Raw genomic sequence first — 115,343 nt, 5'->3', positions numbered from 1 at the left:
CGGCCTCGCGCTCGACCCCGAGATCATCGTGATGGACGAGCCGACCACCGCGCTCGACGTCGTCATCCAGCGGCAGATCATCGAGAAGATCATGGAGCTGAAGGACCGGCTCGGCTTCTCGGTCGTCTTCATCACCCACGACCTGTCGCTGCTGATCGAACTCTCCGACACGATCGCCGTGATGTACGGCGGCAAGATCGTCGAGACGGCGGCGGCCGACGACTTCTACCGCCGCCCCCAACACCCCTACAGCCGGGGCCTGCTGGCGTCCTTCCCGACCCTCGGCGGCCCCAAGCGGGAGCTGACCGGCATCGTCGGCTCGCCGCCCGACCTGCGCAGGCTGCCCAGCGGCTGCGCCTTCCAGCCGCGCTGCCCGCTCGCCTTCGACGCCTGCGGGAGCCACGTACCGCCGCTCCTGCGGATCACCGGGCCGGACGGCGCCACCTCGCACGCCGCCTGCCTGCTGCACGCGGACGGCGCCCAGAACCAGGACCGACTCGTGACAGGTGAGATGCGATGAGCGGCGACGTGACGAAGAAGAACGCCGGGGCCGCCGCCCGCGACGGCCGCGCCGCGGACGGCGCCCGGCCGGTGCTCGAAGCGGTCAACGTGACCAAGCACTTCCCGGTACGCGGCGGACGCCTGCGCCGCGGCGCGGCCCCGCAGGTCGTGCACGCCGTGGAGAACGTCAGCCTGAGCCTGTACGCGGGCCGGATCACCGCGCTGGTCGGCGAGTCGGGCTCCGGCAAGTCGACGCTGGCCCGGCTGCTCGCCCAGCTCTACCCGGTCACCGGCGGGGAGGTGCGGCTGCACGGCGTCCCCGTGAAGTCGCCGCGCGGCCGGGCCTTTCGCGACCACGTCCGCCAGGTGCAGTTGATCCTCCAGGACCCCTTCGCGTCCTTCAACCCGGTCGCCACCATCGCGGGCACCCTCAAGCGCGCGGTGGCCATCCACCACCCCGGCAAGCGCGGCAAGGAGCAGACCGCCGTCATCGACGACCTGCTCCAGCAGATCAACCTCGTGCCGCCACGGCAGTTCACCGAGAAGTACCCGCACGAACTGTCCGGCGGCCAGCTCCAGCGGCTCTCCATCGCCCGCGCCCTGGCGGCCGACCCCGAGGTGTTCCTCGCCGACGAACCGGTCTCCAGCCTCGACGTCTCCATCCGCCTCGGCATCCTCAACCTGCTGCGCCGCCTCACCGAGGAACGCAACGTCGCGATGCTGTACGTCACCCACGACATCGCCTCCGCGCGGTACTTCGCGGCCGACACCGCCGTGATGTACGCGGGCGAGGTCATCGAGACCGGCCCCTCGGAAGCGGTCACCCAGCAGGCGGCGCACCCGTACACCCAGCTCCTGATCGCCTCCGCGCCCGATCCCTCGCGGGGCGGCGCCGCGCGGGTCAAGGACATCGGGCAGCCGCCCAGCCTCATCTCCCCGCCGGGCGGCTGCCGTTTCCACCCGCGCTGTCCGTACGCGATGGAGCGCTGCGCCACCGACATCCCGCCGTCCTTCGACCTGACCGACGGCCACACCGCCCGCTGCTGGCTGTACGCGGACGACGAGCAGGCGCGCGGGCGGCGCGCCGAGAACGCGGCGGCCGTCACCGCCTCCGCCGCGCGGCCTGCCGGGACCGACCCCTCGGTCACCGACCCCACTGTCGACGAACCCGCTCTCCCCACACCCGATTCCGCTGTCCCCACCTCCGAAGGAGCAGACGCACAGTGACCACAACGCAGTCGTCGATCGCGTCAGGAATGACGAGACGCGGTCTTCTCGCAGGCGCCCTCGCGGGCGCGGGAACCCTTGCCCTGTCGGCCTGTTCGGGAACCGCGGGAGGCTCGGGCTCCGCCAAGGGCACGCTCACCGTGGCGGGCCAGTCCGACAACCTCACCCAGGTCTTCAACCCGTTCCTGGCCAACACCGCGCAGAGCCTCACCTACACCCCGCAGGGCCAGGGCGGCTTCATCTACGAGCCGCTGGTGCAGATCAACACCGTCGACATCGGGCGCGACCTGCCGTGGCTCGCCAAGTCCTGGCGCTGGTCGGACGGCAACAAGACGCTGACGATGGAGCTCCGGACCGGTGTGAAGTGGACGGACGGCACCCCGTTCTCCGCCGACGACGTCGTCTTCACGTACTCGATGCTCAAGCGGTATCCGGGGCTCAACCTGCTGGGCATCGACTTCAGTTCGGTCACCGCGCCCGGTCCGGCGCAGGTCGTCTTCGCCTTCCCCGCGCCCTCCGAGCAGCACTTCACCAACATCGTGTCGGCGCCGATCGTCCCCCAGCACCTGTGGTCGAAAATCAAGGACCCGACGACGTACACCGACAAGAACCCCGTGGGGACAGGGCCGTTCAAGCTGTCGTCGTTCTCCGCGCAGAGCTTCCTGCTGGTGCGCAACGAGGACTACTGGCAGCCGAAGGCGGAGATCAGCTCGCTGCGGTTCGTGGCGTACAAGGACAACGAGAGCATGACCAACGCCCTCGTCCAGGGCCTCGCGGACTGGGGCGGCACGTACATCGCCAATGCCGACAAGACGTATCTCAGCCGGAACAAGCACTACAACTACTGGGCCCCGATCGCCGGAACCGACGGCATCATCCCCAACCTGGAGCGCTGGCCGCTCAGCGACATCGCGGTGCGCAGGGCGATCAGTCTCGGTGTGAACCGCAAGCAGGTCGGCGCGGCCAGCGGCGCGCCGCCCGCGACCAGCGTCACCGGTCTGCCGATGCCCGCCTACGCCTCCTCGATCGCCCCCCGGTACAAGGGAGTCGACTTCGTCCAGGACGTCGACAAGGCGCACAAGACGCTGACCGACGCCGGATACGCCAAGGGCGGCGACGGCTACTACCGCAAGGACGGCAAGCGCGTCGAGTTCTCGATCAGCTTCCCCTCCGCGTACACCGACATCGCCGCGCGCGTGCAGGTGCTGGTCTCGCAGCTCAAGGACATCGGCATCAAGCTCAACGTCGACACGACCACGGTCAACGACATCAACGGGCTCACGTCCAAGGGGAACTTCGACTCCACGATGGGCTACCCGGTCAACTCCGCGCCGCGCGCCTTCTCGTACTACAACGACACGATCAACCCGAATCTGTACTACCCGGTCGGCAAGGCGACGCCGACTTTCCAGAACATCGAGCGGTTCCAGAACGCCGAGGCCGCGACGCTGTTCACCGAGTACCCCAAGGCGACCACGGACGAGCAGCGGCAGCAGATCATCAACAGGATCGAGGAGATCTTCGTCGAGAACCTGCCGTGGATCCCGATGTTCTACTGGGGCAGCTACGGCAACTGGAGCACCGCCAAGGCCACCGGGTTCCCCACACCGCAGAACCCGTACTTCAGCCCGGTGCCCAACCCCGTCGTCGCCCTGCGGCTCAAGCCCGTCTGACCCTCCCCGCCCCCGCCCGGCCCGCCTCCCGCGGCCGGGCGGGGGCCGCCGAGCCACGCCACGACGCACGACCCAAGCCATCTGTGAGGAACGCAATGCCACACCTCTCGACCCCGAGAGCCATGGTCATCGTGAACGGCGACGACATCCACCACGACCTGCTGAGCGCTGCCGAGGTCTTCCAACAGCTCGGCACCGAGGCCGGGTTCGCGACCCGCAAGGCGATGGGCACCAGCCGCTTCGTCGACGCGCGGCCGGAGACCGCCGAGGCGGACGTGTACCTCTTCTACACCGCGGGCGGCCACTTCGCGACCGAGCAGCAGCAGGCGCTGGCCGACGCCGTACGCGCGGGCAAGGGCCTGGTCGGCGTGCACGGCGCCAACATCATGGGCTGGGCGGGCGACGGGCTCGACCCGGCCGACCGGCCGCTGTTCGAACTGCTCGGCAACCGCTACCTCTCGCACGGCCCCGGTCACCACGAGGGCCGCCACACCGTCGAGATCGTCGCGGACCACCCGGTCACACGCGGCCTGTCCGACTTCGAACTCTTCGACGAGTACTACGAGTTCGAGCTGGCCGACGACGACGTGACGGTCCTCGCCTCGCGCCGCCGCGCGGACGGCGAGGTGATCCCGGTGCTCTACGCCCGCGAGGCCGGGGAAGGCCGCGTGGTGTATCTGGCGCTCGGCCACGACATGCGCTCGTGGGGCGAGCCGCCGGTGCGCGCCCTGGTCCGCCAGGCCCTGCTGTGGGCGGCCCGCCGTACGGAGGAGGACGCGTGACCGCCGAGATCGGTGTGATGACGTACACGGTGCTCGATCTGGCCCGCGCCGACCTGGAGGGCACGCTCGCCGAGATCGCCGGGATCGGTTACGCGGGCGTGGAGACCTACGGCCTGGTGGAGCACTTCGGGGCCGCCCGGGTCAGGGACGCCGTCGCGTCCGCCGGGCTCGCGCTGACCAGCGCGCACACCCCGTTCCCCGCCGGTCCTGACGCCGAGGCGCTGCTGGACACCAACCAGGAGCTGGGCGCCGAGGTGCTGGTCTGGAGCATGGAACGCGAGGAGTTCGACTCGCCGGACGCGATCAGGCGCGGTGTGGAGCGGGTGAACGAGGCCGCCGAGCGCGCCGCCGGGCGCGGCATGCGGATCGCGTACCACAACCACTTCGCCGAGTTCTCGCAAGTCTTCGACGGGCGGCAGGCGTACGACCTGCTGCTCGACCTGCTGGACGACCGCGTCCTGGTCGAACTCGACGCCTACTGGGCGCAGATGGGCGGCGCCGACCCGGCCGAGGTGCTGGCCGGGCTCGGCGACCGGGCGCGCTTCGTGCACGTCAAGGACGGCCCCGCCGTCAGCTACGAGGACGACGTGATGGTGCCCATCGGCGAGGGGCGGATCGACTGGGCGCGCACGCTGACCACGCCGTCCGGCCTGCGCTGGCACATCGTCGAGCTGGAGCGGCTGCACATCGACACGTTCGAGGCGCTGCGCCGCTCCTACGACCACCTGGTCGGCCGCGGGCTCTCCCGCGGCGCCTCGCACGTCCCGGCGCCGACCGAGGAGCGGGCATGAGGGTGCTGTTCCTCGGCGGCGCCGGGATGATCGGTTCCGCGGCGGCCCGCGAGGCCGTCGCGCGCGGCGCCGACGTGACGATCGTGACGCGGTCCGCGCCCGTCCGGCCGCCGGCCGAGGGCGTACGGTCGCTGCGCGCGGACGTCCGGGACGCCGCCGCGCTCGCGTCGGCGCTGGGCGGCGAGGAGTTCGACGCCGTCGTCAACTGGGTCGGCTTCACGCCCGACGACGTGCGCGACCACCGGGAGCTGTTCGCCGGCAGGGCCGGGCAGTACGTCTTCATCAGCACCTGCTCGGTCTTCGGCCGCCCGGTGCCGCTGCTGCCGATCACCGAGTCCAGCCCGCGCCGCCAGCCGCACTTCGGCTACGCGCGGGACAAGATCGCCTGTGAGCTGCTGCTGGAGGAGGCGTACCGCGAGGCGGGCTTCCCGCTGACGATCGTGCGGCCCTTCCACACCTACGACCGCACGGTGATCCCGGTGCTCGCGGGCTGGACCGCGATCGAGCGGATGCGGGCGGGCCGGCCGGTCGTCGTGCACGGTGACGGCACCTCGCTGTGGTCCCTGATGCACTCACGGGACTTCGCGCGCGCCTTCGTCCCGCTGCTCGGCAACGGTCAGGCGATCGGCGAGAGCGTCAACGTCGTCAGCGGCGCGATCCTCACCTGGGACCAGATCCATCTCGCGCTGGCCGCCGCGGCCGGGGTGCGGGAGCCGGTGCTGCGGCACCGGTCGAGCGAGTCGATCGCCGAGCTGGTGCCGGGGTGGCGGGACGTGCTGGAGCACGACTTCCGGCACTCGACGCTCTTCGACACCTCCAAGCTGCGGGCGCTGGTCCCCGGTTTCGCGCCGGAGGTCTCCTTCGCGCAGGGCGCGCGTGAGGCGCTCGCGCACTACGACGCCCACCCCGGACTGCGGGTGGTCGACGAGGACCTGGACCGGGCCTTCGACGGCCTGCTGGAGGCGTGATGCGCGCCGCACCGGACAGTGGTACTCCGTGGTCTTTACGTGGCGTACCTTTATAAGACCAATGCAAAACCACTTTGCTATCATGGGGCGAGAATGACGAGGGAAGAGGAACGCGTGATCGGCGTCGGGCTCATCGGTTCCGGATTCATCGGCGACACCTACGCGGACGCTCTCCAGGACGTACGGAACGCGGCGCTCGTCGCCGCCTGTTCGCGCGACCTCGCACGCGCACAGGCGCTGGCCGCCAAGTGGGCGCCGGACGCGACCTGTTACGACGACATGGCGGCGCTGTGCGCGGACCCGGACGTCGACCTCGTCGTGGTCGCCGTGCCCAACGAGGCACACCTGGACGCGGTACGGGCGGTCGCCGCCGCGGGCAAGGGCGTGGTCTGCACCAAGCCGTTGGCCCGCGACGGCGACGAGGCCGCCGAGATCCTGCGGGTGGTCCGCGAGGCCGGGATCTGGCACGGCTACGCCGAGAGTTCGGTCTTCTCGCCGAACATCGCCAAGGCGCACGAGATGGTCGCCGCGGGCGCCATCGGCGACCTGCTGACCCTGCGCGCCCGCGAGGCGCACTCCGGGCCGCACGCCCCGCACTTCTGGGACGCGCGGACCGCGGGCGGCGGCGCCCTGCTCGACATGGGCTGCCACACCGTGGAGTCCGCCCGGCACTTCTTCGGCAAGGACAACCCCGTCATCGAGGTCTTCGCCTGGGGCGCCACCCTCGCCCACGCCGACCGCACCACCGGCGAGGACACCGCCGTCGCGCTGCTGAAATTCGCCGGCGGCCAGCTCGCCACCGTCGAGTCCTCGTGGATCGAGAAGGGCGGCATGCAACTGCGCCACGAACTGGTCGGCAGCGCGGGCCGGTTGGTCACCGACACCTCGGCGACCCCGGTGTGGGGCTTCATCGAGAACCCCGCGGGCTACCTGGTGGAGAAGGCCGACGCCGACACCGGCTGGGTCCACCCGGTGCCCGAGGAGGCCCGTGCCTACGGCTTCAGTCAGGAGATGCGGCACTTCGTGGACCGCTTCGCCCGCGGCGAGACCCCGCTGGAGACCTTCGAGGACGGCCATGTCGTCAACCGCGTCCTCGACGCCTGCTACGCCTCCATGCGCTCGGGCACATGGGAGAAGGTCCAGGTCCCGGCATGAGCACGCAGCACACGGCGCCCCGGGCGCTCACCACGCACTACCCGGAGCCGCTGTGGCTCCAGGCCAAGGCCGCGCTCCAGGAACGGATCGCCGCGGGCGAGGTCGAGCCCGGCTCACGGCTGCCGCCCGAGCGCGAACTGTGCCAGATGCTCGCCATCTCCCGCGTGACCCTGCGCAAGGCGCTCACCGCGCTGGTCGAGGAGGGCGTGCTGCGCCCGGCGCACGGCCGCGGCTGGTACGTCGGCGTGCCCGAGCGCAAGGAGTGGCCCAACACCCTGGAGTCGTTCACCGAGACGGCCCGCCGGATGGGCCTGGTGCCGACCTCGCGGGTGCTCCGCCGCGAACTGGGCACCTCGACCTTCGACGAGGCCGAGGCGTTCCAGATCGCGCCGGGCACCCCGCTCTACCGCGTCGACCGGGTGCGCATGCTCGACGGTGTGCCGATCGCGGTGGACGAGTCCTTCGTCCCCGCCGACATCGCCGTCGGCTTCGACGAGGTCGACTTCACCGACCACTCGCTCTACGACACCATCGCGGGGCTCGGCTTCCAGCTCGACCGGGCCGACACGACGATCGAGGCGCGTCCGGCCGACGACGTACTGGCCGGACACCTCGCCATCGCCGCGGGCACGCCAGTGCTGGAGATGCGGCAGATCGTCCGCGACCGGAGCCAGCGCCCGCTGCTCTCCTCGGCGATCCGGTACGCGGGCGACCGCTACCGGCTGCGGACCTCCTTCGCGCGCGGCAACGCGACATGAGCCGTCACCCGAACGCCGCCGCCACGGCGCGCTCCCGTACGGTTCCGGCCCGCCGCCCGGGGGTCGCGGCAGCCGCCCCGGCCCGCCGCCCGCGCGCCGCCTCCCTCGCCCCGACCCGCCGCCCGGACCCACTCGCAGATGCGGAGACCTCGTGACCCCGACCCCGCCTGAACCGTCCGTCATAGCCGGGGCCGTCCCGGGAGCCCGCGCCGACGCGCTCGCCGGGTCCCCCGCCGGGGCTCTCGCGAGGGCCCTCGCCTCGCCGCGGCCGGTGGAGATCACCGCGACCACCGCGCTGCTGCGGCGCGAAGGGCTCCTCGGCCCCGACACCCATGTCGCGTACCTCGGCCTGGCCGAACAGGACAAGCGCGAACTGCTCGCGGGCGACGTGGCCCCCCGCCGCTTCCGCGTGATGCTCATCGACATGCGCACCGGGGTCTCGTACGACACCGTCGTCTGCCCCGAGCAGGACCGGGTCGTGACCGCCAGGGAACTGGACGTCGCCACCGACGGCCATGTCCCCGTCGTCCTGGCCGAGTTCCCGCTGGTCGAGGAGATCGTGCACCGCGACGAGCGCTGGCTCGCCGCCATGCGCAAGCGCGGCCTGACCGACCTCACGCAGCTCCGGGTCAATCCGCTGTCGGCCGGGGTGCCGGGCGAGGGCGAGACCGGCCGCCGCCTCCAGCGCTGCTTCACCTTCGTGCAGAAGACCCCCGACGACCTCGGGTGGGCGCACCCGGTGGACGGCGTCACCGCGATCGTGGACGTCGTCACCCGCGAAGTCCTCGACGTCCAGGACCACATGGACCTGCCGGTGCCGCGCGAGGACGGCAACTTCCACGACCCCGCGTGGGTCGGGCAGCCGCCGCGCGCGGGACTGAAGCCCATCGAGATCACCCAGCCCGAGGGCCCCAGCTTCACCGTCGACGACGACGGCGTCCTGCACTGGCTCGGCTGGTCCCTCCAGATCGGCTTCGACCAGCGCGAGGGCCTGGTCCTGCACAACGTCGCCATCGAGGACGCGGGCGTGCCGCGCCCCGTGCTCTACCGCGCCTCCATCGCGGAGATGATGGTCCCCTACGGCGACCCGAGCCCGCAGCGCTGGTTCCAGAACTTCTTCGACTGCGGCGAATACCTGCTCGGCGGCTTCGCCAACTCCCTCGAACTGGGCTGCGACTGCGTCGGCGACATCACCTACCTGGACGCCGTGCTCGCCGACAGCGCGGGCGAGGTCCGGGTCGTCCCGCAGGCCATCTGCGTCCACGAGGAGGACACCGGCATCCTCTGGAAGCACTACGACAACTGGACCGGCTCGTCCGACTCACGCCGCAACCGCCGCCTGGTCGTCTCCTTCTTCGTCACCGTCGGCAACTACGACTACGGCTTCTACTGGTACTTCTCGCTCGACGGCGCGATCGAGCTGGAGGTCAAGGCGACCGGTGTCGTCTTCACCTCGGCCTACCAGGGCCCCGGCCACCCCTTCGCCTCGGAACTCGCCCCCGGCCTCGGCGCCCCCTACCACCAGCACCTGTTCAGCGCCCGGCTGGACATGACGGTCGACGGTACGGACAACGCCGTGGACGAGGTCGAGGCCGCCCTCGTCCCGCGCGGACCCGCCAACCCCACCGGCACCGGCTTCACCCAGACCGTCACCCGGCTGCGCACCGAGGCGGGCGCGCAGCGGCTCGCCGACAACACCCGCAACCGCTCCTGGCTGATCACCAACCCCTCGGTGACCAACCGGCTCGGCAACCCGGTCGGCTGGATGCTGCACCCCGAGGGCCTTCCCGTGCTGCTCGCCGACGAGGAGTCGGACATCCACCGGCGGGCCACGTACGCCACCAAGCACCTGTGGGTGACGCCGTACGCGCCGGACGAGAACTATCCGGCGGGCGACCTGGTGAACATGCACACCGGCGGCGCGGGGCTGCCCGCCTGGACCGCCGCCGACCGGGACGTGGACGGCACCGACATCGTGCTGTGGCACACCTTCGGGCTCACCCACTTCCCGCGCCCCGAGGACTGGCCGGTCATGCCGGTCGACTCGGCCGGCTTCGTCCTCAAGCCGTACGGGTTCTTCGGCCGCAATCCCACCCTCGACATCCCGCCGTCGAGCGGCGACCACTGCCACCCGGCCGGAACCCACGGCGCGGGCCACAGCGGCCACGAGGGCCATGCGGGCCATGACGGTCACCGGGGCCACGACGACCGGGACGGCCGGGGCGAAGACCACGACCACAGCCACCACGACCACACCCACCAGCACCAGCAGCAGCACGACGATCACGGAAAGGCCGGAGCATGACGGCAGAGCACCCGCTGGGCATCCAGCTCTACAGCGTGCGTGACGACCTCGGGCCCGACCGGCTCGACGGCACGCTCGCGCGCCTGGCGGCGCTGGGCTTCACACACGCCGAGCCGTACGACATCCTCACCGACCCGGCCGGGCTCGCCGCCGCCCTGCGCGACAGCGGCCTGCACGCGGCCACCGCGCACTCCTCCGTACTGCGCCACGACACCGCCGAAATCGTGGACGCCGCCGTCGAGTCGGGCATCGGCACGGTGATCACCCCGTGGGTCGCCCCCGACAGCGTCGCCGACCGCGCCGGGGTCCAGCGGCTCGCCGACACGCTCAACGCGGCGGCCGAGCAGGCCGCCGCGCGCGGTGTGCGGATCGGCTACCACAACCACGACTTCGAGTTCGCGCAGCGCGTGGACGGCGTCCCCGCCTACGAGGTGCTGGCCGGACTCCTCGACCCGGCCGTCGTCCTGGAACTGGACGTCTACTGGGCCGGGGTCGGCGGCGCCGACGTCTTCGAGCTGCTGCCCCGGCTCGGCGACCGGGTCAGGCTGCTGCACGTCGTACGGGACCGCGAGCCGGGCAACGACCGGCCGGTGCTCGGCGTCGACGCCACCGACCGGATGGCCGAGGTCGTGGCGCTGGCCGCCCCCGTACTCGAACTGCCGGTCGTCGAGGTCGTCGCCCACCACAGCGACGTATGGCCGCTGGTGGAGCGCAACGCCGCCTACTTCCGCGAGCTGGTGACCGCGTGAGCGCGCACGGGACGCCGACCCGCGTCGCGGTGGTCGGCGCGGGCAACATCTCCGACGAGTACCTGCGCTCGCTGACCTCCTACCCCGACCTCGCCGTCACGGCCGTCGCGGACCTCGATCCCGCGCGGGCCAGGGCGCAGGCCGACGCGTACGGCGTCCCGGTGTCCGGCACGACGGCCGAGGTGCTGCGCCGCGACGACGTCGACCTCGTGGTCAACCTGACCGTCCCGGCCGCGCACGACGAGGTCGCGCTCGCCGCGATCGAGGCGGGCAAGCACGTGTGGGGCGAGAAGCCGCTCACGCTGGACCGCGACAGCGCCCGCGCCGTCCTGGACGCCGCGAGCGCCGCCGGGGTCGCGGTGGGCAACGCGCCCGACACGATCCTGGGCCCCGGCATCCAGACCGCCGCGCGGCTGCTCGCGGACGGCGCGGTCGGCCCGGCGCGGACCGTACTGACGCTGATGCAGGGCCCGGGACCCGACGCATGGCACCCCGGGCCGGGGTTCCTCTTCGCCAAGGGCGCGGGACCGCTCTTCGACATCGGCCCCTACTACCTCACCGCGCTCGTCCAACTCCTCGGCCCGGTCGCCTCGGTGACCGCCGCGGGGCACCGGCCGCGCGCGGAGCGCACCGTCGGCTCCGGACCGGACGCGGGCACCCGCTTCCCCGTCGAGGTGGACACGCACCTCAGCGTCCTCACCACCTTCGCGTCCGGGGCGGTCGGCACGTCCGTCTACAGCTTCGACTCGCCGGTACGCCGCCAGTTGTTCGAAGTGACCGGCGCGGACGGGGTGCTGGAGGTCCCGGTCAGCGGATTCGACGGCCCCACACGGCTGTTGACCGACATCACCCCCGAGGCGCCGTGGCGGACCGTCCCCGCGACCGGCGCCCCGGCCGGGCGGGGCGTGGGCGTCCTGGAGATGGCCCGCGCGATCCGGGCGGGCCGACCGCCGCGCGCCGGCGGCGAACTGGCCTACCACGTACTCGACGTCATGCTCGCGATCGAGGAGTCCGCCGACCTCGGCGCGCCCGTACGGATCGACAGCACCGCGCCGCCTGTCCCACCGATCCCGCCGCACTGGGATCCGACCACTCGGACGTCCGAAGGAACGGAGCAGAAATGACCGACGGCTACATCGCCTACTCGGCGGCCCGCGCGACCCAGGCGGAGGCCCTTGCCACGGCGGTCACCCGGCTGACCGGCGCGGTCACGGCGTCGGCGGCGGAGGGCCGGCTGTCGGGGCCGGGACCGGTCTTCGTCGGCATCGGCGCCAGCCTGGCCGCCGCGTGCGCGCCGGTCTGGGCGCTGCGCAGCCGTGGTGTCCACTCCTGGCGGCTCGGCGCGGGCGACCACCCGCTGCCCTTCCCCGCCAGCGCCCACCCGGTGGTCGGCGTCTCGCAGAGCGGACGCAGCGCGGAGACGCTCGCCGTGCTGGACTCCGTCGACCCGGCGCGACGGTTCGCGGTGGTCAACGTCGTGCCGTCGCCGATCGCGGACCTCGCCAGCGGTGTGCTCGACCTCGGCAGCATCCCCGACAGCTACGCGTCCACCATCGGCTACACCGCGACCGTCGCCGCGCTCGGCCTCCTCGCCGACGCCTGGGACGGCGGCCGGATCGACGACGGCTGGGCCCGCCTCGGCGAGGTCTTCGCCCGCACCGAGCGCGTCCTGACACCCCAACTGCGCGCGCTGGCACCGCTGTTCGCGTCCGCGACCTCCGCGGACTTCGTCGGCACCGGGCCCGCGGTCGGCTCGGCGGAGGCGAGCGCCCTGCTCTTCCGCGAGGTCGCCAGGATTCCGTCGACCGGCATGAGCACCCGGCAGTATCTGCACGGCTCGATGGAGTCGGCGGGCGGCGGGGTGCACGTCATCTTCGGCGACACCCGCGAACTGGCCGTCGCCGAGACCCTGGCGTACTCCGGCCACCGGGTCGTCCTCGTCACCAGCGAGCCCGTCCAGGGCGGCCCGCTGCTGCACCCCGTCACCGTGCCGCGCCTCCCGGCCGCGCAGCGTGCGATCATCGAAATCCTGGTCACGCAGATCCTCGTCGAAGCGGTCGCCGAGGTCAGGGGAGTCGAGATCGAGGAATTCGTGTTCCACAACTCCGACATCAAGGTCGCGGCCGAACGGCCCGGCGTATGAAGGTCGTTGTCGGCGCCGACGTGGGCGGCACCAAACTCGCCGTCCGCGTCGCGCCGTTGGCCGACCCGGCGGCGTCGCCGCGCGCCGACCGCACGCTGCCGGCCGACGGCTGGGAGGCGGCGCCGGTCGACACCGCCGCGCGCTGGCTGCTGGAACGGCTGACGGGCGCGGTGCCCGAGGGCGACGAGATCGCCGCCGTCGGGATCGGCGCGCAGGGCTGCGACACCCAGCGGCACTGCGCGCACCTGGCGGCGGCCGTCGAAGCCCTCGGCGTACCCGCCGTCGTCGTCAACGACGCGGCGCTGCTGGTGCCCGCGGCCGGTCTCGACACCGGCATCGGCGTCATCGCGGGCACCGGCTCGATCGGCGTCGGCGCCGACGCCGCGGGCGAGGTGCTCTTCGCGGGCGGCTGGGGCTGGGTGCTGGGCGACGAGGGCGGCGCGCCCGCGATCGTCAGGGACGCCGTCAGATCGGCGCTGGCCGCGTACGACGCCGGGCGGGCCGACGACGGACTGCTCGCGGCGCTGCTGGACCACTTCGGCGACCCGGACCCGCAGACGCTGGCCCGTACCGTCAACGACGAACCCACGCCCGGCAATTGGGGCCCGGCCGCGCCCGCCGTCTTCGGTGCCGCCGACGCGGGCTCCGCGCTCGCCGCCGCGGTGGTCGAGGAGGCGGGCCGGCAGTTGGCGCTGCTGGTGACCCGGCTCGTCGGCCGGGGCGCCGTCGGGGACACGGTGGTGGCCGCGGGCAGCGTCGTCGTGCGCCAGCCGCGGCTCGCGGACGCCTTCCGCGCCCGGCTCGCCGCCGCGCACCCCTCGCTGACCCTGCGCCTGCTGGACGTTCCCCCGGTGGCGGGCGCGGTGGCGCTGGCCAGGGCCCGGCACCGCACGGGCTGACACGGGCCGGGGCGGCGGCGCGCGGGAGGGATACGCGCCGCCGCCCCGGCTCGTGGGCGGTCAGGAGCAGATGAGCTTCGCGTCCGCCCAGTCCGCGTGGTCGCTGTCGTTGCCGTCGCCGCCGTCGTCCACGACGAGCCGCACATTCTGCGCGCCGGTCACGTCGGCCGTGAGCGCCTTGCCGCCCATGGCGTTGGTGACCACGCCGCTGTCGGCGACCGTCGTGCCGTCCGCGACGACCGTGAAGCGGACGGTGCCCTTGCCGTTCTTCTCGTCGTCCACGCCGACCGTCGCCGTCACCGTGGAGCAGACGCCGCCGAGGTAGTAGGCGATGTCGCTCGGCGCGTGCACCCCGAGGCCCTTGGCGTAGACGCTGCCGCCGAGCGTGATCGGACTGCCGTCGTCCGCGCCGGTCTCACCGTTGCTGCGGTCGCGTTCGACCGGCCCCCACCCGTTGCTCGACGTCGTCCATGGCAGGTCGCTGAGGTAGCTGGTCCCCGCGGGCGGCGGCACCTTGACGGCGACGCTGCCGACCAACGGCACCGTGACGGTACGGCCGTTGACCAGATCGCGGTAGCTGACCGTGCCGGTGACCGGATACGCGCCCGGCCGCGCGTCGGCGGGCACGGTGACCGTCCACGGTGTGGTGAGGGTCCTGCCGCCGGGCAGCAGCAGGCTGCCGGTGGCGCCGGTCGCGCGGACCGTCCAGCCGTCGGGGCCGGTCAGCCGCACCTTCACCGTCGCGGCGGGCAGCGAGCCCAGGTCGGTGGCGTACGTGGACACGGTCGCGCTGTGGCCCGGCTCGATGTGGTCGGGTCCGGTGACCCCGGTGTCGAACAGCGGCGGCGCGAGGACCGCGCGGGGATCGGTGCCGACCCGCAGCAGGACGGTGCCGTGCGCGGGCACGGTCGCGGACAGGCCGCCCGCGCTCTGGTAGTCGGTGTGCGCCCACAGGTCGCGCACCGAGTAGTTGCCGCGCTTGGGCAGTCCCGCGGCCCGCGCGGTGGTGGAGATCCGCTGCGCCTGGTCGCCCGAGTTGAACAGGGCCACCGCCCGCTCGCCGCCTGCCAGCTTCTTGCTGAGCACGTACCGGCCGCCGTCGGAGGAGACCACGGTGGCCTGGCTGCCGAGCGGGTCCTGGTCGAGGGCGATGACGTCCTTGTTGCCGAGGATCGACAGGGTCTGCGGGGTCGCCTTGCGCAGGTCGGTGCCGATCAGCAGCGGCGAGTTCATCATCGACCAGAGCGAGAAGTGCGTGCGGTACTCGGTGTCGGTCATGCCGCCGTTGCCGACCTCCAGCATGTCGGGGTCGTTCCAGCGGCCGGGGCCCGCGTACTGCGCCAGCGGCATGTTGTCCTCGGCGATGGACAGCATGCTCGTCCAGTTGTCGCTGATGTCGCCCGTGGTGCGCCACGAGTTGCCGACGTCACCGGCCCACTCCCACGGGTTCTGCACGCCCCACTCGCACAGCGAGTACACGATCGGGCGGCCGGTGGCGGCCAGCGCGTCGCGCATCGCGGTGTACCGCCTGACGTAGTCCTCGCGGGTGCCGTCGCTGGTGTTGTTGCAGTTGTCGTACTTGAGGTAGTCCACACCCCAGTCCGCGAAGGTCCGCGCGTCCGTCGTCTCGTGGCCGAGGCTGCCCGGGTATCCGGCGCAGGTCGCCGTGCCCGCGTCCTCGTAGATGCCGAGCTTGAGTCCCTTGCCGTGCACGTAGTCGGCGGTGCCCTTGATGCCGTCGGGGAACTTCACCGGGTCGGGGACCAGGCGGCCGTCGGCGTCACGGGTGTGCGTCATCCAGCAGTCGTCGATGTTGACGTAGGTGTATCCGGCGCTCTTCAGACCGGAGCTGACCAGGTAGTCGGCGGTCTGCTCGATCAGGGCCTGGCTGACGTCGCAGCCGAAGGCGTTCCAGTCGTTGAAGCCCATCGGGGGCGTACGGGCGAGGCTGTTGTCGAGTGCGGCGGCGGGGGTGGCGGTGACCACCGCACCGGCCGTGACGGCCGCGCCCGCGAGGGCGCCGCCCCACAGGGTGCAGGCGGTGGCGCAGGCGAGCAGCCTGCGGACGAGTCGTGGCATGGAGAATCCTCTGCTCGCGGGGTGGGCGAGGCGGACCGGAGGTCCGCGGATGCGCGCCGTGGGGCTGATCGTGTGCGGATCGCTGGCATTTCGACGCTTTGACTCAACGGAACTGAACAGAGTCGAGCAAATTTCTTCGCGGCGACACGTTAGGAGCCGTGCGGGGCCATGACAAGACTTCGGTCAGATTCATCAGAAGTGTCGACACTCAACGGTGCGGCGGTGCGGATCACTGATCCCTGGACAGGGGGAATCCCCCCTGCTTCAATCGGGTCCCGTGGTCGAGTGTCGACACTTCAGGGGAAACGCGGTGCTCGCTCACCTCGACGAGGAGGGACCCGGGCATCCGCGGGCGCAGCGACACCGGCGACGTACAACTCGCGGACTACTCTTGCGGCTTCTTCGACCTTCATCGCGTCGCGACACACATGAGAGAACGGGAGGCGAGTGGCGTGAGGTCCCTCGACGACGTCAATGACCTGCGGACCTGGCTCGAACTGGCCGGGGAACTCGGTGAGGTCCGCACCCTCTCCGGCGCGCACTGGGACAAGGAGATCGGCGCCGCGTCCGAGGTCAACTACAAACGCCCCTCGCCGCCCGCGCTGCTCTTCGACGACATCGAGGGCTACCGGCCCGGCCAGCGAGTGCTCACCGCCAGCATGGCCAACGCCCGCAGGCTCGGCATGACCCTGCGGCTCGGCACCGACCTGGACGACCGCGGTCTGGTCGAGGCGCTGCGCACCCGCCCCAACGAGTGGGTGGAGAACGCCGGGAAGTACCCCGTCGAGGCCGTCGACCGGGGCCCCGTCACCGAGAACGTGATCACCGCGGCCGACGCCGACCTGCTCGCCTTCCCCGTGCCGAAATGGCACGAGAACGACGGCGGCCGGTACATCGGCACCGGCTGCGCCGTCTTCACCACCGACCCGGCCACCGGCGTCCTCAACGCGGGCGCGTACCGCATGCAGGTGCAGAACGGCGGGCGGGCGGCGAGCATCAACATGGAGGCGGGCAAGCACGGCGCCGCGCACGTCCGCGAGTGGTTCGCCCGCGAGGGCCGGGCGCCGGTCACCGCCTCGCTCGGCCACGACCCGCTGCTGCTGGTCGTCGCGGGCACCGAGGTGCCCACGGGACTGTCGGAACTGGAGTACGCCGGGGCCGTGTTGGGCCGCCCCGTCGAGGTGATCCGCGGCGAGGTCACCGGGCTGCCGATCCCCGCGACCGCCGAAATAGCCGTCGAGGGCTGGCTGTATCCCGAACGCCGGGAGCAGGAAGGGCCGTTCGGCGAGTGGACCGGTTACTACAGCGGCGGCACCGAGGCCGTGCTCACCATGGACGTCGAGCGGATCTACCACCGCCACGACCCGATCCTGCTCGGCGCCCCTCCCGGCAAGCCGCCGCACGACTACTCCTACATGCGCAGCGTGATGAAGTCCGCGATGATCCAGGACGCGCTGGTGCGGTCGGGACTGCCCGGCGTCGAGGGCGTCTGGGCCCACGAGGTCGGCGGCGGACGGCAGTTGCTCGCCGTGTCGATCCACCAGAACTACGCGGGTCACGCCCGGCAGGCGGGCTACCTCACCTCGCAGCTCCCGCAGGCCGCGTACATGAACAAATTCGTGGTCGTCGTGGACGCCGATGTCGACCCGCGCAGCCTCAACGACGTGATGTGGGCGGTCTGCACCCGCACCGACCCCGCCGACGACATCGAGACGATGCGGCAGACGTGGGGGAGCAGGGTCGACCCGCTGCGCGCATCCGGCCTGCCGCCGTTCAACACCCGCGCCGTGATCGACGCCTGCCGCCCCTGGACCCGGCTCAAGGACTTCCCGCGGGTCGCGGAGGCCAGCAGGGAACTGGTCGACCACGTGATACGCCGCTGGCCGGACATCCTGGGCGGTGCCAGGTGACAGCCCGGTCCTGGACAGGATCGCCGACGAGATCGCGGCGGCCGCCGCCCCGAAGCGGTCGCCCTCGACCGGGCCCGCACCGCGGCGGACGCCCCCGGGCGGGGCCGCGCGGTCCAGGAGCGCCCACGACGCGCAGGCCCGCTGATGTCGACCGGCGGGTCAGTCCGGGGAGCCCGTCCACCCCGAGCGCTCCACCGCCGCCAGACCGCGCAGAACGATGGACCGTGTGAGCGCGACGGCCAGTTCCGCCTCGCCGTCGGCGTACGCGCGGACCAGCCTGCGGTGGTCCTCCACCGACGTGTCGAGGCGGCCGGGCAGGGAGAGGCTGAGGTGACGCAGATGCAGGGTCCTGATGCCGACCGAGTCGAGGACGGCGCGCACGGTCTCGTTCCCGGCCAGCCGCGCCTCGGTGTTGCGGAAGTCCACGATCAGCCAGAAGTACCGCTCCAGGTCCCCGGCCGCCGCGGCCTCCTCGAGACGGGCCTGAACGCCGTCGAAGACCTCGATCTCACCGGCCGAGCGGTGGGCGATGATCCGGCGGCTCACCAGCCCGTACAGCTCGGACCGCAGCTCGTAGATCTCCCGGACCTCGGTGAGGCCCAGGCGGCGCACGCGGGGGCGCTTGCGGGCCGCGATCTCGACCAGGCCCTCGCGCTCCAGGGTCAGCAACGCCTCGCGCACCGGGGTCCGGCTGCTGCTGAACTGCCGGGCGAGTTCCACGGAGTTGAGGTCGTCGCCCGGCTTCAGCCGGCCCTCGATGATCGCGCTGCCGACCGAGACCAGGATGCGGGCCGCCACGCTGTCCAGGTCCTCCGACCGGCGCAGCACCCGCAGGATCTCCCGCTCACCGGCCGTCAGCGGCGGTCCGGACGCACGCGGGGCGTCCCGGCCTTCCCCCTTGACCGCCATCGCGTCACCCACCGCCTCTCCGCTCACGGTCGCCCGCCCACGCCCGCGGGTTCTCCCGGCACTTCGCGGGCCCTCCTCGCGACTCATGGAAGGGTCTGTCATGGATCACCACATCACACCACGGGTGGCACGGGGCGTCGGAATCACCGGAGCCGGCGGCACGCCGTACGCCGCGGCCGTCATCCGCGGGCCGCTCGACGCGGGTGAGGCCGTCGACCTCGGGGCCCGCACCCCGGAGGAGACGGCGGTGCCCGTGGCCGCCGGGATCGTCACGTGCCGTTGGGGCGGTACGGGGTTGCCGCTGACCGGGCTGAGCGGCGACATCCACCGCCCCGCGGCCTGAGACCGGCCCCGCGGGCTGAGACCGCCCCCGCGGGCTGAGCCCAGGCCCTCGGGCTGAGACCGGCCCCGGCCCCCGTACCCTCCCGTACCGCCCCCGCCGGCTCGCCGCCGACCCGGTGCGTCAGGCCAGGACCCGCCGGTGCAGCGCCGTCACCGCCTTGCGCGCGGAGGTGAAGGCGCCGTGCTGCCAGGCGTCCATGTAGCTGAGCCAGTCACCGGCGAAGTACACATGCCCGGTCGGCTCGTTGAGCGGCTGGTAGCGGGCGGCGTCCGGTCCGCCGGGCGTGCTGTGCCAGGCGGCCTCCTGGTACGGGAACTGCCGCCAGTGGTGCGAGAAGGACGTGGCCAGCTCCGTACGGTACTTCTCGCCGTAGATCTTCACGCCCGCGGCGACCGCCCGCGCCTCGCGGGCCTTGGGGCTCAGCGCCGCGTAGGAGTCGGCCTTGGAACCGGTGTTGTAGTAGCCGATCAGCAGACCGCGCCTGCCGTGGAAGCCGTAGGACGGGTGCCAGATGTGGGTGACGTCGAGGTCGGTCTCGGTGATCCCGCCGTAGATCCGGTGGTCGGTCTCCCACCAGCGCGAGGCGTACTCCAGGCCGATCTTGCCCGCCGAGGACGGGGTGATGGCCTCAAGTGCCGACTGCACGCCCGCGCCCAGATTGTGCGGCACCTTGGCGAGGATGTTCGGCGGCATGGCGGCGACGCAGAAGTCCGCGTCGACCGTGCGCGTCCTGCCCCCCTGGGTGTACGTGACGGTGACGCCGTGCGCGGTGTCGGTGACCTTCGTGACCGCGCAACCCGTCCGCACCCTGCGCGTGCCGACCGCGGCGGCCAGCGCGTGGGGTATCCGGTCCATGCCGCCGACCGGCTGGAACATCAGCATCGCCTGGTCGAACTCGAACTCGAAGGCGAAGTAGCGGCCGACGCCGGTCGCGAAGATCTCGGAGGCGGTCGGCACGTCGCCCGCCACCACGCCCGGTGTGCCCGCGGCGCCCGGCCAGGCCGAGTAGCCGCGCCGCGAACCGCCGCTGTAGTCGAGGGTGTTGCCGAGCGCGCCGTAGTCCTTGAGGAATTCGACCAGCTTCTCCTGGTCGGCGGCGGTCAGGTCCTTGTCCAGCGCGCCCTGGTCGGTGGCCTTGGCCAGCAACTCGCTGACGTAGCCCAGCACGTCGGCCTTGGCGCTGCGGTAACGCATGGGCTCGGTCATTCCGGCCGACTCGTTGTAGAGGTAGGTGTCGGCGTTGACGTTGGTGAACACCTCGATGGGCACGCCGAGTTCACGGCAGTAGTCGAGGGTGATCATCCACTGGGCGATCCGCGCGGGACCGGCGTTCATGTACTGGCCGTCGGAGAAGCGGGCGGTCTGCCGGTTGCCGTACAGGTCGGTGGTGGTGTCGCCGCCGCGTACGGTGAAGTTGCGGCCGCCGGGCCGGTCGCGGGCCTCCAGGACCGTACAGTCGTAGCCCGCCTTGCCCAGTTCGTAGGCGGTCGTCAGTCCGGCGATGCCGCCGCCGAGCACGACGACCTTGGCGGCGGCGCGGCCGGTGAGGTGGAAGTCGCCCGGCCGCGGCGCGCGGTACGGCGCCCCGCGCGTGGCCGCCTCCGCGCTGGGCGCCAGACCCAGCGCACCCATCGTGGCCAGCATCGCTCCCGCGCCGCCGGTGGCCCCGACGGCGCGCAGGAAGTCACGGCGATTGAACGGTGTCATCTGTCATGTCCCCTTTCGCTCATGGCGCGGGAACTCTCGCAGCGGCGTGTTACACCACGTCAGTTGACTTGTGTCACAGAGGTAATGCACTCCTCGTCGGGCCACAGATTCGGACAGGTCGTGCCCGGCCGAAGCCAAAGAAAGCAACAAATATTGACGGGGTCGAACAGGGGGCGTACTTTCCGAGCCGGTCGACCCCGCGTGTTCTTCACGTCCCTCCCGCACCCGTCACGTCCCCCAGGCGTTCGATCCGGGCCCCCACGCCCGGCTCGGGCCGCCCGTCCCCGCAGGCACCGCTCGTCTCCGCTCCACCCCCCACCCCAAGGAGCACCGCATGCGCAAAAGGAGATACACCGCCCGCTGGAAAGCCCTGCTGACCTCGGTCGTGGCCACCCTCGGCCTGGTCTTCAGCGCCTTCATCAGCCTGCCGGGCACCGCGCAGGCCGCCGGTTCGCTGCCCTGTGACCTCTACGGCGCGGCGGGCACCCCCTGCGTCGCCGCGCACAGCACCACCCGCGCCCTGTTCTCCGCGTACAACGGCCCGCTGTACCAGGTCACGCGCGCCTCGGACGGCGGCAGGGCCGACATCGGGCTGCTGGCCACGGGCGGTTACGCCAACGCCGAGCAGCAGGACATCTTCTGTGCCAACACCACCTGCCGCATCTCCAAGGTCTACGACCAGACCTCGCGCCACAACGACCTGCTGCCGGGCCCCGCGGGCACGGCAGGCGGCGTGGACCGAGGGGCGGACGCGAGCGAGATCGCGGTGCGCGCGGGCGGCCACAAGGTGTACGGCATCTGGATCTCGCCGGGCGTCGGCTACCGCTACACCGGCGCGGCGTCCGGCGTCCCCGTCAACGGCCAGCCCGAGGGCGTCTACATGGTCGCCAGCGGCACCCACGTCGGCTCCGACTGCTGCTTCGACTACGGCAACGCCGAGAGCACGCCGTCCGACACCGGCAACGGCCACATGGACGCCGTGAGCATCGCCACCACCTGCTACTTCGCGCCGTGCAACGGCTCGGGCCCCTGGGTCGAGGCCGACATGGAGAACGGCATGTTCCAGGGCGACAACGGCTCCAACACGGCCAACGCGGGCAACAAGAGCGCCTACGTCACGGCGGTGCTGAAGAACAACGGGCAGACGACGTACGCCATCAAGGGCGGCGACTCCCAATCGGGGGGCCTGTCGACCTGGTGGAACGGGTCGCTGCCGACACGGGGCGGCTACAAACCGATGCACCAGGAAGGCGGCATCATCCTGGGCACCGGCGGTGACAACAGCAACCGCAACATGGGCACCTTCTTCGAGGGCGTGATGGTCGCCGGTTATCCGACCGACGCCGCCGAGAACGCCGTCCAGGCGAACATCGTCTCCGTCGGCTACTCGGGCCAGACCAATGTGCCCAACGGCCCGCAGGGCACGATCACCGGCCCCGGCGGCAAGTGCGTGGACGTCGCCGCCGACGACACCGGGGTCAACGGCGCGGCCGTCCAGCTCTGGGACTGCCAGACGTACGCCGAGGACCAGCACTGGACGCACAACGCCGACAACTCGCTGAGCACGATCGGCCGTTGCCTGGACATCAACGGCAACGGCACGGCGAACAACACGCAGGTCGAGCTGTGGGACTGCAACGGCGTCGGCGGCCAGAAGTGGATCCAGCGCTCCGACGGCTCGCTGTTCAACCCGCAGTCGGGCCGCTGCCTCGACACGCCGAGCGGCGCCACCGGGAACGGCACCCGGCTCCAGATCTACGACTGCAACGGCAGCGCGGCGCAGAAATTCGCCGTCAAGGGCGGCGCCCCGGTGCCCGCGCCCGCCGGGAAGTGCGTGGACGTCGCCGCCGACGACACGGGCGTCAACGGCACCGCCGTGCAGCTCTGGGACTGCCAGTCCTGGGCCGCCGACCAGCACTGGTACCACAACGCCAACGGCTCGCTGAGCACGATCGGCCGTTGCCTGGACATCAACGGCAACGGCACGGCGAACAACACACAGGTCGAGCTGTGGGACTGCAACGGCGTCGGCGGCCAGGTCTGGCAGCAGCAGGCCGACGGCTCGCTGCTCAACCCGCAGTCGGGCCGCTGCCTCGACGACCCCAACAGCGCAGGCGCCAACGGCACCCGGCTCCAGATCTACGACTGCAACGGCAGCGCCGCGCAGAAGTTCACCCTCAACTGACAGAGCGCGCAACGCACGTGTGACCGAGGTGGCGCGGGCCCGGTGCCCGCGCCACCTCCGTCGCGCTCACGTCCGGGCCGACGCGTCCGCCGCTCCGCGGACGGGGAGCGTACGGCCCAGCCGGGCGAGCGGGGACAGGGAGATCACCAGCGGCGAGAGCAGCATGCCCGCCGCCGCCACCAGGAAGCCGGTGCGCAGACCGCACTGCGCCGCGAGGAGACCGCCGAGCAGCGAGCCGAGCGGGGCCGTCCCCATGCCGACGAAGCCGATCGTCGCCGCCGCGCGGCCCTGCATCTCGTCCGGAGTGACGGTCTGCCGCACCGCCATCAGCGTCACACTGACCAGCTGACCGCACGCGCCGAACGTCAGGTTGACCGCCACGAGCGCCGGAACGGTCAGCGCGCCGCCGCCGTGCAGCGCGGGTACGCCGATCATCACGCTGTCGCCGAGCACGGCCGCGCACGCGAGCACCGGGCCGTGGCCGAACCGGCCCGGCAGCCGGGCCGCCAGCAGCGAACCCACCAGCGCGCCGGGCCCCGTCGCCGCGAGCACCAGCCCGACGACAGCGCCCGACAGGCCCAACTCCCTGGGCAGGAACAGCAGATAGACGGTCATCGTCGCCGCGAAGGCGCACTGGAAGGCGGCGGAGGCGAGGCACACCGCCCGCAACGACGGTTCACCGACGACGAATCCGACCCCCTCGCGAATCCGCCGCCGGACAGCGGGCGTACGTCCCGAGCGCCGAGGCACCGCCTCGCCGCGCCGAATCCGCCGGATCGACACGAACGACAGCGCGAAGAACAGCGCGCTGGACGCGAGCGCGACCGGCGCCGACAGCAGCGACACCAGCACACCGCCGAGCGCCGGGCCGCCGATCTGCGCCGCCGACCTGCTGCCTTCGAGCGCGCTGTTGGCGCTGACCAGTTGGTCGCGGTCCAACAGCCGTACGACAGACGCCTGATACGCCACGTCGAAGAAGACCGACAGCGCCCCGACGCCGAACGCGGCCACCAGCAGCACCGGCAGACCGAGCCCGCCGAGCAGGCACGCCACGGCCACCGCCCCCAGCGCCAGCGCCCGCCCGCAGTCCGCCGCCACCATGACCGTACGGGTCCGCCATCCGTCCACCCACGCCCCGACGAACAGCGACAGCAGCGGTATCGGCGCCTGCCCCACCGCCCGCAGCACCCCGACCTCACCGCCGTCGGCGCCCAGCAGCAGCACCGCGATCAGCGGCAGGACCACCGCGCTCCCGTGCTCCCCGAGCTGCGAGACCGTCTGCCCCACCCACAACCGGCGGAAATCCCGGTCCCGCCACAGCCCCGGCGGTCCCGGCGGCCCCTGCGACCCGGGCGTCTCCGGAGCCGCGGGCGGCTCGGCGGCCTTCGCGGGAACGCCTCCGTCGTCAGCGCGCGCCGGAACGGCCGACCACCCCTTCGTCTCCTCGGAACCGCTCAGTCAAGGGCCCCGGGGACCCTAGCCCCCGGGCGGCGAAGGGCGCACCCGAATTGTTCGCGGGGCCGGCCGGACCCGGCGTACCGGCAGGTCGGGGCGCGTCGCGGCGGTCCGACCCGCCCTGTGACGCCCAGGTGAATTCCCGGCCATGAGAGATCCGCCTGGGGTATTATATCCACTCATGTGGGATTTGCGGCATTTATTATGCGCTAGAGTCTTGACCAGCGCTTTACATATGTCGCAGAGGTGAGCCGAGGAGGATACGTCATGGAACGGGATGTCCTCGTCGTAGGCGCATCCGCGACCATGTCGGAAGTCCTCCCCACGGCATCGCCGTATTTTCCCCGGGTCGCGCGTGTCGAGAACGCGCCTCGGGACGCCGTACCTGATACGGACCCCCTTTCCGCGCCTTACTGCTGACAGCGTCCGGCTCCCACGCCGGGCGCTGTGGCAGGAGCGCTGCGGCACGCCACCGCATAACGCGCGTCGTCACCCGGCACAGAACTCTGCCGGGTGACGCGCATGCTGGCGTCCGCGACCGGCACTCACGCACCCGCGTCCCGATGGAGCACGTTCATGGAACCAACCGCCCGCGCCCGAAAGACCCCGCTGCCGGGAGTCGGGGCCCGCTATGACATGACGACCGAGTCCGGCCGCCACCTGTCGGTGGTCGTGCACCAGGACGGCAGGCGGTTCCTGGCGTTCCATGACCCCGAGGACGACGACGCCTGCAAGGACGCGACCGCGCTCGCGCCCCACGAGGCGACCGCGCTGGCCGACCTGCTGACCCCCGACCCCGTCGGCCACCTGCAACAACACCTTGAGATCGACCTGGTCACCGAACACATCACCGTGAGCAAACGCTCGCCGTACGCGGGCCGCACGCTCGGCGACACGCAGGTACGCACCCGTACCGGCGCCTCGATCGTCGCCGTGCTCCGCCGCACCTCCGCCGTGCCCTCGCCCACCCCCGACTTCCGCTTCGCCGTCGGCGACACCCTCGTGGTCGTCGGCACCCGCGAAGGCGTCGGCGCCGTCGCCGAACTGATCACAGGAGGATAGAAACCTGTGCACAACACGACCGACATGCTCATCGAACTCGGAGCGATCATCCTCGCCCTGGGCATCCTCGGCCGCCTCGCGGGACGCGTCGGCTTCTCGCCGATCCCGCTCTACCTGCTCGCGGGACTCGCCTTCGGCAAAGGCGGACTGATCCCGCTCCAGGCCAGCGAGGAATTCGTCGCGACCGGCGCCGAGATCGGTGTCGTATTGCTGCTTCTCCTCCTGGGTCTGGAATACAGCGCCTCGGAACTCGTCACCAACCTCAAGACCCAATATCCGTCCGGCGCGGTCGACTTCGTCCTCAACGCATTGCCGGGCGCCGCCGCCGCGATCCTCCTCGGCTGGGGTCCGGTCGCCGCCGTCGCGCTCGCGGGCGTGACCTGGATCTCCTCCTCGGGTGTGATCGCCAAGGTCCTCGGCGACCTCGGCCGCCTCGGCAACCGCGAGACCCCGCTCATCCTCGGCGTCCTCGTCCTCGAAGACCTCTCGATGGCGGTCTATCTGCCGATTCTCAGCGCCCTGCTGGCGGGCGTGAGTCTCGCGGGCGGCACCCTCACACTGCTGATCTCGCTCGGTACGGTCGGGATCGTTCTGTACGTGGCGCTGCGCCACGGGCGGCTGATCAGCCGCGCCGTCTCCTCCGACAATCCCGAGATGCTGCTGCTGGTCGTGCTCGGCCTGACCCTGCTGGTGGCCGGTGTCGCCCAGCAACTCCAGGTCTCCGCCGCCGTCGGCGCGTTCCTGGTCGGCATCGCGCTCTCCGGTGAGGTCGCCGAAGGCGCCCGCAATCTCCTGACCCCGCTGCGGGACCTGTTCGCGGCGGTCTTCTTCGTCTTCTTCGGCCTGAGCACCATCCCCGCCGACATCCCGCCGGTCCTGGTCCCCGCGCTGATCCTGGCCGTCGTCACGACCCTCACCAAGGTCGCCACCGGCTGGTACGCGGCGCGCAGGGCCGGAATCCGGCCCGCCGGACGGTGGCGGGCGGGCGGCACGCTGGTCGCGCGCGGCGAGTTCTCCATCGTCATCGCGGGACTCGCGGTCGGTGTCGAGCCCCGGATCGGGCCGCTGGCCACCGCGTATGTGCTGATCCTGGTCGTCCTCGGCCCGCTCACCGCCCGCTGGACCGAGCCCATCGCCCGCCAACTCACCGAGGCCATCCGCCGCCCGGAACCCGCGCCCGCCGCTCCCGCGGTCGAGTTGGTCAAGGCGGTGGAGCCGGTCGAGTCGGGGGAGCCGGTGGAGATCGACGTGGACGCGGATGCCGATCCGGCGCCCAGCCGTACGTGACCTCCGCGCGGCAGGGGGCCGGGGCGTGGCCTGTCAGGCCCCCAGCCCGCGGACGTCACGCGAGGGGGCGGAGCGGCGGTCGAGCTGACTGACCATCACCCGCACCACCGTGACGACATCGGGATCGTCCACCAGATAGACCTGCCGTCGGCCCTCGCGCCGTGAGTGCACGAGCCCGGCGAGCTTGAGCTTGGCCAGGTGCTGGCTGACCGCGGGCAGGGTCGCGCCGACCCGCTCGGCCAGCCCCGTGACGTCGCAGTCGCCCTCGGACAGGATCCAGACGATCTGGAGTCGCATGGTCGACGCCAGCAAGCCGAAGGAAGCGGCGGCGTTCTGGAACAACTCCGGGCTGGGGTCGCCGAACTCCGCGGCAGACCTCGTCACGTGAACCTCCCTGACCGCAGCGGCTTTTCCGAGCACCAGAGTACGCATGCGGCGCCCGCGGTCCGCGCCGCTGGCATGATACTCTCAGTCAGTTGCGTAATTATGCAATCATGCAACTGGGAAGATTATCCTGATGCGTACGCGCGGGCAGACAAGGTGACGTGCCGCGCGTCGACACACGCCGGGGCGGGGATGATGGACAGCGGCAAGCGGCCGGACGACATCTACCGGGCTGACTTCGCCCAGGTTCTCGATCAGGCGCTGCGCGGCGAGCGCGTCCGGCTCGCGCTCCGCGCCCTGCCGGGCGCGCCCAACACCGAGCAGTTGCGGACGGCCGCCCTGGCCGACGCCGACGCCATCGGTGCCACCGCGGCGCCCGAGTACGAGCGGTACACCGGCCTGCGCGCGCACTCCCGCGGCCGGGTCCGCCCGGTCGTGCGCGCGGTCGGCGGCCCCGGCGTCCTCGCCACCCTGGCCGTCCTGGTCCCGATGCTGAGCGGTATCGCGGCGGCGATCTTCCTGGTGCTGGGGTACGGGATCAGGGCCGTCGCGAGCGGCGCGGGAATCAGCGCCCCGCTGATCGACATCGGCTTCCTGTGCGCGGCGGTCTTCGGCGTCAGCCTGCTGATCGGTCTGGCCGGACTGGCGCTGACCGCCCGGCGCGACGGCGCGGTCACGCGCGAGAGCCGGGACGTGGCCGAGGCCCACGAGGCATGGCGGCAGGCGCTGCTGGTGCGGGGCGTACTGCCGTATCTGCTCGACCGGTTGGCGCGCGAGGCGGGGGCCGCCGCTCCCCGCGCGGTCGGCCCGCCGCCGGTCGGCGTCGACCTGGTACGCCAACGGCCGCGCCTGGGCTACAGCAGCCCGGGCTTCAGCTCGGGCGACGGCGTGAGTCTGGTGCGACAGCGGCCCCGGCTCGGCTACAGCAGCCCCGGCTTCAGCAGTCCGAACGACAGCGAGCGGTGACAACGGCCTGACCCGCCAAGGCGCCCGGTCCCGGCGCCCGTCCTACGTGGCCTCGGTGTCGTACGCGACGGGCTGGTACGCGACCGGCTCGGACCCGTCGGCCGCCCGCGCGGCGACCGGCGCGGCGGACGGCTTCGTGAGGTCCACGCCGTCGCTGAGCGTCCGCGCCGCCTCGCGCAACTCCTCGGCCTCGCCGTCCAGTCGCAGGCTCTCGCGGATCTCGCGCAGGCCGAGCGCGTCGTCGTCGCCGAGCAGATTCTTGGCGATGAACGTCCGCGGGTTCAGGTCCTCGAATTCGAAGTCCTTGAACTCCGGGCCGAGTTCGCGCCGCACCTCCTCCTTGGCGTCGTCGGCGAAGGAGCGCACCGCGCGGATGAGGTCTCTCGCCCGCGTGATCATGTCGGGCAGTTTGTCGCCGAAGACCAGCGTGGCCAGGACGAGCAGCGTCAGCAGCTTGAGCGGGCCGATGTCGAAGATCACCTTCGGTCACCTCCGAGAAGGGTGCGCGCACGGGCGGGGACGGTCCGGACGGGGCCCGTGCGGGCATTGCGCCTCGGTACCGCTACTCTCATAATTGCGCAATGTAGCAACTGTTGGGGTCCGGGCGGCACATCGCCGTCCGGCAACGGCGGACCGACGCATGTGGAAGCGGAGACGTTGATGCTCAGAAACGGACTGGAGCCCTGGCACCTGCTGGTGGTGGCGCTCGTGGTCATCGTGCTGTTCGGCTCCAAGCGGCTGCCGGACTCCGCGCGGGCGCTGGGCAAGTCGCTCCGCATCCTCAAGAGCGAGACCAAGGCGTTGAAGGACGACCCCGGTCCCGGCACGGCGACGGCCGGGACGAGCGCGGACCCCGCGGTCCGTACGGTCAAGTCCGCGCCCGGCGAGACCGTCGGCGCGCGCCCTGTGCGCGAACCCGAACGCGCGCCGCGGGACTGACTGACCTCCCTCCCGCGGCGCGCCGCGGGCCCGCGTGATCCGGGGCGCGGGCCCGTACGGCATCAGGGGCTGGCGTGGTCCCAGCCGTAGCGCAGTGGCTGACCGTGCTTGAGGCGGTAGACGTACAGCGCCTCGACGCGCAGCCCCCGCCCGTCGCCGTCGGCCTCGTCCTCCGCCTGGCATCCGGATGTGACTTGGAGCACGCGGGGCGGGCCTGTCACCCGTACCCGCATGCCGTCCGCCGGGCCTCCGTCGAGATGCGCCCACTCCCAGGCCACAGGTGTCCTTCCGGTTCGTCGTAGCGTTTCTGGCATAGCAGACACTTTAAAGGTTGCGTAAACCAGGAACTGTGTCCGGTGGGGAAGCCGGCCGCGGGTGCGACGCTCACGGATACCCCACAGAGCCATGATTTACCCTTGCCGCGTTGCGCAACCATGAAGCCTTGGGTGAAGCGCCGCTTCACCCGCCGAATCCGGCCGCACCACCCCACGGGGGCCGCCCGGGAGAGGGAGCACGGGAGATGACCGAGCCCTGGAGCGGCCGGGCCGCGGCGCGGGCGGCCGCTCGCGCCGAGAGCGGGCGGTCCCGGCCGTCGGGCCGCGGGGGCAGGCGCGCCAGGCAGGCCGGCCGGGGCCGGCGGTTCCTGAAGATCGGCGGCATATCCCTGGCCGTGCTCCTGCTGGTCACCGCGGGCGGGGGCTACTGGCTCTACCAGCACCTCAACGGCAACATCACCAGCGTGTCCCTGACCGACGGCGCGGGCAAGGACAGCGCGGGCCAGGAGAAGGCCGACGCCTTCGGGCGCACGCCGATCAACATCCTGGTGATGGGCAGCGACGGCCGGACCACCGAGGCCGACTGCAAACTGGGCGGCGGCTGCGCCAAGACCGGCGTCCAGACCGGGGGCAACGCCGATGTCGAGATGGTCGTGCACATCTCCGCCGACCGCTCCAACGCCACCGTGATGAGCATCCCGCGCGACACCCTCACCGACGTGCCCGCCTGCGAGAATCCCAAGACCGGCGCGTCCACCCCCGGCTACCACGGCATGATCAACAGCGCCTTGACGTACGGCCAGGCGTGCCAGGTGGCCACCGTCCACAAGTTGACCGGAATTCCGATCGACCACTTCATCCAGGTCGACTTCTCCGGCGTCGTCAGCATGTCCGACGCCGTGGGCGGGGTGTCGGTCTGTGTGGACGCCGACGTGTACGACACCTACTCGCATCTGAAGCTCTCCCGGGGCACCCACACCCTCAAGGGCGTCGGGGCGCTGGAATTCCTCCGCTCGCGGCACGGCTTCGGCGACGGCAGCGACCTCGGCCGTACGTACGCGCAGCACATCTACCTCAGCTCGCTGATCCGCAAGTTCAAGAGCGCGGGCACCCTCACCAACCCGGCGGCCGTCTACAAGCTCGCCAACGCGGCGACCAAGGCGCTGACCGTCGACACCGGCCTCGGCAGCATCAGCAAGCTGGTCGGCCTGGCCTCCGACCTCGACAAGGTCCCGTCCAAGCGGATCACCTTCACCACCATGCAGACCGGGCCCGACCCGACCGACCCCAACCGGGTGGTGGTCGGACCCGGCGCGAAGACGCTGTTCGCCACCATCGCCAACGACCAGTCGCTGACCACCGCCTCGGGCGGCACGTCCGCCGCGGCCTCGGCGACCGCGTCGGCGAGCCCGACCGCGACGTCCGTCCCCGCCTCGGCGATCACCGTACGGGTGCGCAACGGCACCGGCATCGGGGGCCGCGCGTCCGAGATCGTCGACACCCTGACCGGCAAGGGCTTCAACCCGGCCACCGCGGGCGGCAACGCCCCGGCGCCCGCCGCCACCACGACCCTGACCTACGGCCCCGGCCAGCGGTCCGAGGCGGGGACCGTCGCCCGTGCGCTCGGCATCGCGACGTCCCACCTCAAGGAGGGCGCCGTCGCCGGGCTCACCCTCGTGATCGGGGCGGACTGGCCGAGCGGCACCACCTTCCCCGGCGGCAAGTCCTCCGCGCCGCCCGCCGACACCAAGGTGGCGCTGGGCAACTCCCACGCCCAGACCGCCGACGACTCCGACACCTGCGCCAAGGTCAGCCGCTACCGGACCGTCCAGATCAACCGGGTCCCGATGACGCCGACCCAGGCGTACGCCGCCGCCCGTTCCAAGCCCGACTCGGACGACTGACCCGCGCACACACCCGTAACGCTTAAGCTGTTACGCAACCGTGGAACTGTCGTGGCGCGCACGCCGTTGACCTGGCAGACGCGCGCGGACGACGACATACCGGCGATCGACAACCGACTACCGACAACCCCCAAGCAACCGGAGGTAATTTCGTGGGCGTGACTCTGTCCAAGGGCGGCAATGTCTCTTTGAGCAAGGAAGCTCCCGGACTCACCGCGGTCACCGTCGGCCTGGGGTGGGACGTACGGACCACCACGGGCGCGGACTACGACCTGGACGCGTCCGCGCTGCTGTGCGACGTGGGCGGGAAGGTCCTCAGCGACCAGCACTTCGTGTTCTTCAATAACCTCGGCAGCCCTGACGGCTCCGTGGTGCACAGCGGCGACAATCTGACCGGTGGCGGCGACGGCGACGACGAGCAGATCAAGGTCAGCCTCGCCACCGTGCCCCCGCAGGTCGACAAGGTCGTCTTCCCTGTGTCGATCTACGACGCCGAGAAGCGCGGCCAGAGCTTCGGCCAGGTGCGCAACGCGTTCATCCGGATCGTGAACCAGGCCGACGGGCGGGAGCTGGCCAGGTACGACCTGACCGAGGACGCCTCCACCGAGACGGCTATGGTCTTCGGAGAGCTGTACCGCAACGGCGCGGAGTGGAAGTTCCGCGCCATCGGCCAGGGGTACGCCTCGGGCCTGGCGGGCATCGCCACCGACTTCGGCGTCAACATCTGACGTGGGTGCCGGCGTCACCACCTCTGACGCCGGCCGCCGCGTCGGCCGCTGACGTCCTCGGCCGGGCCGGGGCCGCCCGCATTCCCTTCGGGCGGCCCCGGCCCGGACTCCGCACGCCGTCGCCCGCTTCACCCACCCTCCCCTCGAACTCTCCCCGGAGCACCCCGCCGTGTCCTGGTTCACCGCCGCTGTCCTGGGCCTTGTGCAGGGTCTGACCGAATTCCTGCCGGTGTCGTCGAGCGCGCACATACGCGTGGTCTCCGTCCTCGCCGGATGGGACGACCCCGGAGCGGCCTTCACCGCGGTCACCCAACTGGGCACGGAGACCGCCGTGCTGATCTACTTCCGGCGCGACATCGCCACCATCGTCAAGGCGTGGACCGCGTCGCTGTTCCACCCCGAGCGCCGCAAGGACCACGACGCGCGGATGGGCTGGTTCGTGATCGTCGGTACGGTCCCGATCGCCGTCCTGGGCGCGGCATTCCAGCACACCATCGAGAACGGCCTGCGCGACCTGCGGATCACCGGCACCGTCCTGATCCTGTTCGGACTCGTCCTGGCGGTCGCCGACCGCACCCGCGCCGTGCGCCGCCCCAAGCCGATCACCGAGCTGACCTTCCGGCACTCCCTCTGGTACGGCCTGGCGCAGTCGCTCGCCCTGATCCCCGGCGTCTCCCGCTCCGGCGGCACCATCAGCGCCGGACTGTTCCTCGGCTACAGCCGCGAGGCCGCCGCGCGCTACTCGTTCCTGCTGGCCATCCCCGCCGTGCTGGCCTCCGGCGGCCTGGAGCTGTTCAAGCTCGGCAGCGGCCCGGCGCCCGCCTGGGGCCCGACGATGCTGGCGACGGTCATCGCCTTCGCGGTCGGCTACGCGGCCATCGCCTGGTTCCTGAAGTACATCTCCCACCGCAGCTTCACGCCGTTCGTGATCTACCGGGTGCTGCTCGGCGTGGTCATCATCGCGCTGGTGGCGACGGGCGCGGTCGCGGCGGGCGCGGGCGCCACCTCCGGCTAGAGCGCGCACCGGGCCAGGACCGGGTCAGGGCTGGGTCAGGACCGGGCCAGGGCCGCGTCATGGCAGGGCCAGGACCGGTTCAGGGCCGGGGCCGCCGTCCGGAATGTGGTCCGACGTGACCGGAGCGTGGTCCGCGCTCTAGCCTGGCCGGTGCGACAGGTTCGCGTCCGTCAGCCAGGCGGTCGCGTCGTAAGAGGGAACCCGGTGCGAATCCGGGACTGCCCCGCAGCGGTGAGTGGGAACGACCGCCGTCATACGCACTGGGTCCGACGTACCGGACCTGGGAAGCGACGGTCAGTAGGTGTCCGCCTCAGGCGGACGTGCCCGCGAGTCCGAAGACCTGCCCGTCGCCCGTACGCGACCGTTCGCGTACGGATATCCCGGTGACCTCGTGGGCGGGTCGGCGTGCATATCGGACGGACCGGTGCCATTGCGGGGCACTGTGGGTCCGTCGGGTCCGTCACCTCCCTTTCGCGCTCGCGTCCCGTCGCCGGGAGGCCAGGAGTCATCTCGCGAAGGAGATTTCCGTGACAGCGAAGTCCGCAGCCGCGGCAGCACGGGCCACCGTGTACGGCTACCCCCGCCAGGGTGAGAACCGTGAACTGAAGAAGGCCGTCGAGGGCTACTGGAAGGGCCGCGTCACCGCCGACGCCCTCCGGCAGACCGCGGCGGACCTCCGCCGCTCGAACTGGCGGAAGCTGGCCGAGGCGGGCGTCCACGAGGTGCCGACCGGCGACTTCTCGTACTACGACCACATGCTGGACACCAGTGTCATGGTCGGCGCCGTCCCCCCGAGGCACCGGTCGGCCGTCACCGCGGACGCGCTCGACGGCTACTTCGCGATGGCCCGCGGCACGCAGGAGGTGGCGCCGCTGGAGATGACCAAGTGGTTCGACACGAACTACCACTACCTGGTCCCCGAACTGGGCCCCGACACCGTCTTCACCGCCGACTCCGCCAAGCAGGTCGCCGAGTTCAAGGAAGCCGCCGCGCTCGGCCACACCGCCCGGCCCGTCCTGGTCGGCCCGGTCACGTATCTGCTGCTCGCCAAGCCCGCCCCCGGCGTCGCCGCCGACTTCGAGCCGCTGACGCTGCTCGACCGGCTGCTGCCCGTCTACGCCGAAGTCCTCGCCGACCTGCGCGCCGCGGGCGCCACCTGGGCGCAGCTCGACGAGCCCGCGCTCGTCCAGGACCGCTCCCCGGCCGAACTGAACGCCGTCGCCCGCGCCTACCGCGACCTCGGCGGCCTCACCGACCGGCCGAAACTGCTGGTCGCCTCGTACTTCGACCGGCTCGGCGAGGCGCTGCCCGTCCTGGCGAAGGCCCCGGTCGAGGGCCTGGCGCTGGACTTCACCGACGCCGCCGCCGCGAATCTGGACGGCCTCGCCGCCGTCGGCGGACTGCCGGGCAAGCGGCTCGTCGCGGGCGTCGTCAACGGCCGCAACATCTGGATCAACGACTACGAGAAGTCGCTGGCCACCCTCGCCACCCTCCTCGGCTTCGCCGACCGCGTCGACGTGGCCGCGTCCTGCTCGCTGCTGCACGTCCCGCTCGACACCGCGCCCGAACGCGACATCGACCCCCGGATTCTGGGCTGGCTCGCCTTCGCCGCGCAGAAGACCACCGAGATCGTGACGCTCGCCAAGGGCCTGGCCGAGGGCACCGACACCATCGCCGCCGAGATCGCCGCCAACCGCGCCGCCCTGGCCTCCCGCGCCGCCTCCCCGATCACCCGCGACCCGGCCGTACGCGCCAGGAGCGCGGCCGTCACCGACGCCGACGGGCGCCGCTCCCAGCCGTACACCGAGCGCGCCGCCGCCCAGCGCGCCCGGCTCGGCCTGCCGCTGCTGCCGACCACCACCATCGGCTCGTTCCCGCAGACCGCCGACCTGCGCGCCGCCCGCGCCGACCTGCGGGCCGGCCGGATCGACACCGCGGGGTACGAGGAGCGGATCAGGGCCGAGATCGGCGAGGTCGTCTCCTTCCAGGAGAAGACCGGCCTCGACGTGCTCGTGCACGGCGAACCCGAACGCAACGACATGGTGCAGTACTTCGCCGAGCAGCTCACCGGCTACCTCGCCACCCGGCACGGCTGGGTGCAGTCCTACGGCACCCGGTACGTGCGCCCGCCGGTCCTGGCCGGGGACATCTCCCGGCCGGAGCCGATGACGGTGCGCTGGACGACGTACGCCCAGTCGCTCACCGACCGCCCGGTCAAGGGCATGCTCACCGGTCCCGTCACCATGCTGGCCTGGTCCTTCGTCCGCGACGACCAGCCGCTCGGCGACACCGCGCGGCAGGTCGCGCTCGCCCTGCGCGACGAGGTCACCGACCTCGAGGCCGCGGGCACCTGCGTGATCCAGGTCGACGAGCCCGCGCTGCGCGAGACCCTGCCGCTGCGCGCCGCCGACCGGCCCGCGTACCTGGACTGGGCCACCGAGGCGTTCCGGCTCACCACCGGCGCCGTCGCTCCCGGCACCCAGATCCACACCCACATGTGCTACGCCGAGTTCGGCGACATCGTCCAGGCCATCGACGACCTCGACGCCGACGTCATCAGCCTGGAGGCCGCCCGCTCCCACATGCAGGTCGCCACCGAACTGGCCGCGCACGGCTACCCGCGCGAGGCGGGACCCGGCGTGTACGACATCCACTCGCCGCGGGTGCCCGACGCGGCGGAGGCGGCCTCGCTGCTGCGCGAGGGCCTGCTCGCCATCCCCGCCGAGCGGCTGTGGGTCAACCCCGACTGCGGCCTGAAGACCCGCGGCTGGCCCGAGACGAAGGCGTCGCTGGAGAATCTGGTGGCGGCGGCCCGTACGGTGCGCGCCGAGCTGTGAGGCTCCGGCCGACGGCCGCGTGACGCGGTCGCGACGGCAGGGAGGGACGCGCGGAGCCTTCGCCGTCTCTCCCGGCCGGGCGCGCCGCCGCCTGTCCCGGCTCGACGCGGTGTGCGTACGGCGCGTGTGGCGTATGCGACGCGTACGGCCCGTATGGCCCCTCCGGCCCGTATGGCGAGACCCTCCCGGCTCCCCGCGCGCACGCCGGGCCTACAGTCATGTGCGGTGGTGGTTCGTCAGCGGGGGGAGTACGGCGATGCGCGGCGCGACATGGGGATGGCGGACCGTCCAGGGCCTGTACATGGCGGTCGTGGCCGTCCTGGCGGTGCTCGGCGCCGTCACCGGGACGAGCCTTCCGTACCTGCTGGCCGTGGCCGTGACCCTGCCCTTCGGGATCGCGGCACTGGTCCTCGTCTACGGCGGCTACGCGCTGCTCAAGGGGGTCGGCGGGCTGTGGGCGTCCACCACGAACGCCGACGGCGACGACGCCGCCTGGCTCAGCGCGGGCAGCGCGACGCTCAACGTCGTCCTCCTGATCGCCGCGGCCCTCGCCAACGTCCTGCTCCTCGAGTACCTGCGCCGCCGGAGCCCGCGCACCGCCCGACGCTGAGGGCGCGGCGCTCGGGCCGGGGGAGCGCGGGCGCCGTCAGGAAGAGGGCGGGGCGCCCCACCAGGACCGGTGGAAGGGGTCGTCCGCGCCGATCGAGCCCCGCGGGACCGGGCGGCCGGTCGCGGCCGACTTGTAGAGGGCGGTGACGAATTCGGTGGTGCGGCGCGCGTCGGCCGCCGTGTGCTCGGGCGGCTCGCCCCGCCGCATCCGCGCGACCAGGTCCGCGAGCTGCGGCGCCTGGTGCGCGGGCACCTCGGCGCCGATGGTGTCCCAGCCGGGCGTGGACGGCGGCCGGTCGGGCGCGGGGGTGAACGTCCAGTGCTCGTTGCCGTACGCGTACAGGTGGCGCAGCTCCGTACTGGCCCGCGCGCAGTCGATCCGCAGATACGACTCCTGGCGCGCCGACACGACGCTGTTCACGATCGACGCCTGCGCGCCGGAGGCGAAGGCGACATGGGCGAGGGACACGTCCTCCGTCTCGATGTCCCGGTCGACCGTCGCGATCCGCGCGCTCACCTCCGCCCAGTCGGGCATCAGCCACAGCATCAGGTCCATGGCGTGGATGCCCTGCGTGACGGTGGCACCGCCCAGTTCGGTGGCGCGCCGACCGCGCCACGGGGCCGCGTAGTAATCCGCGCCCCGGTACCAGGTGGTCTGGCACAGCGCCAGCAGCGGCGGCCCGAGCACACCGTCGCGCAGCAGACCGCGTACGTGCGCGGCGCCCGACCCCGCCCGCCACTGGAAGACCGGCGCGCAGCAGCGGCCCGTCGCGCGCTCCGCGGCCAGAATCCGGTCGTGGTCGGCCAGCGAACCGCACAGCGGCTTCTCGCAGTAGACCCAGGCACCCGCCTCCAGCGCGGCCACCGTCAGATCGGCGTGGGTGAACGACGGGGAGCAGATCACCACCAGGTCGGGCCGTTCGACGGCCAGCAGTTCCAGCGGGTCGTCGTAACCGCGCGCGATGCCGTGCCGCGCCGCGAAATCCGCAGCCCGCGCCGGGTCGGAGTCCGCGACCGCCACCAGGTCGAGCTGCCCGGACAGCGCTCGGATCGCGGGGACATGGGCGTCGTCGGCGATGCTGCCCGCGCCGATCAGCGCCGTACGGTACGGAAGGTCTCCGGCCGGCCGGGTCATACGGTGCCCCCCTGGGCCGTCATGCCGCGCGCGAGCCACCGCGCGGTCACCGCGATCGCCTCGGGCTCGTGCTCGGGGGAGTGGAAACCGTGGCCGGCGCCGGGCAGCGGGCGGAATTCCCAGTGCGGGACCGTCGCCGCGACGTCACGGGCGATGTCGAAGGAGACGCAGTCGTCGCGGTCCCCGTGCAGGACGAGGGCGGGCGGGCCGCCCGCGGTGTAGGCGTCGATCGGCCGGTGGGCGGCCAGCTCCGCGAACAGCGCCCGGCCCAGGGCGAACCGGCCGCCGATCAGCAGCTCCCCGTGCTCGGCGAGGCCCTTCAGCGGACCCGGTCCGAAGTTCGCCAGTCCCCAGGGGAGTTCGGGTTCGAGGAAGGTCCGGCGCAGGTCGAGGACGGGATTCCACAGCACCAGCCGGGCCAGCCGGTCGCCCAGCCAGGGCATCGACAGGCCGGTGGACACGGCGCCGAAGCTCGCCGCCACCACCGCCAGCGGACCGGGCAACTCCCGCTCGGCGTAGGCCGCGACGGCCGCCAGGTCCAGCATCTCCCCGGCGATCGTCACACCTCGCGGAGCGCCGCCGCTCTCCCCGTGCCCGCGGAAGCTGAACCGCAGCGCGGTCAGGCCCTGTTCGGCCAGCCGCTGGGCGAGCCGCACGAACGCCCCGCCCTCGTCCAGATCCGCGGAGATTCCGTGGACCAGGAGCACCGTGCCCTCGGGGCCTGTTCCGGACCTGGTCCCTGGCCTGCTCCCGGCCCCTGTTCCGGCCCCTGTTCCGGACTCTGTACCGGGGGCTCCGGACGCGGGGCGGTGCACGACGGCGTCCAGCTCGACGCCGTCGGATGCGACCACCCGCACCCGTTGTCCGTCCGTCACGGAAACTCCCTGTCTGCTCGATGTGTTGACGTCATCCCCACGGACCGACACGCGACGACGTGCAGCGGCTGGTACCGGCGCGCATCGGCGCGGACGGGCGGCACCCCTCCGGCCGCCCGTCCGCGCACCCGCGCGTCCCTACGGCGTCCAGCGGTACAGCAGCACCTTGTTGAACAGGTCGTCCTCGACCTGGACCAGATAGTCGCCGTTGGACCTGCGGGTCGCGGTGATGCCGTACGGCACGTCGACCCACCCCGTACGTTCCACGCCGCCGACGTTGGCGCCGGGCTGCCAGGTCCCGACCGGGCTGGCGTCGGCGGCCTTCCACACCCAGATCTGCCCGCGCGTCGCGATACCGGAGATGAAGATGTAGTCGCCCGCGAAGGCCAGACTCACCATCGTCACGATCGGGTTGGCGGCGGTGTCCCAGGGCAGCAGCAGCGTCCAGGTCGGGGTGCGGTTGCCGGTGCTCCACTTGTCGTAGCGCACCAGGACCTTGCCGCACTCCTTCCAGTGGGCGTTGTCGAAGACCTGGTCAGGGGTGTAGCCGACCATGTACATCACGTCGGTGGCCACGTCGTAGTGCAGACGGCGGACGACGCTGAACGGCGCGGGCAGCGCGATCGTCTCCCGGCTCGCGTACGTGTAGACCGGGTTGCCCTGCGCGTCGAAGCCCTGCAACGGGTAGCGGCGCAGGTCGCGGTCGCCGCCCTCCCAGATGTCGCCCCGGTCGTCGACGTACCAGACCCAGCAGTTGCCGGGGGAGTTGCTGCCGTCGCCCGGCTGGAAGAACTCCCCGGCCTCGAAGGCGCCGTTGCCGCTCAGGTCGCGCCAGATCCACTGACCCGAGGCGGGCTGGTTCGGCGGCCAGTTGGGGTCGTCGCCCGGATCGGCGCCCGACCAGTGCGCCTTGAAGATCGCCCCCGACGGCTTCGCGATCTCGCCCTGGAAGCGGTAGATGAGCAGGTGACCGCAGTACATGCCCGTCACGTACATGTACATCTGCCCGTTGAGCCGCTTCAGGAAGGGCGAGGTGGCGTGGTGGTGATGGCCGGGCAGGAACAGCCGCGCGTCCTGCGGGTAGTTGACCGAGTCGAGGGTGTAGCCGCGCCAGGTCGCGTCGGTGCCGGGCTGCCGCGCGTAGTTGACGGTGTAGTGATTCTGCTTGGTGTAGACCTCGACGCCGTCGGAGGCCGGGTCGAAGTCGGCGGAGTCCACGAAGGCGCTGCCCTGGAGCTGCCACACCACGGCCCCGGCCGCGGTGAACTTCCGCAGCCAGGTGCCGAATTCGTACATCGCGACATAGACGTTGCCCGCGGCGTCGCCGCCGACGCCGACGATGCCGAAGAACTTGTCCGCGGTGACCCGGCCCGGTGTCCCCGCGCCGATGCCGCCCGCCTGGCCGAGGCTGCGGGCCCGGGTGGGCGTACCGGACAGGCCGGTGTACGTGTGGACTTGGCGCAGCGGGCCGTTGTCGCCGACGAGGAGGTCGCCGTGGACGTCCACGGCGAGCGAGGTGGGCAGCCAGTCGGCGGAGGGGCCGCTGATCGTTCCGGCCAGCGCCGCGCCGGTGTTGGAGAAGTGCAGGATCTGCGCCGGATGCGCGGGGTCGGCGTGCCAGAAGTGGCCGTCGTTGGCGTCGCGCGTGACATTCGCGACCACCCAGATCTCGCCGTTGGCGCCGATCGCCACCGCGCCGGGCTTGTTGACGCTCCAACTGCGCAGCAGCGCACCGCTGGCGGCGTCGAAGACCTTGACGAGGTTGGCCGCCCGGTCGGTGGCGACCACCTGCGTCGCCGAGGCCGCGGCGGCGGCGGGCGAACTGCCCACGGCGTAGGTCAGCGAGGTGGCGGCGCCGTTCAGGCCGAAGCGCGTCAGGCCGTTGCCGACGCTGAGATAGACGTACGAGTCGTTGACCGCCACCGCGTCGCCGTTCGCGCCGTGGCAGTTCCCGATGAGATGGCCGTCCTTGTAGATGCCGGCGTAGTTCCCGCCCTCGTCCCAGAAGCTGACGGTGTAGACGGTGCCGTCCTTGGCGACGGCGATGTTGAAGACGAAGTCCTGCACCCACTCGGTGGCCCCGGAGAAGGTGTTCCCGGTCCAGGAAGTGACCACGTTGGGCAGGGTGTTGGTCGGGATCGCGGTGGCCACCGGGGGCGCGGCGAGCGGTCCTGACGCGCCGGTGGGCGCGGCGGGCGGCGGGGCGGCGGCCCGCGCCGCGGAGGTGACAGCGGCCGGAAGCGCCACGGCGGCTCCGGCGACGATCGCGGCGTTCCTGCCGTAGGCCAGCATCCGCCGGCGGGAGACCGCGCCGGTACCGCGCGGGGTGTGACGGGGTGCGGGGGGATTGTCTGCGGGTTCCTGCTCGCTCATGTTCGGGGTCCTCCGTCGTGGGGCCGACACCTTCGAGCCGGTCTGGCGGTACACGAGTGACCGTTCACTTGACGGGAGGTAAAGCTAGGACTCGCCGCACCCGGCGTCAATGGCGCGTACCTCTTCCGCTCGGCGGCGATCGGTTCTACGATGAGTGACGCGTCATGTGAACGGTCACTGAAGAATCGAGGATGCCCCGTGTCGGACCGGCCGACTCTGCGTACCGTCGCGGCCGAGGCGGGTGTCTCCCACCAGACGGTCTCCCGGGTGATCAACGGCGACCGTACGGTCACCGACGCCGTACGCGACCGGGTGCTGGTCGCCATGCGGACGCTCGACTACCGGCCGAGCGCCGGTGCCCGCGCCCTGGCCAGCGGCCGTACCGAGGTGATCGGCGTCGTCCTGCCGCACAACCCCGGATTCGCCTTCTCCAACGACCACTTGATCCGCCTGGTGCAGGGCGCGGACCAGGAACTGACCTCGCGCGGCTACGGGTTGCTGCTGTCCACCCGCGAGGTGGCCGACGAACCCGCCTCCGCCTACCGCCGGTTCGTCCAGCGCCGCCAGGTCGACGGCCTGCTGGTCGAGGCCGGAACCGGCGGGGAGTCGCTGCCCGCCCTGCGGTCCGCCGGATATCCCACCGTGGTCATCGGCTACACCGCCGAAGACCTCACCTGCGTCCACCCCGACGACGAGGGCGGCGCCTACGCCGTCGCCCAGCACCTGCTGGCCCTCGGCCACCGCCGGATCGGCGTGGTCAACGGCCCCCGGGAGAACCGGCTCGCGATGGCCGCCCGGCTGCGCGGGCTGCACCGCGCCCTGGCCGACGCGCACCGCACTGTCCCCGACGACCTCATGGAGCACGGCGACTTCACCGCCGCTTCCGGCTACGCGGCGGCCGAACGGCTCATGGCCCACCCGGAACCGCCCACCGCGATCTTCGCCTTCAACGACGGCATGGCCCTGGGCGCGCTGCGCTGGCTGCGCGAGCACGGACACGCCCTGCCCGCCGACGTGTCCGTGGCGGGCTTCGACGACACCGAGGCCGCCGACCTCGTCGACCCGACGCTGACCAGCGTCAACCTGCACAGCGTCGACGTGGGTCGGCGCGCCGCACAGATCCTGCTCGACCTGCTGGACGGCCGCCCGCCGGCCCAGCGCGAGACCGTCATGCCCAGCACGCTCAAGGTCCGCGCTTCCACAGCGCCGCCGCGCGCGGCCGGTTGAGCACCCGCCGCCCCGCGCGATCCCGCCCCGCGTCAGCCCCGCTTCGCGCAAGCCCGCCGTACATCATCCCCGCCCCGCGCGGTCCCGCCGCCTGACGCGTCAGCCCCGACTCGTACACCCCTATGGGTACGCCCCAGACCCCCGGAAAGGACCGGTCGCACCGATGGACCACGCCCAGAACCGGAGCGAAAGCCCGGACGCCTGCGCCTACGTCGAGGACGTATCACCCGGCAACGGCCGGCTGCGGCCCCGCGCGTCGTTCGACTCCGACGCACCCGCCCTCGACCTGAACGGCGACTGGAGCTTCCGGCTCGGCGACGGTCTCCACGACGTGACCGTGGGCTTCGAGGCCCCGGAGTTCGACGCCGCCGAGTGGACGACGGTCCCCGTGCCCTCGTCCTGGCAGATGGACGGCGTCCCCGGACCCGGCCGCTTCGGCACACCCGCGTACACCAACGTCACCTTCCCGATCCCCGTCGACCCGCCGCGCGTGCCCGACGAGAACCCGACAGGCGAGTACCGCAGGGAGTTCGACGTCGCGGAGGGCTTCGCCGACGGCGGCACCGCGGTGCTCCGCTTCGAGGGCGTCGACTCCGCCTTCGCGGTCTGGCTCAACGGCCGGCCGCTCGGCGACGGCAAGGGCAGCCGGCTGCCCACCGAATTCGACGTCACCGACACCCTGCGGACCGGCCGCAACGTGCTGGCCGTACGGGTCCACCAGTGGTCGTCCGCCAGCTACTTGGAAGACCAGGACATGTGGTGGCTGTCGGGTGTCTTCCGCCCCGTACGGCTGCTGGTCCGGCCGGGCGGCGGCATCGCCGACTTCTTCGTGCACGCCGACTACGACCACCACTCCGGCACCGGCACCCTGCGGGTCGACGTCGACGGCGCGGGCGACGCGCGCCTGAGCGTCCCCGAACTCGGCATCACCGACGCCGATCCCGCCGGTCCGCACACCGCGCCGGGCGTCACTCCCTGGAGCGACGAACAGCCCCGGCTCTACGCGGGCGAACTCGTCACGGCCACCGAACGCGTCCCGCTGCGTATCGGCTTCCGCCGGGTCGTGGTCGAGGACGGCGTCGTTACCGCCAACGGCAGGCCGCTCGTCTTCCGCGGCGTCAACCGGCACGAATGGGACCCGGTCAGGGGCCGCGCGCTGACCCGCGAGACGATGCTCGCCGACGTGCTGCTGATGAAGCGGCACAACATCAACGCCGTGCGGACCAGCCACTATCCGCCCGCCGCCGCCTTCCTCGACCTCTGCGACGAACACGGCCTGTGGGTGGTCGACGAGTGCGACCTGGAGACCCACGGCTTCTCGGAGAACGGCTGGCGCCGCAACCCCTCAGACGAGCCCGAGTGGCGCCCCGCGCTGCTCGACCGGGCCGAGCGGATGGTCGAGCGCGACAAGAACCACCCCAGCGTCGTGATGTGGTCGCTCGGCAACGAGTCCGGCGTCGGCGCGAATCTCGCGGCCATGGCCGAGTGGATCCGCGACCGCGACCCCGACCGGCTGATCCACTACGAGGGCGACTGGGACGACTGCGCCTACACCGACGTGTACTCGGTGATGTACCCCGACTACGCGTTCGTGGCGGCGGTCGCCGCGCGCCAGGAACCGCTCACCGGCGACCCGGCCAACGACGCCCGCAGGCGCGCGATGCCGTTCCTGCTGTGCGAGTACGCCCACGCGATGGGCAACGGCCCCGGCGGACTGCGCCAGTACCAGGAGCTGTTCGAGAGCAGCCCCCGGCTGGCGGGCGGCTTCGTCTGGGAGTGGATCGACCACGGCGTCGCCCAGCGCGACGAGGAGGGCACGCTCTTCTACGCCTACGGAGGCGACTTCGGCGAGCCCGTCCACGACGGCAACTTCGTCGCCGACGGCCTGGTCTTCCCCGACCGCACCCCCTCTCCCGGACTCCTGGAGTACGCGAAGGTCATCGAGCCGGTCAGGATCACCGCCCGCCGCGACGGCGGCGGAGTCGAGATCCGCAATCTGCACCACACGCGGGACACCGGCTACCTGCGCTGGGTCTGGCTGCTCGAAGTCGACGGCGAGCAGGCGGGGGAGGGCGCGTGGGAGGTTCCGGTGACCGGCCCCGGCGACACCCGCCGCGCGGACTGGCCCGACAGCCTGGCCAAGGCGCTCGCCGCGGCGGGACCGGGGGAGCGCTGGGTGACCCTCAGCGCGCAACTCGGCGCGGACGAGTCGTGGGCCGGAGCCGGGCACACCGTCGCCTGGTCCCAGTTCGCCCCGGACGGCAACGGCGCGACCACGCTGACGGCGGGACCCGCGGGCGCGGCTTCCACCACGACCACGCTGACGGCGGGACCCGCGGGCGCGGCTTCCACCACGACCACGCTGACGGCGGGACCCGCGGGCGCGGCTTCCACCACGACCACCCCTCGGGCGCGCCGCCGCGGAACGATCAGCCTCGGCGCCGGACAGTTCGACGCGGCCGACGGACGGCTGCTCCGCCTCGGTGACCTGGCGCTCGAAGGCCCCCGCGTCGACCTGTGGCGGGCCCCGATCGACAACGACGGCCGGTCGCCGCTCCTGGCCGCCTGGCACCGCAGCGGCCTGCACCGGCTCCGGCACAAGGTGCTGGAGATCTCGGCGGGCGGGGCGAGCCTCACGGTGAGGACCAGGATCGCCCCGGCGGGCCTGGACCTCGCGATGCTGGCGGACTACCACTGGACCACCGGGCCCGGAGACCGGCTCGTGCTCACCGTCGACACCCGGCCCGTCGGCACCTGGGAGGTACCGCTGCCCCGGCTCGGCGTCGCGCTGACCCTCCCGGCGGCGCTCGACCGGCTGAGCTGGTTCGGCCTCGGTCCCGGCGAGTCCTACCGGGACAGCGAGGAGGCCGTCCGCGTCGGGCGGTACGCGACCACGGTCGCCGAGGCGCAGACGCCGTACGTGTACCCGCAGGAGAACGGCAACCGGCGGCATGTGCGCTGGGCCCGCCTCACCGGTCCCGAAGGCGACTCCGCGGGGCCCGGCCTGGAGATCACCGGCAGCCCCTGGTTCGACCTGACCGCGCGGCCCTGGTCGACCGCGGCCCTGGCGGCGGCCAGGCACACCGCCGACCTCAGGCCCGACGGCCGCATCCACCTCAATGTCGACCTCGAACACCACGGCCTCGGCAGCGCCTCCTGCGGACACGCGTTGCAGCCCCGGCACCATCTGGCCGCCGTACCGGGCCGCTTCACGCTCGGGTTCGGTCTGACGGAAGGGGAGGCGGCAGCCGATGGCGTAGGGTGATTTCGGCGACCCCGGCGGCGGTATGATCCGAGCGTGAGACAACGTTGGCCCTCCCCTCGGCGCCGCGTCGCCGAGGGGAGCAGCACGTGAGTACACCGAGCCCGGGCGCGGCCCCGCGGCGGCCGACGATGACCGACGTCGCCCGGGAGGCCGACGTCAGTCTCAAAACGGTCTCGCGTGTGGTCAACGGCGTGTCCACTGTCGATCCGGAGATGGCCGAGCGGGTCAGGGCCGCCGTGGTGCGGCTCGGCTTCCGCCGCAACAACATGGCCAGGGACCTGCGCACGCAGTCCACCTCGGCCACGGTCGGCCTGCTCATCGAGGACCTGGCCAACCCGTTCTACGCGGGCATCGCCGCCGCCGCGGCGCAGTGCGCCCTGGAGAACGACACCCTGCTGATCACCGCCAGTTCCGAGGAGGACGCCGAGCGGGAACGCCGACTGCTGTTGCAGATGTGCGAGCGACGCGTCGACGGGCTGCTGGTCGTACCGGCCGGCAGCACCGCCGACCACGTCTACCTGCGCGCGGAGATCGACATGGGCACCCCCGCGGTGTTCCTCGACCGGCCGCCCACCAACCTGCGCGCGGACACCGTGCTCATCGACAACGCGGCGGGCGCGCGGTCCGCGATCGAGCACCTGACGGCCCGCGGCCACGAGCGGATCGGCGTGGTCTCGGACTGGCTGAGCATCCACCCCATGGTCGAGCGGCTGTCGGCCGCCGAGACCGCGCTGGAGCGGGCCGGGCTGCCGTACCGCCCCGACCTGATCAGATACGGCCTGCACACCGTGCGCGACACCGAGGCCGCCGTCGAGCGGATGCTCACCGGGCCGCAGCCGCCGACCGCGCTGTTCGCGCTGAACAACCGGCTCACGCTCGGCGTGCTCGGCGCGCTGAACCGGCTCGGCGGCGAGGCCGGCGCGGGCGGCGCGGGCAGCGCCGTCGAAGTGGTGGGCTTCGACGACTTCGAGACCGCCGCGCTGATGGCCCACCCGCTGACCGTGGTGTCCTACGACGCCCGCGCCATCGGCCGGATCGGCGCGGAACTGCTCTTCAGGCGGATCGCGGGGGACAAGTCGCGGCCCCAGACGGTGGTCATCCCCACCACCCTGGTCGAGCACGGCGCGGCGCGGCCGGGCGCCGGACGGTGACCGGCGCGGGGGCCCCGCCGAGTCCCGCGCGGGACTGAACCGGGCCGCCGTCGGTCCTGTTCAGGCCCCGCCCCCCCACGCTCACCCCCGCACTCACCCCCGCGAACGTCCCCACTCGCCACGCAACCGGCGCGGTCCCGTACCGCTACCGCGCCGAGACTCATGCCGGTACGGGCCGCCCCGTGCGCCGTTTCCCGGTCGGCGAGGGCGGCGCGCCACTGTGCGCCCAACGGGATGTCCACCCAGTCCAGTTCGCCGGTGCGGTGGTCCACGACGGGACCCTCGCCGACCCCGACCCCGACCCCGGCCCCGACCCCGCCGGGGACGGAGATGTCCGGCGCGTGCGGGTGAACGGCTTGTGACACGGTCGCTCTCCGGATCTCCGCGCGGGATTTCTCTGTCACTCGCGCGAAAACTCTAGGCAACGTTGTCTCAGGTGGCTAGGGTTCAGCACGACCGCCTGCGGAGGGCGGCCGGGTCGGACCTGCTGTCCGGTGCTCCTTCCGGTATGCGTGGTTGATCTGTCGACAGCCGTCAGGACGTAGCTGACCAGGCACGAAGGCGCCGCCTGTCGGTGAGCGCGCACGGCCGGAGCCGTGGCGCGGGCGTCGTGATCCCCTCCAACCCCCTGGGGGACGCCGCTTGTCTCGTCAGGCAACGTTGTCTCAGCTGGTCAGACATGTTTCCCCGACCTCGGAAAGGAGCGGTGATGGCCGACTTCGCCAGTCCGGCGCAGATGTGGGCCGCACGCGACGCCCTGCGTGTGCGGGGCGCTGCGGTCAGCCTGCTGACGGACGGCGCGCGGCTGAGCGTCGAGCCCACGGGCGGTCACGTGGCCGGTGCGGACGGGGGCGCCGGGCGTCCCGCGGACGCCGACGTGCTCGAACTGCGCGCCGACGCGGCCACAACGGCCGTACTGCGGCTGGCCGTTCCGCTCGGCGACGCGGCGGGTTACTGGCATCCGGGGGCGGGCTGGGACCGGCACCTGGTGGCGGACTGGGCCAACCCCTGGCGCACCGTCGGCCTGGTCGACTCCGCGCCGCTGGGCTGCCTGTACGACACGGCGGGCCGCGCGCTGCTGGCCTTCGCGTCCGACCGGATCGCGGCCACCACGCGGGTCAGATTCGGTGTCGGCGAGGAGTCGGCCCGCTTCGGCGTGTGGCTCTCGATGGACCTCGCGGCGGGGGAGACCTGTCGGATTCGCGTCCAGGCCCCGGGCCGCCCGTGGGCCGAGGCCGTACGGGAGGTGACCGGCGGTCTCGCGGACGCCGCGCCGCTGCCCGTACCCGACGCGGCCCGCGCGCCCGCGTACTCGACCTGGTACTCGATGCACCGCGAGCTGACGGCGGCGGGCGTCGAGGCCGAAGCCGTGCTCGCCGCCGAAATGGGCTGCGGGGTGCTGCTGTTGGACGACGGCTGGCAGCTCCACGCGGACGGTCCCGGCTACTCCGGCAGTGGCGCGTGGACCCCGGACCCGGCCAAATTCCCCGACTTCGCCGCGCATGTGAGGACCGTGCAGGGCCTGGACCTGCGGTACGTGGCCTGGATCGCACCCCTGCTGGTCGGCGAACGCACCCCGGCGTACAAGGAGTTGGCGCGGGTCGCGCCGCACGAGGTGACGCGGCTCGGCTGCCGGGTCCTCGACCCGCGCCGCCCGGCCGCCCGGCGCTTCGCCGTCGACTCCTGCGTCGACCTCGTCCGGCGCTACGGCCTGGACGGGCTCAAGATCGACTTCCTGGACTTCGCGATGGCGTACGCGGCGGAGGAGTACGCGGCTGAGGAACTCGCGGGCGGGGACCACGCGGCCGAGGTCCACGCGGTCGAAGTCCACGCGGTCGAAGTTCACAAGGTCGAGGTCCATGGGGCCGACCGGCCGACTGCCGAAGAGAACGCCGCAGATGAGAACGTCAGGACCGGCCGCGATGACGGCACCGGTGCGGGCCGTGGTGCCTCCACAGACGCCGGTACCGGTGTCGCCACCGCCGCCGGACCTGACACCGGCGGAGGCACCGGCACCGGTAAGGACACCTGCCGAGGTGTCACCGCGGAGGCACCCGCCGACCTCGACGTCGCGGACGTCGCCGATGTGGGCCTGGGCATACGGCTGTTGCTCACCGAACTGCGCGAGCGGCTGCACGAACTGCGCGGCGACGAGCTGCTGATCGAGCTGCGACAGCCCTACACCGGCCCCGGCATGCGGCGCTTCGGCAACATGTTCCGGGCGGCCGACTGCCCGGCGGACGCCACCGCGAACCGGGTCCGCACGCTGGACACCGGCGTGCTCGCCGGATCGGCGGCGGTCCACTCGGACATGCTGATGTGGGACCCGGCCGCCCCGGCGGAAGCGGCGTCCCGACAGCTGCACTCCGCGCTGTTCTCGGCACCGCAGATCTCCGTCGCGCTGGCCGGACAGAGCGCGGAGCACCGCGCGATGACCGCCTTCTGGCTCGGCGTCCGGCGGACGTACGCCGATGTCCTCGACCGGGGCGAGATCCGCGCCGGACGTCCCGACCAGCTCCACCAGACGGTGACGGCCGCCCTGGGACGGCGCGCCGTCATCGCCTGCTACGCCGAACACCACGTCGTCCCGCTCCAGTTGGCGGAGTTCACCGAGGTCGCCCTGGTGAACTCCACCGCCGGGCCGCGCGTGGTCCTGGACATCGAGGACCCCGGCGTCGAGCGGCCGGGCGTGGCGGGCGTGGCAGGCATGGCGGGCGTGGCAGGCGGGTCGGGCCTGGACATCGACGCTCCTGGCGTCGCCGGGCCCGGCGTCCGCGTCCGGCTGGACGTCTTCGACGCCTGCGGCAGACCCGCCGCCTCGGGCCCGCGCACGCTCGGCCCCGGACTCACCCCGATCGCCGTCCCGCCCTCCGGCCTGTGCGTCATCCGGCCGGTGGCACCCGAACAATCCCCGCGCTGAACCCTGGAGAGGACCGACCGTGACAGACAGCCACGCCAGATCCGACCGCACCACCCCGGCGACGCCGACCTCGGCGACGGCCACCCCCGCGGAGGTCTCCCGGCGCAAGGTCGTGGGCTACGGAGCGGCCGCCGTCGCGGGCGCCGCCGCCGCGAGCGCCATGGACTGGGGCCTGGCGCCGAGCGCCCGCGCCGCGGCGCCCGAGGGCACGGCGGCAGCCGCCGCGCTGCCCGTGGTCGCCTTCGGATTCTCCGACCCGACCGGCCTCTACCCGGTGACCGGTACGGCGAAGGCCGCCCCCGACCTCCTCGTGGTCTTCAACCCCACGACGGCGCTGAGCGGTTCGGTCACCTGGTCGGTCGCCGCCCGCGCCGGGGCGCCGCTGAACAGCGGCACCACCGCGTTCACCGCCCCGGCCGGTACGCAGACCACCACCACGATCCCGCTGGGCTCGTACGATCCCGACCACTACGCCGTCACGGCCACCGTCACCAACGCCTCCGGTGCCCAACTGCTGTCGCAGACGCTCGGGTTGGGCGTGATCCGGCCGACCGTTGCGGGCCGCAGGCCGAACTCGGCGTTCGGGCTGGGCATCCGCTCGGAGTCGACTCCCGCCATCACCCGGCAGATCGCCCAGCGCATCGGCGTCAAGTGGTGCCGGGGCATCGACGCCGTGCAGCCGGACACCGTCTGCCCGTCCCCCGGCGTCTTCTGGCAGCAGCCGCAGATCGACGCGGCGCGGGCCGAGATCGCCGACTGGCACGCCCACGGCATCGAGGCCCTCGCCGGCATCAACTACAACATGTCGTGGAATGTGCAGCCCGGCCCGGACGGCAAGCCGGTGAAGACCTACCAGAACCGGCCCAAGGACCTGGTCGCGCACGCCGAGATGGTCTACCACTGCATCGCGCCGCTCCAGGACCTGGTCCCCAACTGGGAGGTGTGGAACGAGCCCTGGGTGCACGGCTGGGCGTGGATGACCGGTGACGCCCAGGACTACCGCGACATGTGCAAGCTGATCTGGGACCGGGTGAAGCCCGAGTTCCCCGACGTGAATCTGATCGGCGGCGGCTCGGTCACGTACAACCGCGACATCGTGTACGCGCGGGGCTCCAAGGACACCGGCTACATCGACGGCTCGGTGAACCACGCCTACGGCTACCCCGACGCCACGCAGTACGCGATGACCAAGACGCAGGTCAAGATGGACCGCCTCTGGTCGCGCACCCAGGGCCGCGCCGGGCAGTGGCAGACCGAACTGGGCAACGCCGACGCCAACTTCACCCATCTGCCGGCCGGACAGGCCGGGTACGGCGTGGCCCGCACGGTGGCGCCGACGTACCTGCTGCACATGCTCGCGGGCGCCGAGGAGGACTCGCCGATCCGGATCTTCTGGTTCTCGCTGTCCTACGACAAGACCTACTCCGGCGTCGAGTTCAACATCTACGACATCGCCACGAAGTCCCCCAAGCCCGCCGTCGTCGCCTACGCGACCATGACGAGCCTGCTGGAAGACGCCACGCTGGAAGAGGAGTTGTACCCGAACGCCAAGTCGACGTGGGGCTTTCTGTTCCGCGGCGCCGACGGCAAGGGCCGGGCCGCCGTCTACGCCGACCAGCTCTACGACGGCACGATGGAGGACCAGAGCGCCGGGTACAACGGCACCGTCACCCTCAACGGCGCGCAGGGCGTGCGGGTCTACGACTACCTCGGCCGCCGCCTAGCCGACGGAGCCTCGCCGTCCGTCACGCTCCAGGTCAAGCCGTGGGAAGTCCTGTACTTCGACAGCGATCTGAGTCCTGAGGCGCTGAAGTCGGTGCTGACCACGGGTGCCGCCTTCGACTACGACACCCCGCTGAAGGTCGAGGTCCAGTCCTTCACCAGGCCGCTGGGCGCGAGCAGCACCATCGACGTCCTGGTGGAGAACGTCTCGCCGCAGACGCAGAACGCGAAGGTCGTGATCACCCCGCCGTCCGGCTGGCAGGTGTCGCTGTCGGTCTCGCCGTGGATCAGCCTCAAGCCCGGCCAGACGAAGACGCTGACCTTCCCCGTGACGTCGTTCACGGCCAACTCCGCGAACCAGTACGAGATCGGCTACGACATCACGGTGCCGCGCGGCTCGGCGCAGGTGCACCAGACCGGGACGCGGAAGGTGCAGCTCACGTATCTGCCGTTCCGTCAGATCACCGTCGGCGGAAGCGCCAGCCAGTGGAACGACGTCGTCCCGGTGACGATGACCAGCACCGGCGCGGCCGGTGACACCAAGACGTACAGCCTCCAGGCCGCCTGGGACGACGGCTTCCTGTACTTCAGGGCGCTGATCGAGGACGACGTCCAGCTCTCCAACGTGCCCTTCGCGGCGAACGAGTACCTCTTCCCGTTCAAGGCGGACAGCATCCAGCTCGGCTTCGACGCGGTCGCCCACAAGACCGAGGATCTGCTGGTCGGGGACGCGCACTACGAGAAGTGCCTGCGGTCGCTCTCCCACCTGTACGTCGTCACGCTCGCCACCGGAGGCGTCCCCGAACTGCACCGGCAGCTCGCGCCCGGCACCAACTACCAGACGTACTACCCGACCAACGCGACGCTCCCGACGCCGCTGGGCCCGATGGACGCGAAGGCGGACGGCGGCACCGAGGGCCGGGTGCTGGTGTCGCGGGACGACGTCAACAAGGTGACCAGGTACGAGGTCGCGCTCGCCTGGAGCCAACTCCCCGAGGTGGCCGCCGCGGTGAAGAGCGCGCAGCCCGGCGCCGTCACCCCGATGTCCTTCGCCTTCCAGGTGACGGACGCGGGAACCGGCGGTCACGGCGCCACGTACTGGACGACCGCCGCGGAGCCGCCCACGTCCGGCTGCTACAACTTCGCGCCGTTCTGGGGCACCGGCGCCCAGTTCACCGGCGGTCGCGTGGACACCCGCTGGGGCATCGGCAGTTGACCGTCCCGCGCACCCCTTAACGCCTCTTCGCACAGAACCAGGAGCACCCTCCCGTGACCGACCACGCCGCCGATTCCGCCGGACCCGTCAAGGAGTCCGTGCCCGCAGAGCCGCCGTGGGCGCAGCCGTCCGGCGTCCGTATCACCGGGGTCAGGACGATCCTGACCGCTCCCGCGGGCACCACGCTCGTCGTGGTGCGGGTCGACACCAGCGAGCCCGGCCTGTACGGACTCGGCTGCGCGACCTTCACGCAGCGGGCGAAGGCGGTCGCCACGGCGGTCGACGAGTATCTGGCGCCGCAGCTCATCGGCCGCGATCCTGCGGACATCACGGACATCGCGTCGACCCTGCACGTCAGCGGCTACTGGCGGTCGGGTCCCGTGCTCAACAACGCGCTGTCCGGTGTGGACATGGCCCTGTGGGACATCAAGGGCAAGCAGGCGGGACTTCCGGTGTGGCAGCTCCTCGGCGGGCGCTGCCGCACCGCGGTCCCGGTGTACGCGCACGCCGCGGGACGGGACGCGGCGGAGGTCACCGACGAGGTGCTGGCCCTGATGGCCGAGGGGTACGGGCACGTCCGCTGCCAGGTCGCCGTGCCCGGCGCGGGCACCTACGGGGCGCCGGCCGCCGCGGCCACGGCCGGCGCCGCCAAGGCGCTGACCCCCAACGCCTGGGACCCGGCGGCCTATCGGCGCACGGTGCGCGGCCTCTTCGAGCACCTGCGGGAGCACGCGGGCCCCGAGGTCGAGCTGATCCACGACGTGCACGAGCGGGTGCACCCCACCGACGCCGTACGGATCGCGGCGGACCTGGAACCGTACGACCTGTTCTATCTGGAGGACCCGGTCGCGCCCGAGGACATCGAGTGGCTGCGCGTCCTGCGCGGACGCTCGGTGACCCCGATCGCGATCGGCGAGCTGTTCACCAACCCGGCCGAGTACCGCCCGGTCGTCATGGAGCGGCTGTGCGACTTCATCCGGGTCCACGTGTCGGCGATCGGCGGCATCACCCCGGCGTGGCGGCTCGCCGCCGCCTGCGAGATGTTCGGCGTGCGCACCGCCTGGCACGGTCCCGGCGACGTCTCGCCGGTCGGGCACGCCGCCAACCTCGCCCTCGACCTGGCCGCCCCCAACTTCGGCATCCAGGAACAGCATCTGTTCGGCCCGGCCGCGCGGGAGGTCTTCCCCGGCTGCCCCGAGATCCGCGACGGCCACCTGTGGCCGAGCGACGCGCCCGGTCTCGGCGTCGACCTCGACGAGCGGCTGGCGCTGAAGTACCCGCCCAAGGGCGCGGCGGAGCCCGGCCAGGCGTGGAAGCCGCCGCGGCGGGCCGACGGCGCGCTCCAGCGCCCCTGACGCGCGCCCGCCCGGCACCGACCCCGCACCGCACTCGAAGCGACCCCGAACCGACCCCGAACCGACCCCGCACCGCACTCGAACCGAACTCGAAACGAAGGAGCCCCACCCTCATGCGACCCCGTACCTTCGTCACGCTGCTGGCGGCGACCGCCTGCGTGTCGGCCGCGCTCACCGGCTGCGGCTCCTCCTCGTCCGGCGGCGGCGGCGCCACGACCACCCTGACCGTCGCCGAGTGGACCAACCCGGGCGCGATCGAGTTCACGCAGGACCTCAACGCCAAGTTCGAGAAGGCCCATCCGGGCGTGAAGGTCAAGCTCCAGCAGGCGCCGAACAACAACGGCGCCTGGCAGCAGCTCTGGAACAGCCTGCTCCAGTCCAAGTCCGTTGACGTACTGGCCCTTTCCGCGCCCACCCAGGCGGGCTTCGCGCCCAGCTACACCAGCCTCAAGCCCGCGGGCGCCGCCGCCCTGATCGACGCCGGGCAGATGACCGACCTGTCGGCGCAGCCGTTCATGAAGAACTACGACGCGACGGCCCAGGCCGCCGCGGTCGGGCGCAACGGGAAGGTCTACGGCGTCATGGCCGCGCAGTACGCCGCCGCCGGGTCGATCTGGTACAAGAAGGATCTTCTCGACAAGTACCACATGGGCGTGCCCACCACCTTCCAGGAGTTCCTCGACGACTGCGAGACGCTGAAGAAGGCGGGCAAGACCCCGATCTTCGTGGCCGCGAAGGACAACATGCAGGGCGGGGTGTGGCAGGGCTCGGTGAACCAGACCCTCATGCAGGGCCGCCCGGCCTCGGACTCCGTCAAGGTGTCGAGCGAGCGGGCCGACGCGTTCTGGAAGGGCACGCAGTCCTGGACCGACCAGGTCTACAAGGACGCGGCAGGCCGCTACGAGAAGGTCATGAAGTACATCGAGCCCAACGCGGCCGGTGTCGCCCAGCTCACCGCGCCCGGCGTCTGGGCCGCGAAGTCCGACGACTACCCGTTCCTGCTGGACGGTTCGTGGGACGGCGCGCTCATCCAGAAGGCCAACCCCACGCTCAACCTCGGGTTCTTCACCATGCCCGGCACCGACACCCCGGCGGCCAACCGCCTCATGCTCAAGCCCGACCTGACCTGGATGGTCCCGACGACCGCCAAGCACAAGGACCTGGCCATGGAGTGGCTGACGATGTTCTCCGACCCGGAGAACTACAAGGAGTGGCTGACCAAGACCGGCTCCATCTCCACCCAGCCCGCGCTGAAGAACACCGGACTGCCGTGGATGGACTGGCAGAACGCCCACATGGACGACGCCTTCCAGCAGCTCAGCAACCCGTGGGTGCCCGCGGGCGCGCCCGTGGACGCGGGCGGTCCCGACTTCTCCAAGATGACGCCGATCGGCGGCGACAGCGCCGACACGATCCTCAGCCGCTCGGCGAGCGCGTACCGCAAGTCGGTCGGCAACTGACCACCGCCTCCCAGGCACCATGAGAAAGGAGGCGCGGCGTGGCACGCTGTCCCTTCGGAACCCAACGGACGCGGCGGTTCATTCCCTGGGCCAGCATCGCGATTCCGGGAGCGGGCTGGCTGCTGTTCGGGCTCTACCCGTCCCTGGCCACCATCGGATACTCCTTCACCAGGTACTCCGGGCTCCCGGGCACGCCGCTCAACTTCTGCGGACTGTGCAACTACGACGCGGCGTTCACGTCGCTGTCCACCCAACTGTGGAGCGCCGTACGGGTCACGCTGATCTATGTCATCGGCGTGACCGTGCTCCAGAACGCGATCGGGCTCGGACTGGCCCTGCTGCTCAACCGGCCGGGCCGCTCCCTGACCTTCTACCGCGCGCTGATCTTCATGCCGCAGATCTTCTCCGTCACCGTGGTCGGCGCGGTCTTCTCCCTCATGCTCGACCCGTACTCGGGGCCGGTGGAGAAGGTCGTGCACGGCCTGTTCGGCGTCGACTCCGCCTTCCTCGGGTCGAGTTCACTGGCGCTGTGGCTGGTGATGATGGTGAACGTCTGGATGTTCTCCGGCTACTCGATGCTCATCTACATCGCGGGACTGCGGAACATCCCGCGCTCGGTGTACGAGGCCGCGGCGATGGACGGCGCGGGGCGGTTCCGGGTGTTCCGGCATGTGACGTGGCCGCTACTGGCCCCGGCCACCACCGTGAACGTCTTCCTCACCGCCATGGCCACGCTGGGCGAGTACGCGCTGATCATGGTGCTCACCGCGGGCAACTTCGGCACCAAGACCCTGGGGTTGTACATGTTCCAGTCCGCGTTCGGCAGTGACAGCCAACTCGGCTACGGCTCGATGCTGGCGATGATCCAGTTCGTGCTGACCGTCGCGATCGGCGGCGTCCTGCTGTACGGCCTGCGCAGGCGGGAGGTCTCGCTGTGACGACCGCCCGGGCGGCCGGCGCGTCGCCGTCGTCAGCGCCGAGGACCCCCGCGGCCCCCACCCGGCTCCAGCGGCTGATGTCCGCCAGGACGACCAAGGCGGCGGGGCTGAACCTGCTGTGCTTCGCCATCGCGGCCGGTCTGTTCGCCCTGCCGCTGGTCTACGTCCTGCTCCAGGCGTTCAAGACGTACACCGGATTCCTCCAGAACCCCACCGGGATGCCGCATCCGTGGACCACCGAGAGCTTCTCGGCGGCCTGGAACCAGGGGCACTTCGGACGGCAGATGATCAACAGCCTTGTCTACGCGGTCATCCCCGACGTCGTCACGCTGATCCTCGGCGTCTTCCTGGCCTTCCCCATCTCCCGTGGCTACTTCAAGTACTCCAACGGGCTGTACACCTTCTTCATCTTCTCCGGCTTCCTGCCCGGCGGCCTGATCCCGCTGTTCATCGAGGCCAGGACGCTGGGCCTGTACAACAGCATGGCCGGCTACCTGATCCTGACCAGCCTGTCCGGCGCCGGGTTCTTCTTCTTCGTCGGCTACATCAAGGGCATCCCGCGCGAGATCGACGAGGCGGCGGCGCTCGACGGCTGCGGCTACATCCGGTTCATCTTCACCATCATCATTCCGCAGATGAAACCGGCCCTGGCCACGTTCGCGATCTTCGGCTTCGTGCACGCCTGGAACAACCTGATCCTGCCGCTGGTGATGCTGTCGGACTCCGCGCTGTGGCCGGTCACCCGGGGGCTGTACTCGTTCTTCGGCGAGTACTCGCAGAACTGGCCGCTGATCGCCGCGGGCACCTTCATCGTCGCGGCGCCCATCATGCTGCTGTTCATCCTGCTCCAGCGCTACCTCGTCGAAGGTGTCGCGGGCGGCGCGGCCTTCGGCACGCAGGGTGTCGCGCCCGGCTCGTCGGGCGCCGGGGGCGCCGAAGTGGGAGGGGGATCGTGACGCCCGCCGTCACGCACTGGCCGGCGGACGGCGACGAGGTGAGGTTCGCGCTCAGTGACCCCCTCGTCCACCCCGACTTCGCCTGGCCCCGGACCCTGCTGCACTACCCGGTGCGGTGGGCGGCGCCCTCGATACGCGCCGGGCGACTGCGGCTGCTCGACGCGTCCGGCGCGCCGGTGCCCTTCCAACTCGCCGAGACGACCACGGACTCGGAGGGCGACGACGCGTTCCTGACGTCGGCCACCGTCTGCTTCTTCGCCGACCTCGCGCCCGGCGCCCGCCATGAGTTCACCCTGCGGGCGGACGAGACGCTGCCGCCGGCACGGGGCACGGGGCCGGTCGAGGTCATCGAGGACGGCGACGGCATCGTGGTCGACGGCGGAGCCCTGCGGGTCCGGCTGCCGTCCGCCGGCCGGTTCGCCGCCGGGGCCATACCAGGGCCGGTCCGGCAGCTCGACCGCGGGCACGGCTGGGTCGGCAGGTCCGTACTGCGCTGCGGCGACGGGCGGCTGGACCACCTCGACGTGCAACTGACCGAGGCGGGACCGCTGTTCGCGACCCACGTCCTCACGTACGTCTTCACCGGCGGCGCGCGCTACACCGCCACCGTCCGGGTGCTGCGGGACTGCGACTTCCTCGAACTGTCCGAGGAGATGGTGTCGTTGGACGAAACGGCGACCACCACTACTGCGACGACGACGGCGACGACGGCCATGGCGTGGGAGCTGCACTGGGAGGGCTGCACGCCCACCCACCGGTTCTCCTCCGCCTGGCCGTTCTCGCAGTCCGCCGCCGACCACGCCGACCCCGGTTCGCCCGAGCTGTACCACTGGCTCGGCATCGACGAGCCCGTCGTCGTCGGCGACTGCGGCGAGGACCCGTCCTTCTCCGGGCCGGGCGGCAGGGAGCACCCCGAGACCGACATGGCCTTCACCGTCGGCCCCTACGCCCCGAGCTTCGCGTGGGACATCCGGCCGCACGCCGCCTTCTGGGACGCGGAACAGCGCGACGCCATGGGCGTGTTCGTCCGCGACCACGCCCGGTGGGACGACCGTACGTACTCCTCGTGGGCGTCGGCGGACACCCTCCGCGTCCACTTCCGCCACGACGGCGTCCTGCGCTGGACCTGGCCGCTGCGCACCGGCACCCGCAGCACCGGTATCGCCTTCTACGACCACGAGCGCGACCTGGAGGTGCTGCGCGCGCAGCGGTCGACGGCGTACCAGTCCACGTACGTACGCCATCTCCAGCACTGGCAGGGCACGCTCAGCCTCGACCGGGTCAAGGACTGGACGCTCACCTATACCGGCAAGCGGCCGGAACCGCTGTGCGGGGAAGGGGAGTTCGGCAGCGCGCGGGAATTCGCCGACGCCCTGCTGACCGGCCCCGAGGGACCCCGGCTGATCGCCCACGGGGTCAACGACGTCGCGGGCTACCTCAACATCGGCCAACGCCCGCTCTACGACCGGCTGCTGGACGGCTACGACCGGTTCGCCGGACAGCTCGACGCCGCCGAGCGCGAACGCGTGGACGCCCTGCTCCTGCTGACCGGATACGTCTCGGCGGGCGAGGAGATCGGCCCGCTGCTGCGGATGGCGGGCGGGCACCCCAACTTCATGGCCGACGGCAAGGCGGCGCTGGCCTGCCTGGCCTGGCTCTACCCCGAGCACGAGGCGGCGGGGGAGTGGCTGGACCAGTTCGAGCGGTTCGCCGAGCTGACCGGTGTGTTCCACACCCGCCCGGCGCTGCCCTCCCGCCGCGCACGGCCCGGCCGGTGGACCGAGAGCCTGGCCACGTACGTGTGGGCGTATCTGCGGCCCCTCGGCCAGGGCAACCACCTGGCCCGGGAGGCCGACGGCCGCAACCGGGCCGTCACCCCCGAACTCGCCGCCCTCGGCGACTGGTTGGTCAACGCGCTGACCGCGCCGGTCGACGTCACCGGCACCGGCGAGCTGCGTCGGCTGCACCCCGCGCAGGGAGCGCACGCCTACTGGCCGCGCCGCCCTCCCATCGAGATGCGGCTGCTCGGCGAGACCCTGCACCGCTACCGCCCGCTGGTCGCCGAACACCTGCTGTGGGGCAGCGACCCCGCCGCCCGGCGCCTGGACAGCCCGCACGACGCACCCGACCCCTGGCGCGTCACCGTGCGCACCGAGGGCAACCCTGGCACCAACCCCCGCCTGCGCAGCGCCAAATACACCGGATACGGGATCACCCTGCGCGCCGACGTCGACCGGCCGGGCGAGGTCGCGGTCTTCCTCCAGCAGGTGGACCGCGGCCCCAACTACCGCTGGGGCATCGCCGACGACAACGGGAGCGGCCACCTCTACTACTACGCGGCGGGCGCCTCCTACAGCGGTCACGGTCCCGAGGACGCCGGGGACCGCCGCGTGCCCGACGCGACCTTCGCGACCTCCTGTGCGGTCTGGAAGGACGGCGCCTTCCGCGGTATCGGCTGCCACACCCTCGACCGGCCGATGTACGACCTCGGCGGCGCGCAGTACGCGGAGATCGTCCCCGATCCCGACGGCCCGGTCGGCGACCTGTACCTCGGCCGCAGCGTGCTGCTCGTCGGCACCGACTACCTGGTCACCTACGACTCCTTCGCGCCCAACCAGCGCATGGTGTGGACCTGGTCGGTGCTCACCGAGGCCACCGGGCACGACGCCAACAGCTACCCCCACCTGCCCGAGCGGATGCCGTTCATCCACCTCGTGCGCGGGGTGCGCGAGGACGGCACGGTGGGAGAAGGCGGCGCGGCGGGCCGGGGCGGCGCGGTGCGGGAGGCCGGCGCGCTCGGAGGCGCCTTCGCCACCGACGTCACGCACGGCGTACGCCTCGAAGGCCGCGCCGACGGGGCAAACGGCAACACGCTCGCGGTCGTCAGCCACCGCGACGACCTCGTGGTCGACCCGGCCGCCGACACGCCCTGGGGCGCCAGGATCCGCACCCCGCACAGCCTCGACCTCGTCTTCCGGCACCAGTCCGCGAGGCCCTGCGAACCGGCCGCCGTCGAATTCGCCGAGGACGGGCTGCGGTTCACGGGGACGGCGGGCACGATCCGGCTCTTCGACAGCGGACGCCGCGAACTGACGCTCTTTCACGGCAGCGCCATCGGCACGGCGGACGTCCTGCTGACCACCGAGGACCGCGACCTGGGCATCAGCCTCGGCTACCTCCACCCCACGGAGCTGCGCGGCACGTACGACGCGCAGACGGACACCGGGATCACCCTGCGCCTGCCCGCCGGGCTCGACGCCGCGGCGGACTTCTCCGTGGACGGCGCACCGCTGCGCCCGCTCGGCCGGACGCACGACACCGTGCGGCTGGCGCTCCCACGGGGCCGCCACGCATGGGAGTTGACCGCGCGCCGCCCGGAACCGGCGCCGCCGCGGGTGATCCGTACCGAGACCGTCCCCGGCGGCGCCGTCGTGCACTTCACCGCCGTCGCCGCGGCCGACTCCTACCTGCTCGAACTCAGCACGGACGGCGGTCTGACCTGGGCACCGGCCGTCGCCGCCGCCGACAGCCCCGGACTCCTGAGCGGACTGTCCGACGGCGTGAAGTACCACGTCAGGGTCGCCGCGCGGAACACCGACCGGCAGGGCCCTCCCGGCGCCGACTACCCGGTCTACGCGTCCGGCCGGGTGCCGGAGCCGCCGGACGGCCTGAAGGTCAGACTCAACGACGGCGCGGTGAGCGTCAGTTGGGGCGAGGTGCTGGGCGCAGGACGGTACCGGCTGTACCAGCGGCGCAAGGGCGAGGCCGGCTTCCGCGAGGTCTTCGCGGGCACGGCCTTCGCGTACGTCGACCGCGTGCCCGGTGTCGTACCGGCGACCGGCGATCCGCGCGGGTCGGACGGTGCTCGCGGCGGCGGGAGGCCGGGGCAGGCGCCCGTCCTGGAGTACGCGGTGGCCGCCGAGAACGGAAACGGTACCGGCCCCATGTCGCCCCCCGTCGACACCGACCCCGGCAGTTGGCGGCACTGGAATCCGCCGGTCGACGTCGCCTTCCGCCGCCACCACGCCTACAACCAGCCGCCGTACGCCCCCGCCTGCGCGACCCCGCGGCCCTACGACGAACAGCGCCCGCCCGCCCGACTCCCGCACGATATGGACCCGTTGGAGCGGACATGGTGACGGCGCAGCGCATCCTGATCACCGGGGCCGCGGGCCGCGTCGGCCGGGCGCTGCGCCCGCGCATGGCGCGGCCGGGACGCACGCTCCGGCTCCTGGACATCGCCGAGATCGAGCCGCCGGCGTCGGGCGAGGCCGTGGAGACCGTACGCGCCTCGTTCACCGACCCGGACGCGATCGACGCCGCCTGCCAGGGTGTCGACGCCGTGCTCCACCTCGGGGGACTGGCCGGGGAGGCGCCCTGGGAGCGCATCCGGGAGATCAACATCGACGGCACGCAACGGGTACTGGAGGCCGTGCGCCGCCAGGGCGTGCCGCGGGTGGTGCTCGCCTCCAGCATCCACGCGGCGGGATTCCGTACGCGGGACGACGCCGTACCCGTACGGGAGGAGGGCGCTGCCGCAGGGGCCCCGGCCGCTGAGCGCGCCGATCTGCCCGCGGACATCGCACCGCGCCCCGATACGTTCTACGGCGCGGGGAAGGCCGCGGTGGAGGCGCTCGGCGCGCTCTACCGGAGCCGCTTCGGCATCGACGTCACCTGTCTGCGGATCGGCGCCTTCCGGCCGCGCCCGCTCGCTCCTGAGGACCTGGCCGCCTGGCTGTCGCCGGACGACGCGGCCCGGCTGGTGGAGGCGTGTCTGCGCGCGGAGCCCGCCGGATTCCGGATGCTGTGGGGCATCTCCCGCAACACCCGCCGGTGGTGGTCCCTCGCGGAAGGGGAGGCCATCGGCTACCACCCGCGGGACGACGCCGAGGACCACCTGGCCGCGCTCCTGGAGTGCGGGTCCTTCGGTCCCGCGGACTTCGACCCGGCGGCCGACCGCAACTTCCGCGTCGGCGCCAATTTCTGCACTATGCCGTTGGGCTGACGACAAGGGCCTGCCGTCGGCAGCAAGCTCGGACGGCAACAGTTTTCGGTCATCCGGCCGCGCAGGCGCTCCGGTTGGCGAACACCGTGGGACTGGAGAGGGAACGTATGAGTGAGGAACACGCCGGTCGCGTCGCGCTGGTCACGGGCGGATCGAGCGGTATCGGCCGCGCCGCCGCGGAACTGCTGGCCGCGTCGGGCGCCGCTGTCGCCGTCTGCGGTGTGGACGCCGACGACACGGAGAAGACGGCCGCGGCCATCGCGGAGGCGGGCGGCCGGGCGCTGCCCGTCGTCGCGGACGTCTCGGACCCCGACGCGGTCGCCGCGGCGGTGGCGCGGACCGTGAGCGAGTACGGCGGTCTCGACGTGCTGGTGACCTCCGCGGGCATCCAGCGCTACGGAACGGTCGCCGACACCGACGAGAAGACCTGGGACGAGGTGTTCGCCGTCAACGTCAAGGGAGTGTTCCTGACCGCCCGCGCCGCCCTGCCCCACCTGCGGCGCAGCGCCTCCGGCGGCTCCGTCGTCGTGGTCTCGTCCGTGCAGTCGCGCGCCGCGCAGTCCAACGTGGCCGCCTACGCGGCGGCGAAGGGCGCGCTGAACGCGCTGGTCCGGTCGATGGCCGTGGACGAGGCCCCCTTCGGGGTACGGGTCAACGCGGTCTGCCCCGGCTCCGTCGACACCCCGATGCTGCGCCACTCGGCGGCACGGTTCAGCGACGGCAGCGACGAAGGGGTGCGGCGACTGCTCGGGGAGTGGGGCCGCAGCCACCCGATAGGGCGCATAGCCCAGCCCCGCGAGGTCGCCGAGGTGATCGCCTTCCTGGCCGGCACCCGCGCCGGATTCGTCACCGGCACGGACATCCCGGTCGACGGCGGCGTCCTCGCGGCCCTGGCCGTCACCCTCCCCCAGGACGCCCCGGAGCCCTCCGCGACAGCCTGACCCCACGGCCGGACCGATAACGGCGACGAGGGAGCGGGGGCCCTCGTCGGCACGGCGAAGTCGGTCGCCGTGCGCAGCGACCGGCGCCGGGCGGGCCCGTCGGCGTCCCGGCGGCGCGCGAGCCGTTGCTCTACGGCCTGCGGGCGGGCGGCGGTTGAAGGGCGGGCCAGCGGGTGAGCATCACTTCGCGCATCGCGGGGGCCAGACGGCCGAGAGCCGGCAGGCGGCCCTCTTGGGCGGTCACGCGGCCGACGACGCCGAGCCGGTGGACCAGTCGCTGACGGGCCGTCACCGTGCCCCACTCCCAGTCCTGGTGGGGAATCAGGGCCAGGCGGTCGGTGGTCCCGCGCTCGGCCCGCTGCACCAGCGCGTCACCGCGCAGCAGCCAACCGGCGCAGGCGTCGGTGAGATCACCCGGGACGTCCGAGCCCGTCGCCCGGCGCCAGGCGTCGCGGTACGCGGCCTCCGCCGCTTCCAGCAGCGGGGGAGCGGGGGCGGTGACGCACCAGCAGGTCGGGAAACCGACGCGCAGATAGGCGAGTTCGACGATTCCGTCGCCCAACGCGGCCTGCTCGAAGTCGATGAATCTGACGCCGTCGTCGGTGTGCATGTCGTTGCCGGGGCACGGGTCGCCGTGCAGCAGAGCGCGGCCCCGCGCCCGTGACGTACGGTCCACGAGGTCGTCCAACTCGCCGCGTACGGCGGGCGGTACGGCGACGCCGAGGGCCTGGGCGAGGGCGAGGAAGGAGTCGACGTCCGTGTGCGCCGGGCCCGACCAGGCGGGGAGTACGTCCGAGCCGTCGCTGCCGTCGCTGCCGTCGCTGCCGTCGCCGTCGTCCCCGTCGTCCGCATCGCCGTTGGTCGCCGCGTGGAGCCGGGCCAGTGCTCCGGCGTAGTCGACGATCCACTCCTCGCGCGGCGGCCGGTGCTCCACGTACTCCAGCACCAGCACCCGCTCCCGCGCGTCGGTGCCCAGCAGCGTCGGCACGACCGGCGGATCGACCCGGCCCGCGAGCCGCAGCGCGGCCACCTCGCGGGCGTACCTCTCGTCGGCCTCGGGCGCGTCGACAAGTTGCTTGACCACCACGGGAGTTCCGGCCAGCTCGGCCCGCCACACCCGCGAGCGCGGACTGCTCCCCAGCCGGCGGCCCCGCCGGGGCGTCCCCAACTCGTCCCGCAACTTCTCCCCGAGGGGCAGCCGTGACCGCATGGCGGCATCCTCGCACGGGCGGGGACGACACCCGGAGCGATTTACGGCGCGGCGGCCCCGCCCGGTCCGGGGCGGTCCCCGCCCATGACATTCGTCATGAACAGTCATGACAGACCACACGGCCCGAAGCGCCGACGGGCGGACAGCCTTGAGTCATGGACACAGTCATCGAAACCACCGGCTTGCGGCGGAGCTACAGCGGCTTCGAGGCCGTACGCGGCGTCGACATCAGCGTGGGGCGGGGCGAGCTGTTCGCCCTGCTGGGGACGAACGGCGCGGGCAAGACCTCGACGCTGGAGATCCTGGAGGGGCAGGCGCCCGCCAGCGCGGGAACCGTACGGGTGCTGGACGCCGACCCCTACCGCGAGCGTGCCGCGGTGCGGCCCCGCATCGGAGTGATGCTCCAGGAGGGCGGCTTCCCCACCGAGCTGACCGTCGCGGAGACCGTCGACATGTGGGCGGGCTGCACCAGCGGCGCCCGGCCCGTGGCGGAGGCCCTGGAGCTGACGCGGCTGGAGCAGCGGCGCGGGGTGCGGGTCAAGCAGCTCTCCGGCGGCGAGCGGCGCCGCCTCGACCTCACGCTCGCGCTGCTCGGACGCCCGGAGGTGCTCTTCCTCGACGAGCCCACCACCGGTCTCGACGCCCAGTCCCGGCACGACACCTGGGAGCTGATCGGAGAGCTGAAGCGGCAGGGCACCACGGTGCTGCTCACCACGCACTACCTCGAAGAGGCGGAGCAGTTGGCGGACCGGCTGGCCATCATGCACGCGGGCCGGATCGCCAGTACCGGACGCGTCGCGGACGTGGTCGCCGAGCGGCCCGCGCGGATCACCTTCGAACTGCCCTGGGGCCGCTTCCCCGCCGACCTGCCGCCGCTGCGGTCGATCGGCGTCACCGCACACGAGGTCACCGGGCAGAAGATGCGCCTGGAGACCCGCGACCTCCAGCACACCACCACCGAGCTGCTGTGCTGGGCCCGTGACCAGGGCGTCGAACTGACCAGCCTCGACGTCCGTTCCGCGTCACTGGAAGAGGCGTTCATGCACATCGCCAAAGAGCTCGACCACCGGGACGAGCACCCGGACGAGCATCGTGGCGGCGACCGCACAGAGCAGCGATCCGACCGCCGAGCCGACCACCGGGCCGACGACCGCCAGGAGACGACGCGATGACCTCCGCGACCACGACGACCACCGCGCCCACGGACACCGCGCGCCGGTCCCGTAAGAGCACCGAACGCCTGGCCGCGCTCGGCCGCGCGGAACTGATCCTGCTGGTCCGCAGCAAGGCCGCCCTCATGACGGCCCTCGTCCTGCCCGGTGTCATCGCCGTGTCGATGCGCAGCGCCGTGAAGAGCCTGGACCTGGGCGGCACCGGCCTGTCCGTCGCCACCGTGCTGGTGCCGGGCGCCCTCGGCATGGCGCTGTTCTTCGCGATCTACACCAACATGGTCGGCGTGTACGTCACCCGCCGCGAGGGCCTTGTCCTCAAGCGGCTCCGCTCGGGAGAGGTCCGCGACGCCGAGATCCTGACCGGCGGCGCGCTGCCCGCGGTCCTGATGGCGGTCGTGCAGTCCCTGCTGCTCGGCGTCGGACTCGCCGTCCTGCTCGACATGCCCGCCCCCGAGGCACCTCACCTGCTGGTCCTCGGCCTGCTCCTCGGTATCGTGCTGCTGGTCGTGGGCGCCGCGCTCACCGCCGCCTTCACCCAGACGGCTGAGAGCGCCCAACTGACCTTTCTGCCGTTCATGCTGGTGAGCATGGCCGGTTCCGGGATGTTCCTGCCCCGCGACACCCTGCCGGACACGGTGGCGCGCATCGGCGCGTTCCTGCCGTTCACCCCGGTCATGGACCTGTTGCGCGGCGGCTGGACGGGGAATGTGGACGGGACGGACCAGCTCCGGCTCACTCTCACGGCGCTGGTGTGGATCGGCGTGGCCGTGCTCGGCGTGCGGAAGTGGTTCCGTTGGGAGCCTCGGCACTGAGCGCCGGGCGTCGGCTCTGAGCGCCGAGCCTCGGCGCTGGGCGCCCGCGCGGCCGACGAGAAGGCCGGGCGCGCACGGCGCCGGACACGTAGGACTCGAAGAACTCAAGGGCTCGAAGGACGAAGGGACGAAGGGGCGACGGTGACTGCGGGAACCACAGGGACCACGACGGGACCCACGGGAACGGCCGGGCTGGCGAGCGTGCAGAGCTGGGTGGAGTGGCTCGGCCACCGGCACGGCACGGACCGCTACCGTCGCTACACCCTGAACTCCCTCTCCTGCTTCGCCCTGTTCGAGGCGGGCCTGTGGACGCTGTGGGTCGTCACGAACGACGTGGGCCCGCTCTGGATCGCGGTCGCGGTCCTGGGCGCTGCCCACGTCGTCGTCCAGGCACTGCTCTCCCGCGCCGGGCTCCGCGCCTACATCGGCCTGGCGCCCCGGCCGTACCTGCTGGCCGCCCTCTACACCGCCGTCACGGTCGCCGCCGTCGCGGTCGGCTGCGTGTTGCAGGCGAACGATTGCGTCGAGGGGAAGGACCTCGCGCCGTACGTGCTGTGGCTGATGATGTTCTACGCGGGCCCGCCCATGCTGGCGCTGTCCCTGCGGGCGGGTACGGCCCTGGTCTCGGCCGTCACGCTGGGCTCGCTGGTCGCCGTCTTCGCGACCGGACTGCGCGGGGAGTCGCTGGCGGTGGTCGTCGGCGGGACCCTGTTCCTCGTCCCGTTCATGGCCCTCGCCCTGCGGGCCTCCGGCTGGAGCGTGCTCCTGATCGAGGAGCTGGCCGCGGCCCGCGGGACCCAGGCCCGCCTGGCCGTGGCCGAGGAACGCCTGCGCTTCGGCCGCGACCTGCACGACATCCTCGGACGCAACCTCGCCGTGGTGGCCCTGAAGAGCGAACTGGCATCGAAGCTCGCGGAACGCGGCAGCCCCGAGGCCGTCGACCTGATGTACGAGGTGCAGCGCATCGCGCAGGACAGCCAGCGCGAGATCCGTTCCGTCGTGCGCGGATACCGCACCGCGGACCTGCACACCGAACTCGCGGGGGCCCGCGAGGTCCTGAAGGCCGCCGGTATTCCCTGCCGTATCAGCGACGGTCCCGCCGCCCGCCTCCCGGACGACATCCAGACCGCGCTCGGCTGGGTCATCCGCGAAGCCGTCACCAATGTGCTGCGCCACGCCCAGCACGCCACCCGCTGCGAGGTGTCCCTGCGCGACACCGGCGAGGGCGCTGTCACGCTGGTCGTGGAGAACGACGGCAGCGACCACCGGGGCGGGCGCGGCCACCGCGCGGGGAGCGCGGGAGGCGGCCACGGGCCCGCCACCACGGCGGGCAGCCGCACGGCGGACGCGGCCTCCGCGGACGGGACCACACCCGCCGGAAGCGGTCTCGCCGGACTCGAAGAGCGTCTGACGCAGCTTCAGGGCACACTCACGACCAGCGAACGCTCCGCCGGCGTCTTCCGCCTGACCGTGACCATCCCGTGGGAGGAAACACCATGATCAGGGTCCTGCTCGCCGACGACGAGCACCTCATCCGCGGAGCGCTCGCCTCGCTGCTCGCCCTGGAGGACGACATCCTCGTCGCCGCCGAGGCGGGCTCCGGTGACGAGGCCCTCGCCATGGCACGGGCCCACCGGCCGGACGTCGCCGTCCTCGACCTCCAGATGCCGCGCGGCGACGGAATCAGCGTCGCGGAACACCTGCGCGCCGAACTCCCCGACTGCGCGACGATGATCGTGACCAGCCACGCCGGGGCCGGGGCCCTCAAGCGCGCGCTGAGCGCGGGCGTGCGCGGCTTCGTGCCCAAGACCGTCTCCGCGCAGCAGCTCGCCCGCATCATCCGTACCGTGCACGACGGCGGACGCTACGTCGACCAGGAGCTGGCCGCCGACGCCATCACCGCGGGCGACTCTCCGCTGACGCCCCGCGAGGCGGAACTGCTCGCCATGGCCGAGGAGGGGGCGCCCGTCGCCGACATCGCCGCCCGCGCGATGCTCTCGGTCGGCACCGTACGCAACCACCTGTCGTCCGCCGCCACCAAGGTCGGCGCCGAGAACCGCCATGTCGCGGCGCGCCTCGCCCGCGAGCGCGGCTGGCTGTGACCGCGCAGCGCACCGGAGACCGCGGGCGGGGACCGCAGGAGGTCAGGGACCGGTCACCCGCAGGAGACGAAGGTCACCTCCACGGCCCGCCTCCTGACCTGTGGTCTGTACCGGCGCTCACGGGGAAACCGCCGTGACAGGGACCAAGCCGCGTGACGTGCGGCGGCAGGCCCGACGACGACGAAGTGGTGGCGATCGTGGGCATGGTCCGAAGATTCGACGCCTATCAGCGCGAGCACACCTGGATCGGGCTGCCGCTGGCGGTGGTGTACAAATTCGGCGAGGACCAGGGCGGCTACCTCACGGCGCTGATCGCCTACTACGCCTTCCTGTCGGTCTTCCCCGTGCTGCTGCTCCTGGTGTCGGTGCTCGGCTTCCTGCTGCACAACGACGCGCACTTCCAGAAGCAGGTCGTCGACTCGGCCCTGCACCAGTTCCCGGTGATCGGCGATCAGATCGGCGAGAACATCCGGTCGTTCCACGGCAACACGCTCGCGGTCGTCACCGGTGTGATCGGCGGCCTGTACGGCGCGCTCGGTGTCGCCCAGGCCGCGCAGAACACCCTGCTGAAGATCTGGGCCGTGCCGCGCCACGACCGGCCGAACCCGTTGCGCTCCCGGCTGCGCAGCCTGCTGGTGGTAGGGGTCTTCGGCGTGGGCCTGGCCGCCACCACCGCGCTGACCTCGCTCGCGTCGGACGCCCGCGCGTTCGGCGTCCACCCCGTCGTCCTGCTGCGGATCGCGGCGACCGTACTGTCCACGGCCGTCAACACCGGCCTGCTCCTGTTCGCGTACCGCTACTTCACGGTCGGCACCGTACGGCTGCGCTCCTCGGCGGGTACGGCGCTGGCCGCCGCGCTGGCCTGGCAGTTCGTGCAGTGGGCGGGCACGTACTACGTCCGGCACGAGCTGCGCGGGGCGACCGCCACGTACGGGCTGTTCGGGATCGTCCTCGGCCTGATCACGTGGATCTACCTGGGCGCGCTGATCTTCGTCCTCACCGCGGAGGTGGCGGCGGTGCGGGCCCGGCGGCTCTGGCCGCGCAGCCTGCTCACCCCGTTCACCGACAATGTGGTGCTCAGCCGCGCGGACCGTGAGGTGTACACCTCGTACGCCGCCACGGAGGTCTTCAAGGGCTTCCAGCACGTCGAGGTGAGGTTCGACCCGCCGACCGTGCCCTCGCCCACCGGTACGGCGACGGATACGGCAACCGGTACGCCGCCGCCCGGCGTCGGGCTACCCGCGCAGGACGGTTCGGGGGACGCGAAGGACGTCGTTCCATAGCGGGTGCCTCAACTCCGCCGATCGGGGAAGTCGGCCTGTGTGAAGACGCAAGCAGCAGCATCGACGGGCCGTCACAACGCCAGACGCGCGGCCGACAGCAAGGCGGTCGCCGTCGCGGGCCGCGCGGGGTTCGCGGCCCGAGGGGTGATCTACATCCTGGTGGGCGCACTGGCGGTGCGCATCGCCTTCTCCGACGCCGGAGGCCAACAGGCCGACCGCGGCGGCGCGCTTGCCGAGATCGCGCACAAGCCGTTCGGGGACGTCCTGTTGTGGTTGCTGGGCATAGCCCTGGCCGGAATGGCCCTGTGGCGGCTGTCGGAAGCGGCCTTCGGACAGGCGGGACCCGACGGCGACAAGCCCACCAAGCGCGCGATGGCCGCGGGCCGCTGCGTCTTCTACGCCTTCGTCTCGTACTCCGTGCTCGCCTACGCGGCCGGTGAGAAGAGCAGCGGCAGCGGGTCGACCGACAAGAGGACCGACGACGTGACGGCCAAGGTGCTCGACTGGCCGGGCGGCCAGTGGATCGTCGCCGTCGCCGGTGTCGCCGTCTTCTGCGTCGGTGTGTGGATCGCGGTCCGTGCCCTCATGCGCAAGTTCCACAAGCACCTGAAGATGGGCCAGATGTCGCGGCGCCAGCGCCAAGCCGTGGACTTCCTCGGCATGTTCGGCGGCACCGCGCGAGGCGTGCTGTTCGCCACGGCCGGCGGATTCGCCGTGGCCGCGGCGGTCAAGCACCAGGCGGGCAAGTCCAAGGGCATGGACGACACGCTGCGCTCGTTCGCCGACACGCCGGTCGGCCCGTGGCTGCTGGTGCTCATCGCGGTCGGCCTGATCGCCTTCGGGCTGTTCTCCTGGGCCAACGCGCGGTGGCGCGAGGTCTGAGCGGCGCCGGAAGGCGGACCGCGCGGCTCACAGGTCGCGCGCGCTCACAGCTCGCGGATCTCCTCGGGCGGGCGGCCGACGGCGTCCGCCACCTCGTGCTCGTCGCCGCCCTTGGCGAGGACCGCCGCGCTCTCGGCCTTGAGGTCGATCGCCGCCGCCTGGAGGGCGTCCTCGGCCTCGGCGTAGCGGTGCGCTGCCAGTTCAAGTTTCGCTGTGTCCACAGCGCAAGCATGCCACTACTCACCGCTGTCGCGGCGCACGACCGGGGCAGGTGTCGGCCGGTCCTGCCGTCCGTACATTCGTCCGCACACCCGTACACGAAGAGGAGAAGTCGATGAGCACGCCGATGTGGGTCGTCCTGGGCGCCGTGGTCGTCGTGGCGCTGGTGGCCGCCGTGGTGGCGGCCGGGCGCGTGCGGCGTAGCGGAGAAACCCCCGTACGGCGGTCGGGCGGCGCGTCCGGCGGCGGTGCCGCGCCGCGCAGGGGCGAGGTGTGGTGGGCGGACGTGCCGTACGAGGACACGGCCGGCTCGAAGGACCGTCCCTGCCTGGTCGTCTCGGTGCGCGGCGGGACCGCGCGGGTCGCCAAGATCACCTCTCAGCACCACGAGGAGCTGCCCGGAGTCGTACCGCTTCCCGCGGGCACCGTCGACGACGCCCGGGGCCGGCAGAGCTATCTGGAGACCAACGAGCTGCGGCGCGTGCCCGTCTCGGCCTTCCGGCGCCGCGCGGGCGCCCTCGACCCTCAGGTCATGAAGCGGCTGAATCTGCGGTGACGAGCCGCCCGGCGAGCGGCCGTCGCGGACGCGGGGCCCGTCCGGCGGTCAGCTCAGCCACCAGATGAAGAAGCCTCCCGCGAAAACGAGGAGGCAGATGGTGAGATTGGTGCGCCAATACGTCATGAGCATCGCGACGAATTCGCGAATGGTCGCACTCGGCCAGAAATACGCGGCGGTCGGCGCTCCCACGACATGTCCTCTGACGCCCAGCCGCCGCGCGGTCACCGCGGCGCGCAGGACATGGTAATTGTTCGTGACGACGACACAGCGGTAGTCCGCCTTGTTCCGCTCCATGATGGACTTGCTGAAGCGCAGATTCTCCTCGGTGGTCGTCGACCGGTCCTCGCGTTCGATCAGATCCGCCGGAAAACCCTGCGCCACAAGGTAGTCGGCCATCGCGTGCGACTCCGGCAGCTTCTCGTCCGGGCCCTGTCCGCCGGAGGTGAGCAGCACCGGCCGCCTGCCGCGCGACGAGAGCCTTTGGTGCACCGTACGGGCCCGGTCGAGGCGGCTCGCCAGCAGGGGCGGCACCTTGGTGCCGCCGATGAGCCCCGAGCCGAGAACCACGACGTAGTCGGTCTTGCGGCGGACGGTCAACCATCCGTAGAGCGACCCGTAGACGATGAAACAGAGGAAGAGGAAGACGACATATCCCGCGAGGACGGTGGCCGTTCCCGCGACCACGAGCAGCGCGCGGGTGTGCATCACCACCGCGGTGATCAACAGCGCTATGAGCGCCAGTAGCGCGAACCCGGCCAGCAGGGACAGCAGATTGGCCGGACTTCTGCCCTCTTTCCGCACCATGGCGACGCCGTTGGAAATCAGAAACCACGACATGGCGACCACGCCCACCGCCATGAGCGTCAGCAGCGCCACCCCGAGATCATTGCCCAACGTCGGGTGTTCCCTGCCTATGTCAAACAGCCACGCACCCAGCGCGAAGACGGGTGAAAGCCCGAGCAGAATCGCATTGCTGAACCGACGCCGCTCCCGCAGCACTCCGACACAGAACCCCAGAAAGAACAGCACCGCCGGTACATACGCCCACATGCCCACATGCTAGTGGCCCCCCGTCCCCCCACCCGCCGCCCCACCAGCCCCGGCTCCCCGGCCGGGTCAGGTCAGGCCCGCTTCGATGGCGCGGCGGACGGCGTCGGCGCGGTCGCGGATCGCGGCTTTGGCGAAGAGGTTGTTGATGTGGGTCTTGACGGTGGCCTCGCTGATGAAGAGCTTCTCGGCGATGCCGCGGTTGGGCAGGCCCTGGCCGATCAGCGCGAGCACTTCGCGTTCGCGGGGTGTGAGGTCCTCCGGCAGGGCCTGGCCCACCATCGGGGCCTTGGTCCTGACGGAGGCGAGCAACCGGTTCTGCACCTCGCGGTCGAGCACTGACTGCCCCGCGGCGGCGGCACGGATCGCCCGGATGATGTCCTGGCGCCCCGCGTTCTTCGTCAGATAGCCGCGGGCGCCCGCGCTCAGCGCGCCGAGGATCGAGTCGTCGTCGGCGAAGGTGGTCAGTACGACCACCGCCACGTCCGGGTGCTCCTCGCCGAGCCGCCGGGTCGCCTCGATCCCGTCCATCACCGGCATGCGCAGGTCCATCAGCACCACGTCCACCGGCCCGGCGGCGACAGCCGCCAGCACCTGGCTCCCGTCCGCGGCGGACGCGACGACGTCGATGTCCTCGGACAGCCCGAGCACCGCGGCGAGCGGCTCCCGTACGGCGGCCTGGTCGTCCGCGACGACCACCCTCAGCCGCCGCGGCCTCTCGGTCGGTTCGGTCATACCGGAATCACTGCTTCCACCTTCCAGCCGCCCTGGTCGGGACCGGCCGTGACCGGCCCCGCCGTCACCGTCCCGCCCAGCAGGGCGACGCGTTCGCGCATTCCGATCAGCCCCATGCCGCTGCCGACCACCGCGTTCACCTCGCGCGTGGCGGGGCCGTTGCGCACCGCCAGCGTGATCGACGCGGCGGCGTACGTCAGCTCCACACCGACATCGCCGCCGGGAGCGTGCCGGGCGGCGTTGGTCAGCGACTCCTGGGCGATACGCAGGAGATTCTGGACCACCCGGGCCGGGACCTCACGGGCGGTCCCGGTGACGGTCAGGACATCGCGGTGCCCCGACGACTCCAGCATCGCCGTCAGGCTCTCCAGCAGTGGCAGCGAGTCCTCGCGCAGCGCGTGCACCGTCCACTGCGCTTGTTTGAGGCTCTCCCGCACCAGACCGTGGGCCTTGTCGTTGGCCTCCCTGACCTTCTCCAGGTCCCCGGTGTCGAGCAGCGCGTCGGCCAGTTCCAACTGCATGTTGATCCCGGCCAGCGAGTGCGCCAGCACATCGTGCACGTCCCGGGCGATCCGGCTGCGCTCGGTCAGCGCGGCCGTCCGCGCCTCGGCCCGCGCGGCGCGCTCCGCCGACTCGGCCGCCGCGATCACCGCCTGTACGGCCTGGCGCTGGCTGCGGTTGAGTATGCCCACCAGCACCGGAGTGCCGGTGGCCAGACCGAGCACCCAGGGCAACTCGTCGTGGCCGGGACCGAGACGGAAGTACAGCACCCCGCCGCAGAGCAGACTGCAGATCCCGGCGAGGACGAGAGCAGGTCTGGTCTCCAGCCGGTATCCGATGTGACCGGCGAGGAAGAAGGCGAAGAGATAGCCCGTACCGCTGCGGCTGACACCGATCAGGGCGACCGCCGCGGCGATGCCGACCGTCAGCCACGGGAGCACGAGGCCCTGGGGAATCCTGTCCTCGGGCAGGCGCCGGGCCAGCAGCACCGCCGAGTTGATCACGAGCAGGACGGCGACGACCAGCCCCCGGCCGCTGAAGCCCAGGGGGCGGATCGTCAGGACTCCGGCGACGACGACCCCGAGGGTCATCGCCCACTGCATCCACGGGTCCTGTCCCGGCACCTGCCGCGCCCCCGCCTCCTGGGCCACGGTCTTCCCGGGAGGCGGGGGGCTGTCTGTCGCGGGCACGGGGAGAACATAACGCACGGTCAGGCCCTGCGGCTGAGGACGGGCACGGTGCGCGGCGTCATCTGCATCCGGCTCCGTATGAAGATGGTGGCGAGCCGCGTCACGACTTCGGTGAGCGCCATCAGTACGAACGCCGCGACCCACGCCTGATCGCTGGTGATGTGGTGGGCGACGCTGAATTGGGCGACCTGGTGGGCGCCGCCCGCGTGCTCGGTCCACAACTGGAAGCCCATCCGCGCCCCCATGCCGACGACCCACAAGATCGCCGACACGGCGCCGGCCTTGATCAGGACGTGCTCGCCGACGGTCCGGACGCGGGTGTAGATGCCGCCGGCGACGCCGAGCGCGGCGCCCACGCTCATCAGCACCCCGATGAGCACCAGGTCGTTGCCCGCGGTGGGAATGGTGTCCAGGTACGAGTTCGCGACGAAGGCCACGATGCCCAGCGGGATCAGGAAGGTCTTGAGGTCGAGTCGGCCTTCCCGCAGTTGCCGGAAGACGACGAGGAGAAGAGCGATGTCGGTGATCCACTCGGTCGATGTCATGCCCCCAAGACTGCTGCGACCAGGCACGAAGCACCTGGACCCAGGGGTGGAACCAAGGGTGGAGATGACTCCCCGCCCGGCCCTCCACCCCCACGGGGCCACCGCGCGCCGGACACCGCAGGAGCCCGCGCGCCGGACACCGAAAAGGGCCGCCCGAAGGCGGCCCTGTAAGGAGAGAAAATGTGTCCGAGGGGGGACTTGAACCCCCACGCCCGATAAAGGGCACTAGCACCTCAAGCTAGCGCGTCTGCCATTCCGCCACCCGGACGGGGTGTGTCACCTCGGCCTATGGGCCGTGGCGACGAGGTAAACCATAGCAAAGATCCGGTCACGTCGATCACGGGCGCGGAGCGGGCCGAGGGGGCCGACGAAGGGGCTGTGCGCGGGGCCCGGGGTGAGGGCCCGGAGGGGAGCCTTGGGCGGGGTGGGGGTGTCGGGGGAGGATGGGGGGAGGCATCGGCCGCGGTCGCCCGGGTGGTGGGCGGACGCGGCAGGCAACGAGCGAGGAGACAGCGTGAGCGAGTCGGGGCCGGGCAGGGCGGAGAACGGGACGGTCACGGGCGAGGACGAGGTCGTCGACCTGTGCAGTGAGCTGATCCGGATCGACACCAGCAACTACGGCGACCACTCGGGGCCGGGGGAGCGGGCGGCGGCGGAGTACGTCGCGGAGAAGCTCGCCGAGGTGGGCCTCGAACCGCGGATCTTCGAGTCGCACCAGGGCCGGGCGTCCACGGTGGCGCGGATCGAGGGCGAGGACCGCTCGCGGCCCGCGCTGCTGATCCACGGGCACACCGACGTGGTCCCGGCCAACGCGGACGACTGGACGCACCACCCGTTCTCCGGCGAGATCGCCGACGGCTGCGTGTGGGGCCGGGGCGCGGTCGACATGAAGGACATGGACGCGATGACGCTGGCGGTCGTACGCGACCGGCTGCGCAGCGGGCGCAAGCCGCCGCGCGACATCGTGCTCGCCTTCGTCGCGGACGAGGAGGCGGGCGGTGTGTACGGCGCCCGGCACCTGGTCGACAAGCACCCCGACCTCTTCGAGGGCGTGACGGAGGCGATCGGCGAGGTCGGCGGCTTCTCCTTCACCGTCAACGAGAACCTGCGGCTGTACCTGATCGAGACCGCCCAGAAGGGCATGCACTGGATGCGGCTCACGGTGGACGGCACCGCGGGGCACGGCTCGATGACCAACAACGACAACGCGATCACCGAGCTGTGCGAGGCCGTCGGGCGGCTCGGCAGGCACGAGTTCCCGGTCCGCGTCACCAAGTCCGTCCGCGGCTTCCTCGACGAGCTGTCGGACGCCTTCGGGGTGGAGCTGGACCCGGAGGACATGGAGACGACGCTCGCCAAGCTCGGCGGCGTCGCCAAGATGATCGGCACGACCCTGCGGAACACCGCGGCCCCGACGATGCTCGGCGCGGGCTACAAGGTGAACGTGATCCCCGGCCAGGCCACCGCCCACGTCGACGGCCGCTTCCTGCCGGGCTACGAGGAGGAGTTCCTGGCCGACCTCGACCGGATCCTCGGCCCGCGCGTCAAGCGCGAGTCGGTGCACTCCGACAAGGCGCTGGAGACGGACTTCGACGGCTCTCTGGTGGACGCCATGCAGCTCGCCCTCAAGGCGGAGGACCCGATCGCGCGCGCCGTGCCGTACATGCTCTCCGGCGGCACCGACGCGAAGTCCTTCGACGACCTGGGCATCCGCTGCTTCGGCTTCGCGCCGCTCCAGCTCCCGCCGGAGCTGGACTTCGCCGGGATGTTCCACGGTGTTGACGAGCGGGTGCCGGTGGACGGCCTGCGGTTCGGGGTCCGGGTGCTCGATCGTTTCATCGAGAACTGCTGACGGTTCGGCCGCCCGTACGAGTACGGGCGGCCCGGATCGCTGGGACGAGTGAATGATCCAGTGCTTTCGTAGCTCTATTCCTCCGGCTTCGTTACGACGTGTGTGGTCCGCGGCTGGGACCGCACTTGTCAATCAGGAGGAAGAAAATGATCAAGAAGGTCGTAGCCGCTGCGGCTGTCACCGGCGGTCTCGTGCTCGCGGGTGCGGGCATGGCTGTCGCCGACTCCGGCGCCCAGGGCGCCGCTGTGCAGTCGCCCGGTGTGCTGTCCGGCAACCTGATCCAGATCCCCGTGCACGTGCCGGTGAACCTGTGCGGCAACACGGTCTCCGTGATCGGTCTGCTCAACCCGGCCTTCGGCAACTACTGCGTCAACAAGTAGTCCGAAGGCGTTCGGAACCCCTGTGGTCCGAACCGTCGGAACCGGCCCCGGAAGCGCGTATGCCGCGCTCCGGGGCCGGGCCGTGTCTGCGGCGGACCCCGCGTCCCACCGTCGCGCGTCTCACCATGTGGCCCGCACCTGGCGGATGATCCGGCGGCGCAACCGCACCCTGCGGCTGCCGTCGGGGTAGAGGCGCACCCGGTCCAGTTCCCAGTGCCCGTACTCGGCCTCGTCCGTGAGCAGTCGTGTCGCGTCCTTGCGGGAGACCCCGCGTGCGACGTACATCTCTCTGAATTCGTATTCCGGCATCGCATCTATTGTGCGGGCAACGCCCCGGTGCGGATAGCGTCTGCCTCATGTCTGATGACGTGCAGCCCACCGTTGCCGAGGTCCGAGCCGCTGTCGAGGCGGTCAAGGCCGCGCTGGACCGCCACCTCGAGGCGATCGAGAACCGTACGGGCGAAGACGATCCCGCCGTCTACGCGGCGTTCGAGTCGCTGGCTTCGGCCGCCGAGTCGTATGACGAGTTGCTGTACGACACCTATGACGAGGTGACTCCCTTCGAGGTGCCCGCGGGCGACTCACTGCCGGAGTACACCGGTCCCGAGGACCCGGAGGCCATCAGTGTGCTGATCCGCCGCGACTACACGATCGTTGAGCCCACCCGGCTGTTCGCGCAGGCCAGAAGGGCCGATGACGGCGACGGCGCGGCGGACGCCACGGTGAACGCGGCGGTCGGGGTGATCTTCGGCGAGTACGAGCCGGACGAGATCGCGCAGCGCCACAAGGAGTTCGGCCTGGAGGAGGGCGACTCCACGGTGTGGGTGTCGGCCGTGCCGGAGGCCGCGGAACCGGGGGAGTGGCTGGACGCGCCCTTCGAGCAGGCCGACCCGCAGCTCGTGATCTGCCGCTTCGACGTGAGCGCCGTCTTCGACGACGAGCTGAGCGTGCTCGACCCGGACTGAGCGGGTCGCCCGAGTGCCAGGAGGGGGCGGACAGCGGGCGCTGTCCGCCCCCAGACGCGTCCGGAGCCGGTGGGCGGCGGGACGGGCCCGTACGGGCCCGCCGGGCCGGCGGGCGGCGGTTGAGCCGTACGGAGCCGCCGGGGAGGTGGTGGGCGGCGGTTGAGCCGTACGGAGCCGCCGGGGAGGTGGTGGGCGGCGGTTGAGCCGTACGGGGCCCGCGCCGCCCGTCAGTCGGCGGCCAGCTCCCGCAGCACGGTCACCAGCCGGGTCGTGCGCGGCGCGGCCTGGGGACCGGCCACGGCCTGGGCCAGGCCCTGATCGGCGCCCTGGACGACCGACAGGTGCCGCTCACCGCGCGCGAACGCCGTGTAGACCCAGGACCGGGTGAGCAGCGGCCCCGCGTCGCCCGGTACGACCACCACGACCGCGGGCCAGCGCATCCCGGCCGCCTGGTGCCCGGTGATCGCCCAGGCGTGCCGTACGGTCGTCGCCACGTCCGCGCGCGGCACCAGCACCGGCCCGTCCTCGCACTCCAGCCGCAGTCCGTCCGGCTCCGCGCCGACGACCGTGCCGGGCAGCGTACGGCCGGGGACCGGCACGTGGACGACGCGGTCGCCGGGGTCGAAACCGGCGAAGCGGCCGGGGCCGGGATTCAGCCGTTCTTTGAGCGCCGCGTTGAGCACGCGGGTGCCGACCGCGCCGCCGTGCCCCGGCGTGATCACCTGGGTCCGCTCCGCCGGTACGCCGATGGCGCGCGGTACGGAGTCGGCGACGAGCTGCACCGTACGGTGCACGGCCTCGCGCGGGTCGCGTACGGGGACGACGACGACCTCCTTGTCCGGGGCCTCGACCGGGGCGAGTTCGCCGATGCCGATGAGCGAGACCAGCTCGCCGATCGGGCCGGGGTCCGGGGTGCGGGAGGCGACCCGCGGGCAGGACTTGGCGGCCAGCATGTCGGCGAAGGCCAGACCGGGGCCCGCCGACCACATCGCGTGCTCGTCGCCGCTGAACACCAGCCGGGCGCCGTCCGGCACCGCCTCCACCAGTGAGGCGGCCTCCTCGATGCCCAACTGCTGGGCGTCGAGCACCGCGAGCAGGTCCAGGGCGAGGGCGCCGTCGCCGGACCTGCCGGGGCCCTGCGTACCGGCCAGCAGTGCCTCGACCGTCACGGCCGCGTCCTCGCCGAGGGCCTCGGCCAGCCGCCGCCTGCCGTTCGCCGTGTACGCGGCGGCGTACGCCCGCAGGCCCGCCGCGCGCGCCGCGGCCACCAGGGCGGTCGGCTCCTCGCGGGCCGCCTCGCCGCCGGAGTGCACGACCAGGCCGCTGCCCGCGGCGGCCCTGATCAGCTCCGCCGCCGACTTCGACGGCGCGCCCGCGGCGGCCTTCGCCCAGTCCGTGCCGTGGTCGCCCTCGAAGGAGCGCAGCAGCCGCACACAGCCGTCGGCCAGGCTCTCCTCCGCCAGCGCGTACCGGTCGAGGCCGATCAGCAGCGGTACGTCCGCCGCGCCGTCCTCGCCCTCGTCCTCCTCCTCGCTCGCGGCCTCCGAGGCCGTCGCGGGGTGCGCGGGGTGCTCGGGGAAGACGAGCACTTGGCCGTCGGCCACGGCGGAGGCCACGGCCGCCGCCGGGTCCGGTACGGCGCGGGCCGCCAGCTCCGCCTGTAGCTCTGCCGACCGCAGGGCTGTGTGCCCCTTCTCGGCGGCGCGCTCCAGCAGCCAGCCGACCAGCGCGTTCGCCCGCCGCTCGTCGTCCGGGCGGCACTGCGCGCCGAGCAGCGCGCGGGCGAAGGTGTCCGCCGGTTCCACCCGTACGCCGGGCAGGCCGAGCACCCGCCACGGGTCCTCCCGCAGCGCCTCCCCCGCCCGCTCCCCGAGCGCCCTGACCGCCGCCTCCGCCAACTCCCCTGGCGCGCCGCCCTCTTCCAGCACGGCCTTCGCCGCCGCGACGGCCGCCGGATCAACGGCCGCCTTTCGCAAGCCGCCCTCGCGCACCCGCACCTCGGCCGAAGCCGCCCCGCCGCCGGACGCCGCGCCCCCGCCGGCCCGAGGCCGCGCCTCGACATCGGCCGCCGCGCCCGCCCCGGAGGCCGCCGGAGCCTCGCTGTGGCCCTCGCGCCCGTCCTGAGGGCCATCGGCCCCGGCCGATGCCTGCGGAGCGGTGCCGGGGCCTGTGACTCCGCTCTGGGGCGCGTCGGCCCCGGCGGACGGCCGCGGCCCCGAGGCAGGACCCGTGGCTCCCGACGCGGGTCCGTCCGCCCCGGCGTCCGGGGCCGTAACTCCCGTCTCGGACGCCTCCGTTCCGGCCCCTGACGGCTCCTCGGCGCCGTCCTCGTCCCCGCTCCCGTCCGTCGCCTCCACGGCCGACTGGGCGTCGTCTGTCGCCTCCGCGTCGGCCTCCGGCGCACTGTCCGCGCCGTCCGTCCCCGCCGGGGCACCGGCGCCGACCTCCGCCGCCTCCGCGGCCTGCATGGTGGCGGCCTCCGCCGCCATCGCCTCGCGCCGCTTGCGGCGGGCTTCGGCCGCGTCACCGCGCGGCGCGGGCGCCGCCGGATTGTCGCCGCGCTCGATCGAGCGGACGGCGGCGGCCAGCGCGGCCACGTCGGCGACCGGCTTGGCGGCGGCACGGCTCCCCGGCACCGCGGCGGACGCCGTGCCCGTGGGCCGCTCCTGCGGGGCCGTCCGCGAGCCGCCCCCGGAGGACGGGCCGTCCGCGGCGGCCGGTGGGTTCGCCGGGCCTCCGGCGGGGCCGCTCGGCGGCGGGGTGTCCGTGCGGGGCGGGGGAGTGGGGGACTCGGTCACTGCGGCCTCCGTGGGGTGGTGGACCGGCGGGAGGCTTGCGTGCCGTTCAGAGCGTGCTCCAGTCGTGGTCCGGATAGCGGTGCAGGGGTGCTGACACGTCGTCGAGCGCCAGGCAGATCTCTTCCGGAAGCGTAAGCGCCTCCACTGACAACGAGGCGATGAGCTGCTGCGCGTTGCGCGCGCCGAGGATGGGGGCGGCGACACCGGGCCGGTCGCGTACCCAGGCGAGGGCGACGTGCAGCGGGGAGACCGCCAGGCCGTCGGCCGCTATCGCGAGGGCGTCCACGATGAGCCGGGCGGTCTCGTCGAGGTAGGGGGCGACGAAGGCGGCCATGTCGTCGGAGCCGCCGCGCGACTCGGGCGGCGTGCCGTTGCGGTACTTGCCGGTGAGCACACCGCGGCCGAGCGGCGAGGAGGGCAGCAGGCCGACCCCGAGGTCGATCGCGGCGGGCAGCACCTCGCGCTCCACTCCCCGCTGGAGGAGCGAGTACTCCATCTGCGTACTGGCCAGCGGCGTCCGCCCGGGCGCGGCGAGCTGCCACGCGGCGGCCTTGGCGAGCTGCCAGCCGCAGAAGTTGGAGACGCCGACGTAGCGCGCGCGGCCGGAGCTGACGGCGATGTCCAGCGCCTGGAGCGTCTCCTCCGTGGGCGTACCGGGGTCGAAGGCGTGCACCTGCCAGAGGTCGACGTAGTCCGTGCCCAGCCGCTGCAAGGACGCGTCGAGCGCGGACAGCAGGTGTCCGCGCGAGGCGTCGAACCGCCGGTCGGGGTCCGGCACGCTGCCCGCCTTGGTGGAGATCACCAGATCGGCCCGGGGCACGAGATCCTCGATCAGCCGCCCGAGCAGATACTCGGCGCCGCCGTCGGCGTACACGTCCGCCGTGTCGACCAGGCTGCCCCCGGCGTCCCAGAACGCCTTGAGCTGGTCGGCGGCGTCGCGTTCGCCGGTGTTGCGTCCCCAGGTGAGCGTGCCGAGACCGAGTCGGGACACGCGCAACCCGGTGCGGCCCAGGTGCCTATGCTCCATGGGCGCTGAGATTACTGCCCGCACCGGCCGAATGGGCGGCAGTGACGTACCTGACAGGGCCCCGTGCCGCGGCGGGGCGCTACAGTCCGGAGGTACAACGACGTTACTCGCCAGTATGTCGGCGGACGACGGCGGTGACATGACAGCGAAGACCTGACAGCGACGGACGCGAGAGCGACGACGCGACAGCGACGACACGGCGGCGGAAAGAGGAGCGGTATGCGGCTCGGGATCAACCTCGGCTACTGGGGCGCCGGGATGGACGCGGACAACCTCGCCGTCGCCCAGGAGGCGGACCGGCTCGGCTACGACGTGTGCTGGGCCGCCGAGGCGTACGGATCCGACGGCCCCACCGTGCTCTCCTGGGTCGCCGCGCAGACCGAGCGGATCGACGTCGGCTCGGCGATCTTCCAGATCCCGGCGCGTGCCCCCGCGATGACGGCGATGACCGCCGCGACCCTGGACTCGCTGTCCGGCGGCCGGTTCCGCCTCGGTCTCGGCGTGTCGGGCCCGCAGGTCTCCGAGGGCTGGTACGGCGTCAAGTTCGACAAGCCGCTCTCCCGCACCCGCGAGTACGTGGAGATCGTCCGCAAGGCGATGTCCCGCGAGCGGCTGAGCTACGAGGGCGAGCACTGGACGCTGCCGCTGCCCGGCGGCCCCGGCAAGCCGATCAAGCTCACCGTGCACCCCGAGCGCGAGCACATCCCGCTCTACATCGCCGCGATCGGCCCGAAGAACCTGGAGCAGACCGGCGAGATCGCCGACGGCGCCCTGCTGATCTTCCCGTCCGCCGCGCACCTGGAGGACACCGCGCTGCGGCACATCAGGGCCGGGCGCGAGAAGGCCGGTCTGACGCTGGACGGCTTCGACGTCAGCCCGACCCTGCCGCTCGCCCTCGGCGAGGACGTCCCGGCGCTGGCCGACATCTTCCGCCCGTACACCGCGCTGTACGTCGGCGGCATGGGCAGCCGCAAGCAGAACTTCTACAACCAGCTCGCGCGGCGCATGGGGTACGAGAAGGAGGCCGCCGAGATCCAGGACAAGTACCTGGCGGGCGACAAGAACGGCGCGGGGGCGGCCGTGCCGCAGGACCTCATCGACTCCACCTGCCTGCTCGGCACGGTCGACCGGATCGCGGACCGGCTGCGCGAGTACGCCGACGCCGGGGTCACCACGCTCAACATCACGCCCGCCGGATTCACGCGGGACGAGCGGATCGCGGGCGTACGGGCGGGCGTCGAGGCGCTGGAGCGGGCCGGGCTCGCGGGGGCGTAAGGCGAGGACGTGACGACGGGTCGGCCCGAAGGGGGCCGGCCACGGCCCCGTGCCGATGTCGGTCCGATGGGCCGGTCATGGCCGCGTGCCGCTCGACGCGCGCGGGGCCGTGCGCGGCGCCCGCCTCGACGCGGCCCAGTGCCCGTCCTCATGACGGCCCGGCCCAGCGCCGCGCTCAGCTCGGTACCAGCCGCCCCAACAGCCGCCCGAAGGCGATGAGTCGCGCTATCTGCCCGGCGCCGCCGTCGTCCAGGGACTTGCTGAAACGGAACGCCTCGGGGCGGAATTTGGCGGAGGCGACCGGCAGCGGCGAGTCCGGGTCGGCCTGCACCGCGCTCATCTCGTGCGGCATCGCGGTGGCCAGCACCAGATAGACCCCGCGGTCGATCCGCTGCCCGCCCTCGTCGCGGCCGACCAGGGTGCGCATCCCGACGTGCCCGATCGAGTCCAGCGGCAGCACCTGCACCGACGAGTCCAGTACGGTGCCGCCCGGCGCCTTGTCGTCCGCCAACTCCTCGCTGTGCCACAGGATCAGCCGCCGCCCGTCGCACACCGCGGCCTCCTGCCACACCGAGGTGCCCGCCTCGGTCAGGTCGACCACCCGCTCCAGGGTGAAGCCGCGCACCCGGCGGCGGCCCAGCACACCCTCGATGGCGTCGAGCGCGACGTCCGCGTGCAGGAAATACGCGTCGGCGGCGTCCTCCAGGCGGCCGTACGGAGACCAGTCAGAGCCGGCCGGACCACTCCGGCGCGCGCTCGGACGGCTCCTCGTCGCCTTGCTGAACATCTCCACCTGCTTCGCCATCCCGACTGCTGCCCGAAACCTGAAGGGCCCCCCGACCCCTAGACCTTACCTATGAGGCAAGTCGGCGAGGGCTAGGCCGGGGGCAGTGGATCGCAGGGAATTCAGCGGCCGTGGTGGGGGCTCGGGGGGATCTTCCCCGCCACGGCCGTCACCCAGCACAACGGGTCGGCGGCGGAAGGGTTACGGTGGCGGGCATGCCCACCGTGATCCTTGTCCGGCACGGCCGGTCGACCGCCAACGCCGACGGAGTGCTGGCCGGATGGAGTCCGGGCGTCGCCCTGGACGACACCGGCCGGGCCCAGGCGACCGTGCTCGCCGCCCGACTCGCCGCACTGCCGCTCGCCGCCGTCGTGTGCAGTCCGCTGCAACGCTGTCAGGAGACCGTAGGACCGCTGCTCGACACGCGCCCCGAGCTGCCGCTGCACACCGACGAGCGGGTCGGCGAGTGCCACTACGGCGACTGGACGGGCCGCAAGCTGGCAGAACTGGCGGAGGAGCCGATGTGGGCGACCGTCCAGCGGCACCCGTCGGCGGCCGTCTTCCCCGGTGAGAACGGCGAGTCGCTGCGCGCGATGCAGGCCCGCGCGGTGGACGCCGTACGGGACTGGAACGCCAGGATCGAGGCCGAGCACGGGCCCGACGCGCTGTACCTGGTGTGCTCGCACGGCGACATCATCAAGTCGCTGGCCGCCGACGCGCTCGGCATGCACCTGGACCTCTTCCAGCGGATCAGCACCGACCCCTGCTCGGTGACCGTCATCCGCTACACCCCGTACCGCCCCTTCCTGCTCCGCCTCGGCGACACCGGCGACCTGACCCCGCTGATCCCGCCCCCGCCACGGGACAAGCCGCACGACAAGCCGCAGGACAACGAGGACGACGCGGTCGTCGGAGGCTCCACCGGCGCCCTGTGATCAGCTTCCGCAGTAGGGTGGGGGACCGGCAGTGGAACCAGTGAATGCCACCAGAACGCATCGCGCCAAAGCAGCGATTCAGTCGAGATAACGGAGCGGGACGTGCCCCGTCAGGTCTTCTTCTACGAGCAGCCGGACCGTTTCGTGGCCGGGACAGTCGGCCAGCCGGGTCAGCGGACCTTCTTCCTCCAAGCCACCGCGGCGGGCAGGACCACCAGCGTGGCGCTGGAGAAGACGCAGGTCGCGGCGCTCGCCGAGCGGGTGGACGAGCTGCTGGACGAGGTGGTGCGCAGGTCGGGCGGCAACGCCTCGGTGCCCGCCGTCGCCCCCGCGGAACTGGCCGACTCCGCCCCGCTGGACGCCCCCGTCGAGGAGGAGTTCCGGGTCGGCACCATGGCCCTGGCCTGGGACGGCGCCCACGAGCGGATGGTCATCGAGGCGCAGGCGCTGGTCGAGCTGTCCGGTGAGGACGAGGACGACCTGGAGGCGGCCGAGGAAGAGCTGCTCCAGGACGACGAGAACGGCCCGCCGCTGCTGCGCGTCCTGCTGACCGGCGCCCAGGCCCGCTCCTTCGCCAAGCGCGCGCTCGACGTGGTCTCCGCGGGGCGCCCGCCGTGCCCGCTGTGCAGCCTCCCCCTGGACCCGGAAGGACACGTATGCCCGCGTCAGAACGGGTACCGGAGGTCGGCCTGAGCCCCGGCACCGAGGCCCTCGTCCACGGCGAGCTGACCGTGCGCGGCCAGGTGCGCGACGCCTCCAACGCCGTGCTGTTCTGCGAGACCGAGTACGAGGGCCGCGCGCTCGCCTGCGTGTACAAGCCGGTGGCCGGGGAACGCCCGCTGTGGGACTTCCCCGACGGCACCCTGGCCCAGCGCGAGGTGGCCGCGTACCTGGTCTCCGAGGCGACCGGCTGGGGCCTGGTGCCGCCCACCGTGCTGCGCGACGGACCGTACGGCGAGGGCATGGTCCAGCTCTGGATCGACCCGCCGGACCTGACCGCGGACACGGATACGGATACGGATACGGAAGCCGGCCCCGACGAGGCCCCCGACGCCGCCGCCGACACCAATTCCGACCCCAACTCCGACACCGACCCCGCGCAGCCGGAGCTCTTCGGGCTGACCGAGGACACCGAGCCCGCCCCCGGCTGGAAGCCCGTCGTCGAGGCCCGACTGGAGAACGGCCGCACCGCCCTGCTGGTGCACGCCGACGACATACGCCTGCGCCGCCTGGCCGTGCTGGACGCCGTCATCAACAACGCCGACCGCAAGGGCGGCCACCTGCTCCAGACCGCCGACGGGCGGCTCTACGGCATCGACCACGGAGTGACGTTCCACACCGAGGACAAGCTGCGCACCCTGCTGTGGGGCTGGGCGGGCGAGCCGCTGCCGGACGAGGCCGTGGCCGTACTGCGCAAGCTCCAGGCGGAGCTGGCGGGGGCGCTCGGCGACCGGCTCGCCGAGCTGATCACCCCCGCGGAGACGGCCGCCGTACGGGCCAGGACCGAGCGGCTGCTGCGGTCGGGAGTGCATCCCGAGCCCGGCGGCGAGTGGCCGTCGATCCCCTGGCCGCCGGTCTGAAGCGGGGCGCTCCGGGCCGTCCGGGAGAGCGTTCCGGCAGCGCGCCCGAGCCGCCTCGTCCGGCATTGCCCCAGCTCCGGTTCGTTTGCCAGTCGTCTGCACGGTTAATCTCATGACATGCATGCCTGGCCCGCTTCCGACGTCCCCGCCCTTCCCGGCACTGGACGCGCACTCCGTCTCCACGACACCGCGACCGGTGGGCCGCTGACGATCGATCCGGGCCCGGTGGCCCGGATCTACGTCTGCGGGATCACCCCCTACGACGCCACTCACCTGGGGCACGCGGCCACGTACAACGCGTTCGACCTCGTGCAGCGCGTGTGGCTCGACACGAAGCGCCAGGTGGAGTACGTCCAGAACGTCACGGACATCGACGATCCGCTGCTGGAGCGGGCCAACGCGACCGACGTCGACTGGGTCGAGCTGGCCGAGCGGGAGACCGCGCTGTTCCGCGAGGACATGACCGCGCTGCGGATGCTGCCGCCCGCCCACTACATCGGCGCGGTCGAGGCCATTCCGGGCATCGTCCCGCTGATCGAGCGGCTGCGGGACGCGGGCGCGGCGTACGAACTCGGCGTCGACACGTACTTCTCGATCGCCGCCGACCCCGACTTCGGCAAGGTCTCCGGGCTCGACGCCGCCACGATGCGCGCGCTCTCCGCCGAGCGCGGCGGCGACCCGGACCGGCCGGGCAAGAAGAACCCGCTGGACCCGATGCTGTGGATGGGCGCCCGCGAGGGCGAGCCGAGCTGGGACGGCGGCTCGCTCGGCCCCGGCCGCCCCGGTTGGCACATCGAGTGCGTGGCCATCGCGCTCGACCACCTCGGCATGGGATTCGACGTCCAGGGCGGCGGCTCCGACCTGGCCTTCCCGCACCACGAGATGGGCGCCTCGCACGCCCAGGCGCTCACCGGCGAGTACCCGTACGCGAAGGCGTACGTGCACGCGGGGATGGTCGCGCTGCACGGCGAGAAGATGTCGAAGTCCAAGGGGAATCTGGTCTTCGTCTCCACGCTGCGCCGCGACGGCGTCGACCCGGCGGCGATCCGGCTCGCGCTGCTCGCCCACCACTACCGCGCCGACTGGGAGTGGACCGACGCCGTGCTCGCCGAGGCGGTCGAGCGGCTCGCGCGCTGGCGGGCCGCCGTCTCCCGGCCGGACGGGCCGTCCGCCGACGCGCTGCTCGAAGAGATCCGCGAGGCGCTGGCCGACGACCTCGACGCGCCGCGCGCCCTGGCCGCCGTGGACCGCTGGGCCGCCGCGCAGGAGTCCGAGGGCGGCACCGAGACCGGCGCGCCCGGCCTGGTGTCGCGCACGGTGGACGCGCTGCTCGGAGTCGCGCTGTAGTCCGCACACCCCAACCGACCCACCCGTGACCGCCCTTGGACTCAGCCGGAGTCCGAGGGCGGTTTCCGTTCCGCTTCCGTTCTGGCCATGGTCCCATGCTCGATTTTGCGCTAAACACGCTTCATGCAAACAAGAGTGCGCACTAGAGTGGTGCTGGTCGGTGCAGCCGTGCTCGGTCTGCTCATGGCCTTCACGGGACCCGGCGGCGCGCAGGCCGCCGCACCCACCGCGACCGCCGAGACCTCCGTGGGGGACGTGACCGGCTTCGACCACGCCGGCGCCGTCTACCGGCTGCACGCGGGTCAGGCCCTGGCCCGGGTCAGCTTCGTGTCGGCCGACACCTTCCGCATCGAACTGGCCCCGGACGGCGCCTTCACCGATCCGACCGGCGACGACATCGTCCTGCCGCAGGGCGCGCCGCCCGCCACGCGCTGGAAGGACGCGGGCGACGCCTACGAGTTGAGCACCTCGGCCGTCACGCTGCGGGCCTACAAGGCGCCGCTGCGCTTCGCCCTCTACCGGGCCGACGGCACCCGGGTCTGGTCCGAGACGAAGCCGCTGAGCTGGACCAAGGACAGCACCACCCAGACCCTCGACCGCGGCGCGGCCGAGCAGTTCTACGGCGGCGGCATGCAGAACGGCCGCGGCAACACCTCGCACCGCGGCCAGACCCTCCAGGTCGGCGTGGACGGCAACTGGAACGACGGCGGGCACCCCAACTCCGTGCCGTTCTACCTCTCCACGGCCGGATACGGCGTCTTCCGCAACACCTACGCGCCCAACACCTACAGCTTCGGCGAGCCGGTGACCGCGAGCGCCGAGGAACAGCGCTTCGACGCCTACTACTTCGCGGGCGACGCCAAGCGGGTGATCGGCGACTACACCAAGCTGACCGGCAAGCCCTTCCTGCCCCCGGTCTACGGCCTGGAGCCGGGCGACTCCGACTGCTACCTGCACAACGCCAACCGCGGCGAACGCCACACCCTCGACGCGCTCGACGTGGCCGCCGACTACACCGCCAACGACATGCCCAACGGCTGGATGCTCGTCAACGACGGCTACGGCTGCGGGTACGAGAACCTGCCGGAGACGTCGGCGGGCCTGGCGAAGCAGGACATGGAGCTCGGCCTGTGGACCGAGGACGGCCTGGACAAGCTCGCCGACCAGGTCAAGGCGGGCCAGCGGGTCGCCAAGCTCGACGTCGCCTGGGTCGGCGACGGCTACAAGCACGCGCTGGACGGCTGCAAGGACGCCTACCGGGGCATCGAGGACAACAGCGACGCCCGCGGCTTCACCTGGGCGCCGGAGAGCTGGGCGGGCGCGCAGCGCTGCGGCGTGCAGTGGTCCGGCGACCAGTACGGCACCTGGGACTACATCCGCTGGCAGATCCCGACCTACGCGGGCGCCACGATGTCGGGCCTGGCCTACACCTCGGGCGACATCGACGGCATCTTCGGCGGCAGCGCCGACACGTACACCCGCGACCTGGAGTGGAAGTCCTTCCTGCCCGCCGTCATGACGATGGACGGCTGGGCCGCCAGCGACAAGCAGCCCTACCAGTACGGGGAGCCGTACACCTCGATCAACCGCCAGTACCTCAAGCTCAAGGAGTCGCTGCTGCCGTACATGTACAGCTACGCGGCCGAGGCGAACAGGACCGGTGTCGGCGCGGTGCGCCCGCTGGCGCTGGAGTACCCGGACGACCCGGTGGCGGCGACCGACGCGGCGAAGTACGAGTTCCTGTCCGGGCAGGACTTCCTGGTCGCGCCGGTCTACGAGGACTCCGCGGTGCGCGACGGCATCTACCTGCCCAAGGGCACCTGGACCGACTACTGGACCGGCCGGATCTACCAGGGGCCGACCACGGTCGGCGGCTACAGCGCGCCGCTGGGCACCCTGCCGCTGTTCGTCAAGGCCGGTGCCGCCGTGCCGATGTGGCCCGGCATCAGGTCGTACCGGGACCGTACGGCCGACTCCCCGGTGGCCTGGGACGTCTACCCGCAGGGCACCTCGTCCTTCACCCTCTACGAGGACGACGGCGTGACCCGGCAGAGCCGCGCGGGGAAGTACGCGCGGCAGAAGGTCACGGTCACCGCGCCGAAGTCCGGCGCGGGCGAGGTGACGGTGGACGTCGGCGCGAGCGTCGGCGACTTCCGGGGCAAGCAGACCGCCCGGCCGTACGCGTTCACCCTGCACACCGGTGACGCGCCCGGCGCGGTGCTGCTCGACAGCAAGGTGCTGCCCCGGCTCGGCACCGAGGCCGCCTTCGACAAGGCGACGCAGGGCTGGTGGTACGACCCCGCCGACCGCGGGGGAGTGGTCCGGGTGAAGACCGCGACCCGGTCCACCGCGCAGGCGTTCCGGCTGCGGCTGGCGGGCTCCAGCGCGCTCGGCGGACGCGTGCCGGGCGCGGCCGCGGTGGTCTCCGCGCCCGCGGGCCAGGAGACCGGCGCCGGGGTCGCCTCCGACGTCGCCGTGGACCTGACCGCGGGCAAGCTGCCGGTGGTCGGCGCCAAGGTCTCGCTCCGGGCGCCGGACGGCTGGAAGGTGTCGGCGCCGCAGACCGTGCCCGTGCTGACCGCGGGGAACACCAAGCGGCTGCGCTTCTCGGTGACCCCGCCCGCCGGGGTCACGGCCGGACAGGCCGTGCTCACCGCGCGGGCCGACTACCTGTCGTCGGCGCCCGGCCGGGTCGCCGTCCAGCCGTTCGCGGTCGCGGCGATGCCCGCGCCGCCGACGGCCGACACGTATGCCGGGGATCTGACCTGGCTGACCTCGACCAACGGCTGGGGGCCGCCGGAACGCGACCGCAGCAACGGAGAGTCGGGCGCGGCCGACGGGCACACGCTGACCTTGGACGGGACGACGTACGCCAAGGGCATCGGGGCGCACGCGGCCTCCGACGTCGAGGTGTACCTCGGCGGCCGGTGCTCGGTGTTCACCTCGGACGTGGGCATCGACGACGAGATCGACGGCTACGGCTCGGTGACCTTCTCCGTCGTCGCGGACGGCGTCACGCTGTGGACCTCGCCCGTGCTCACCGGGGCGTCGGCCACCGTGCCGGTGTCGGTACCGGTGACCGGGGCCCGGCACGTCCATCTGAAGATCACCCCGGCGGCGACGTCACTCAGCGGTGACCACGGGGACTGGGCGGGGGCGCGGTTCCACTGCGCGTGACCGGTTGAGGGTGAGGGGGTGCGCGCGGCGCGCACCCCTCACTCCCGTCCGTCGCGCGGTCTACTCCTCGCGGCCGTCCCCGTCGCCGTCCGGGGCGTCCAGGTCGCCTTCCCCGTCCTTGGCGGCCTCGGCCTCGGTCTCCGTGTCGGCGTCGGCTGCGGCCTTGTGGTCGGCCTTGCTGTCGGCCTCGGCTGCGGCGTCCTTGTCGGCGCCGTCGTCCGTATCGGTGTCCGTGCCCGCGCCCGCGCCGCTGTCCGGGTCCAGCCGCGGCGACTGCGCACGGTCCCGGAACTGCGGCACCCCGCCGTCACCCTCGCTCGCGTACTCCCCGGCCTGCGGGTCGCGGCGGCGCAGATAGCGCTCGAACTCCTTGGCGATGGCCTCACCCGACGCCTCGGGCAGCTCCGCGGTGTCCCGCGCCTCCTCCAGCGTCTGGACGTACTCCGCGACCTCGCTGTCCTCGGCCGCGAGCTGGTCCACGCCGACCTGCCAGGCGCGCGCGTCCTCGGGCAGCTCGCCCTGCGGGATGCGCAGGTCGAGCAGGTCCTCGAGGCGGTTGAGCAGCGCCAGGGTGGCCTTGGGGTTGGGCGGCTGCGACACATAGTGCGGCACCGCCGCCCACAGGCTCACCGCGGGGATGCCCGCGTGGGTGCACGCCTCCTGGAGGATGCCGACGATGCCGGTCGGCCCCTCGTAGCGCGACTCCTCCAGATTGAGCGTCGTCGCCAGGTCGGGGTCCGAGGTCACCCCGGTGACCGGGACCGGCCGGGTGTGCGGGGTGTCGCCGAGCAGCGCGCCCAGCACCACGACCATCTCGACGCCCAGCTCGTGGGCGAAGCCCAGGATCTCGTTGCAGAACGAGCGCCAGCGCATGCTGGGCTCGATCCCGCGGACCAGCACCAGGTCGCGGGGCTTGGGCGTCGTGATCCTGACGACCGAGAGCCGGGTCGTGGGCCATACGACCCGCCGTACCCCGGCGTCCATCCAGACCGTGGGGCGGTTCACCTGGAAGTCGTAGTAGTCCTCGGCGTCGAGCGCCGCGAAGACCTCGCCCTTGAACTCCCGGTCCATGTGCCCGACCGCGGTCGAGGCGGCGTCCCCGGCGTCGTTCCAGCCCTCGAACGCGGCCACCATGACCGGGTCGATCAGCTCGGGTACCCCCTCGAGCTCGATCACCCAGCGCCTCCTTCCGACCGGAGGGGAGCGGTGCCGTCCCCGTACCGGCTGCTGTTCCTGCACGTGCGGCACCAGCCTACGGCGTACCGAGGCCGGTGCCGTGGTTCTCGTAGCTGGATGATCCCCAGCGCGGCCCCCGATGAGTCACCGGCAGCGCCACCAGGTGAGACATCCGATCTGTTGCCCACAAAGTTTGGCCCCGCCCCTGGACTTCCGGCCCCGCGCGCCGCTATACATCGGATCATCAAGAAAAGATCCGATGTCTCACGACGGGGGTGTGCATGAGTCCGACCATTACCGAGGTCGACGTGTACGACATCCGCTTTCCGACCTCGGAGCAGCTCGACGGCTCGGACGCCATGAACCCCGACCCCGACTACTCCGCCGCCTACGTCATGCTCCGTACGGACTCGCCCGGCGGCCTGGCGGGCTACGGTCTCTGCTTCACGATCGGGCGCGGCAACGACGTCGTCGCCGCGGCGATCAGGACACTGCGACCCTACGTGGTCGGCCGCTCGGTGGACAGTGTCACGGGTGATCTTGGCGGCTTCTACCGGCTGCTCACCCACGACTCCCAACTGCGCTGGCTCGGCCCGGAGAAGGGCGTGATGCACATGGCCGCCGGGGCGGTGGTCAACGCCGCCTGGGACCTGGCCGCCCGCCGGGCCGGACTGCCGGTCTGGGAACTGCTGGCCGGGATGAGCCCGGAACAGCTCGTGGACATGGTCGACTTCCGCTACCTCAGCGACGCCATGACCCGCGACGAGGCGCTGGAGATCCTCCGCCGCGCCGAGCCGGGCCGCGCCGAGCGCGCCGCGGAACTGCGCCGTCGCGGCTACCCCGCCTACACCACGGAACCCGGCTGGATCGGCTACTCCGACGACAAGTTGACCCGGCTGTCGAAGGAGGCCGTCGCCGCGGGCTTCCAGCAGATCAAGCTCAAGGTCGGCGGCGACCTCGACGACGACCTGCGCCGGATGCGGCTGGCCCGCGACGCGGTCGGCCCCGACATCAGGATCGCCGTCGACGCCAACCAGCGCTGGGACGTCTCCGACGCCGTCGACTGGATGCGGGCGCTGGCGCCCTTCGACCCGTACTGGATCGAGGAGCCGACCAGCCCCGACGACGTCCTCGCGCACGCCGCGATCCGCGCGGGCCAGCCGGTGCCGGTCGCGACCGGCGAACACGTCGCCAACCGCGTGGTGTTCAAGCAGCTCCTCCAGGCCGGCGCGGTGGACTTCGTCCAGATCGACGCGGCCCGCGTCGCCGGGGTCAACGAGAACATCGCGATCCTGCTGCTCGCCGCCAAATTCGGCGTCCCGGTCTGCCCGCACGCCGGCGGCGTGGGCCTGTGCGAACTCGTCCAGCACCTGTCGATGTTCGACTACGTCGCCGTCTCCGGCACCTGGGACAACCGGGTGATCGAGTACGTCCCGCACCTGCACGAACACTTCACCGATCCCGTGGTGATGGACCACGGCCGATACCGCGCCCCTGCCGCGCCCGGCTTCTCCGCCCGTATGGTCCCGGAGTCGCTCGCCGACTACCGCTACCCGGACGGCCCGGTGTGGCAGGCGCGACAGGCCCGACAGGAGCTGACCCGATGAGCACCAGCGCCGATCCGACGCACGCCGCCTCCGCCGCCCAGGACCTCGCGGGCCTCACCGCCCTCGTCACCGGCGGCGCCTCCGGGATCGGCGCCGCCACCGCGGCGCTGCTGACCGCCCGCGGCGCGCGCGTCGCCGTACTGGACCGCGACACCGCGGGCGCGCCGAGCGGCACCGTCCCCGTCACCGCCGACGTCACCTCGGACGAGGACGTACGGGCCGCGGTCGGCGCGGCCGTCGCCGAACTCGGCAGCCTGCACATCGTGGTGAGCAACGCCGGGATCGGCGCCATCGGCACCGTCGAGGACAACCCGGACGACGAGTGGCAGCGCGTGCTGGACATCAACGTCCTGGGCATGATGCGGACCGCCCGCGCCGCCCTGCCGCACCTGCGCGAGGCCGCCGCCGCCCGGCCGGGCAGCGCCTCCATCACCCACACCTGCTCGATCGCCGCGACCGCGGGACTGCCGCAGCGGGCGCTGTACAGCGCGAGCAAGGGCGCGGTGCTCGCCCTCACCCTGGCGATGGCCGCCGACCACGTACGCGAGGGCGTACGGGTCAACTGCGTGAACCCCGGAACCGCCGACACCCCCTGGATCGGCCGCCTCCTCGACCAGGCCGAGGACCCGGCCGCCGAGCGCGCGGCACTCGACGCACGCCAGCCCCTGGGACGGCTGGTGTCCGCCGACGAGGTCGCCGCGGCCATCGTCTACCTGGCGAGTCCCGCCGCGGCGAGCGTGACCGGAACCGCGCTCGCCGTCGACGGCGGAATGCAGGGACTGCGCCTGCGCCCCGCCGGAAGCTGAGCCGCCACCCCGGCTTCCGCGCACGGCAGTTGTCCCCAAGTACGTCAGCTCCTCCGCACCTCAGCTCCTCCGCACCTCAGGCACCGCCCCCGCACCACATCCTCCGCAGAGCCGACACACAATTCGAAGGGCAGGGCTCGACGATGAGACTGCGCAGAACGACCGTGGCCGCCTGTGCCGCACTGCTCGCGGTCACCGCGCTCGCCGGTTGCAACCGGGGAAGCGACAGCAAGGCGGGCAGCTCCGGCAAGGTCGGCATCGACCTGCCGCGCTCCGACAGCGACTTCTGGAACTCGTACAACAGCTACATAGAAAAGGGCGTCAAGGCCGGTGACGTCTCGGCCCTGCCCCGCACCAACTCGCAGAACGACATCGGCAAGCTCGTCGCGAACGTGCAGAGCTTCGCCAACGAGGGCGCCAAGGCGCTCGTGATGGCCCCGCAGGACACCGGCGCCATCGCCTCCACCCTGGAGCAGATGGCCAAGAAGAAGATCCCGGTGATCAGCGTCGACACCCGCCCCGACAAGGGCCCGGTGTACATGGTCGTCCGCGCGGACAACAAGGCGTACGGCACGAAGGCGTGCGAGTACCTGGGCGAACAGCTCAAGGGCAAGGGCAAGATCGCGGAGTTCGAGGGCGACCTGTCCTCGATCAACGGCCGCGACCGCTCGGAGGCGTTCGCCGCCTGCATGAAGAGCAAATTCCCGAACATCAAGGTGATCCCGCTGGTCACCAACTGGGACGGCGCCACCGCCTCGGCCAAGCTCCAGACCACGCTGGCCGCCGACCCGGACCTGAACGGCATCTACATGCAGGCCGGCGGGGTCTTCCTCCAGCCGACCCTCGCGCTGCTCCAGCAGAAGAACCTGCTCAAGCCGCCGGGCACGCCGGGACACATCACGATCATCTCCAACGACGGCATCCCCGAGGAGTTCAAGGCCATCAAGGCCGGGCAGATCGACGCCACCATCTCCCAGCCCGCCGACCTGTACGCGAAGTACGCGCTGTACTACGCCAAGGAGGCTCTGGCCGGGAAGACCTTCCAGCCGGGCCCGACCGACCACGACTCCACGATCATCAAGATCCCCAACGGTCTCGAGGACCAGCTCCCCGCCCCGCTGGTCACCAAGGACAACGTGGACGACGCGAGCCTGTGGGCCAACCAGCTCGGGAAGAGCTGACCCATGGCCGAGGCCGTACCGCCCCCCGCGGTCCACGCGGAGGGCATCGTCAAACGGTTCGGGGCCACCGTGGCCCTGGACCGGGTGGGCATCACCGTCGCGGCCGGCGACTCGCACGCGCTCGTCGGCCGCAACGGGGCGGGCAAGTCCACCCTGGTCTCCGTGCTGACCGGGCTGCACGCCCCGGACGCCGGGCGGGTCTCCTTCCTCGGGAAGCCCGCCCCCGCGCCCGGCGACACCGCCGCCTGGCAGTCCAAAGTGGCCTGCGTCTACCAGAAGTCGATGGTCGTCCCCGATCTGACCGTCGCGGAGAATCTGTTCCTGAACAGATTCGGCCGCGGCCGGATCCGCTGGTCCGCGCTGCGCGGCCGGGCCCGCGACCTGCTCGCCGAGTACGGGGTCGACGTCGACCCGACCGCGCGCGCCGGTGATCTCACCGTCGAGCAGGGGCAGTTCGTGGAGATCGCGCGGGCCCTGTCCTTCGGCGCGCGCTTCATCATCCTGGACGAGCCCACCGCGCAGCTCGACGCGGCGGGCATCGAGCGGCTCTTCACCAAGCTGCGCGGCCTCCAACAGCAGGGCGTGGCCTTCCTGTTCATCTCGCACCACCTCCAGGAGGTCTACGACCTGTGCAGCACCGTCACGGTCTACCGTGACGCCCGCCATGTCGTGACCGCGCCCGTCGCCGAGTTGAGCAAGGCGGAACTGGTCGAGGCGATGACCGGTGAGGCGGCGCAGGCCGAACTGGCCTGGCACGCACGGGGGTCGGCCGACGAGTCGGCGTCCAAGGCGCTGTCCACCTCGCTGCCGGTGCCGGTCTCCAAGGGCGCTGCGGACACCGGTGACGCCGTCCTGCGCGCCGAAGGGCTCGTGCTCGACGGCGCCTTCGACAGCATCGACTTCGCCGTACGCCCCGGCGAGGTGCTGGGCCTGGCCGGGGCCACCGCCAGCGGCAACACCGCGCTCGGCGAGACCCTGGTCGGGCTGCGCAAGGCCACCGGCGGCCGGACCCTGGTCGCGGGCAAGGCCGTACGCCCCGGCAGCGTCCCGCACGCGCTCGGCGCCGGGATCGGCTACGTACCCGAGGACCGGCACCGGCAGGGCCTGGTGCTCGGCCGCAGCGTCGCGGAGAACGCCACCCTCACCGTGACCGACCAACTCGGCCCGTACGGCACGGTCCTGCCGTCCAGGACCAGGGAATTCGCACAGCGCATGATCAGCTCGCTGGACATCAAGACCTCGGGACCGGCCCAGCCGGTGGCCGATCTGTCCGGCGGCAACCAGCAGAAGGTCGTCATCGCCCGCGCCCTGGCCCGCGACCCGCGCGTGCTGGTGGCCGTCCGGCCCACCGCGGGCGTGGACGTGAAGTCCAAGGACGCGCTGCTCGGCGTGGTCAGAGGCGTCGCGGACCGCGGCGACGCCGCCGTCATCGTCTCCGACGAACTGGACGACCTGCGGGTCTGCGACCGGGTGATCGCGCTCTTCCACGGGCGGGTGATCGCCGAGTTCGGCAGCGGATGGAGCGACCGGGACCTGGTCTCGGCCATGGAAGGGCTGCCCTCGGGCGGCGACGAGGGAGCCGAGGAATGAGTGACACCAGTCAGTTGACCGCCGATGTGGCGGTACCGGACAAGACCCGGCGGCCGGCGCCGCGTATCCAGCTCACCCGCTACCGGGACCTGTCCCTGCTGCCGGTGATCCTGCTGCTGGGCGTCATCGGCTTCATCGTGTCGCCCACCTTCCTGACCTCCGACAACCTCCTCGGCGTCCTCCAACAGTGCAGCGAGCTGAGCCTGTTGGTGCTCGGCGAGGCGATGATCCTGATCTCCGGCCGGATGGACCTGTCGCTGGAGTCCACCATCGGCGTGGCCCCCGTGATCGCCATGTGGCTGGTGATGCCGAGCACCGGCTCCGCCACCTACCACGGCATCGGACTGCTGCCCGGCTGGTCCTCGATCCCGCTCTGCCTGCTGGTGGGCGTGCTCATCGGCGGCTTCAACGGATTCCTGATCCTGAAACTGCGGGTCAACGGCTTCATCGCCACCCTCGGCATGCTGACCATGCTCCGCGGCCTCCAGGACGGCATATCCCAGGGCAAGTCCATCGTCGAGGTGCCCGCGTCCTTCTCCTACCTCGGCGGCGCGTCCTGGCTCGGCGCCCCGGCCGCGGTCTGGATCTGCCTGGTGCTCTTCGTCCTCGGCGGCCTGGCGCTCGGCTATCTGCGGCACGGCCGGGCGCTCTACGCGATCGGCGGCAACAAGGAGGCGGCCCGCGCGGCCGGTATCCGGGTCGACCTCATCACCTGGGTCGTCCTCGCCGTCGCGGGCCTGCTCGCCGCCTTCGCCGGTGTGCTCTACGTCGGCCACTACGGCGCGATCTCCTCGACCCAGGGCAACGGCTGGATCTTCCAGGTCTTCGCCGCCACCGTGATCGGCGGCGTCAGCCTCAACGGCGGCAAGGGCACCCTCTTCGGCGCCCTGACCGGTGTCGTCGCGCTCCAACTCGTCGTGAACGTCACGACGCTGGGCGGTGTGCCGCCGCTGTGGGACAAGTTCCTCTACGGTGCGATCATCATCGTCGCGCTGATCATCTCCCGCTTCGCGAGCGGCGAGAAGCAGGACTGACCGGATACCCGAGGGAGAGAACGTCACCATGCCCGTACCGGTACTGCCCCGGCTCGGCCTCGGCTGCGCGCCGCTGGGCAACCTCTACCGCGCCGTCACCGAGGAGGAGGCCGAGGCCACCGTGGCCGCCGCCTTCGAGACGGGGGCCGCGGGGCCCGTGTACCTCGACACGGCGCCGCACTACGGTCTCGGCCGCTCCGAGGAACGGCTCGGCCGGGCGCTGGCCGGACGGGACCGCTCCACGTACGTGCTCTCCACCAAGGTCGGCCGCAGGCTGCGCGACCTGCGGCCGGGCGAGGCCCCGGACGGCCAGGGCTTCACCGACTCCCCGGCCCGCGCGCGGGAGTGGGACTACACCGCCGACGGCATCCGCGCCACGCTGGAGGGTTCCCTGGAACGGCTCGGCGTGGACGCCGTCGACATCGTCTATCTGCACGACCCCGAGGACCACCTGCCGGAGATCTACGACACCGGCTTCGCCGCCCTGGCCGACCTGCGCGACCAGGGCGTGGTCAAGGCCATCGGCTTCGGCATGAACTACAGCGACATCCTCGCCCGCCTCGTCGCGGACCTCGATGTCGACGTCGTGCTGTGCGCGGGCCGCTGGACGCTGCTGGAACGCACCGCGCTGGACGACCTGCTGCCGGCCTGCGAACGGCGCGGTACGAAGGTCGTCGTGGGGGGCGTCTACAACTCGGGCCTGCTGGCCGACCCGCGACCCGGCGCACACTACAACTACGTCGAAGCGCCACCGGAGATCCTGGCCCGCGCCCAGCACATCGCCGCCGTCTGCGCCGAGTTCGACGTCCCGCTGCGCGCCGCCGCGCTGCGCTACCCCTTCGCGCACCCCTCGGTGGTCTCGGCCGTGGTGGGCGCCGCCAACGCCGCCGAGGTGCGCGACAACGCGGAGCTGTTCTCGTACGACATCCCGGACGCGCTCTGGCACGCTCTGGTCGCCCGCGGGCTGCTGGACAAGGACGCGCCGCTGCCGCTCAGGGCTCCCGCCGAGGGGGCCTGACCCGATGCGGATCGACGCCCACCACCATCTGTGGGACCTCGAACGGCGCCCCCAGCCGTGGCTGACCGGGGCTGAACTCGACCCCATCGCCCGGACGTTCCGCCTCGCGGAACTCCTTCCGCTGCTGGACGCGCACGGGATCGACGCCACCGTGCTCGTCCAGTCCAGCTCCTCGCTCGACGAGACCCGCGAACTCCTCGCCCTCGCCCGCGACTCCGGCGGCCGGGTCGCCGGGGTCGTCGGCTGGGCCGACCTCACCTCGCCCGAACTCCCCGGCACCCTGGGCGCGTTGGCCGCCCTCGGACCCCTGGTCGGCATACGGCACCAGGTCCAGGACGAGGCCGACCCCGGATGGCTGGCGCGCGCCGACGTCAGGTCCGGCCTCGCCGCCGTCGGCGCCGCGGGGCTCGTCTACGACCTGCTCGTCACCGTCGACCAGCTCCCCGCCGCCATCGGCACGGTGCGGGCGCTGCCCGAGGTGCGGTTCGTCCTCGACCACGGCGCCAAGCCGCCGGTCGGCGGCGGAGGCTGGGAGCCGTGGGCCGCCTCCATGACCGAGCTGTCGGCGCTGCCGAACGTCTGGTGCAAGCTCTCCGGGCTCGTCACGGAGGCCGACTGGCACCGGTGGCGCGTCGCCGACGTGCTGCCCTACGCCCGCCATCTCCTGGCCGCCTTCGGGCCCGACCGGCTCCTCTTCGGCTCCGACTGGCCCGTGTGCACCCTCGCCGCCGATTACTCCTCCGTCGTCGCCCTCGCCGAGGCGGCCCTCTCCCCTCTCACCCCCGCCGCCCGCGACGCCGTCCTCGGCCGCAACGCCGCTCGCCTCTACGCCCTGAACCTGCCCCCGGCGGGTCCATGAGCCAGTGCAGCGCCTGCTCCCGGGGGCGTGGCCCCGGACGGTTCGTTCGCCGGGGCGGCAGGCCGAGTTCTAGGGGCGGAAAGCGAGGCCCCGCGGAGGGCGAACGCACAGGGCTCGCGCCCTCCCCACCCCGCCCGGAGGGTTAAAGCGTTGAGCGAAGCCACTGCTCCACGCTGGCGACATGCACCGTCGCCCACGAACGGGCAGCCTCGGCGTCGCGGTCGCGCAGGGCGGTGAGAATGGCCCGGTGCTCGTGCAGCGTGCGGCTGACGGCGTCGACCTGGGTGATGCCGCGCCAGACGCGCGCGCGGGTGGTGGGTCCTGACAGACCGTCGAGCAGCGAGCAGAGCACGGAGTTGCCCGAGCCCTGGACGATGCCGCGGTGGAACTCCAGGTCGGAGGCGACCAGTTCCTCGACGGACGGCTGCGGGCCGAGCGCGTCCAGCTTGCCTTCGAGGGCGTCCAGCTCCTCGACGGAGATGCGGACGGCGGCCATCGCGGTGGCGGCGGGTTCCAGGATGCGGCGGACCGCGAGGAATTCGAGCACGGTGTCGTCGCGGTGGAAGTCCACGACGAAACTGAGGGCTTCGAGCAGGAGCTGCGGGTCGAGGCTGGTGACGTAGGTGCCGTCGCCCTGGCGGACGTCGAGGATGCGGATCAGCGAGAGGGCGCGGACGGCCTCACGCAGCGAGTTGCGGGACAGCCCCAGCTCGGCCGCGAGTTCGCTCTCCTTGGGGAGCCGGTCGCCCGGACGCAGCGCCCCGGAGACGATCATCTCCTTGATCCTCTCGATGGCCTCGTCGGTGACCGCCATCAGCGCCTCCCCTGTTCAGGTCCCGCCGCCGCCAGACCTCCGATGTATGAGGCCCCATTATGGGCCCGGCGCGCCGGAACGCCTAACAACGGCCGGAACCGGGCACAGCCGCCCGCGTACCGGCCGAACCGCCCCCCCGTACGGGCTCAGCGGCTCGCGTACCGGCTCGGCGGCGCGCCGACCGCCGCGGTGAAGTCACGGGTCAGGTGCGCCTGGTCGGCATAGCCCAGGTCGGCGGCGAGCGCGGCCCAGTCGATGTCGGCGCCGCCGTCCGCGCGGGCCGCGGCCTCGTGCAGTCGGGCCCGGCGCAGCACCCACTTGGGGCTCGCCCCCACGTACTCCGCGAAGAGCCGCTGGAGCCGCCGTACGGGCAGGTCCAGCTCGCGGGCCAGCTCGTCCACCCGGAAGAGCTGCGGGCCGGCGGTGATCCTCCCGCGCTCATCGGCCGGGGGGACACCCCTCTCGATTCTCTCGACCAGGTCCGCCACCTCGGCCACCACCGGGTCCTGCCGGGTGCCGGGCAGCAGCTCCAGCAGATACTCCTCGGCCAGCGCCGTCATCGCCGCCAGGTCGTCCAGTGCCAGGATCTCCCGGCTCAGCGCCTCGACGGCCCCGGCCGGGCCGCCGAGCAGACCGGCCGCGGGCACCGCGCGGTCGGCCAGCTCCGCCACCGGCCCGTCGATGAACGGCCGGAAGGCGCCCGGCCGGAATTTCACCCCGAACACCTGGTCGCGCCCGTGCAGCACACGGCTGAACACCCCCCGCTGCACCCCGTACACCAGTGGCTCAGGGGCCTCGAAGACCAGATGGACATTGGGGTGGGCGAGCACCTTCTGCTCGTGGTCCGGCCGCCCCCGCAGGTCCCAGCGCGGATTCCAGTAGAAGTCGACCAGAGCCGCCAGCGCGGGCCGCGGCTGCTGCCGCCGTACTTCGACGCGCCCGCCCGTCGCCTCCGGCCTCAGCACCCCGCGCCCCAGCCCGTGCCCGCTCATGCCCGTCACTGTAAACGCGGCCACCGACAACGGCGCGGGCACGCGCGGGCACGCACGGGCACGCGGGAGCACCGGCAACGGCGCGGCCACGCGACACGGGCCGGGTGTCGCGTTTCTTCAAGACCGCCGTCCCCGGTCGCGCCTAGCGTCGAGGGCATGAACTTCCACGCACAGATCGCCGACAGTGCCGCGGAGGCCGCCCGGGTCGCCGCCGGGATCACCGACGACCAGCTCACCGGCCCCACGCCCTGTCCCGACTACGACACCCGCACCCTGATCAACCACTGGGTCGCGTACACCGGCCTCGGCATGGAGCTGCGCGCCCGCAAGGAGCCGCACCCCGCCGACCTCGGCGAGCGCGACTTCACCGCGGAGCCCGGCTGGGCCGCCGCCTACGCGCGGCAGCTCGACCGGGCCGCGGACGCCTGGGCCGACCCGGCCGCCTGGGAGGGCGAGCTGGACATGGGCGGCATGGCGATGCCCGCGCAGGACATCGCCGGAATGCTCTTCATGGAGCTGCTGCTGCACGGCTGGGACGTCGCCAAGGCCACCGGGCAGGAGTTCAGGGCCGACGAGAAGTCCGGCGCCCTGCTGCTGGCCGTCGTGCGCGAGCAGGCCGAGATGTTCCGGCAGTACAAGGGCTTCGCGGAACCGGTCGCACCGCCCGCCGGGGCCACCGACTTCGAAACCGCTGTCGCCCTGTCCGGCCGCGACCCATACTGGGCGGCATGATCCAGCACGACCTCATCGCCCGCGTACGGGACATGTGCCGCGCCGACGAACGCCTCGGCGCGGCACTGATGTACGGCTCCTTCGCCGCGGGGGAGGGCGACGCCCACAGCGACGTCGAATTCTGGCTCTTCTTCGACCCGGAGCGGCGCGCGGAAGTGGAACCCGAGCAGTGGTGCCGGGAGATCGCCCCGGCCAATCTGGTGCTGCTCAACGAATTCGGCAGCCATGTCGTGCTCTTCCCGGGCCCGGTGCGCGGCGAATTCCACTTCGCGACCACCGACGACATCCCGACGGTCGCCACCTGGCCCGCGCGCGGCGCCGCCGTCGAGCGGATGGTGGTCGTCGACCGCGAAGGGCTGCTGACGCCGGTGCTCGAAGCGGTGCCCGAGCACCCCGTGCTCCCCGCGGCGCCCGACGAGATCGCCGACCTGTGCGGCCGGTTCGCCAACTGGCTGGTGCTGGCGCTGCACGTCACCGCGCGCGGCGAGCACCTGCGCGCGCGGGACGCGCTCTGGCACGCGGCCCGCCATGTGCTGTGGATGGCCCGGCTCGCCGAGGACAGCACCGCGCACTGGCTGACGCCGTCGCGCGCCGCGGAGGCCGAGCTGCCCGCCCGTACGATCGCGGCCGTGGCAGAGGCCAACCCCGTGAGCCTCTGGCACGAGGGCCGCGACCGCTGGCTGACCCTGCTGCCCAGGACCGGCCGCCCCGCCCCGACCGCCCTGTTCGCCGAACTCGACCGCCTGACCGCCGAGACGGCCCAGCCCGCCGGGACGGCCCAGCCCGCCGAGACAACCCAGCCCGCCGGGACGGCCGAGGCCGCCGCGACGGAACCGCCCGCAGGGACGGCGGCCCCCACTTCCTAGTCCCGGCGAAGCACCCGCTCGACCCCTTCCCGCACCTCCGGCGTGTCGAGACCGCGGATGGTCAGCGTCGTCCGCCGCCGCAGCACGTCGTCCGCGTCCTGCGCCCACTCGTGGTCGCGGGCGTAGACGACCTGGGCCCAGATCTCCGGGGCGTCCGGGTGCACGCGCCGGGCCAGCTCCGGGTCCTCGTTGGCCAGCCGCGCGATGTCGAAGGCCAGCGAGCCGTAGTGGGTGGCCAGGTGCCTGGCGGTGTCGGCCGCCATGCGCGGTCCCGGCGCGTCGCCGTCGATCAGCAGCCGGTGGGCGACCGCGTCGGGGCTGGCGAAACCGGGCAGCGGGGCCCGGCGCGGCAGCGACGACATCGGCTCCATGTCGTCGGACAGCGGATGCCCGGGCAGCTCGGCCAGCTTGGTCATCACCGTGCGGCCGATGTGCCGGAAGGTGGTCCACTTGCCGCCCGCCACCGACAGCATCCCGCCGGTCCCCTCGGTGACGACCGTCTCCCGCTTGGCCTTCGAGGTGTCGCCGGGACCGCCGGGCAGCACCCGCAGACCCGCGAAGGAGTACGTGATCAGGTCGCGGGAGAGCTGCTGGTCGCGTACTGAGAAGGCCGCCTCGTCCAGGATCTGCGCGATGTCGGCCTCGGTGACCCGCACATCGGCCGGATCGCCCTCGTACACCTCGTCCGTGGTGCCGAGCAGCAGCATGTCCTCCCAGGGCAGGGCGAAGGTGATGCGGTACTTGTCGATCGGGGTGGCCAGCGCCGCCCGCCACGGCGAGTGCCGCTTGAGCACCAGGTGCGCGCCCTTGGACAGCCGGATCGACGGCGCCGCGGCCGGGTCCTCCATCCGCCGCAGGTGGTCCACCCACGGCCCGGTGGCGTTGAGCACCAGCCGCGCGTCGACCCCGAATTCGGTGCCGTCCACGCGGTCGCGCAGATCGGCGCCCGTGACCCGGCCCCGCGTGAAGCGCAGCCCGGTGACCTCGGCGTGGTTGAGCACGGTCGCGCCCGCGTCGACCGCGGCCCGTACCGTCATCAGCGCCATCCGGGCGTCGTTCATCTGCCCGTCCTCGTAGACGGCGACCGCGCGCAGATTGTCGGTCCGCAGCTCGGGCACGTCCCGCGCGGCCTTGGCCGGGCTGATCACATGCCCGACGCCGTCGCGGAAGGCGGACAGCGCCGAGTACGCGAAGACGCCCGCGCCGAGCTTGGCCGCGCCGTGCGGGCCGCCCTTGTAGACCGGCAGATAGAAGGTGAGGGGGTTGGCCAGGTGCGGCGCGATGTCACGGGAGACCGCGCGCCGCTCCAGGTGGTTCTCCGCCACCAGCTTCACCGCGCCGGTCTGGAGGTAGCGCAGGCCGCCGTGGAGCAGCTTGGAGGAGGCGGAGGAGGTGGCCCCGGCGAAGTCACCGGCGTCCACCATGGCCACCCGCAGCCCCGACTGCGCGGCGTGCCAGGCGGTGGTGATGCCGAGGATGCCACCGCCGATCACCAGCAGGTCGTACGTGGCACGGCCGAGCAGATCCCGGGTCTCGGCCCTGCCGGGGTTGGCGCCTGCGGTCGGATGCGAACCCAGGGCGGGAACGCGCTGCGAGGTGGTCATGGGGTGAATCAGTGCTCCTCTGCGGTGCTCTCTTCGAGCCAGCCCATCGTGGCCTGCACGGCCTTGAGCCAGCTCTTGTACTCGCGGTCCCGTTGGGCCGCGTCCATGCGCGGGGTCCACTCGGCGGCGCGCCGCCAGTTGGCTCGCAGTGCCTCGGTGTCGGGCCAGAAGCCGACCGCGAGACCGGCCGCGTAGGCCGCGCCCAGGCAGGTGGTCTCGGCGACCATCGGGCGCACCACGGGCGCGTCCAGGAAGTCGGCCAGCGTCTGCATGAGCAGGTTGTTGGAGGTCATGCCGCCGTCGACCTTGAGGGCGGCCAGTTCGACGCCGGAGTCCTTGGTCATGGCGTCGGCGATCTCCCGCGTCTGCCAGGCCGTCGCCTCCAGCACGGCGCGCGCGATGTGCGCCTTGGTGACGTAACGGGTCAGCCCGGCGATCACCCCGCGCGCGTCGTCGCGCCAGTAGGGGGCGAACAGGCCGGAGAAGGCCGGTACGAAGTAGGCGCCGCCGTTGTCCTCGACGGACGAGGCCAGCGTCTCGATCTCGGCGGCGGTGCTGATCAGCCCCATCTGGTCGCGCATCCACTGCACCAGCGCGCCGGTGACGGCGATCGAGCCCTCCAGCGCGTAGACCGGAGCGTCGTCGCCGATCCGGTAGCCGACGGTGGTGATCAGGCCGTTGTAGGAGTTGACCGGGGTCTCACCGGTGTTCATCAGCATGAAGGTGCCGGTGCCGTAGGTGGACTTGGCCTCGCCCTCGGCGAAGCAGGTCTGCCCGAACAGCGCCGCCTGCTGGTCGCCGAGCGCGGAGGCCACCGGCACGCCGTCCAGCACGCCGCCGACCGTGCTGCCGTACACCTCGGCGGAGGAACGGATCTCCGGCAGTACGGCGGCGGGTACGCCGATCGATTCCAGGATCTTGTGGTCCCAGTCCAGGGTGCGCAGGTTCATCAGCAGGGTGCGGGAGGCGTTGGTGACGTCGGTGACGTGCCGGCCGCCGTCGACACCGCCGGTGAGGTTCCAGATCACCCAGGAGTCCATGGTGCCGAAGAGGATCTCGCCGCGCTCGGCGCGCTCGCGCAGGCCCTCGACGTTGTCCAGCAGCCAGCGGATCTTGGGTCCGGCGAAGTACGAGGCGAGCGGCAGGCCGGTCTCGCGGCGGAAGCGGTCCTGGCCGACGTTGCGGCCCAGTTCGCGGCAGAGCACGTCGGTGCGGGTGTCCTGCCAGACCAGCGCGTTGTGCACCGGCTCACCGGTGTTCTTGTCCCACAGCAGGGTGGTCTCGCGCTGGTTGGTGATGCCGATCGCCTTGACGTCGGCGGCGCTGAAGCCCTCGTTGTCCTGGGCGGCCTTGGCGATGGCGCCCTCGACCACCTCCTGGACATTGGTCCAGATCTCGGCGGCGTCGTGCTCCACCCAGCCCGGCTTGGGGAAGATCTGCTCGTGTTCCTTCTGGTCGACGGCGACGATCCGGCCGTCCCGGTCGAAGACGATGCAGCGGCTCGACGTGGTGCCCTGGTCGATCGCGGCGATGAACGGGCCGGTGCCGTGCGAGTGGGTGCCGGCGGCGGCGGTGGTGTCGGTCACGTGGTGCTCCTCGGGATCTGCGCGGGGGAAGTGGCTGCGGGGGAGTGGGCGTGGCGGTCTCGCGGCGGCCCTACGTGAAGGCGAGCTTGTACAGGCCGCCGGCTATCGCGGCGCCGGCCAGCGGGCCCAGCACCGGGATCCACGCGTAGCTCCAGTCCGAGCCGCCCTTGTTGGGCAGCGGCAGAAGGCTGTGCACGATACGCGGGCCGAGGTCGCGGAACGGGTTGATCGCGTACCCGGTGGGGCCGCCGAGCGACAGGCCGATACCGACGACGAGGAGCGCGGTGAGCAGGATGCCGGTGCCGTTGAGCGCGAGTCCGGTCGTCATGCCCTGGGTGAGGATGAAGAGCACCAGGACGGCGGTGCCGATGACCTCGGTGAGGAGGTTCTGCACCGGGTTCCGTATCTCGGGTCCGGTGGAGAAGATGCCGAGCACGGGTCCCGCGGGCTGCCCCTTGCGGTCGGTCTCCGGGCCCTCGGGGGAGGTCGTGCCCGCGCCGACGATCTCGGGGTCGGTCAAGTGCGCCTGGAACTGGCCCAGGTAGGCCACCCACACCAGGAAGGCGCCGATCATCGCTCCGAGCAACTGCCCCATCAGGTAGAAGGGCACGGTGTGCCACACACCGGTCTTGATCGCCACGCCGAGGGTGACCGCCGGGTTGAGCTGGCCGCCCGAGTAGCCGTTGGCGATGTAGGCGCCGCCGAGCACCGCGAATCCCCAGCCGAAGGAGATGGCGACCCAGCCCGCTCCCCGGGCCTTCGACTTCTTGAGCGTGACGGCGGCGCAGACGCCGCCACCGAGCAGGATGAGCACGGCGGTGCCGAAGGTCTCGCCGATGAAGATATGGCCGTTGGACACAGCGACTCCTTTGTCCAAGTGTCTTTACGTCAGGGCACGGGCGACCCGAATCGCGTCCGGCGTTCGACAATGTCGACCGTACAGCGAATATTTTCTCTCCGGGAGCGGCAGGTCAAGAGGCGTGGACGGTGAAACGCGGAAGAAGGCCGCGCGGGCGCGTCGTCGCGGGCCGGATACGGGCGGGGCGGATCAGAAGCGGGCGGCGCCCAGATCGCGGGAGACGGCGCGGGCGCAGTCCCGTACCGCCGCCACCAGCCGGGCCTGGATGCCGCCCTCGTCGCAGACCCGTTCCACGGCGCCGGTGATGCCCACCGCGCCCACCGGCATCCGCCGCCGGTCGTAGACGGGCGCCGCGACCGAGGCCACGCCCTCCCACGTCTCCTCCAGGTCGGCGGCCCAGCCGCGCGCCCTGGTGAGGTCCAGCAGCGCCTCGAAGTCGGTGATGTCGGTGACGGTGCGCGCGGTGAGCGTCGCCCGCTCGTGCTCGGTCACCTCGTTGTGCGCCACCGGGTCGAAGGCGGACAGCACCTTGCCGAGCGCGGTGCTGTGCAGCGGGTGCATCGCGCCCACCTCCAGCGCCTGGCGGCTGTCGTCCGGCCGGAAGACGTGGTGCACGATCAGCACGCCGTCCTGGTGCAGCACCCCGAGATACGCCGCCTCGCCGCTGGACCTGGCCAGGTCGTCGGTCCACACCAGCGCGCGGGCCCGCAATTCGTGCACGTCCAGATAGCTGTTGCCCAGCCGCAGCAGCTCCGCGCCGAGCTGGTACTTGCCGGAGACCGGCTCCTGTTCGACGAAGCCCTCCTGCTGGAGGGTGCGCAGGATGCCGTGCGCGGTGCCCTTGGCCAGGCCGAGCGACGAGGCCACGTCGGTGAGTCCCAGCCGGCGCTCACCGCCGGCCAGCAGCCGCAAAATCGCCGCCGCGCGTTCCAGCGACTGGATGGGACCTGGCATCGGCGGCACTCCAAGCAGAGGGGGTGTCATGATCGGCGGTCGACAATGTCGACCGTCATCATCTCAGAGATGATTCTGGCACCACGGTCCGCCCATCGGAATGCCTTCGAGCCCGGACGGTGCGGCCCGCTAGGCTGGCCGGGTGCGCGTCCCGCCGCCCTCCGATCCGTCGGCCCCGACGGGGAACGCATAGCCGACAGCCGTCGCATCCCAGGGAGCACGTTCCATGGCCTCGCTTTCTCCGTCGTCCCCTACGTCTGGTCCGTCCGGTTCCTCCCCATCGGGGACGAACGCGGCGCCGACGCGTACGTCCCCGACCGCGTCGCCGATGGACGCACCCCGCGCCGCCGCCCTCCGCGAGGCGCTCGCCTCCCGCGTGGTCGTCGCCGACGGCGCCATGGGCACCATGCTCCAGGCGCAGGAGCCGACGCTCGACGACTTCCAGCAGCTCGAAGGCTGCAACGAGATCCTGAACATCACCCGCCCCGACATCGTGCGCTCGGTCCACGAGGCGTACTTCTCGGTCGGCGTGGACTGCGTCGAGACCAACACCTTCGGCGCCAACCACTCCGCGCTCGGCGAGTACGACATCCCCGAGCGGATCCACGAACTGTCGCAGGCCGGCGCCCGCCTGGCCCGCGAGGTCGCCGACGGCTTCGCCGCCGACGGCCGCCCGCGCTGGGTGCTCGGCTCGATGGGCCCCGGCACCAAGCTGCCGACGCTCGGCCACGCCCCGTACGGCGTACTGCGCGACGGCTACGAGGCCAACGCGGCGGGGCTGATCGCGGGCGGCGCCGACGCGCTGATCATCGAGACCACCCAGGACCTGCTCCAGACCAAGGCGGCCGTGATCGCGGCCCACCGCGCGATGGCGTCGGCCGGGGTGAGCCTGCCGCTGATCTGTTCGGTGACCGTGGAGACCACCGGCACCATGCTGCTCGGCTCGGAGATCGGCGCGGCGCTCACCGCGCTCGAACCCCTCGGCATCGACATGATCGGCCTCAACTGCGCGACCGGACCCGCCGAGATGAGCGAGCACCTGCGCTATCTCGCCCGGCACTCGCGTATCCCGCTGTCCGCCATGCCCAACGCGGGCCTGCCGGTGCTCACCAAGGACGGCGCGCACTACCCGCTCACGGCCTCAGAACTGGCCGACGCGCACGAGACGTTCGCCCGCGAGTACGGCCTGTCCCTGGTCGGCGGCTGCTGCGGCACCACGCCCGAGCACCTGCGGCAGCTCGTGGAGCGGGTCGGCGGCCAGGACCTGCACCCGCGCAGGCCGCGCCCCGAGGCGGGCGCCGCCTCCCTCTACCAGACGGTCCCCTTCCGCCAGGACAGCTCGTACCTGGCGATCGGCGAGCGCACCAACGCCAACGGCTCCCGCAAGTTCCGCGACGCGATGCTGGAGGGCCGCTGGGAGGACTGCGTGGAGATGGCCCGCGACCAGATCCGCGAGGGCGCCCACCTGCTCGACCTGTGCGTGGACTACGTGGGCCGGGACGGCGTCGCCGACATGGCCGAGGTCGCCGGGCGCTTCGCCACCGCCTCCACCCTGCCGATCGTGCTCGACTCCACCGAGGTGGACGTCCTGCGGGCGGGACTGGAGAAGCTGGGCGGCCGGGCGGTGCTCAACTCCGTCAACTACGAGGACGGCGACGGCCCCGAGTCCCGGTTCGCCAAGGTGACCGCGCTCGCCCAGGAGCACGGCGCCGCGCTGATCGCGCTCACCATCGACGAGGAGGGCCAGGCCCGTACCGTCGAGAAGAAGGTCGGGATCGCCGAGCGGCTGATCGACGACCTGACCGGCAACTACGGCATCAACGAGTCGGACATCCTGATCGACTGCCTGACCTTCACCATCTGTACCGGCCAGGAGGAGTCCCGCAAGGACGGCGTCGCCACCGTCGAGGCGATCCGCGAGCTGAAGCGCCGCCACCCCGACGTGCAGACCACCCTCGGCCTGTCGAACATCTCCTTCGGCCTCAACCCGGCCGCGCGCGTGGTGCTCAACTCGGTCTTCCTCGACGAGTGCGTCAAGGCGGGCCTGGACTCGGCGATCGTGCACGCCTCCAAGATCCTGCCGATCGCCCGCATCCCCGAGGAGCAGCGCGAGGTCGCGCTCGACCTGATCCACGACCGGCGGCGCGAGGGCTACGACCCGCTGCAACGCCTGATGGAGCTGTTCGACGGCGTCGACAACAAGTCGCTGAAGGCCAGCCGCGCCGAGGAACTGCTGGCGCTGCCGCTGGACGAGCGGCTCCAGCGCCGGATCATCGACGGCGAGAAGAACGGCCTGTCCGCCGACCTGGACGAGGCGCTGGCCGAGCGGCCCGCCCTGGACATCGTCAACGAGACGCTGCTCGCGGGCATGAAGGTGGTCGGCGAGCTGTTCGGCTCGGGCCAGATGCAGCTTCCGTTCGTGCTCCAGTCCGCCGAGGTGATGAAGACCGCGGTGGCGTATCTGGAGCCGCACATGGAGAAGTCGGACGACGAGGGCAAGGGCACCATCGTGCTGGCCACCGTGCGCGGCGATGTCCACGACATCGGCAAGAACCTGGTCGACATCATCTTGTCCAACAACGGCTACAACGTCGTCAACCTCGGCATCAAGCAGCCGGTCTCGGCGATCCTGGACGCCGCGCAGGAGCACCGCGCCGATGTGATCGGCATGTCGGGCCTGCTGGTGAAGTCCACGGTGATCATGAAGGAGAACCTGGAGGAGCTGAACCAGCGCGGCCTGTCCGCCGACTTCCCGGTGATCCTCGGCGGTGCCGCCCTGACCCGCGCCTATGTGGAGCAGGACCTGCACGAGATCTACGAGGGAGAGGTCCGCTACGCCCGCGACGCGTTCGAGGGCCTGCGGCTGATGGACGCGCTGATCGGCGTCAAGCGCGGCGTGCCGGGCGCGGCGCTGCCGGAGCTGAAGCAGCGCCGGGTGCCCAAGCGCGAGCAGCCGGAGCCGGACGGACCGGACAAGGCGGTCAACCTCGGCCAGATCCGCTCCGACGTCGCGGTCGACAACCCCGTCCCCACCCCGCCGTTCTGGGGCAGCCGGGTCGTCAAGGGCATCCAGCTCGCCGACTACGCGTCCTGGCTGGACGAGGGCGCCCTGTTCAAGGGCCAGTGGGGCCTGAAGCAGGCCCGCTCGACCGGTCCGACGTACGAGGAGCTGGTGGAGTCCGAGGGCCGGCCCCGGCTGCGCGGGCTGCTGACCAGGATGCAGTCGGAGGGCCTGCTGGAGGCCGCCGTGACCTACGGCTACTTCCCGTGCGTGTCCAAGGGCGACGACCTGATCGTGCTGCGCGAGGACGGCACCGAGCGGACCCGCTTCACCTTCCCCCGCCAGCGCAGGGGGCGGCAGCTCTGCCTCGCGGACTTCTTCCGGCCCGAGGAGTCCGGAGAGACCGACGTGGTGGGCTTCCAGGTCGTCACCGTCGGCAACCGGGTCTCCGAGGCGGCCAACGAGCTGTTCGCGACCGACTCCTACCGGGACTACCTGGAGCTGCACGGCCTGTCCGTGCAGCTCGCGGAGGCACTCGCGGAGTACTGGCACGCGCGGGTCCGCTCGGAGCTGGGCTTCGCCGGTGAGGACCCGGACGAGGTCGAGGACATGTTCGCGCTGAAGTACCGCGGCGCGCGCTTCTCGCTGGGCTACGGGGCCTGCCCCGACCTGGAGGACCGGGCGAAGATCGCGGACCTGCTGGAGCCGGGCAGGATCGGCGTGGAGCTGTCGGAGGAGTTCCAGCTGCACCCCGAGCAGTCCACCGACGCGATCATCATTCACCACCCGGAGGCCAAGTATTTCAACGCGCGTTGAGCGCGGCTCACCAGCGAGTCGTACACTTGACGGTCCGGCGCAGGCCGGTCGCCTTCCCGTCCGCGGGACGCGGCGACCGGCCTTTGTGTCCCCCGGAAACGGGACGGGCCGGCGCGACCGGCACCGGGAACCGCGCGAGCCGAGGAGTGGGGCGTATGACCAGCAGCATCCCTGTCGCCGACACCCGTATGGCGCAAGGCCCCGCCCTCCAGGCGGTGCTCCTCGACATGGACGGCACCTTGGTGGACACCGAGGGCATCTGGTGGGCGGCGGAGAGTGAGGTCTTCGCGGACCTCGGGCACGTGCTGGACGAGGCGCACCGCGAGGTGGTGATCGGCGGCCCGATGACCCGCAGCGTGGGGCACCTGATCACCGCCACCGGCGCGGACGCGACGCTGGCCGAGCTGATGCTGGCGGTCAACATCCGCTTCGAGAAGCTGATCGCCCGGGGCGCGCCGCTGATGCCCGGCGCCCGCAGGCTGCTCACCGAGCTGGCCGCGTACGGCGTCCCGACCGCCCTGGTGTCCGCCTCGCACCGGCGGACCATCGATGTGATGCTGCGCACGCTGGGCGCGGAGAACTTCGCCTTCACCGTCGCGGGGGACGAGGTGAGCCGCACCAAGCCGCACCCCGAGCCGTATCTGACCGCCGCCGCCCGGCTGGGCGCGGACCCGGCCGCCTGTGTGGTCGTCGAGGACACCCTGACCGGTGTGGCGTCCGCCGAGGCGGCGGGCTGCCGGGTGGTCGCGGTGCCCTCGCTGGTGCCCGTCGAGGCCGCTCCAGGGCGTACGGTCGTCGGTTCGCTCGAAGAGCTGAGCGTGCCTTTCCTGCGCGCTTTGAATGCGCGCGTTCACTGAGCGTATTTGCTGAATAGGAACCGTCCAGATGCGTCTCACAGGTCGGAATCCGGCCCCTGGTGATCTATGTCACGCGCGGGGAGGTCGACACCGCGCTGTCCTGCCTGGATGAGATCCGCAGATCGGGACGTGCGGCGCGGCCGAATGTCCGCAATGTTCCGACCGGGGAGGGATCGTACCGCCGTCCGTTTATCGGTGCCCCGAGCCCCGTTATCGGTATGTAATTCCGCCTCAACTTCGCCGTGCTCTAGCGGAGTAGGTCCCTCCGGCTAGTGTCCCTGCTGGTCAATGCCGAATCGAACGACCGGCATTTGAGCAAGGGGATTCACTGGATGTCACGTAACAAGCGTGTCGTCGCCGCAGCCGCCGTGGCCTTCCTGGCCGTCGGTGCGTCCGCGTGTGGTGGCAAGAAGGACAACTCGTCGGCCGGTGGCGGAAAAGGCGCCGTGATCGTCGGAACCATCGACTCGGTGTCGTCACTCGACCCCGCGGGAGCGTACGACTACGGCTCCTGGGAGGTCATCGACAGCGTCTACCAGAAGGTCATGCACTTCCCGACCGGCGGCACCACGCCGGAACCGGACGCGGCCAAGTCGTGCGCCTTCACCGACCCGAAGACGTACGCCTGCACGCTCCAGCCGGGGCTGGTGTTCTCCAACGGCGACAAGCTCACCGCCGCGTCGGTGAAGTTCTCGTTCGACCGCATGGTCGGCATCGCGGCGCCCAACGGCCCGTCCAGCCTGCTCGCCAGCCTGGACAGCACCGAGGCCAAGGGCGACGACCAGGTGGTCTTCCACCTGAAGAACGCCGACTCGACCTTCCCCTCGGTGCTCGCCACCGACGCGGGCGCGATCGTCGACGAGAAGACCTTCCCGAAGGACAAGCTCCTCGACGGCTCGAAGATCATCGGCTCGGGTCCGTACACGCTGGACAAGTACACGCCCAAGCAGCAGGCGTCGTTCCTGGCCAGCAAGACCTACAAGGGCCCGGCCAAGCTCAACAACGGCCAGTTCGTGCTCCAGTACTTCTCCGAGGCGTCCGCGCTCAAGCAGGCCGTCAAGGACGGCACGGTCAACGCGGCCTTCCGCACCCTGTCGCCCACCGACACCGCGGACCTGAAGAAGACCTCCGGCATCCAGGTGCTCGACGGCACCGGCACCGAGAAGCGCTACCTGGTCTTCGACGCCAAGGTGAAGCCGTCCGACCAGAAGGCGGTCCGCCAGGCCGTCGCCCAGGTCATCGACCGCGAGGGCATCGCCAAGGACGCCTACGACGGCACCGTGGCCCCGCTCTACTCCATGGTCGGCAACGGCATCCGGGGCCACACCGAGGCCTTCAAGGACAAGTACGGCGCCCCGGACAAGGCCAAGGCCGCCGCGATACTCAAGGACGCGGGCATCACCGCCCCCGTCGACATCGCGTACGCCTGGACCCCCAGCCACTACGGCGCCGCGGCGGCCGACGAGGCCACCGCGATCAAGCGGCAACTGGAGGCCACCGGCCTGTTCAAGGTGAAGCTCAGCTCCACCGAGTGGCAGCAGTACCAGAAGGACGAGAAGTCCGACACGTACGCCTCGTACATGATCGGCTGGTTCCCCGACCTGCCGGACGCCGACAACGACGTCTCGCCGTTCCTGGGCAAGCAGCCCTTCCTCGGCACCGGCTACGACAACCCGGAGATCCAGCAGCTCCTGGTCAAGGAGCAGGGCACCGACGACGCCAAGGTGCGCGACCAGGCGTTCGCCGACATCCAGAAGATCGTCGCCGACGACGTCCCGATCATCCCGCTCTGGCAGGGCAAGCAGACCGTGGTCATCCGTGACGGCGTGACCGGCGCCGACAAGGCGCTCGACCCGACGATGTTCCGGTTCTACGAGCTCGGCTCCAAGTGACGGACGGCCGGGGCGCGGGGGGGGGGCCCCCCCCCCCCCCCCCCCCCCCCCGGGCCCCCCCCCCCCCCCCCCCCCCCCCCCCCCCCCCCCCCCCCCCGGGGCCCCCGGCCCGGGGGGGCCCGCGGGCCCCCCGGCGGGG

92 protein-coding genes, 1 tRNA gene and 1 riboswitch (1 of these 94 running past the window's edge) are annotated in these 115,343 nt (G+C 72.1%); of the genes, 65 read left to right on the top strand and 28 right to left on the bottom strand.

The window, feature by feature from the left end:
• From ACIOC1_RS23800 to ACIOC1_RS23740, 13 genes are all read left to right on the top strand, one after another.
• A protein-coding gene (locus tag ACIOC1_RS23800) for an ABC transporter ATP-binding protein (RefSeq protein ID WP_401721589.1) crosses the window boundary here: on the top strand, positions 1-520 show its 3' portion. It extends 488 nt beyond the left edge of the window; the window shows 520 of its 1,008 coding nt (coding positions 489-1,008); the start codon falls outside the window, past its left edge; its stop codon occupies positions 518-520.
• The gene (locus tag ACIOC1_RS23795) at positions 517-1,728 is read left to right on the top strand and encodes an ABC transporter ATP-binding protein (protein ID WP_355333211.1); all 1,212 of its coding nucleotides are present in this window, start codon (positions 517-519) and stop codon (positions 1,726-1,728) included. Before ACIOC1_RS23800 ends, ACIOC1_RS23795 begins: the two co-directional genes overlap by 4 nt.
• Complete coding sequence (locus ACIOC1_RS23790) at positions 1,725-3,401, top strand: ABC transporter substrate-binding protein (RefSeq protein ID WP_401856284.1); 1,677 nt, start codon at positions 1,725-1,727, stop codon at positions 3,399-3,401. The genes ACIOC1_RS23795 and ACIOC1_RS23790 overlap by 4 nt, the downstream gene beginning before the upstream one ends.
• A gap of 95 nt (positions 3,402-3,496) precedes the next feature.
• On the top strand, positions 3,497-4,183 hold the full coding sequence (locus ACIOC1_RS23785) for a ThuA domain-containing protein (RefSeq protein WP_355333207.1): 687 nt from the start codon (positions 3,497-3,499) through the stop codon (positions 4,181-4,183).
• Positions 4,180-4,974, top strand: a complete 795-nt coding sequence (locus ACIOC1_RS23780; RefSeq protein WP_355333205.1) for a sugar phosphate isomerase/epimerase — start codon at positions 4,180-4,182, stop codon at positions 4,972-4,974. The genes ACIOC1_RS23785 and ACIOC1_RS23780 overlap by 4 nt, the downstream gene beginning before the upstream one ends.
• Positions 4,971-5,942, top strand: coding sequence for an NAD-dependent epimerase/dehydratase family protein (locus ACIOC1_RS23775; RefSeq protein WP_401856283.1), 972 nt, complete (start codon positions 4,971-4,973; stop codon positions 5,940-5,942). Before ACIOC1_RS23780 ends, ACIOC1_RS23775 begins: the two co-directional genes overlap by 4 nt.
• Before the next feature lie 93 nt (positions 5,943-6,035).
• Positions 6,036-7,097 carry a Gfo/Idh/MocA family protein gene (locus ACIOC1_RS23770; protein ID WP_401856282.1) on the top strand — a complete coding sequence of 354 codons (1,062 nt, stop codon included), beginning with the start codon at positions 6,036-6,038 and terminating at the stop codon, positions 7,095-7,097.
• On the top strand, positions 7,094-7,855 hold the full coding sequence (locus ACIOC1_RS23765; protein ID WP_355333197.1) for a GntR family transcriptional regulator: 762 nt from the start codon (positions 7,094-7,096) through the stop codon (positions 7,853-7,855). Before ACIOC1_RS23770 ends, ACIOC1_RS23765 begins: the two co-directional genes overlap by 4 nt.
• A gap of 151 nt (positions 7,856-8,006) precedes the next feature.
• Entirely contained in the window at positions 8,007-10,160 is a 2,154-nt protein-coding gene (locus ACIOC1_RS23760) for a primary-amine oxidase (protein WP_401856281.1), read from the top strand.
• Positions 10,157-10,909, top strand: coding sequence for a TIM barrel protein (locus ACIOC1_RS23755; protein ID WP_355333193.1), 753 nt, complete (start codon positions 10,157-10,159; stop codon positions 10,907-10,909). Before ACIOC1_RS23760 ends, ACIOC1_RS23755 begins: the two co-directional genes overlap by 4 nt.
• Positions 10,906-12,033: a Gfo/Idh/MocA family protein gene (locus ACIOC1_RS23750; RefSeq protein WP_401856280.1), complete on the top strand. Its 1,128-nt coding sequence runs from the start codon at positions 10,906-10,908 to the stop codon at positions 12,031-12,033. Before ACIOC1_RS23755 ends, ACIOC1_RS23750 begins: the two co-directional genes overlap by 4 nt.
• A complete protein-coding gene (locus ACIOC1_RS23745) occupies positions 12,030-13,052 on the top strand; it encodes an SIS domain-containing protein (RefSeq protein WP_401856279.1) in 1,023 nt (340 codons plus the stop codon). The genes ACIOC1_RS23750 and ACIOC1_RS23745 overlap by 4 nt, the downstream gene beginning before the upstream one ends.
• Entirely contained in the window at positions 13,049-13,951 is a 903-nt protein-coding gene (locus tag ACIOC1_RS23740) for a BadF/BadG/BcrA/BcrD ATPase family protein (protein WP_401856278.1), read from the top strand. Before ACIOC1_RS23745 ends, ACIOC1_RS23740 begins: the two co-directional genes overlap by 4 nt.
• 60 nt (positions 13,952-14,011) lie before the next feature.
• On the opposite strand, the gene ACIOC1_RS23735 is transcribed toward ACIOC1_RS23740, so the two are convergent.
• On the bottom strand, positions 14,012-16,030 hold the full coding sequence (locus tag ACIOC1_RS23735; protein ID WP_401856277.1) for an NPCBM/NEW2 domain-containing protein: 2,019 nt from the start codon (positions 16,028-16,030) through the stop codon (positions 14,012-14,014).
• A gap of 452 nt (positions 16,031-16,482) precedes the next feature.
• On the opposite strand from ACIOC1_RS23735, the gene ACIOC1_RS23730 reads away from it, so the two are divergent.
• Positions 16,483-17,940 (top strand): UbiD family decarboxylase, encoded by a 1,458-nt coding sequence (locus tag ACIOC1_RS23730; RefSeq protein WP_401856276.1) that lies wholly within the window; start codon positions 16,483-16,485, stop codon positions 17,938-17,940.
• Positions 17,941-18,099: 159 nt separating this feature from the next.
• Here the strand turns inward: ACIOC1_RS23730 and ACIOC1_RS23725 are convergent, their stop codons facing one another.
• Positions 18,100-18,861: a GntR family transcriptional regulator gene (locus ACIOC1_RS23725; protein ID WP_401856275.1), complete on the bottom strand. Its 762-nt coding sequence runs from the start codon at positions 18,859-18,861 to the stop codon at positions 18,100-18,102.
• 88 nt (positions 18,862-18,949) lie between these two features.
• Between ACIOC1_RS23725 and ACIOC1_RS23720 the strand changes: the two genes are divergently transcribed.
• A complete protein-coding gene (locus ACIOC1_RS23720) occupies positions 18,950-19,192 on the top strand; it encodes a hypothetical protein (RefSeq protein ID WP_401856274.1) in 243 nt (80 codons plus the stop codon).
• A 120-nt stretch (positions 19,193-19,312) separates the two neighbouring features.
• Here ACIOC1_RS23720 and ACIOC1_RS23715 read toward each other — a convergent pair whose 3' ends face one another.
• On the bottom strand, positions 19,313-20,836 hold the full coding sequence (locus ACIOC1_RS23715; protein ID WP_401721592.1) for a flavin monoamine oxidase family protein: 1,524 nt from the start codon (positions 20,834-20,836) through the stop codon (positions 19,313-19,315).
• 397 nt (positions 20,837-21,233) lie between these two features.
• Here ACIOC1_RS23715 and ACIOC1_RS23710 point away from each other — a divergent pair, with 397 nt between their 5' ends.
• The gene (locus ACIOC1_RS23710) at positions 21,234-23,084 is read left to right on the top strand and encodes an arabinofuranosidase catalytic domain-containing protein (protein WP_401856273.1); all 1,851 of its coding nucleotides are present in this window, start codon (positions 21,234-21,236) and stop codon (positions 23,082-23,084) included.
• Positions 23,085-23,150: 66 nt separating this feature from the next.
• Here ACIOC1_RS23710 and ACIOC1_RS23705 read toward each other — a convergent pair whose 3' ends face one another.
• Entirely contained in the window at positions 23,151-24,404 is a 1,254-nt protein-coding gene (locus ACIOC1_RS23705; RefSeq protein ID WP_401856356.1) for an MFS transporter, read from the bottom strand.
• 711 nt (positions 24,405-25,115) lie between these two features.
• On the opposite strand from ACIOC1_RS23705, the gene ACIOC1_RS23700 reads away from it, so the two are divergent.
• Complete coding sequence (locus ACIOC1_RS23700; protein WP_391129492.1) at positions 25,116-25,601, top strand: TrkA C-terminal domain-containing protein; 486 nt, start codon at positions 25,116-25,118, stop codon at positions 25,599-25,601.
• A 6-nt stretch (positions 25,602-25,607) separates the two neighbouring features.
• Positions 25,608-26,888, top strand: coding sequence for a cation:proton antiporter (locus ACIOC1_RS23695; RefSeq protein WP_401856272.1), 1,281 nt, complete (start codon positions 25,608-25,610; stop codon positions 26,886-26,888).
• Positions 26,889-26,921: 33 nt separating this feature from the next.
• Here the strand turns inward: ACIOC1_RS23695 and ACIOC1_RS23690 are convergent, their stop codons facing one another.
• Positions 26,922-27,320 (bottom strand): metalloregulator ArsR/SmtB family transcription factor, encoded by a 399-nt coding sequence (locus ACIOC1_RS23690; RefSeq protein WP_188283553.1) that lies wholly within the window; start codon positions 27,318-27,320, stop codon positions 26,922-26,924.
• Between the two features lie 147 nt (positions 27,321-27,467).
• Between ACIOC1_RS23690 and ACIOC1_RS23685 the strand changes: the two genes are divergently transcribed.
• Positions 27,468-28,238: a hypothetical protein gene (locus ACIOC1_RS23685; protein WP_401856271.1), complete on the top strand. Its 771-nt coding sequence runs from the start codon at positions 27,468-27,470 to the stop codon at positions 28,236-28,238.
• A 42-nt stretch (positions 28,239-28,280) separates the two neighbouring features.
• Here the strand turns inward: ACIOC1_RS23685 and ACIOC1_RS23680 are convergent, their stop codons facing one another.
• Positions 28,281-28,718, bottom strand: coding sequence for a Sec-independent protein translocase TatB (locus tag ACIOC1_RS23680; RefSeq protein WP_401856270.1), 438 nt, complete (start codon positions 28,716-28,718; stop codon positions 28,281-28,283).
• A 180-nt stretch (positions 28,719-28,898) separates the two neighbouring features.
• On the opposite strand from ACIOC1_RS23680, the gene tatA reads away from it, so the two are divergent.
• Positions 28,899-29,177: a Sec-independent protein translocase subunit TatA gene (gene tatA / locus ACIOC1_RS23675; protein WP_391048331.1), complete on the top strand. Its 279-nt coding sequence runs from the start codon at positions 28,899-28,901 to the stop codon at positions 29,175-29,177.
• Between the two features lie 62 nt (positions 29,178-29,239).
• Here the strand turns inward: tatA and ACIOC1_RS23670 are convergent, their stop codons facing one another.
• Complete coding sequence (locus ACIOC1_RS23670; protein WP_391048328.1) at positions 29,240-29,491, bottom strand: hypothetical protein; 252 nt, start codon at positions 29,489-29,491, stop codon at positions 29,240-29,242.
• A 206-nt stretch (positions 29,492-29,697) separates the two neighbouring features.
• Between ACIOC1_RS23670 and ACIOC1_RS23665 the strand changes: the two genes are divergently transcribed.
• The 5 genes from ACIOC1_RS23665 to ACIOC1_RS23645 all read left to right on the top strand — a co-directional run bounded on the left by ACIOC1_RS23665 (position 29,698) and on the right by ACIOC1_RS23645 (position 36,546).
• Positions 29,698-31,356 carry an LCP family protein gene (locus ACIOC1_RS23665; RefSeq protein WP_401856269.1) on the top strand — a complete coding sequence of 553 codons (1,659 nt, stop codon included), beginning with the start codon at positions 29,698-29,700 and terminating at the stop codon, positions 31,354-31,356.
• Positions 31,357-31,508: 152 nt separating this feature from the next.
• A complete protein-coding gene (locus ACIOC1_RS23660) occupies positions 31,509-32,084 on the top strand; it encodes a TerD family protein (protein WP_188283548.1) in 576 nt (191 codons plus the stop codon).
• A 169-nt stretch (positions 32,085-32,253) separates the two neighbouring features.
• Positions 32,254-33,099, top strand: a complete 846-nt coding sequence (locus ACIOC1_RS23655; RefSeq protein ID WP_355333158.1) for an undecaprenyl-diphosphate phosphatase — start codon at positions 32,254-32,256, stop codon at positions 33,097-33,099.
• 159 nt (positions 33,100-33,258) lie between these two features.
• Positions 33,259-33,462, top strand: a riboswitch (cobalamin riboswitch).
• Positions 33,463-33,626: 164 nt separating this feature from the next.
• Positions 33,627-35,936: a 5-methyltetrahydropteroyltriglutamate--homocysteine S-methyltransferase gene (metE, locus tag ACIOC1_RS23650; RefSeq protein WP_401856268.1), complete on the top strand. Its 2,310-nt coding sequence runs from the start codon at positions 33,627-33,629 to the stop codon at positions 35,934-35,936.
• A gap of 256 nt (positions 35,937-36,192) precedes the next feature.
• On the top strand, positions 36,193-36,546 hold the full coding sequence (locus tag ACIOC1_RS23645) for a hypothetical protein (protein WP_391161121.1): 354 nt from the start codon (positions 36,193-36,195) through the stop codon (positions 36,544-36,546).
• Positions 36,547-36,582: 36 nt separating this feature from the next.
• On the opposite strand, the gene ACIOC1_RS23640 is transcribed toward ACIOC1_RS23645, so the two are convergent.
• The 3 genes from ACIOC1_RS23640 to ACIOC1_RS23630 form a co-directional block, all read right to left on the bottom strand.
• Positions 36,583-37,680 (bottom strand): Gfo/Idh/MocA family protein, encoded by a 1,098-nt coding sequence (locus ACIOC1_RS23640; RefSeq protein WP_401856267.1) that lies wholly within the window; start codon positions 37,678-37,680, stop codon positions 36,583-36,585.
• Positions 37,677-38,555: an alpha/beta hydrolase gene (locus ACIOC1_RS23635; RefSeq protein ID WP_401856266.1), complete on the bottom strand. Its 879-nt coding sequence runs from the start codon at positions 38,553-38,555 to the stop codon at positions 37,677-37,679. Before ACIOC1_RS23635 ends, ACIOC1_RS23640 begins: the two co-directional genes overlap by 4 nt.
• A gap of 138 nt (positions 38,556-38,693) precedes the next feature.
• Positions 38,694-40,928 (bottom strand): hypothetical protein, encoded by a 2,235-nt coding sequence (locus ACIOC1_RS23630; protein ID WP_401856265.1) that lies wholly within the window; start codon positions 40,926-40,928, stop codon positions 38,694-38,696.
• Positions 40,929-41,126: 198 nt separating this feature from the next.
• Between ACIOC1_RS23630 and ACIOC1_RS23625 the strand changes: the two genes are divergently transcribed.
• The 12 genes from ACIOC1_RS23625 to ACIOC1_RS23570 all read left to right on the top strand — a co-directional run bounded on the left by ACIOC1_RS23625 (position 41,127) and on the right by ACIOC1_RS23570 (position 63,084).
• Complete coding sequence (locus ACIOC1_RS23625) at positions 41,127-42,155, top strand: LacI family DNA-binding transcriptional regulator (protein ID WP_401856264.1); 1,029 nt, start codon at positions 41,127-41,129, stop codon at positions 42,153-42,155.
• A 163-nt stretch (positions 42,156-42,318) separates the two neighbouring features.
• Complete coding sequence (locus ACIOC1_RS23620) at positions 42,319-45,420, top strand: glycoside hydrolase family 2 TIM barrel-domain containing protein (RefSeq protein ID WP_401856263.1); 3,102 nt, start codon at positions 42,319-42,321, stop codon at positions 45,418-45,420.
• Positions 45,421-45,506: 86 nt separating this feature from the next.
• A complete protein-coding gene (locus tag ACIOC1_RS23615; protein ID WP_401856262.1) occupies positions 45,507-46,571 on the top strand; it encodes a LacI family DNA-binding transcriptional regulator in 1,065 nt (354 codons plus the stop codon).
• A 709-nt stretch (positions 46,572-47,280) separates the two neighbouring features.
• Entirely contained in the window at positions 47,281-49,491 is a 2,211-nt protein-coding gene (locus ACIOC1_RS23610; RefSeq protein ID WP_401856261.1) for an alpha-galactosidase, read from the top strand.
• Positions 49,492-49,510: 19 nt separating this feature from the next.
• The gene (locus tag ACIOC1_RS23605) at positions 49,511-52,429 is read left to right on the top strand and encodes a hypothetical protein (RefSeq protein ID WP_401856260.1); all 2,919 of its coding nucleotides are present in this window, start codon (positions 49,511-49,513) and stop codon (positions 52,427-52,429) included.
• Positions 52,430-52,482: 53 nt separating this feature from the next.
• Positions 52,483-53,784, top strand: coding sequence for an enolase C-terminal domain-like protein (locus ACIOC1_RS23600; protein ID WP_401721068.1), 1,302 nt, complete (start codon positions 52,483-52,485; stop codon positions 53,782-53,784).
• 113 nt (positions 53,785-53,897) lie between these two features.
• Complete coding sequence (locus ACIOC1_RS23595) at positions 53,898-55,244, top strand: extracellular solute-binding protein (protein ID WP_355333127.1); 1,347 nt, start codon at positions 53,898-53,900, stop codon at positions 55,242-55,244.
• Positions 55,245-55,282: 38 nt separating this feature from the next.
• Entirely contained in the window at positions 55,283-56,182 is a 900-nt protein-coding gene (locus tag ACIOC1_RS23590; RefSeq protein WP_355333125.1) for a sugar ABC transporter permease, read from the top strand.
• Positions 56,179-57,138 (top strand): ABC transporter permease subunit, encoded by a 960-nt coding sequence (locus ACIOC1_RS23585; protein WP_391161104.1) that lies wholly within the window; start codon positions 56,179-56,181, stop codon positions 57,136-57,138. The genes ACIOC1_RS23590 and ACIOC1_RS23585 overlap by 4 nt, the downstream gene beginning before the upstream one ends.
• On the top strand, positions 57,135-61,277 hold the full coding sequence (locus ACIOC1_RS23580; protein WP_401856259.1) for a hypothetical protein: 4,143 nt from the start codon (positions 57,135-57,137) through the stop codon (positions 61,275-61,277). Before ACIOC1_RS23585 ends, ACIOC1_RS23580 begins: the two co-directional genes overlap by 4 nt.
• A complete protein-coding gene (locus ACIOC1_RS23575) occupies positions 61,271-62,143 on the top strand; it encodes an NAD-dependent epimerase/dehydratase family protein (protein WP_401721079.1) in 873 nt (290 codons plus the stop codon). The genes ACIOC1_RS23580 and ACIOC1_RS23575 overlap by 7 nt, the downstream gene beginning before the upstream one ends.
• Positions 62,144-62,250: 107 nt before the next feature.
• Complete coding sequence (locus ACIOC1_RS23570; protein WP_355333115.1) at positions 62,251-63,084, top strand: glucose 1-dehydrogenase; 834 nt, start codon at positions 62,251-62,253, stop codon at positions 63,082-63,084.
• Between the two features lie 130 nt (positions 63,085-63,214).
• On the opposite strand, the gene ACIOC1_RS23565 is transcribed toward ACIOC1_RS23570, so the two are convergent.
• Complete coding sequence (locus ACIOC1_RS23565) at positions 63,215-64,294, bottom strand: phosphotransferase family protein (protein WP_401856258.1); 1,080 nt, start codon at positions 64,292-64,294, stop codon at positions 63,215-63,217.
• 155 nt (positions 64,295-64,449) lie between these two features.
• Here ACIOC1_RS23565 and ACIOC1_RS23560 point away from each other — a divergent pair, with 155 nt between their 5' ends.
• The 6 genes from ACIOC1_RS23560 (at position 64,450) to ACIOC1_RS23535 (ending at position 70,545) form a co-directional block, all read left to right on the top strand.
• The gene (locus ACIOC1_RS23560) at positions 64,450-65,466 is read left to right on the top strand and encodes an ABC transporter ATP-binding protein (RefSeq protein ID WP_401856257.1); all 1,017 of its coding nucleotides are present in this window, start codon (positions 64,450-64,452) and stop codon (positions 65,464-65,466) included.
• Positions 65,463-66,278, top strand: a complete 816-nt coding sequence (locus ACIOC1_RS23555; RefSeq protein ID WP_355333109.1) for an ABC transporter permease — start codon at positions 65,463-65,465, stop codon at positions 66,276-66,278. The genes ACIOC1_RS23560 and ACIOC1_RS23555 overlap by 4 nt, the downstream gene beginning before the upstream one ends.
• A 141-nt stretch (positions 66,279-66,419) precedes the next feature.
• Positions 66,420-67,778 (top strand): sensor histidine kinase, encoded by a 1,359-nt coding sequence (locus tag ACIOC1_RS23550; protein WP_401856256.1) that lies wholly within the window; start codon positions 66,420-66,422, stop codon positions 67,776-67,778.
• On the top strand, positions 67,775-68,380 hold the full coding sequence (locus ACIOC1_RS23545) for a response regulator transcription factor (protein ID WP_355333104.1): 606 nt from the start codon (positions 67,775-67,777) through the stop codon (positions 68,378-68,380). Before ACIOC1_RS23550 ends, ACIOC1_RS23545 begins: the two co-directional genes overlap by 4 nt.
• Before the next feature lie 152 nt (positions 68,381-68,532).
• Complete coding sequence (locus ACIOC1_RS23540; RefSeq protein WP_391048284.1) at positions 68,533-69,663, top strand: YhjD/YihY/BrkB family envelope integrity protein; 1,131 nt, start codon at positions 68,533-68,535, stop codon at positions 69,661-69,663.
• 39 nt (positions 69,664-69,702) lie between these two features.
• The gene (locus tag ACIOC1_RS23535; RefSeq protein ID WP_355333099.1) at positions 69,703-70,545 is read left to right on the top strand and encodes a DUF1206 domain-containing protein; all 843 of its coding nucleotides are present in this window, start codon (positions 69,703-69,705) and stop codon (positions 70,543-70,545) included.
• A gap of 44 nt (positions 70,546-70,589) precedes the next feature.
• On the opposite strand, the gene ACIOC1_RS23530 is transcribed toward ACIOC1_RS23535, so the two are convergent.
• Positions 70,590-70,766, bottom strand: a complete 177-nt coding sequence (locus ACIOC1_RS23530; RefSeq protein ID WP_355333097.1) for a hypothetical protein — start codon at positions 70,764-70,766, stop codon at positions 70,590-70,592.
• A gap of 113 nt (positions 70,767-70,879) precedes the next feature.
• Between ACIOC1_RS23530 and ACIOC1_RS23525 the strand changes: the two genes are divergently transcribed.
• On the top strand, positions 70,880-71,320 hold the full coding sequence (locus tag ACIOC1_RS23525; RefSeq protein WP_355333095.1) for a type II toxin-antitoxin system PemK/MazF family toxin: 441 nt from the start codon (positions 70,880-70,882) through the stop codon (positions 71,318-71,320).
• Between the two features lie 48 nt (positions 71,321-71,368).
• On the opposite strand, the gene ACIOC1_RS23520 is transcribed toward ACIOC1_RS23525, so the two are convergent.
• The 5 genes from ACIOC1_RS23520 to ACIOC1_RS23500 all read right to left on the bottom strand — a co-directional run bounded on the left by ACIOC1_RS23520 (position 71,369) and on the right by ACIOC1_RS23500 (position 75,108).
• Complete coding sequence (locus ACIOC1_RS23520) at positions 71,369-72,373, bottom strand: YdcF family protein (protein ID WP_355333093.1); 1,005 nt, start codon at positions 72,371-72,373, stop codon at positions 71,369-71,371.
• 66 nt (positions 72,374-72,439) lie between these two features.
• Positions 72,440-73,105: a response regulator transcription factor gene (locus ACIOC1_RS23515; protein ID WP_355333091.1), complete on the bottom strand. Its 666-nt coding sequence runs from the start codon at positions 73,103-73,105 to the stop codon at positions 72,440-72,442.
• Positions 73,102-74,208: a histidine kinase gene (locus ACIOC1_RS23510; RefSeq protein WP_391048654.1), complete on the bottom strand. Its 1,107-nt coding sequence runs from the start codon at positions 74,206-74,208 to the stop codon at positions 73,102-73,104. The genes ACIOC1_RS23515 and ACIOC1_RS23510 overlap by 4 nt, the downstream gene beginning before the upstream one ends.
• Positions 74,209-74,315: 107 nt before the next feature.
• Entirely contained in the window at positions 74,316-74,840 is a 525-nt protein-coding gene (locus ACIOC1_RS23505) for a hypothetical protein (protein ID WP_391048280.1), read from the bottom strand.
• Positions 74,841-75,023: 183 nt separating this feature from the next.
• Positions 75,024-75,108, bottom strand: a tRNA-Leu gene (locus ACIOC1_RS23500).
• A 246-nt stretch (positions 75,109-75,354) separates the two neighbouring features.
• On the opposite strand from ACIOC1_RS23500, the gene ACIOC1_RS23495 reads away from it, so the two are divergent.
• Complete coding sequence (locus tag ACIOC1_RS23495; protein WP_355333086.1) at positions 75,355-76,692, top strand: M20/M25/M40 family metallo-hydrolase; 1,338 nt, start codon at positions 75,355-75,357, stop codon at positions 76,690-76,692.
• A 146-nt stretch (positions 76,693-76,838) separates the two neighbouring features.
• Positions 76,839-77,072, top strand: coding sequence for a chaplin ChpH (gene chpH / locus ACIOC1_RS23490; RefSeq protein WP_355333084.1), 234 nt, complete (start codon positions 76,839-76,841; stop codon positions 77,070-77,072).
• 120 nt (positions 77,073-77,192) lie between these two features.
• Here the strand turns inward: chpH and ACIOC1_RS23485 are convergent, their stop codons facing one another.
• Complete coding sequence (locus ACIOC1_RS23485) at positions 77,193-77,381, bottom strand: DUF5703 family protein (protein ID WP_188283518.1); 189 nt, start codon at positions 77,379-77,381, stop codon at positions 77,193-77,195.
• A gap of 47 nt (positions 77,382-77,428) precedes the next feature.
• On the opposite strand from ACIOC1_RS23485, the gene ACIOC1_RS23480 reads away from it, so the two are divergent.
• A complete protein-coding gene (locus ACIOC1_RS23480; protein WP_391161087.1) occupies positions 77,429-78,037 on the top strand; it encodes a hypothetical protein in 609 nt (202 codons plus the stop codon).
• A 227-nt stretch (positions 78,038-78,264) separates the two neighbouring features.
• Here the strand turns inward: ACIOC1_RS23480 and ACIOC1_RS23475 are convergent, their stop codons facing one another.
• A complete protein-coding gene (locus ACIOC1_RS23475; RefSeq protein WP_401856355.1) occupies positions 78,265-80,526 on the bottom strand; it encodes a helix-hairpin-helix domain-containing protein in 2,262 nt (753 codons plus the stop codon).
• A gap of 355 nt (positions 80,527-80,881) precedes the next feature.
• Complete coding sequence (locus tag ACIOC1_RS23470) at positions 80,882-81,862, bottom strand: aldo/keto reductase (protein ID WP_355333079.1); 981 nt, start codon at positions 81,860-81,862, stop codon at positions 80,882-80,884.
• Positions 81,863-82,081: 219 nt separating this feature from the next.
• Between ACIOC1_RS23470 and ACIOC1_RS23465 the strand changes: the two genes are divergently transcribed.
• Entirely contained in the window at positions 82,082-83,137 is a 1,056-nt protein-coding gene (locus ACIOC1_RS23465) for an LLM class F420-dependent oxidoreductase (protein ID WP_401306699.1), read from the top strand.
• 175 nt (positions 83,138-83,312) lie between these two features.
• Here ACIOC1_RS23465 and ACIOC1_RS23460 read toward each other — a convergent pair whose 3' ends face one another.
• On the bottom strand, positions 83,313-83,942 hold the full coding sequence (locus tag ACIOC1_RS23460; protein ID WP_355333075.1) for a hypothetical protein: 630 nt from the start codon (positions 83,940-83,942) through the stop codon (positions 83,313-83,315).
• 194 nt (positions 83,943-84,136) lie between these two features.
• On the opposite strand from ACIOC1_RS23460, the gene ACIOC1_RS23455 reads away from it, so the two are divergent.
• From ACIOC1_RS23455 to ACIOC1_RS23435, 5 genes are all read left to right on the top strand, one after another.
• The gene (locus tag ACIOC1_RS23455) at positions 84,137-84,856 is read left to right on the top strand and encodes a histidine phosphatase family protein (RefSeq protein WP_401856255.1); all 720 of its coding nucleotides are present in this window, start codon (positions 84,137-84,139) and stop codon (positions 84,854-84,856) included.
• Positions 84,857-84,958: 102 nt separating this feature from the next.
• On the top strand, positions 84,959-85,549 hold the full coding sequence (locus tag ACIOC1_RS23450) for a DUF3090 domain-containing protein (protein ID WP_355333071.1): 591 nt from the start codon (positions 84,959-84,961) through the stop codon (positions 85,547-85,549).
• The gene (locus tag ACIOC1_RS23445; RefSeq protein ID WP_401856254.1) at positions 85,513-86,436 is read left to right on the top strand and encodes an SCO1664 family protein; all 924 of its coding nucleotides are present in this window, start codon (positions 85,513-85,515) and stop codon (positions 86,434-86,436) included. Before ACIOC1_RS23450 ends, ACIOC1_RS23445 begins: the two co-directional genes overlap by 37 nt.
• A gap of 117 nt (positions 86,437-86,553) precedes the next feature.
• Positions 86,554-87,783, top strand: coding sequence for a cysteine--1-D-myo-inosityl 2-amino-2-deoxy-alpha-D-glucopyranoside ligase (gene mshC, locus ACIOC1_RS23440; protein WP_391161082.1), 1,230 nt, complete (start codon positions 86,554-86,556; stop codon positions 87,781-87,783).
• Positions 87,784-87,906: 123 nt separating this feature from the next.
• Positions 87,907-90,960, top strand: coding sequence for an NPCBM/NEW2 domain-containing protein (locus ACIOC1_RS23435; protein WP_401856253.1), 3,054 nt, complete (start codon positions 87,907-87,909; stop codon positions 90,958-90,960).
• 60 nt (positions 90,961-91,020) lie between these two features.
• Here ACIOC1_RS23435 and ACIOC1_RS23430 read toward each other — a convergent pair whose 3' ends face one another.
• On the bottom strand, positions 91,021-92,136 hold the full coding sequence (locus ACIOC1_RS23430) for a PAC2 family protein (RefSeq protein ID WP_401856252.1): 1,116 nt from the start codon (positions 92,134-92,136) through the stop codon (positions 91,021-91,023).
• A 281-nt stretch (positions 92,137-92,417) separates the two neighbouring features.
• Here ACIOC1_RS23430 and ACIOC1_RS23425 point away from each other — a divergent pair, with 281 nt between their 5' ends.
• From ACIOC1_RS23425 to ACIOC1_RS23395, 7 genes are all read left to right on the top strand, one after another.
• Positions 92,418-93,743, top strand: coding sequence for an L-fuconate dehydratase (locus ACIOC1_RS23425; protein ID WP_355333059.1), 1,326 nt, complete (start codon positions 92,418-92,420; stop codon positions 93,741-93,743).
• Positions 93,740-94,549, top strand: coding sequence for an SDR family oxidoreductase (locus ACIOC1_RS23420; RefSeq protein WP_391048258.1), 810 nt, complete (start codon positions 93,740-93,742; stop codon positions 94,547-94,549). Before ACIOC1_RS23425 ends, ACIOC1_RS23420 begins: the two co-directional genes overlap by 4 nt.
• A gap of 143 nt (positions 94,550-94,692) precedes the next feature.
• Positions 94,693-95,730, top strand: coding sequence for a sugar ABC transporter substrate-binding protein (locus ACIOC1_RS23415; RefSeq protein WP_355333054.1), 1,038 nt, complete (start codon positions 94,693-94,695; stop codon positions 95,728-95,730).
• 3 nt (positions 95,731-95,733) lie between these two features.
• Positions 95,734-97,320, top strand: coding sequence for a sugar ABC transporter ATP-binding protein (locus ACIOC1_RS23410; RefSeq protein ID WP_401856251.1), 1,587 nt, complete (start codon positions 95,734-95,736; stop codon positions 97,318-97,320).
• Positions 97,317-98,354, top strand: coding sequence for an ABC transporter permease (locus ACIOC1_RS23405; protein WP_188282963.1), 1,038 nt, complete (start codon positions 97,317-97,319; stop codon positions 98,352-98,354). Before ACIOC1_RS23410 ends, ACIOC1_RS23405 begins: the two co-directional genes overlap by 4 nt.
• Positions 98,355-98,382: 28 nt before the next feature.
• Positions 98,383-99,372, top strand: a complete 990-nt coding sequence (locus ACIOC1_RS23400) for an aldo/keto reductase (RefSeq protein WP_355333050.1) — start codon at positions 98,383-98,385, stop codon at positions 99,370-99,372.
• A gap of 4 nt (positions 99,373-99,376) precedes the next feature.
• Entirely contained in the window at positions 99,377-100,231 is an 855-nt protein-coding gene (locus tag ACIOC1_RS23395; RefSeq protein WP_401856250.1) for an amidohydrolase family protein, read from the top strand.
• Between the two features lie 142 nt (positions 100,232-100,373).
• On the opposite strand, the gene ACIOC1_RS23390 is transcribed toward ACIOC1_RS23395, so the two are convergent.
• On the bottom strand, positions 100,374-101,045 hold the full coding sequence (locus tag ACIOC1_RS23390; RefSeq protein ID WP_355333046.1) for a FadR/GntR family transcriptional regulator: 672 nt from the start codon (positions 101,043-101,045) through the stop codon (positions 100,374-100,376).
• 146 nt (positions 101,046-101,191) lie between these two features.
• Entirely contained in the window at positions 101,192-102,037 is an 846-nt protein-coding gene (locus ACIOC1_RS23385) for a DUF6597 domain-containing transcriptional factor (protein WP_401856249.1), read from the bottom strand.
• 156 nt (positions 102,038-102,193) lie between these two features.
• Here ACIOC1_RS23385 and ACIOC1_RS23380 point away from each other — a divergent pair, with 156 nt between their 5' ends.
• Both ACIOC1_RS23380 and ACIOC1_RS23375 read left to right on the top strand, forming a co-directional pair.
• The gene (locus ACIOC1_RS23380) at positions 102,194-102,769 is read left to right on the top strand and encodes a TIGR03086 family metal-binding protein (RefSeq protein WP_401856248.1); all 576 of its coding nucleotides are present in this window, start codon (positions 102,194-102,196) and stop codon (positions 102,767-102,769) included.
• Positions 102,766-103,635: a hypothetical protein gene (locus tag ACIOC1_RS23375; RefSeq protein ID WP_401856247.1), complete on the top strand. Its 870-nt coding sequence runs from the start codon at positions 102,766-102,768 to the stop codon at positions 103,633-103,635. The genes ACIOC1_RS23380 and ACIOC1_RS23375 overlap by 4 nt, the downstream gene beginning before the upstream one ends.
• Here the strand turns inward: ACIOC1_RS23375 and ACIOC1_RS23370 are convergent.
• From ACIOC1_RS23370 to ACIOC1_RS23355, 4 genes are all read right to left on the bottom strand, one after another.
• The gene (locus ACIOC1_RS23370) at positions 103,632-105,239 is read right to left on the bottom strand and encodes a glycerol-3-phosphate dehydrogenase/oxidase (protein ID WP_355333038.1); all 1,608 of its coding nucleotides are present in this window, start codon (positions 105,237-105,239) and stop codon (positions 103,632-103,634) included. The two genes, ACIOC1_RS23375 and ACIOC1_RS23370, sit on opposite strands and share 4 nt — an antisense overlap.
• 8 nt (positions 105,240-105,247) lie before the next feature.
• Entirely contained in the window at positions 105,248-106,825 is a 1,578-nt protein-coding gene (gene glpK / locus ACIOC1_RS23365; RefSeq protein WP_355333035.1) for a glycerol kinase GlpK, read from the bottom strand.
• A gap of 70 nt (positions 106,826-106,895) precedes the next feature.
• Positions 106,896-107,684: an aquaporin gene (locus tag ACIOC1_RS23360; protein ID WP_391048249.1), complete on the bottom strand. Its 789-nt coding sequence runs from the start codon at positions 107,682-107,684 to the stop codon at positions 106,896-106,898.
• Positions 107,685-107,873: 189 nt separating this feature from the next.
• On the bottom strand, positions 107,874-108,638 hold the full coding sequence (locus ACIOC1_RS23355) for an IclR family transcriptional regulator (protein ID WP_355333031.1): 765 nt from the start codon (positions 108,636-108,638) through the stop codon (positions 107,874-107,876).
• A 328-nt stretch (positions 108,639-108,966) separates the two neighbouring features.
• Here ACIOC1_RS23355 and metH point away from each other — a divergent pair, with 328 nt between their 5' ends.
• The 3 genes from metH (at position 108,967) to ACIOC1_RS23340 (ending at position 115,204) form a co-directional block, all read left to right on the top strand.
• Complete coding sequence (metH, locus tag ACIOC1_RS23350) at positions 108,967-112,455, top strand: methionine synthase (protein WP_355333029.1); 3,489 nt, start codon at positions 108,967-108,969, stop codon at positions 112,453-112,455.
• A gap of 155 nt (positions 112,456-112,610) precedes the next feature.
• The gene (locus tag ACIOC1_RS23345; protein WP_391048241.1) at positions 112,611-113,312 is read left to right on the top strand and encodes an HAD-IA family hydrolase; all 702 of its coding nucleotides are present in this window, start codon (positions 112,611-112,613) and stop codon (positions 113,310-113,312) included.
• Positions 113,313-113,644: 332 nt separating this feature from the next.
• Positions 113,645-115,204 (top strand): ABC transporter substrate-binding protein, encoded by a 1,560-nt coding sequence (locus ACIOC1_RS23340; RefSeq protein ID WP_401856246.1) that lies wholly within the window; start codon positions 113,645-113,647, stop codon positions 115,202-115,204.
• Positions 115,205-115,343 lie beyond the last annotated feature (139 nt).

The organism is Streptomyces sp. NPDC088197, assembly GCF_044741185.1.
Classification (GTDB): domain Bacteria; phylum Actinomycetota; class Actinomycetes; order Streptomycetales; family Streptomycetaceae; genus Actinacidiphila.
This window is presented reverse-complemented; position numbering and strand designations above follow the sequence as displayed.

Coding starts and splice junctions, on each gene's coding strand:
- ACIOC1_RS23645 (WP_391161121.1), top strand. CDS start 36,193: ATGCGCGGCGCGACATGGGGATGGCGGACCGTCCAGGGCCTGTACATG.
- ACIOC1_RS23510 (WP_391048654.1), bottom strand. CDS start 74,208: ATGCAGTGGGCGATGACCCTCGGGGTCGTCGTCGCCGGAGTCCTGACG.
- ACIOC1_RS23375 (WP_401856247.1), top strand. CDS start 102,766: ATGATCCAGCACGACCTCATCGCCCGCGTACGGGACATGTGCCGCGCC.
- ACIOC1_RS23355 (WP_355333031.1), bottom strand. CDS start 108,638: ATGCCAGGTCCCATCCAGTCGCTGGAACGCGCGGCGGCGATTTTGCGG.
- ACIOC1_RS23465 (WP_401306699.1), top strand. CDS start 82,082: ATGCGGCTCGGGATCAACCTCGGCTACTGGGGCGCCGGGATGGACGCG.
- ACIOC1_RS23595 (WP_355333127.1), top strand. CDS start 53,898: ATGCGACCCCGTACCTTCGTCACGCTGCTGGCGGCGACCGCCTGCGTG.
- ACIOC1_RS23785 (WP_355333207.1), top strand. CDS start 3,497: ATGCCACACCTCTCGACCCCGAGAGCCATGGTCATCGTGAACGGCGAC.
- ACIOC1_RS23745 (WP_401856279.1), top strand. CDS start 12,030: ATGACCGACGGCTACATCGCCTACTCGGCGGCCCGCGCGACCCAGGCG.
- ACIOC1_RS23420 (WP_391048258.1), top strand. CDS start 93,740: ATGAGCACCAGCGCCGATCCGACGCACGCCGCCTCCGCCGCCCAGGAC.
- ACIOC1_RS23690 (WP_188283553.1), bottom strand. CDS start 27,320: ATGCGTACTCTGGTGCTCGGAAAAGCCGCTGCGGTCAGGGAGGTTCAC.
- ACIOC1_RS23770 (WP_401856282.1), top strand. CDS start 6,036: ATGACGAGGGAAGAGGAACGCGTGATCGGCGTCGGGCTCATCGGTTCC.
- metH (WP_355333029.1), top strand. CDS start 108,967: ATGGACGCACCCCGCGCCGCCGCCCTCCGCGAGGCGCTCGCCTCCCGC.
- ACIOC1_RS23380 (WP_401856248.1), top strand. CDS start 102,194: ATGAACTTCCACGCACAGATCGCCGACAGTGCCGCGGAGGCCGCCCGG.
- ACIOC1_RS23610 (WP_401856261.1), top strand. CDS start 47,281: ATGGCCGACTTCGCCAGTCCGGCGCAGATGTGGGCCGCACGCGACGCC.
- ACIOC1_RS23755 (WP_355333193.1), top strand. CDS start 10,157: ATGACGGCAGAGCACCCGCTGGGCATCCAGCTCTACAGCGTGCGTGAC.
- chpH (WP_355333084.1), top strand. CDS start 76,839: ATGATCAAGAAGGTCGTAGCCGCTGCGGCTGTCACCGGCGGTCTCGTG.
- ACIOC1_RS23425 (WP_355333059.1), top strand. CDS start 92,418: ATGAGTCCGACCATTACCGAGGTCGACGTGTACGACATCCGCTTTCCG.
- ACIOC1_RS23630 (WP_401856265.1), bottom strand. CDS start 40,928: ATGAGCGAGCAGGAACCCGCAGACAATCCCCCCGCACCCCGTCACACC.
- ACIOC1_RS23385 (WP_401856249.1), bottom strand. CDS start 102,037: ATGAGCGGGCACGGGCTGGGGCGCGGGGTGCTGAGGCCGGAGGCGACG.
- ACIOC1_RS23665 (WP_401856269.1), top strand. CDS start 29,698: ATGACCGAGCCCTGGAGCGGCCGGGCCGCGGCGCGGGCGGCCGCTCGC.
- ACIOC1_RS23520 (WP_355333093.1), bottom strand. CDS start 72,373: ATGTGGGCGTATGTACCGGCGGTGCTGTTCTTTCTGGGGTTCTGTGTC.
- ACIOC1_RS23560 (WP_401856257.1), top strand. CDS start 64,450: ATGGACACAGTCATCGAAACCACCGGCTTGCGGCGGAGCTACAGCGGC.
- ACIOC1_RS23410 (WP_401856251.1), top strand. CDS start 95,734: ATGGCCGAGGCCGTACCGCCCCCCGCGGTCCACGCGGAGGGCATCGTC.
- ACIOC1_RS23345 (WP_391048241.1), top strand. CDS start 112,611: ATGACCAGCAGCATCCCTGTCGCCGACACCCGTATGGCGCAAGGCCCC.
- ACIOC1_RS23395 (WP_401856250.1), top strand. CDS start 99,377: ATGCGGATCGACGCCCACCACCATCTGTGGGACCTCGAACGGCGCCCC.
- ACIOC1_RS23570 (WP_355333115.1), top strand. CDS start 62,251: ATGAGTGAGGAACACGCCGGTCGCGTCGCGCTGGTCACGGGCGGATCG.
- ACIOC1_RS23620 (WP_401856263.1), top strand. CDS start 42,319: ATGGACCACGCCCAGAACCGGAGCGAAAGCCCGGACGCCTGCGCCTAC.
- ACIOC1_RS23720 (WP_401856274.1), top strand. CDS start 18,950: ATGGATCACCACATCACACCACGGGTGGCACGGGGCGTCGGAATCACC.
- ACIOC1_RS23765 (WP_355333197.1), top strand. CDS start 7,094: ATGAGCACGCAGCACACGGCGCCCCGGGCGCTCACCACGCACTACCCG.
- ACIOC1_RS23400 (WP_355333050.1), top strand. CDS start 98,383: ATGCCCGTACCGGTACTGCCCCGGCTCGGCCTCGGCTGCGCGCCGCTG.
- ACIOC1_RS23700 (WP_391129492.1), top strand. CDS start 25,116: ATGGAACCAACCGCCCGCGCCCGAAAGACCCCGCTGCCGGGAGTCGGG.
- ACIOC1_RS23555 (WP_355333109.1), top strand. CDS start 65,463: ATGACCTCCGCGACCACGACGACCACCGCGCCCACGGACACCGCGCGC.
- ACIOC1_RS23370 (WP_355333038.1), bottom strand. CDS start 105,239: ATGACCACCTCGCAGCGCGTTCCCGCCCTGGGTTCGCATCCGACCGCA.
- ACIOC1_RS23475 (WP_401856355.1), bottom strand. CDS start 80,526: ATGGCGGCGGAGGCCGCCACCATGCAGGCCGCGGAGGCGGCGGAGGTC.
- ACIOC1_RS23480 (WP_391161087.1), top strand. CDS start 77,429: ATGTCTGATGACGTGCAGCCCACCGTTGCCGAGGTCCGAGCCGCTGTC.
- ACIOC1_RS23545 (WP_355333104.1), top strand. CDS start 67,775: ATGATCAGGGTCCTGCTCGCCGACGACGAGCACCTCATCCGCGGAGCG.
- ACIOC1_RS23470 (WP_355333079.1), bottom strand. CDS start 81,862: ATGGAGCATAGGCACCTGGGCCGCACCGGGTTGCGCGTGTCCCGACTC.
- ACIOC1_RS23685 (WP_401856271.1), top strand. CDS start 27,468: ATGGACAGCGGCAAGCGGCCGGACGACATCTACCGGGCTGACTTCGCC.
- ACIOC1_RS23445 (WP_401856254.1), top strand. CDS start 85,513: ATGCCCGCGTCAGAACGGGTACCGGAGGTCGGCCTGAGCCCCGGCACC.
- mshC (WP_391161082.1), top strand. CDS start 86,554: ATGCATGCCTGGCCCGCTTCCGACGTCCCCGCCCTTCCCGGCACTGGA.
- ACIOC1_RS23735 (WP_401856277.1), bottom strand. CDS start 16,030: ATGCCACGACTCGTCCGCAGGCTGCTCGCCTGCGCCACCGCCTGCACC.
- ACIOC1_RS23505 (WP_391048280.1), bottom strand. CDS start 74,840: ATGACATCGACCGAGTGGATCACCGACATCGCTCTTCTCCTCGTCGTC.
- ACIOC1_RS23640 (WP_401856267.1), bottom strand. CDS start 37,680: ATGACCCGGCCGGCCGGAGACCTTCCGTACCGTACGGCGCTGATCGGC.
- ACIOC1_RS23390 (WP_355333046.1), bottom strand. CDS start 101,045: ATGGCGGTCACCGACGAGGCCATCGAGAGGATCAAGGAGATGATCGTC.
- ACIOC1_RS23715 (WP_401721592.1), bottom strand. CDS start 20,836: ATGCTGGCCACGATGGGTGCGCTGGGTCTGGCGCCCAGCGCGGAGGCG.
- ACIOC1_RS23485 (WP_188283518.1), bottom strand. CDS start 77,381: ATGCCGGAATACGAATTCAGAGAGATGTACGTCGCACGCGGGGTCTCC.
- ACIOC1_RS23740 (WP_401856278.1), top strand. CDS start 13,049: ATGAAGGTCGTTGTCGGCGCCGACGTGGGCGGCACCAAACTCGCCGTC.
- ACIOC1_RS23415 (WP_355333054.1), top strand. CDS start 94,693: ATGAGACTGCGCAGAACGACCGTGGCCGCCTGTGCCGCACTGCTCGCG.
- ACIOC1_RS23435 (WP_401856253.1), top strand. CDS start 87,907: ATGCAAACAAGAGTGCGCACTAGAGTGGTGCTGGTCGGTGCAGCCGTG.
- ACIOC1_RS23405 (WP_188282963.1), top strand. CDS start 97,317: ATGAGTGACACCAGTCAGTTGACCGCCGATGTGGCGGTACCGGACAAG.
- ACIOC1_RS23525 (WP_355333095.1), top strand. CDS start 70,880: ATGAGCACGCCGATGTGGGTCGTCCTGGGCGCCGTGGTCGTCGTGGCG.
- ACIOC1_RS23710 (WP_401856273.1), top strand. CDS start 21,234: ATGCGCAAAAGGAGATACACCGCCCGCTGGAAAGCCCTGCTGACCTCG.
- ACIOC1_RS23795 (WP_355333211.1), top strand. CDS start 517: ATGAGCGGCGACGTGACGAAGAAGAACGCCGGGGCCGCCGCCCGCGAC.
- ACIOC1_RS23460 (WP_355333075.1), bottom strand. CDS start 83,942: ATGGCGAAGCAGGTGGAGATGTTCAGCAAGGCGACGAGGAGCCGTCCG.
- ACIOC1_RS23575 (WP_401721079.1), top strand. CDS start 61,271: ATGGTGACGGCGCAGCGCATCCTGATCACCGGGGCCGCGGGCCGCGTC.
- tatA (WP_391048331.1), top strand. CDS start 28,899: ATGCTCAGAAACGGACTGGAGCCCTGGCACCTGCTGGTGGTGGCGCTC.
- ACIOC1_RS23455 (WP_401856255.1), top strand. CDS start 84,137: ATGCCCACCGTGATCCTTGTCCGGCACGGCCGGTCGACCGCCAACGCC.
- ACIOC1_RS23515 (WP_355333091.1), bottom strand. CDS start 73,105: ATGACCGAACCGACCGAGAGGCCGCGGCGGCTGAGGGTGGTCGTCGCG.
- ACIOC1_RS23565 (WP_401856258.1), bottom strand. CDS start 64,294: ATGCGGTCACGGCTGCCCCTCGGGGAGAAGTTGCGGGACGAGTTGGGG.
- ACIOC1_RS23670 (WP_391048328.1), bottom strand. CDS start 29,491: ATGCCAGAAACGCTACGACGAACCGGAAGGACACCTGTGGCCTGGGAG.
- ACIOC1_RS23775 (WP_401856283.1), top strand. CDS start 4,971: ATGAGGGTGCTGTTCCTCGGCGGCGCCGGGATGATCGGTTCCGCGGCG.
- ACIOC1_RS23340 (WP_401856246.1), top strand. CDS start 113,645: ATGTCACGTAACAAGCGTGTCGTCGCCGCAGCCGCCGTGGCCTTCCTG.